The organism is [Pantoea] beijingensis (assembly GCF_022647505.1).
Classification (GTDB): domain Bacteria; phylum Pseudomonadota; class Gammaproteobacteria; order Enterobacterales; family Enterobacteriaceae; genus Erwinia; species Erwinia beijingensis.
The window spans coordinates 2,994,816-3,110,158 of sequence record NZ_CP071409.1; the positions used below are offsets into that span (position 1 = coordinate 2,994,816).

Annotated in this window: 107 protein-coding genes, 5 tRNA genes, 3 rRNA genes and 1 pseudogene (2 of these 116 cut by a window edge); 47 read left to right on the forward strand and 69 right to left on the reverse strand. The window is 49.8% G+C overall.

Features of this window, described 5'->3' with window-relative positions; translation table 11 throughout:
* Positions 1–1,571, forward strand: partial view of a beta-galactosidase gene (locus J1C60_RS13615; RefSeq protein ID WP_128179261.1) — the 3' portion only. Its footprint begins 1,513 nt before the window's first position; only the last 1,571 of its 3,084 coding nucleotides appear in the window; its start codon lies beyond the left edge, outside the window; its stop codon occupies positions 1,569–1,571.
* On the opposite strand, the gene J1C60_RS13620 is transcribed toward J1C60_RS13615, so the two are convergent.
* A complete protein-coding gene (locus tag J1C60_RS13620; protein WP_128179260.1) occupies positions 1,568–2,794 on the reverse strand; it encodes a multidrug efflux MFS transporter in 1,227 nt (408 codons plus the stop codon). The genes J1C60_RS13615 and J1C60_RS13620 overlap by 4 nt on opposite strands.
* Positions 2,795–3,072: 278 nt before the next feature.
* Complete coding sequence (gene cspE, locus J1C60_RS13625) at positions 3,073–3,285, reverse strand: transcription antiterminator/RNA stability regulator CspE (protein WP_128179259.1); 213 nt, start codon at positions 3,283–3,285, stop codon at positions 3,073–3,075.
* Between the two features lie 367 nt (positions 3,286–3,652).
* Between cspE and J1C60_RS13630 the strand changes: the two genes are divergently transcribed.
* The 5 genes from J1C60_RS13630 (at position 3,653) to J1C60_RS13650 (ending at position 8,265) form a co-directional block, all read left to right on the forward strand.
* The gene (locus tag J1C60_RS13630) at positions 3,653–4,324 is read left to right on the forward strand and encodes a MarC family NAAT transporter (RefSeq protein ID WP_128179258.1); all 672 of its coding nucleotides are present in this window, start codon (positions 3,653–3,655) and stop codon (positions 4,322–4,324) included.
* A 288-nt stretch (positions 4,325–4,612) separates the two neighbouring features.
* On the forward strand, positions 4,613–4,972 hold the full coding sequence (locus J1C60_RS13635; RefSeq protein ID WP_128179433.1) for a copper resistance protein: 360 nt from the start codon (positions 4,613–4,615) through the stop codon (positions 4,970–4,972).
* A gap of 46 nt (positions 4,973–5,018) precedes the next feature.
* Positions 5,019–7,049, forward strand: a complete 2,031-nt coding sequence (locus J1C60_RS13640) for a protein-disulfide reductase DsbD family protein (RefSeq protein ID WP_128179257.1) — start codon at positions 5,019–5,021, stop codon at positions 7,047–7,049.
* A complete protein-coding gene (locus tag J1C60_RS13645; RefSeq protein ID WP_128179256.1) occupies positions 7,046–7,762 on the forward strand; it encodes a DsbA family protein in 717 nt (238 codons plus the stop codon). The genes J1C60_RS13640 and J1C60_RS13645 overlap by 4 nt, the downstream gene beginning before the upstream one ends.
* Positions 7,759–8,265: a protein disulfide oxidoreductase gene (locus J1C60_RS13650; protein WP_128179255.1), complete on the forward strand. Its 507-nt coding sequence runs from the start codon at positions 7,759–7,761 to the stop codon at positions 8,263–8,265. The genes J1C60_RS13645 and J1C60_RS13650 overlap by 4 nt, the downstream gene beginning before the upstream one ends.
* Positions 8,266–8,308: 43 nt before the next feature.
* Here the strand turns inward: J1C60_RS13650 and J1C60_RS13655 are convergent, their stop codons facing one another.
* Complete coding sequence (locus J1C60_RS13655; protein ID WP_128179254.1) at positions 8,309–8,602, reverse strand: I78 family peptidase inhibitor; 294 nt, start codon at positions 8,600–8,602, stop codon at positions 8,309–8,311.
* Between the two features lie 403 nt (positions 8,603–9,005).
* Here J1C60_RS13655 and J1C60_RS13660 point away from each other — a divergent pair, with 403 nt between their 5' ends.
* On the forward strand, positions 9,006–9,659 hold the full coding sequence (locus J1C60_RS13660; protein ID WP_128179253.1) for a CPBP family intramembrane glutamic endopeptidase: 654 nt from the start codon (positions 9,006–9,008) through the stop codon (positions 9,657–9,659).
* Between the two features lie 73 nt (positions 9,660–9,732).
* Here J1C60_RS13660 and J1C60_RS13665 read toward each other — a convergent pair whose 3' ends face one another.
* Together J1C60_RS13665 and copM are read right to left on the reverse strand one after the other, a co-directional pair.
* Complete coding sequence (locus J1C60_RS13665; RefSeq protein ID WP_128179432.1) at positions 9,733–9,924, reverse strand: hypothetical protein; 192 nt, start codon at positions 9,922–9,924, stop codon at positions 9,733–9,735.
* 107 nt (positions 9,925–10,031) lie between these two features.
* Complete coding sequence (gene copM / locus J1C60_RS13670; protein ID WP_128179252.1) at positions 10,032–10,382, reverse strand: CopM family metallochaperone; 351 nt, start codon at positions 10,380–10,382, stop codon at positions 10,032–10,034.
* A gap of 546 nt (positions 10,383–10,928) precedes the next feature.
* Between copM and J1C60_RS13675 the strand changes: the two genes are divergently transcribed.
* From J1C60_RS13675 to J1C60_RS13690, 4 genes are all read left to right on the forward strand, one after another.
* Positions 10,929–11,168, forward strand: a complete 240-nt coding sequence (locus tag J1C60_RS13675) for a hypothetical protein (protein WP_128179251.1) — start codon at positions 10,929–10,931, stop codon at positions 11,166–11,168.
* Between the two features lie 170 nt (positions 11,169–11,338).
* Positions 11,339–11,509 (forward strand): hypothetical protein, encoded by a 171-nt coding sequence (locus J1C60_RS13680; protein WP_164877319.1) that lies wholly within the window; start codon positions 11,339–11,341, stop codon positions 11,507–11,509.
* 189 nt (positions 11,510–11,698) lie between these two features.
* Positions 11,699–11,935, forward strand: a complete 237-nt coding sequence (locus J1C60_RS13685; protein ID WP_128179250.1) for a hypothetical protein — start codon at positions 11,699–11,701, stop codon at positions 11,933–11,935.
* Positions 11,936–12,169: 234 nt separating this feature from the next.
* Positions 12,170–12,490 (forward strand): hypothetical protein, encoded by a 321-nt coding sequence (locus J1C60_RS13690; RefSeq protein ID WP_229655754.1) that lies wholly within the window; start codon positions 12,170–12,172, stop codon positions 12,488–12,490.
* Positions 12,491–12,530: 40 nt separating this feature from the next.
* Here the strand turns inward: J1C60_RS13690 and J1C60_RS13695 are convergent, their stop codons facing one another.
* From J1C60_RS13695 to J1C60_RS13720, 6 genes are all read right to left on the reverse strand, one after another.
* On the reverse strand, positions 12,531–13,463 hold the full coding sequence (locus tag J1C60_RS13695; RefSeq protein ID WP_128179430.1) for a LysR substrate-binding domain-containing protein: 933 nt from the start codon (positions 13,461–13,463) through the stop codon (positions 12,531–12,533).
* A 79-nt stretch (positions 13,464–13,542) separates the two neighbouring features.
* Positions 13,543–14,442 (reverse strand): alpha/beta fold hydrolase, encoded by a 900-nt coding sequence (locus J1C60_RS13700; RefSeq protein WP_229655835.1) that lies wholly within the window; start codon positions 14,440–14,442, stop codon positions 13,543–13,545.
* Between the two features lie 28 nt (positions 14,443–14,470).
* Entirely contained in the window at positions 14,471–15,085 is a 615-nt protein-coding gene (gene leuD / locus J1C60_RS13705; protein WP_128179248.1) for a 3-isopropylmalate dehydratase small subunit, read from the reverse strand.
* Positions 15,072–16,508 (reverse strand): 3-isopropylmalate dehydratase large subunit, encoded by a 1,437-nt coding sequence (gene leuC, locus J1C60_RS13710; protein WP_128179247.1) that lies wholly within the window; start codon positions 16,506–16,508, stop codon positions 15,072–15,074. Before leuC ends, leuD begins: the two co-directional genes overlap by 14 nt.
* Before the next feature lie 344 nt (positions 16,509–16,852).
* Entirely contained in the window at positions 16,853–17,191 is a 339-nt protein-coding gene (gene iraP / locus J1C60_RS13715) for an anti-adapter protein IraP (protein ID WP_128179246.1), read from the reverse strand.
* A 185-nt stretch (positions 17,192–17,376) separates the two neighbouring features.
* Positions 17,377–18,369 carry an acyltransferase family protein gene (locus J1C60_RS13720; protein ID WP_164877318.1) on the reverse strand — a complete coding sequence of 331 codons (993 nt, stop codon included), beginning with the start codon at positions 18,367–18,369 and terminating at the stop codon, positions 17,377–17,379.
* A gap of 334 nt (positions 18,370–18,703) precedes the next feature.
* Here J1C60_RS13720 and J1C60_RS13725 point away from each other — a divergent pair, with 334 nt between their 5' ends.
* Positions 18,704–18,865 carry a YnfU family zinc-binding protein gene (locus J1C60_RS13725; RefSeq protein ID WP_220485618.1) on the forward strand — a complete coding sequence of 54 codons (162 nt, stop codon included), beginning with the start codon at positions 18,704–18,706 and terminating at the stop codon, positions 18,863–18,865.
* Between the two features lie 100 nt (positions 18,866–18,965).
* Positions 18,966–19,166, forward strand: coding sequence for a hypothetical protein (locus tag J1C60_RS13730; protein WP_128179244.1), 201 nt, complete (start codon positions 18,966–18,968; stop codon positions 19,164–19,166).
* 145 nt (positions 19,167–19,311) lie between these two features.
* Here the strand turns inward: J1C60_RS13730 and J1C60_RS13735 are convergent, their stop codons facing one another.
* Positions 19,312–19,623 carry a DUF2623 family protein gene (locus J1C60_RS13735; RefSeq protein WP_128179243.1) on the reverse strand — a complete coding sequence of 104 codons (312 nt, stop codon included), beginning with the start codon at positions 19,621–19,623 and terminating at the stop codon, positions 19,312–19,314.
* Between the two features lie 227 nt (positions 19,624–19,850).
* Here J1C60_RS13735 and J1C60_RS13740 point away from each other — a divergent pair, with 227 nt between their 5' ends.
* The 5 genes from J1C60_RS13740 (at position 19,851) to J1C60_RS13760 (ending at position 26,397) form a co-directional block, all read left to right on the forward strand.
* The gene (locus J1C60_RS13740; RefSeq protein ID WP_128179242.1) at positions 19,851–21,503 is read left to right on the forward strand and encodes an ATP-binding protein; all 1,653 of its coding nucleotides are present in this window, start codon (positions 19,851–19,853) and stop codon (positions 21,501–21,503) included.
* On the forward strand, positions 21,496–22,197 hold the full coding sequence (locus J1C60_RS13745; RefSeq protein ID WP_128179241.1) for a response regulator: 702 nt from the start codon (positions 21,496–21,498) through the stop codon (positions 22,195–22,197). Before J1C60_RS13740 ends, J1C60_RS13745 begins: the two co-directional genes overlap by 8 nt.
* Positions 22,198–22,386: 189 nt before the next feature.
* Entirely contained in the window at positions 22,387–23,475 is a 1,089-nt protein-coding gene (locus J1C60_RS13750; RefSeq protein WP_128179240.1) for an ABC transporter substrate-binding protein, read from the forward strand.
* Positions 23,476–23,564: 89 nt separating this feature from the next.
* A complete protein-coding gene (locus tag J1C60_RS13755; RefSeq protein WP_128179239.1) occupies positions 23,565–25,334 on the forward strand; it encodes an ABC transporter permease in 1,770 nt (589 codons plus the stop codon).
* Positions 25,327–26,397, forward strand: coding sequence for an ABC transporter ATP-binding protein (locus tag J1C60_RS13760; RefSeq protein ID WP_128179238.1), 1,071 nt, complete (start codon positions 25,327–25,329; stop codon positions 26,395–26,397). Before J1C60_RS13755 ends, J1C60_RS13760 begins: the two co-directional genes overlap by 8 nt.
* Positions 26,398–26,479: 82 nt before the next feature.
* Here J1C60_RS13760 and J1C60_RS13765 read toward each other — a convergent pair whose 3' ends face one another.
* Positions 26,480–27,388: an AraC family transcriptional regulator gene (locus J1C60_RS13765; protein WP_128179237.1), complete on the reverse strand. Its 909-nt coding sequence runs from the start codon at positions 27,386–27,388 to the stop codon at positions 26,480–26,482.
* 123 nt (positions 27,389–27,511) lie between these two features.
* Between J1C60_RS13765 and J1C60_RS13770 the strand changes: the two genes are divergently transcribed.
* Entirely contained in the window at positions 27,512–28,045 is a 534-nt protein-coding gene (locus J1C60_RS13770) for a carboxymuconolactone decarboxylase family protein (protein WP_128179236.1), read from the forward strand.
* A 105-nt stretch (positions 28,046–28,150) separates the two neighbouring features.
* On the opposite strand, the gene J1C60_RS13775 is transcribed toward J1C60_RS13770, so the two are convergent.
* On the reverse strand, positions 28,151–28,309 hold the full coding sequence (locus J1C60_RS13775) for a hypothetical protein (protein ID WP_164877317.1): 159 nt from the start codon (positions 28,307–28,309) through the stop codon (positions 28,151–28,153).
* 305 nt (positions 28,310–28,614) lie between these two features.
* Between J1C60_RS13775 and J1C60_RS13780 the strand changes: the two genes are divergently transcribed.
* Positions 28,615–29,856, forward strand: coding sequence for an ankyrin repeat domain-containing protein (locus tag J1C60_RS13780; RefSeq protein WP_128179235.1), 1,242 nt, complete (start codon positions 28,615–28,617; stop codon positions 29,854–29,856).
* A 158-nt stretch (positions 29,857–30,014) separates the two neighbouring features.
* Here the strand turns inward: J1C60_RS13780 and J1C60_RS13785 are convergent.
* Positions 30,015–30,598, reverse strand: a pseudogene (locus J1C60_RS13785) (DDE-type integrase/transposase/recombinase); the annotation flags it as partial.
* A 57-nt stretch (positions 30,599–30,655) separates the two neighbouring features.
* Between J1C60_RS13785 and J1C60_RS13790 the strand changes: the two are divergent.
* From J1C60_RS13790 to J1C60_RS13800, 3 genes are all read left to right on the forward strand, one after another.
* Positions 30,656–32,169 (forward strand): IS3 family transposase gene (locus tag J1C60_RS13790; RefSeq protein ID WP_445684478.1). Its coding sequence is split into 2 segments (ribosomal slippage): positions 30,656–31,106 and positions 31,106–32,169, totalling 1,515 coding nucleotides; the frame shifts between segments, so codons are not numbered across the junction.
* Positions 32,170–32,416: 247 nt separating this feature from the next.
* Positions 32,417–33,574 (forward strand): SIR2 family protein, encoded by a 1,158-nt coding sequence (locus tag J1C60_RS13795; protein WP_128176708.1) that lies wholly within the window; start codon positions 32,417–32,419, stop codon positions 33,572–33,574.
* The gene (locus tag J1C60_RS13800; protein ID WP_128176706.1) at positions 33,574–35,475 is read left to right on the forward strand and encodes an ATP-binding protein; all 1,902 of its coding nucleotides are present in this window, start codon (positions 33,574–33,576) and stop codon (positions 35,473–35,475) included. Before J1C60_RS13795 ends, J1C60_RS13800 begins: the two co-directional genes overlap by 1 nt.
* Positions 35,476–35,502: 27 nt before the next feature.
* Here J1C60_RS13800 and J1C60_RS13805 read toward each other — a convergent pair whose 3' ends face one another.
* The 4 genes from J1C60_RS13805 to proB form a co-directional block, all read right to left on the reverse strand.
* The gene (locus J1C60_RS13805) at positions 35,503–36,669 is read right to left on the reverse strand and encodes a tyrosine-type recombinase/integrase (protein ID WP_128176704.1); all 1,167 of its coding nucleotides are present in this window, start codon (positions 36,667–36,669) and stop codon (positions 35,503–35,505) included.
* Between the two features lie 162 nt (positions 36,670–36,831).
* Positions 36,832–36,907 (reverse strand) — tRNA-Thr (locus J1C60_RS13810).
* 252 nt (positions 36,908–37,159) lie between these two features.
* Positions 37,160–38,413 carry a glutamate-5-semialdehyde dehydrogenase gene (proA, locus tag J1C60_RS13815; RefSeq protein WP_128176710.1) on the reverse strand — a complete coding sequence of 418 codons (1,254 nt, stop codon included), beginning with the start codon at positions 38,411–38,413 and terminating at the stop codon, positions 37,160–37,162.
* 10 nt (positions 38,414–38,423) lie between these two features.
* A complete protein-coding gene (gene proB, locus J1C60_RS13820) occupies positions 38,424–39,527 on the reverse strand; it encodes a glutamate 5-kinase (RefSeq protein ID WP_128176702.1) in 1,104 nt (367 codons plus the stop codon).
* Between the two features lie 244 nt (positions 39,528–39,771).
* On the opposite strand from proB, the gene ompC reads away from it, so the two are divergent.
* Complete coding sequence (ompC, locus tag J1C60_RS13825) at positions 39,772–40,881, forward strand: porin OmpC (RefSeq protein WP_128176700.1); 1,110 nt, start codon at positions 39,772–39,774, stop codon at positions 40,879–40,881.
* A 59-nt stretch (positions 40,882–40,940) separates the two neighbouring features.
* Here ompC and crl read toward each other — a convergent pair whose 3' ends face one another.
* The 3 genes from crl to gpt all read right to left on the reverse strand — a co-directional run bounded on the left by crl (position 40,941) and on the right by gpt (position 43,301).
* On the reverse strand, positions 40,941–41,342 hold the full coding sequence (gene crl, locus J1C60_RS13830) for a sigma factor-binding protein Crl (protein ID WP_128176698.1): 402 nt from the start codon (positions 41,340–41,342) through the stop codon (positions 40,941–40,943).
* Positions 41,343–41,457: 115 nt separating this feature from the next.
* A complete protein-coding gene (frsA, locus tag J1C60_RS13835) occupies positions 41,458–42,705 on the reverse strand; it encodes an esterase FrsA (protein ID WP_128176696.1) in 1,248 nt (415 codons plus the stop codon).
* Between the two features lie 137 nt (positions 42,706–42,842).
* Positions 42,843–43,301 carry a xanthine phosphoribosyltransferase gene (gene gpt / locus J1C60_RS13840; RefSeq protein WP_128176694.1) on the reverse strand — a complete coding sequence of 153 codons (459 nt, stop codon included), beginning with the start codon at positions 43,299–43,301 and terminating at the stop codon, positions 42,843–42,845.
* Between the two features lie 252 nt (positions 43,302–43,553).
* On the opposite strand from gpt, the gene pepD reads away from it, so the two are divergent.
* Positions 43,554–45,011: a beta-Ala-His dipeptidase gene (pepD, locus tag J1C60_RS13845; protein ID WP_128176692.1), complete on the forward strand. Its 1,458-nt coding sequence runs from the start codon at positions 43,554–43,556 to the stop codon at positions 45,009–45,011.
* 90 nt (positions 45,012–45,101) lie between these two features.
* Here pepD and dinB read toward each other — a convergent pair whose 3' ends face one another.
* Positions 45,102–46,157: a DNA polymerase IV gene (gene dinB / locus J1C60_RS13850; protein ID WP_128176690.1), complete on the reverse strand. Its 1,056-nt coding sequence runs from the start codon at positions 46,155–46,157 to the stop codon at positions 45,102–45,104.
* 365 nt (positions 46,158–46,522) lie between these two features.
* Between dinB and dpaA the strand changes: the two genes are divergently transcribed.
* Positions 46,523–47,269 (forward strand): peptidoglycan meso-diaminopimelic acid protein amidase, encoded by a 747-nt coding sequence (gene dpaA, locus J1C60_RS13855; protein WP_128176688.1) that lies wholly within the window; start codon positions 46,523–46,525, stop codon positions 47,267–47,269.
* On the opposite strand, the gene J1C60_RS13860 is transcribed toward dpaA, so the two are convergent.
* Both J1C60_RS13860 and lpcA read right to left on the reverse strand, forming a co-directional pair.
* Complete coding sequence (locus J1C60_RS13860; protein ID WP_128176686.1) at positions 47,228–48,007, reverse strand: class II glutamine amidotransferase; 780 nt, start codon at positions 48,005–48,007, stop codon at positions 47,228–47,230. The genes dpaA and J1C60_RS13860 overlap by 42 nt on opposite strands.
* Positions 48,008–48,099: 92 nt before the next feature.
* Entirely contained in the window at positions 48,100–48,678 is a 579-nt protein-coding gene (lpcA, locus tag J1C60_RS13865; RefSeq protein ID WP_128176684.1) for a D-sedoheptulose 7-phosphate isomerase, read from the reverse strand.
* Positions 48,679–48,906: 228 nt separating this feature from the next.
* On the opposite strand from lpcA, the gene fadE reads away from it, so the two are divergent.
* Positions 48,907–51,351 (forward strand): acyl-CoA dehydrogenase FadE, encoded by a 2,445-nt coding sequence (fadE, locus tag J1C60_RS13870; RefSeq protein ID WP_128176682.1) that lies wholly within the window; start codon positions 48,907–48,909, stop codon positions 51,349–51,351.
* Positions 51,352–51,408: 57 nt separating this feature from the next.
* Here fadE and mtnK read toward each other — a convergent pair whose 3' ends face one another.
* A complete protein-coding gene (mtnK, locus tag J1C60_RS13875; RefSeq protein WP_128176680.1) occupies positions 51,409–52,608 on the reverse strand; it encodes an S-methyl-5-thioribose kinase in 1,200 nt (399 codons plus the stop codon).
* A 108-nt stretch (positions 52,609–52,716) separates the two neighbouring features.
* Here mtnK and mtnA point away from each other — a divergent pair, with 108 nt between their 5' ends.
* On the forward strand, positions 52,717–53,751 hold the full coding sequence (mtnA, locus tag J1C60_RS13880) for an S-methyl-5-thioribose-1-phosphate isomerase (protein ID WP_128176678.1): 1,035 nt from the start codon (positions 52,717–52,719) through the stop codon (positions 53,749–53,751).
* Positions 53,752–53,861: 110 nt separating this feature from the next.
* Here the strand turns inward: mtnA and J1C60_RS13885 are convergent, their stop codons facing one another.
* The 4 genes from J1C60_RS13885 to J1C60_RS13900 all read right to left on the reverse strand — a co-directional run bounded on the left by J1C60_RS13885 (position 53,862) and on the right by J1C60_RS13900 (position 57,646).
* Positions 53,862–54,404 carry a 1,2-dihydroxy-3-keto-5-methylthiopentene dioxygenase gene (locus J1C60_RS13885; protein WP_128176676.1) on the reverse strand — a complete coding sequence of 181 codons (543 nt, stop codon included), beginning with the start codon at positions 54,402–54,404 and terminating at the stop codon, positions 53,862–53,864.
* Complete coding sequence (mtnC, locus tag J1C60_RS13890; protein ID WP_128176675.1) at positions 54,401–55,090, reverse strand: acireductone synthase; 690 nt, start codon at positions 55,088–55,090, stop codon at positions 54,401–54,403. Before mtnC ends, J1C60_RS13885 begins: the two co-directional genes overlap by 4 nt.
* Positions 55,087–55,701, reverse strand: coding sequence for a methylthioribulose 1-phosphate dehydratase (locus tag J1C60_RS13895; protein WP_128176673.1), 615 nt, complete (start codon positions 55,699–55,701; stop codon positions 55,087–55,089). Before J1C60_RS13895 ends, mtnC begins: the two co-directional genes overlap by 4 nt.
* A gap of 370 nt (positions 55,702–56,071) precedes the next feature.
* Positions 56,072–57,646, reverse strand: a complete 1,575-nt coding sequence (locus J1C60_RS13900) for a phytoene desaturase family protein (protein ID WP_128176671.1) — start codon at positions 57,644–57,646, stop codon at positions 56,072–56,074.
* A gap of 667 nt (positions 57,647–58,313) precedes the next feature.
* Here J1C60_RS13900 and J1C60_RS13905 point away from each other — a divergent pair.
* From J1C60_RS13905 to J1C60_RS13915, 3 genes are read left to right on the forward strand one after another with little or no spacing between them, the layout of a single operon-like run.
* Positions 58,314–59,474, forward strand: coding sequence for a pyridoxal phosphate-dependent aminotransferase (locus J1C60_RS13905; protein WP_128176669.1), 1,161 nt, complete (start codon positions 58,314–58,316; stop codon positions 59,472–59,474).
* Positions 59,462–60,238 carry an amidohydrolase gene (locus J1C60_RS13910; protein WP_128176667.1) on the forward strand — a complete coding sequence of 259 codons (777 nt, stop codon included), beginning with the start codon at positions 59,462–59,464 and terminating at the stop codon, positions 60,236–60,238. Before J1C60_RS13905 ends, J1C60_RS13910 begins: the two co-directional genes overlap by 13 nt.
* A 49-nt stretch (positions 60,239–60,287) precedes the next feature.
* Entirely contained in the window at positions 60,288–60,914 is a 627-nt protein-coding gene (locus tag J1C60_RS13915) for a DsbA family protein (RefSeq protein WP_128176665.1), read from the forward strand.
* A gap of 182 nt (positions 60,915–61,096) precedes the next feature.
* On the opposite strand, the gene hpxK is transcribed toward J1C60_RS13915, so the two are convergent.
* The 7 genes from hpxK to hpxU all read right to left on the reverse strand — a co-directional run bounded on the left by hpxK (position 61,097) and on the right by hpxU (position 67,485).
* Positions 61,097–62,395 carry an allantoate amidohydrolase gene (gene hpxK / locus J1C60_RS13920; RefSeq protein WP_128176663.1) on the reverse strand — a complete coding sequence of 433 codons (1,299 nt, stop codon included), beginning with the start codon at positions 62,393–62,395 and terminating at the stop codon, positions 61,097–61,099.
* On the reverse strand, positions 62,365–63,603 hold the full coding sequence (locus tag J1C60_RS13925; protein ID WP_128176661.1) for a pyridoxal-phosphate-dependent aminotransferase family protein: 1,239 nt from the start codon (positions 63,601–63,603) through the stop codon (positions 62,365–62,367). The genes hpxK and J1C60_RS13925 overlap by 31 nt, the downstream gene beginning before the upstream one ends.
* 15 nt (positions 63,604–63,618) lie before the next feature.
* Positions 63,619–64,356 carry an amino acid ABC transporter ATP-binding protein gene (locus J1C60_RS13930; RefSeq protein ID WP_128176659.1) on the reverse strand — a complete coding sequence of 246 codons (738 nt, stop codon included), beginning with the start codon at positions 64,354–64,356 and terminating at the stop codon, positions 63,619–63,621.
* Positions 64,337–64,993 carry an amino acid ABC transporter permease gene (locus J1C60_RS13935; protein ID WP_128176656.1) on the reverse strand — a complete coding sequence of 219 codons (657 nt, stop codon included), beginning with the start codon at positions 64,991–64,993 and terminating at the stop codon, positions 64,337–64,339. The genes J1C60_RS13930 and J1C60_RS13935 overlap by 20 nt, the downstream gene beginning before the upstream one ends.
* Entirely contained in the window at positions 64,990–65,658 is a 669-nt protein-coding gene (locus J1C60_RS13940; protein WP_128176654.1) for an amino acid ABC transporter permease, read from the reverse strand. The genes J1C60_RS13935 and J1C60_RS13940 overlap by 4 nt, the downstream gene beginning before the upstream one ends.
* Positions 65,659–65,662: 4 nt before the next feature.
* Complete coding sequence (locus J1C60_RS13945) at positions 65,663–66,454, reverse strand: transporter substrate-binding domain-containing protein (protein ID WP_128176652.1); 792 nt, start codon at positions 66,452–66,454, stop codon at positions 65,663–65,665.
* A 191-nt stretch (positions 66,455–66,645) separates the two neighbouring features.
* Complete coding sequence (gene hpxU, locus J1C60_RS13950) at positions 66,646–67,485, reverse strand: MurR/RpiR family transcriptional regulator HpxU (RefSeq protein WP_128176650.1); 840 nt, start codon at positions 67,483–67,485, stop codon at positions 66,646–66,648.
* A 254-nt stretch (positions 67,486–67,739) separates the two neighbouring features.
* Here hpxU and J1C60_RS13955 point away from each other — a divergent pair, with 254 nt between their 5' ends.
* Genes J1C60_RS13955 through hpxZ form a run of 4 tightly spaced genes read left to right on the forward strand, consistent with a single transcriptional unit; the run spans position 67,740 to position 71,303 of the window.
* The gene (locus J1C60_RS13955; protein ID WP_128176648.1) at positions 67,740–69,326 is read left to right on the forward strand and encodes a gamma-glutamyltransferase family protein; all 1,587 of its coding nucleotides are present in this window, start codon (positions 67,740–67,742) and stop codon (positions 69,324–69,326) included.
* A gap of 12 nt (positions 69,327–69,338) precedes the next feature.
* Positions 69,339–69,524: an oxalurate catabolism protein HpxX gene (gene hpxX / locus J1C60_RS13960; RefSeq protein ID WP_182611459.1), complete on the forward strand. Its 186-nt coding sequence runs from the start codon at positions 69,339–69,341 to the stop codon at positions 69,522–69,524.
* Positions 69,521–70,915: an AtzE family amidohydrolase gene (locus J1C60_RS13965; protein WP_128176644.1), complete on the forward strand. Its 1,395-nt coding sequence runs from the start codon at positions 69,521–69,523 to the stop codon at positions 70,913–70,915. The genes hpxX and J1C60_RS13965 overlap by 4 nt, the downstream gene beginning before the upstream one ends.
* 4 nt (positions 70,916–70,919) lie before the next feature.
* Positions 70,920–71,303: an oxalurate catabolism protein HpxZ gene (gene hpxZ, locus J1C60_RS13970; RefSeq protein WP_128176642.1), complete on the forward strand. Its 384-nt coding sequence runs from the start codon at positions 70,920–70,922 to the stop codon at positions 71,301–71,303.
* A gap of 147 nt (positions 71,304–71,450) precedes the next feature.
* Here hpxZ and J1C60_RS13975 read toward each other — a convergent pair whose 3' ends face one another.
* The 3 genes from J1C60_RS13975 to dnaQ all read right to left on the reverse strand — a co-directional run bounded on the left by J1C60_RS13975 (position 71,451) and on the right by dnaQ (position 74,035).
* On the reverse strand, positions 71,451–72,635 hold the full coding sequence (locus J1C60_RS13975; RefSeq protein WP_128176640.1) for a hypothetical protein: 1,185 nt from the start codon (positions 72,633–72,635) through the stop codon (positions 71,451–71,453).
* Between the two features lie 448 nt (positions 72,636–73,083).
* Positions 73,084–73,160, reverse strand: a tRNA-Asp gene (locus J1C60_RS13980).
* A 134-nt stretch (positions 73,161–73,294) separates the two neighbouring features.
* Positions 73,295–74,035: a DNA polymerase III subunit epsilon gene (dnaQ, locus tag J1C60_RS13985; protein WP_128176638.1), complete on the reverse strand. Its 741-nt coding sequence runs from the start codon at positions 74,033–74,035 to the stop codon at positions 73,295–73,297.
* Between the two features lie 277 nt (positions 74,036–74,312).
* Between dnaQ and rnhA the strand changes: the two genes are divergently transcribed.
* Positions 74,313–74,840 carry a ribonuclease HI gene (gene rnhA, locus J1C60_RS13990; RefSeq protein WP_164877278.1) on the forward strand — a complete coding sequence of 176 codons (528 nt, stop codon included), beginning with the start codon at positions 74,313–74,315 and terminating at the stop codon, positions 74,838–74,840.
* On the opposite strand, the gene J1C60_RS13995 is transcribed toward rnhA, so the two are convergent.
* Positions 74,825–75,559: a class I SAM-dependent methyltransferase gene (locus tag J1C60_RS13995; RefSeq protein WP_128176634.1), complete on the reverse strand. Its 735-nt coding sequence runs from the start codon at positions 75,557–75,559 to the stop codon at positions 74,825–74,827. The genes rnhA and J1C60_RS13995 overlap by 16 nt on opposite strands.
* Positions 75,560–75,601: 42 nt before the next feature.
* On the opposite strand from J1C60_RS13995, the gene gloB reads away from it, so the two are divergent.
* Both gloB and mltD read left to right on the forward strand, forming a co-directional pair.
* Complete coding sequence (gloB, locus tag J1C60_RS14000; RefSeq protein ID WP_128176632.1) at positions 75,602–76,357, forward strand: hydroxyacylglutathione hydrolase; 756 nt, start codon at positions 75,602–75,604, stop codon at positions 76,355–76,357.
* A gap of 71 nt (positions 76,358–76,428) precedes the next feature.
* Entirely contained in the window at positions 76,429–77,814 is a 1,386-nt protein-coding gene (mltD, locus tag J1C60_RS14005; RefSeq protein WP_128176630.1) for a murein transglycosylase D, read from the forward strand.
* A gap of 166 nt (positions 77,815–77,980) precedes the next feature.
* Here mltD and J1C60_RS14010 read toward each other — a convergent pair whose 3' ends face one another.
* Both J1C60_RS14010 and J1C60_RS14015 read right to left on the reverse strand, forming a co-directional pair.
* Positions 77,981–78,748, reverse strand: coding sequence for a class I SAM-dependent methyltransferase (locus tag J1C60_RS14010; protein WP_128176628.1), 768 nt, complete (start codon positions 78,746–78,748; stop codon positions 77,981–77,983).
* Between the two features lie 82 nt (positions 78,749–78,830).
* The gene (locus tag J1C60_RS14015) at positions 78,831–79,634 is read right to left on the reverse strand and encodes an endonuclease/exonuclease/phosphatase family protein (RefSeq protein WP_128176626.1); all 804 of its coding nucleotides are present in this window, start codon (positions 79,632–79,634) and stop codon (positions 78,831–78,833) included.
* Positions 79,635–79,948: 314 nt separating this feature from the next.
* Here J1C60_RS14015 and yafC point away from each other — a divergent pair, with 314 nt between their 5' ends.
* Positions 79,949–80,878, forward strand: coding sequence for a DNA-binding transcriptional regulator YafC (gene yafC, locus J1C60_RS14020; RefSeq protein WP_128176624.1), 930 nt, complete (start codon positions 79,949–79,951; stop codon positions 80,876–80,878).
* 207 nt (positions 80,879–81,085) lie between these two features.
* Here the strand turns inward: yafC and J1C60_RS14025 are convergent.
* From J1C60_RS14025 to gmhB, 7 genes are all read right to left on the reverse strand, one after another.
* Positions 81,086–81,162: transfer RNA gene (locus J1C60_RS14025), tRNA-Asp, on the reverse strand.
* Between the two features lie 84 nt (positions 81,163–81,246).
* Positions 81,247–81,362: ribosomal RNA gene (rrf, locus tag J1C60_RS14030) — 5S ribosomal RNA — on the reverse strand.
* A gap of 100 nt (positions 81,363–81,462) precedes the next feature.
* Positions 81,463–84,370: ribosomal RNA gene (locus tag J1C60_RS14035) — 23S ribosomal RNA — on the reverse strand.
* 201 nt (positions 84,371–84,571) lie between these two features.
* A tRNA-Ala gene (locus J1C60_RS14040) sits at positions 84,572–84,647 on the reverse strand.
* A gap of 129 nt (positions 84,648–84,776) precedes the next feature.
* A tRNA-Ile gene (locus J1C60_RS14045) sits at positions 84,777–84,853 on the reverse strand.
* A gap of 72 nt (positions 84,854–84,925) precedes the next feature.
* Positions 84,926–86,467, reverse strand: a 16S ribosomal RNA gene (locus J1C60_RS14050).
* Together the 16S, 23S and 5S rRNA genes with 3 tRNA genes alongside form the textbook arrangement of a ribosomal RNA operon.
* A gap of 386 nt (positions 86,468–86,853) precedes the next feature.
* The gene (gmhB, locus tag J1C60_RS14055; protein ID WP_128179447.1) at positions 86,854–87,414 is read right to left on the reverse strand and encodes a D-glycero-beta-D-manno-heptose 1,7-bisphosphate 7-phosphatase; all 561 of its coding nucleotides are present in this window, start codon (positions 87,412–87,414) and stop codon (positions 86,854–86,856) included.
* A 189-nt stretch (positions 87,415–87,603) separates the two neighbouring features.
* On the opposite strand from gmhB, the gene metN reads away from it, so the two are divergent.
* The 6 genes from metN to proS all read left to right on the forward strand — a co-directional run bounded on the left by metN (position 87,604) and on the right by proS (position 93,286).
* Complete coding sequence (gene metN, locus J1C60_RS14060; protein ID WP_128179448.1) at positions 87,604–88,635, forward strand: methionine ABC transporter ATP-binding protein MetN; 1,032 nt, start codon at positions 87,604–87,606, stop codon at positions 88,633–88,635.
* Positions 88,628–89,281, forward strand: a complete 654-nt coding sequence (locus tag J1C60_RS14065) for a methionine ABC transporter permease MetI (RefSeq protein WP_128179449.1) — start codon at positions 88,628–88,630, stop codon at positions 89,279–89,281. Before metN ends, J1C60_RS14065 begins: the two co-directional genes overlap by 8 nt.
* 30 nt (positions 89,282–89,311) lie before the next feature.
* On the forward strand, positions 89,312–90,127 hold the full coding sequence (locus tag J1C60_RS14070; protein WP_128179450.1) for a MetQ/NlpA family lipoprotein: 816 nt from the start codon (positions 89,312–89,314) through the stop codon (positions 90,125–90,127).
* Between the two features lie 222 nt (positions 90,128–90,349).
* Positions 90,350–90,757 (forward strand): Rcs stress response system protein RcsF, encoded by a 408-nt coding sequence (gene rcsF, locus J1C60_RS14075; RefSeq protein ID WP_128179451.1) that lies wholly within the window; start codon positions 90,350–90,352, stop codon positions 90,755–90,757.
* Complete coding sequence (tsaA, locus tag J1C60_RS14080) at positions 90,754–91,461, forward strand: tRNA (N6-threonylcarbamoyladenosine(37)-N6)-methyltransferase TrmO (RefSeq protein ID WP_128179452.1); 708 nt, start codon at positions 90,754–90,756, stop codon at positions 91,459–91,461. The genes rcsF and tsaA overlap by 4 nt, the downstream gene beginning before the upstream one ends.
* A 106-nt stretch (positions 91,462–91,567) precedes the next feature.
* Complete coding sequence (proS, locus tag J1C60_RS14085) at positions 91,568–93,286, forward strand: proline--tRNA ligase (RefSeq protein ID WP_128179453.1); 1,719 nt, start codon at positions 91,568–91,570, stop codon at positions 93,284–93,286.
* Between the two features lie 43 nt (positions 93,287–93,329).
* Here proS and J1C60_RS14090 read toward each other — a convergent pair whose 3' ends face one another.
* The 3 genes from J1C60_RS14090 to J1C60_RS14100 are packed head-to-tail and all read right to left on the reverse strand — an operon-like array spanning position 93,330 to position 94,739.
* Positions 93,330–93,731 (reverse strand): copper resistance protein NlpE N-terminal domain-containing protein, encoded by a 402-nt coding sequence (locus J1C60_RS14090; protein WP_164877320.1) that lies wholly within the window; start codon positions 93,729–93,731, stop codon positions 93,330–93,332.
* Positions 93,732–93,765: 34 nt separating this feature from the next.
* Positions 93,766–94,188 (reverse strand): alternative ribosome rescue aminoacyl-tRNA hydrolase ArfB, encoded by a 423-nt coding sequence (gene arfB, locus J1C60_RS14095; RefSeq protein ID WP_128179455.1) that lies wholly within the window; start codon positions 94,186–94,188, stop codon positions 93,766–93,768.
* The gene (locus J1C60_RS14100; protein ID WP_128179456.1) at positions 94,185–94,739 is read right to left on the reverse strand and encodes a YaeQ family protein; all 555 of its coding nucleotides are present in this window, start codon (positions 94,737–94,739) and stop codon (positions 94,185–94,187) included. Before J1C60_RS14100 ends, arfB begins: the two co-directional genes overlap by 4 nt.
* A 135-nt stretch (positions 94,740–94,874) precedes the next feature.
* On the opposite strand from J1C60_RS14100, the gene J1C60_RS14105 reads away from it, so the two are divergent.
* Positions 94,875–95,075 carry a YaeP family protein gene (locus tag J1C60_RS14105; protein ID WP_128179457.1) on the forward strand — a complete coding sequence of 67 codons (201 nt, stop codon included), beginning with the start codon at positions 94,875–94,877 and terminating at the stop codon, positions 95,073–95,075.
* Positions 95,062–95,325, forward strand: coding sequence for a Rho-binding antiterminator (gene rof, locus J1C60_RS14110; protein ID WP_128179458.1), 264 nt, complete (start codon positions 95,062–95,064; stop codon positions 95,323–95,325). Before J1C60_RS14105 ends, rof begins: the two co-directional genes overlap by 14 nt.
* Positions 95,326–95,415: 90 nt before the next feature.
* Here rof and tilS read toward each other — a convergent pair whose 3' ends face one another.
* The 16 genes from tilS to ispC all read right to left on the reverse strand — a co-directional run.
* On the reverse strand, positions 95,416–96,738 hold the full coding sequence (tilS, locus tag J1C60_RS14115; RefSeq protein WP_128179459.1) for a tRNA lysidine(34) synthetase TilS: 1,323 nt from the start codon (positions 96,736–96,738) through the stop codon (positions 95,416–95,418).
* 59 nt (positions 96,739–96,797) lie between these two features.
* Positions 96,798–97,187 (reverse strand): VOC family protein, encoded by a 390-nt coding sequence (locus J1C60_RS14120; protein WP_128179460.1) that lies wholly within the window; start codon positions 97,185–97,187, stop codon positions 96,798–96,800.
* A 102-nt stretch (positions 97,188–97,289) separates the two neighbouring features.
* Positions 97,290–99,434 carry a lysine decarboxylase LdcC gene (locus J1C60_RS14125; RefSeq protein WP_128179461.1) on the reverse strand — a complete coding sequence of 715 codons (2,145 nt, stop codon included), beginning with the start codon at positions 99,432–99,434 and terminating at the stop codon, positions 97,290–97,292.
* Positions 99,435–99,611: 177 nt separating this feature from the next.
* The gene (accA, locus tag J1C60_RS14130; RefSeq protein ID WP_128179462.1) at positions 99,612–100,571 is read right to left on the reverse strand and encodes an acetyl-CoA carboxylase carboxyl transferase subunit alpha; all 960 of its coding nucleotides are present in this window, start codon (positions 100,569–100,571) and stop codon (positions 99,612–99,614) included.
* Between the two features lie 12 nt (positions 100,572–100,583).
* Positions 100,584–104,066, reverse strand: a complete 3,483-nt coding sequence (gene dnaE, locus J1C60_RS14135) for a DNA polymerase III subunit alpha (RefSeq protein ID WP_128179463.1) — start codon at positions 104,064–104,066, stop codon at positions 100,584–100,586.
* A gap of 27 nt (positions 104,067–104,093) precedes the next feature.
* Positions 104,094–104,720: a ribonuclease HII gene (gene rnhB, locus J1C60_RS14140; protein WP_128179464.1), complete on the reverse strand. Its 627-nt coding sequence runs from the start codon at positions 104,718–104,720 to the stop codon at positions 104,094–104,096.
* Complete coding sequence (gene lpxB, locus J1C60_RS14145; RefSeq protein ID WP_128179465.1) at positions 104,713–105,861, reverse strand: lipid-A-disaccharide synthase; 1,149 nt, start codon at positions 105,859–105,861, stop codon at positions 104,713–104,715. The genes rnhB and lpxB overlap by 8 nt, the downstream gene beginning before the upstream one ends.
* A gap of 3 nt (positions 105,862–105,864) precedes the next feature.
* Positions 105,865–106,653: an acyl-ACP--UDP-N-acetylglucosamine O-acyltransferase gene (lpxA, locus tag J1C60_RS14150; RefSeq protein ID WP_128179466.1), complete on the reverse strand. Its 789-nt coding sequence runs from the start codon at positions 106,651–106,653 to the stop codon at positions 105,865–105,867.
* 3 nt (positions 106,654–106,656) lie between these two features.
* Positions 106,657–107,112, reverse strand: a complete 456-nt coding sequence (fabZ, locus tag J1C60_RS14155) for a 3-hydroxyacyl-ACP dehydratase FabZ (protein WP_007893924.1) — start codon at positions 107,110–107,112, stop codon at positions 106,657–106,659.
* Between the two features lie 380 nt (positions 107,113–107,492).
* Positions 107,493–108,515 carry a UDP-3-O-(3-hydroxymyristoyl)glucosamine N-acyltransferase gene (gene lpxD, locus J1C60_RS14160; RefSeq protein WP_128179467.1) on the reverse strand — a complete coding sequence of 341 codons (1,023 nt, stop codon included), beginning with the start codon at positions 108,513–108,515 and terminating at the stop codon, positions 107,493–107,495.
* Positions 108,516–108,518: 3 nt separating this feature from the next.
* Positions 108,519–109,016 carry a molecular chaperone Skp gene (skp, locus tag J1C60_RS14165; RefSeq protein ID WP_128179468.1) on the reverse strand — a complete coding sequence of 166 codons (498 nt, stop codon included), beginning with the start codon at positions 109,014–109,016 and terminating at the stop codon, positions 108,519–108,521.
* A gap of 119 nt (positions 109,017–109,135) precedes the next feature.
* Positions 109,136–111,541 carry an outer membrane protein assembly factor BamA gene (bamA, locus tag J1C60_RS14170; RefSeq protein WP_128179469.1) on the reverse strand — a complete coding sequence of 802 codons (2,406 nt, stop codon included), beginning with the start codon at positions 111,539–111,541 and terminating at the stop codon, positions 109,136–109,138.
* Positions 111,542–111,595: 54 nt separating this feature from the next.
* The gene (rseP, locus tag J1C60_RS14175; RefSeq protein ID WP_128179470.1) at positions 111,596–112,945 is read right to left on the reverse strand and encodes a sigma E protease regulator RseP; all 1,350 of its coding nucleotides are present in this window, start codon (positions 112,943–112,945) and stop codon (positions 111,596–111,598) included.
* Between the two features lie 15 nt (positions 112,946–112,960).
* Positions 112,961–113,818, reverse strand: a complete 858-nt coding sequence (gene cdsA, locus J1C60_RS14180) for a phosphatidate cytidylyltransferase (protein WP_128179471.1) — start codon at positions 113,816–113,818, stop codon at positions 112,961–112,963.
* Between the two features lie 18 nt (positions 113,819–113,836).
* Complete coding sequence (gene ispU, locus J1C60_RS14185) at positions 113,837–114,592, reverse strand: (2E,6E)-farnesyl-diphosphate-specific ditrans,polycis-undecaprenyl-diphosphate synthase (RefSeq protein WP_128179472.1); 756 nt, start codon at positions 114,590–114,592, stop codon at positions 113,837–113,839.
* A 186-nt stretch (positions 114,593–114,778) separates the two neighbouring features.
* On the reverse strand, positions 114,779–115,343 hold the final stretch of the coding sequence (gene ispC / locus J1C60_RS14190) for a 1-deoxy-D-xylulose-5-phosphate reductoisomerase (protein ID WP_128179473.1). 638 nt of this gene lie beyond the right edge of the window; 565 of the gene's 1,203 nt are visible here — the last part of the coding sequence; the start codon falls outside the window, past its right edge; the stop codon is at positions 114,779–114,781.

The window sequence follows — 115,343 nt, forward strand, 5'->3', positions numbered from 1 at the left end:
TGTATGCGCGCGTCGATAGGGATCAACCCTTTCCGGCCGTACCTAAATGGTCGATCAAAAAGTGGATCGGCCTGCCTGGCGAAACGCGTCCATTGATCCTTTGTGAATACGCCCATGCAATGGGCAACAGCCTGGGAGGGTTTGATCGTTACTGGCAGGCATTCCGTCAGTTCCCGCGGTTGCAGGGAGGCTTTGTCTGGGATTGGGTCGATCAAAGTCTGACAAAATATGATGAGCATGCTCATCCCTGGCAGGCTTACGGCGGTGATTTTGGCGATGTACCCAACGATCGGCAGTTTTGCATGAATGGTTTAGTCTTTGCCGATCGATCCCCCCATCCTTCCCTCTACGAGGCGCAGCACGCACAGCAATTTTTCCAGTTTAGCCATGCTCAATCCAATCCATTGGCCTTTAGCATCACCAGCGAATACCTTTTTCGTACCACGGATAACGAACTGCTGCTCTGGCGTATTGAACAGGATGGCATCGTCGTTGATCATGGTGAGATCACGCTGTCGCTTGCCCCACAGGGGACGCAATTTATTGAATTACGGCCGCAGCCTACACGCAGGGGGGAAATTTGGCTCAATCTGCAGGTGGTACAACCTCGGGCTACAGCATGGTCACCGGCACGTCATTGCGTCGCCTGGGAGCAGTGGCGACTGCCAGCGCAGTGGATGCCACCAGCACAAGAATACACTCTTAGCCCGCCGACACTCTCTACCGAGGGAGAAATGTTCATCGTCAAGGCAGGCGCTAGCTGCTGGCATTTCTCACGCGGGGAAGGAGAACTCGTGCAGTGGTTAACGCAAGGTCGCCCTACGCTACTCTCCCCGCTACAGGATCTTTTCGTACGCGCACCATTGGACAATGATATTGGCATCAGCGAAGCCACGCAGATTGATCCGGATGCCTGGGTCGAGCGCTGGAAACACGCGGGTTATTATGCGCTAATCCGGAAAATGCAGTGGATTAAGGCCGATATGTGGCGTGATTCAGTCATCATTGAAACCCAACATGCTTATGTGCATCAGGAGCAGATACCCTTCCTCTGCCACAAACGCTTTATCATCAATGCACAGGGTGAGCTAACGATTGATGTAAAGGTGCAGATCGCCGCTGGCGTGCCCGCGCCTGCACGTATCGGTCTGCGCTGCCAACTGGTGGATGTGCCTGAGACGATCACTTGGTTGGGGCTCGGACCGCATGAAAATTACCCGGATCGCTGCGGCGCTGCGCAATTTTCCCGTTGGACGCTGCCGCTAGCCGCGTTGCATACACCGTATGTTTTCCCCTGTGAAAACGGCCTACGTGGCGGTACACAGCAGTTGACACTGGGAGCGTTACGGCTTAGCGGTCATTTTCATTTCTCAGTGGGACGCTACAGCATGGAACAACTGCAGAATACCTCGCACCGCCACTTGCTACATGATGAAGAGGGCTGCTGGCTGATCGTGGATGGCTTTCATATGGGAATTGGTGGAGATGACTCCTGGAGCCCAAGCGTCAGCCCGGCATTCCAGCTTGATCAGCGAGAATATGCTTATCGCTTCACCATGACACAATATTAATCACGACCGGGCGGAGATCTTCTGTCCGTCATACCGGTTTTCCCTTTACCGTAAAATCGCATAAGCTGCAAAGTATTCACTAATACCACGATCGCAGTGCCAATAAATACCCAACGGAACCCCCCAAATGCTGAAATACTGGCCCCCATTAAAGGGCCAACAACGTTGCCAAGATACATAAAAGACTGGTTATAACCGAAAATACGTCCGGTGATACGATCGCTGGAATAACGCAACAGCAGCGTTTGTACCGCCGGCATCATCGCGCCATCGGCAAACCCCAATAAAAAGCGCAGAACACCCAGTTGAGTGGCGCTCGTCACGAAGGACATGCTGATAAATAACGCGATGGCGGTGATAAGCGTAGCAATTAGTATCCGTTCAGCACCAATGCGATCGCCCAATTTGCCCAATCGTGGAGCAGAAAATAATGCAGAAACACCGGGAATTGCCGCAATAAACCCGCTGATAAAAGCGATATTATGTGCCTCCGGTTCCAACTGACGCACAAACAGTGTCAATATCGGGCTGATAGAGGCGTTGCTAAGTTGGATCACCAGCGTGGTAAAAAACAAGGCTATAACTAATTTTGGATGCGTTAATAGCTGAAATACTGCTTTGCCGCTCAGTTTATCTTTTTGCTCAACCGGGCGATGACCGGTCTCTTTGATCAGGAATAGCGTAATAAGAAAGCTAATCAGCAGTAGTGCAGAGGTAATCAGAAAGACCGCACGTAATCCCACCCAATCTGCCAGTAATCCTCCCAGCATCGGACCGATAATTACGCCGGATATTTGACCGGTAGCAACGGTACTCAACGCCCAACCGCTGCGATCTCGCGGTACCTGAGACGCGACCAGCGCCATAGCATTAGGTATATAGCCTGATGTCAGCCCCATCAAGGCGCGTAGCAAGAATAACTGCCATACATTCGTGACAAATGCCTGCATCAGAATCACCGCCCCCATACCAAAAGAGGCTCTTAACAGCATGAGCTTGCGCCCTTTACGATCGGCCAGGCTCCCCCACATCGGCGAGACAATTGCTGAAATCAAAAATGTGACGCTGAATGTTAATCCGGACCACAACGTCAATGCACTATGCGATTGCACACCGAGTTGCTGTATATAGAGAGGAAGAAACGGGAGGATCTGGCTAATCGCCATGCCGGTAAAGAAACAGCCAAACCAGACCGAGATAAGGTTAACCTTCCAGGATTCCATGGCGCAGATGCGTGGCCTCACAACAGGATGACGGCAGGCTAGTTTATACGCAAATGCGTTACAGTTGCAGCACAGAGAGGAGGCGGGCTCAATAAAAATGTAATAAGACGCAAATTACCGGCAAAAATGCCACCACGGCGGCGCTGCTGGAGAGACGGCCAGTACCGCAACATTCAGCATTCAACCGAATTATCGCACTAAAAATGCAAAAACCCGCACGAGGCGGGTTTTTAGCGGTTCACAACCTGATGCCAGGCATCAGGTTGTGAGAATATCGCTTAGATCGCAGTAACGTTAGCTGCTGCCGGGCCTTTCTGGCCATTCTCGATAGAGAATTCAACTTTCTGACCTTCTTCCAGAGTTTTAAAACCCTGGTTCTGGATTGCAGAGAAGTGTACGAACACATCTTTGCTGCCATCAGTTGGAGAAATAAAACCGAAGCCTTTCTCAGCGTTGAACCATTTTACTAAACCAGTCATTTTGTTAGACATTTGTCTATCCTTCATACAATTACAAGCCACACAGGGCGAAATGGTTTGTCCACAGAATTTATGAGGCACTCAGGAAGGAGTCACGAAGAAGAGATATCTAAGATAACGCTTGAACTGAAGACTGCTTTACTAAAACTGCTCGCATATTCGGCTCTGCTTAACAAACCGACGTAGCATTTACGCATAGCGAGAAATCAGATGCAAGATTTATTTATCATAAATGGCGGTGATTAAGACAAAGTCTACGATATCAGGCTACAGTAGCCGTTGATTATCCTCTGTCAGTTATAGTTGACTGGCGTACGCGAACGGCAGGTAGGCGGTTTCTTATGGCGAAAACCCAGCCGCCTAAACAAAGGAAGCAGATATGATGGAGCTTTTTCAGGCAATCGGCCTGGGGTTAGTGGTGCTGTTACCGTTGGCTAACCCGCTGACCACGGTGGCACTGTTTTTGGGCCTCGCTGGCGATATGAATTTTAGCGAACGCAACAAACAGTCGCGGGACGCCGCATTTTATGTGTTTATGATTATGATAGTCGCCTGGTATGCAGGTAGCGCGGTCATGAACACGTTTGGTATTTCTATCCCCGGTCTACGTATCGCTGGCGGATTGATCGTCGCCTTTATCGGTTTTCGCATGCTGTTTCCGCAAAGGCCGGCAGGCCATTCAGTGGAAGCTTCACATAAACAAGACGAATTAAGCGAACATAAAGCCGTTAATATCGCGTTTGTGCCGCTGGCGATGCCCAGCACCGCCGGTCCAGGCACCATCGCTATGATTATCAGTTCGGCCTCAACCGTACAACATAGTCTGGAATTCTCTCCCTGGGTGATTGCCGTCGCACCGCCACTCACATTTTTAGTCGTCAGTATAATCCTGTGGATTTCTCTGCGTAGTTCCGGCGCCATTATGCGCATTGTTGGCAAAGGCGGAATTGAGGCTATTTCACGTTTAATGGGTTTTTTGCTGGTCTGTATGGGCGTTCAGTTCATTATTAATGGCGTTCTGGAAGTCATAACCACCTTCCACCCCAGCTAAGCAGTGCGATATTCGCGGAAGATTTATCCGCAAAAAAATCCCGCACACGGCGGGAAATAATCAAGACAAAAACAGCCTATTTTGAGGGTGACGCATAACACACATTTGTGCCGGATTAACCTGCCATTTGCATATTGCAGCCGCATGACGTTTTTGTGCTGTTTTCACGGCGAGCGTTGATTCTCTACAGACGTCGGTAAGGCTTATTCAACAAAAGTTTACACAGACAGCCATTGATAAAACGCTTTAGCCCGTTAAGATATGCAGACTTTTTATTCTGAGGCTGAAATGGAAAAACGGCGGCGTATCGCAAAATGGTTTCTGACTCTCGCCTGTCTGGTCATACTGGTTTGTATGGCTCAGCGCGTGGCAAGCCTGCACGCATTGCAGATGAAACTAAGTGAAAACGCAACGTTAGCTGCGGATAAAAGTGACAACAGCGGCGCGCCGGTCACGCCGTGCGAGCTTAGCGCCAAATCACTGCTGGCTGCAGCCCCGCTGATATTTGAAACGGCATTCTTCGGCCTCGGCTTACTGCTTGCCGTTCTGGCGCTAATCCGCGCCATCCCACTTCATTTCCCCCCAACGCATGAATTCTCATCACCGGTTCTGCGTATCCATCTGAGAAACTGCGTCTTCCGCGAATGATTTAGCACCTGACACGGTTCTAAAAAAATCATTAACGGAGAAAAAAATGTTTATGCTTATCAGGAGCTTTGTCCTCCTGCTGCTTTTCTGGCTGCCTGTTGTTCAGGCCGCAGATAGCGGCTGGTTGCAAAACCCACAAAATAATCACGCGAAGGTTCGTTTACGCGCCGACACGTCCCATACCGACCAAACGCGTGTACTGCTGGATGTCGAACTGCAAAAAGGTTGGAAAACCTACTGGCGGTCGCCTGGCGAAGGCGGAATTGCGCCAGAAATCCAGTGGCAAGGAAACCTGCCGCCCGCCAAATGGTTCTGGCCAACGCCACAGCGCTTTGACGTTTCAGGGAGCTCCACACAGGGATATCACGATCGCGTCTCTTTACCTATTACGCTGCCAGCACAGTCACTAAGCCAGCTTGCCGGGACGTTGACGCTCTCAACGTGCAGCAATGTCTGTATCCTGACAGATTATCCGTTCAGTCTTGATTTGAGCCAGCCCAAAGAGGCACAGTTCGAACATGATTTTGCGCAGGCGATAGGACAGGTTCCTATTAGCAGCGGATTAACCGATAGCCTTCAGGCCGGATACCATCAGGGCGAACTGCAGATCCATGCCGAGCGCAATGCCGGCTGGAAAACACCTGAGCTCTTTTTTGACGCGCTCTCCGGGGCCAGCCTGGGTAAACCAGCTGTCACAATTCACGGGACACAATTAGAAGTTCGCGTGCCTGTGACTGACGAATGGGGCGAAGCTGCACCGGACCTGCGTAATAAAGCGCTGTCTCTGGTGATAACCGATGGCGGACTGGCGCAGCAGAGTACGCTGACAGTCGGTGCGCCTCTGCCTTTCAGCGCTTCAGCCCCTCCGCTCTGGCAGGTCGTACTGATGGCGGTGCTCGGCGGATTTATTCTTAACCTCATGCCCTGTGTGCTTCCGGTATTAGGTATGAAACTCAGCACGATTGTCACGGTAGAACAGCGCAATCGCCGTCAGGTTCGCCTGCAATTTCTTGCCTCAACATTCGGGATCATCGTCTCGTTTATGGCACTCGCGCTATTTATGACAGTATTGCGTCTCAGCAATCATGCGCTTGGCTGGGGAATTCAATTTCAGAGCCCATGGTTTATCAGCTTCATGGTCGTTGTTACGCTGCTGTTTAGCGCCAATCTGTTCGGTTTATTCTATTTGCGGTTACCCTCCTCGCTGAACACCCGGCTGGCAACCCATGAAGGCAAGGGTCTCAGTGGTCATTTCTGGCAAGGTGCATTTGCCACACTATTGGCTACGCCGTGTTCTGCACCTTTTCTGGGTACCGCGGTAGCCTTTGCACTCGCAGCCTCACTGCCTATGCTGTGGGCCATTTTTATTGCACTGGGTATCGGAATGAGTCTGCCCTGGTTGTTGATAGCCGCCAGGCCGTCGCTGGCGCTACGATTACCGCGTCCGGGCCGCTGGATGAATGCTCTGCGTATCGTGCTGGGCCTGCTTATGCTGGCATCCTGTTTCTGGCTGCTAAGCCTGCTAACCCACCATATTGGTACGATAAAAACCCTGATAGTTGCGGCGGCAATACTCTTGCTGTTGCTGTTGGCCATGGTGAAAAGATGTGGCGCCAAAACGGCGTCGTTAGTTACAGCGGTATCTCTGCTCGTCGCAGGTGCGCTGTTTTTTCTTCATTCGCTGACTAACAGTCTGTGGCACCCGTCACTGCAGGATAATATTCCGTGGCAACCGCTTTCTGAACATGCGATCCAACAGGCGCTGGCTGAGAATAAACGCGTGTTTGTTGACGTCACTGCCGACTGGTGTGTGACCTGTAAAGCAAACAAACTCAACGTCCTGATGCGTGATGATGTACAAAAAGCCCTACGGGCAGACGACGTGGTCGCACTGCGCGGTGACTGGAGTCGCCCATCCCCGGAGATCACCACCTTCTTGCAGCGTCGCGGGAGTGTGGCCGTGCCATTTAATCAAATCTACGGGCCTGGCACCCCCAATGGCACAGCACTTTCCCCCTTACTCAACCGCGAAACCTTATTAAAAACACTGAATGAAGCCAAAGGAATTGAGAAATGAAAAAACTAATGCTCACGTTATTGTTTGTTGCGACGCCGTTATGGGCGGCTCCTTTCACGCCAGCCCAGGAGACGCGGATAAAAGAGCTTATCCGCGAAACGCTGGTTCAAAACCCGGATATTTTGGCGCAGGCAGCCGATGCCTATAATCAGCAGGCAGAGGCGCAGCAGAAGGATGTTGTCAGTCAGGTAGTTGAAAAAAATAAGCAGTCGCTCTTTGACGATCCGGGCTCACCGCGTATCGGTGCGAAAGAGGCCAGGCTGACGCTGGTATCCTTTACCGATTACAACTGTCCATACTGTAAGCAATTTGATCCGCTAATGGAAAAGCTGGTTAAGGCACATCCTGATGTCGCAGTTATTATCAAGCCGTTACCGTATCGTTCTGAAAGCTCGCTGACTTCTGCACGCGCAGCGCTAACGCTTTGGGAGCAGAATCCCAAACAGTGGCCAGCTCTGCATCAGCGCTTAATGGCGAAGAAAGGATATCACGACGACGCCAGTATTCAGGCTGCCGAAGCAAAAGTTGGCGTTACGCTAAAAGAGCCGAGTAAACAGAGCCTTGATACTGTGAACACGAATCTTAAACTCGCACAGCAGTTAGGGATTCAGGGCACGCCAGCCACGCTGATCGGTTCGACGCTGCTCCCGGGCGCCGTGCCTTACGAACAGTTAGAAGAGATGGTGACTCAACAGCTTGCGACATTAAAATGAGTAAGCTCAAACGCTGGGGGCGGGATATATTGATACTGGCGTTCGTCATGGGAGGCGCCATGTTTGTGATGGATCGCTTTCGGGCACCGCAGGCGCCGCTCGCCTTCGCCAGTCAACCGCTGCATACCCTTGATGGTACGGATGTCACTCTGGACGCATTAAGTGCAGAGAAACCCCTGCTGGTCTATTTTTGGGCCAGTTGGTGTAGCGTATGCCGGGTGACAACCCCCACCGTCGCGAGGATCGCGCAGCAAGGCGGCAACGTTATTAGCGTGGCGCTACGTTCGGGCGATGATGAAAAAGTGCAGCGCTATCTGCAGGCCAGGCAGTTCCCGTTAACAACCGTCAATGATGAAAAAGGCCAGCTTTCTGCCAACTGGCAGATTGGCGTAACACCAACGTTGGTCGTGATTAACAAAGGCAAAGTGGTGAGCACCACCACGGGTTGGACCAGTGGCTGGGGCATGAAGCTACGGTTGTGGTGGGCAGCACGTACTGCATAATACAAGGGGCGGAAACGCCCCTTTCACCTGCCGACGACTGACGTTAGCCGCAATAAACCCGGCTAATATTTCCAGCACGATCGCCCATGAAATTCACGCGTTTCATGTTGAAATCCATCGTGACAACAGAATCGTGCGGGATCGCACGCATGGGTACGGCAAAGCGCACACTGTCCAGTGAGGACAATGGCTTACCGACATAGCCCTGATAGTGTGAAGCACCACACATATCATCGTTACTCTCCACAGCCTGTGCCGCAGAATCCTGTCGAGCGGTACTGCAGGCAGCCAGCGTGAAAAGCGCCGCTACCGTCAATACTTTCCCATAAAATTTCACGTATCCACTCCTCGTTGACGTGTTTTAACACTTATTTCCCTTAAAGATTAACAGATTGCATAATCGAATGAGAATCGTTTTTGTGCTTAACCGTCAGACGTTAAATCCGGAAGCAAAAGTGGCACGCATCGCTCAAAAATCGCTCACCAGAGGGGTACAATAGTAAGACTAATCTTAGGAGGTGCGATGGAACTCGTCATTTTTGTTGGTTTCGCGGTAGTGATGACCCTGGTTGCCGTCAGAGTACGTTAAGCCACCGAAATCAACGCAGATCTGATCTGTTATTTATCATCTATTACCCGGCGTCTGTTACGGCGGAATACGCGTGGGTTGCCGTATCACACTCGACAGCATCTTACGTGATTGATAAGATTTTGCTCCCCTCCTCTATTGCGAGCCGAGCATGAACGCTCAAACTGACAGAGTAACCATGACGCTATTTTATGCAGGGACATTTGCTCTGTATTATCTGGTCACTTTTCTGATTACCCTGTTTCCCAACTTCAGCGCGTTACGCGCCGATGGATTACTGGTTCCGGTGATTTGCCTGTTTGAATTCGCCGTACTTTTTCCGTTATATCGCTTTTATCAGACACGCCGCGACGATATCCCTCTCGGGAAGCTGCAACTAAAAAATGCTCTGCTATTTATCGCTGCGCTGATATTACTGATGCTGCTGCAAACACAGTTATTACAGCCCGAAAAATGGCTGGAGGATCAGTCCCGGCAACAGTTTTCCGCCGTGATTATTATGGTTTTTTCAGCTGTAATACTGGCACCGATATTTGAAGAGATTTTGTTTCGTGGTTTTTTATTGCAGGGATTTTTACTTTGGGCACCAAACAGCCGCCTTGCTTGTATAACGCTAACTTCGATTCTGTTCGCCGTGATGCATACGCAGTATGTCCACTGGCAAACGATCATCATGCTAATTCTATTTTCTCTCCTGCTTTGCTATGCGCGGATAAAATCAAACAGTATGAAACTGCCAATCCTGTTGCACATGCTCAATAACCTGGTGGCAATGCTGCCCGCGCTGTATGCCGCCCTGAATTGACAGCCATTCAGCACCAGAAGTCTGCCGGAATGCCAGCATATCGGGCAGAGAGACAGCACTCTGCCCGACAAGTTTATAAAATGGCTGAACCGGAAGCGCTTTTATGTTTATCGGCTTCAAAATGCTCTTTAAACTGTTCGTAAATGGAGATCATATTTGACGCATCCCCTTGTAGTGGGCTGAGCTTCCCCGCACGGACCAGTTCAATAACTAACTGAAGTGCTGCCTGTTTTGGGCTACTGGATGGATGTGCAATTTCGGTCATGGTCGTCATAAAGCTCCCGGAATTAAAGTGAAAAACTAACCTTACCAAGTTTAACGGAAGCCGGTTATCTTTTTCAAAAGAGATGCTTAGCGCCCTCCCAATCCCGTTCACTTTTTATGCTGTTTCAACCAGTTTTGCATTTGCTCAATTTCAGGCTGCTGCGCCACAATGATCTGCTGTGCCAGCTTGCGCATTTCAGGATCCTTGCCATGCTGCAATTCCGTTTTCGCCATATCAATGGCCCCCTGATGGTGGGCTGTCATCCCTTGCGCAAAAGCGACATCAGGATCGTCGGCAATCATGCCCTGCATCATATCGTGATGCATTTTATCCATACCTTTCTGGTAGCTCTGCTGCGCTTCACTACTTTCACCGTGTGACATTTCCATCTTATCTGCGGCCAATGAACTTAATGGCAACAGGCATGCCGTCAGTAATAAAACGTTCATTTTTCTCATTCGCGAGCCCTCATGTGTTGAGAATTTAACCTTATGGGATGTAGGGTAAACCTTCCCCCTACGGTAAGGTCAACCCGCGAACTCACATGCCGCGTAGAAAAACGCTCACGCAAAGCAGGCTTCTCGAATATGCATGTTGTGATGTGCGTACGGCATAACGATTTCACGCCAGCGTGAAGACGTTCACCACGTTCCGTTCAGACAATCGATAACGTTCGATTTTCCACAAACGCGCCATACAGATACAAAAAATCTGAATTGCACGATCCTCCATTGATTTGATTCCAGGAAGTTCTAGAATAGTCTTATTACAGGCAAAGCGATTCCAGCGATGCCAATTTGGCTTAGCTGTAGACAGGTGAAGCGCGCTGAATAGCCACCTTTACCGACGATTAAGTTAAATTTTTTGCAAAAGAATGGCGAAAACCAGATACATACGTGATATTTTTTTTGCCAGTGCCCAATAATGAAACAACTTTAAAACAAAGGTTACACTTTAAATCGCCGCCATTCGGTGATTCTCGCAGCAAAACAGGATGGACTATAATGAAAAGCCTTCAGATTTCTAAGGTTGCCTTAGCCCGTGCGCTTTGTGCATCGGTAGCCATTATCCTCTCTCAGACGGCAACGGCTGAGACCGTGACTATTTCGCTCTCACAGGAGCAGGATGGCGGTCCCCAGGGACGAGCCTGCATCTACGTTTATCAGGGTAAAGCCGAATTTCGCATGATAAAAGCGGATGAATCATGTGAGCCGCAAATTACCGTTGATGTTAAAAAGACTTAACGTCATGAGTCTCGTTAGATCCGGTAAAATTGAGTAAAAATAGAAAGAAAAAACGACATTAGCTCAATCCGACAATCCTTAACCCACCTCACTCAACTACACTCAGCGTTGAGAAAAGGAAAAGTACCACTAAACGTCCGCCAAGAGAGACCGTGGTTAAAGGAGCCCCTATGTTGATTGGATTTGTACTATTAGTCAGCGCATGTGGTCACGATGCCTGTGATGCCTTACCGGTATCCGAGCGCATTTATCCCTCAATAGAAGCATGTCAGCAGATGGCTGACCGCATTCATCAGCGGCGTCCGAACGCTGTTTTATTCTGTGGTGAAGTCCACAGGTAAATGAAAGGGACTTAAACGCCCATTTAATACCATCGGTTTTCTCCACGAATCACAGAAAATGTTATCGGCACGGTTATCGTCCCGTGCCATCAACATGAAGATTAATCTGCCCTGCTGCTTGAAAGCATGCTGAATGCAGGCCAAAATATAATCTGTTTCTATCCCATTCCACCCGCATATGTCACGTTGATGAAAACACAAAAGCCGCGTCGGCCAACGGGCCGATGGATATATTATATTCTGTATGAAGGTATTCTGTGGCCCTGCCCCGTTCGCTGGGAGTGGGAAAACGGCTTCGGCGGCTGGCTGCCTTTTTATTACTCTCCTACTTTTGAATTCGTCGCAGGCGATCCACGTAAAGCCTATCGCGTGCCTAAAAGCGGCCTCAAAACACACCGCCACGATACGCTTCTGACGACAATGTGATCGCCTGTCGCCTTTCGCTCGGATATGGTTACCCTTCAGCACGCCTGTTGGACTCAACAGAGAAAAATAAGTACCTGATTCAGAATAAATTCCCCCATCTCACCAGCCAAAACGCAAATATCGGTCTGCGGCTCAACAGCAAAATAAACTTTGCTTAAATTTTTCTACGAACGCTGAAGCAGCCTGGATAAAACGCTACAATGCCAGTTTGTGGCTCAGAGAAGGAATCTCCTGGTGATATCAACATTTACCATACGGCTATCAAAACACGCCAGTGAAGCCTTATTACCCGATCTCAAAGCACTGGTGCCTGCGGAATCTATTCAATTTTTCTCAAATGAACTTGATGAGGAGTGGCATCACACTCTGCTGTGTCAGAATGGCGATCAAAATTGTTCTCTGACCGTTTCGGCAATTGTGCTATGGCGTCTGATGGGGAGAATTACAGTGATTAACTTTACCTCTCCTGCATTAACACAGGATGCTTCAACTGCCACGACGCTGGAACTCTTTGCGCTGTTAAAATACGCTGGCGCCGTGCTCTATATCTCATAGTGTTAAAATGCCGCCGGAAAGAAGGTCATGATCCCTGCAGCTAAAGATGTCGCGGTGGGTTAACCTGGAAATAATTAACTAAAAAATCGATACAAACTTTCAAACGCGCCGATCCCGAAGGGCGCGTTGCATATACTGCCCAAATATTGGCGTTTTGATACCAGTCGGGAAGGATATGGACTAACTCCCCGCTATCGAGATGTTTTTGTACATCCCACATTGAGCGCAGAGCGATCCCATGTCCTTTTAACGCCCAGTTGAGCACCACTCCGCCGCTATTTGAGGATAGCTGATTATTAACATGCACCTGTGTTATATCCGTACCATCGGTTAACGACCAGAGCGCGAACGGCGTATTGCGCTCCTGAATAATAAGGCACCGATGCATTTTTAAATCATTGAGAGTTTCCGGTACGCCAGCACTTTTCAAATAGTCCGCAGAGGCACAAAGTATCCGACGATTTTCAAACAATAATTTCGCAATATAGAGATCTTTAATATCATCACCAATGCGAATTTCAATATCGATGCCTTCTTCAACCAGGTCGACCTCCTGATCGGATAACATCAGCTTAATCTGTAATTCCGGGTATAGACTTGCCAGCTCGGAGATCGCATCCGATATATGCGTCAATCCAAAACCAAATGAACAACTAACATTCACTACACCAGTGACGGATTCACGCCACGCCGCCAAATCAGAAACAAAAGCATCCATACTTGCAATGACGTTCATGGCACCCACAAGCGCTCTTTCACCTTCAGCCGTTAACCGCATCGTGCGGTTATTTCTGAAAAAGAGTCGGGTTTCCAGACGCTTTTCGAGAATGCCAATCCTTTTACTGATATAAGAAGGCGAAAGACCTAGCTCAGCCGCCGCACGCGCAAACGTTGTACATCTGGCAATGGTTAAAAAAACATGGAGGTCCTCAATCAGCGGCCAATGTACGTTTTTCTTCTCTTGCGTGCCCATCACCCGCCCACTCCTTTACCCCTATTATCACCGCCAACCCCTATTATCAAGGATATCACGGCTCTCTATTGCGCTTATATCATGCCTGAAGAAAGGGCAACATCACTGCCAGCATTTGCTGCGGGATCTCTTCATGCGGGACATGACCGCAGGGAAGTGCCATTCCTTCTACATGACGCGCTTTTTCTTGCCAGGTCGCAATCACGTCATATAACTGGCCGACCGTCCCCTTTTCTCCCCACAACAGCTGTAGCGGGCAGTTGATTCGTTTTTCACTATCCTGAGCATCATCCTGTAAATCAATTGTTGCTGCTGCCCGGTAATCCTCACAGATAGCATGCAGCGTCTCCGGTTTACGGTAACACCTCAGATATTCAGCAAAAATAGCCGGTTCCGTTGCACCGGGGGTTTTTATCTGCCCATCAATATGCCGTTGGAGAAAAAAAGCCGGATCGTGACCAATCATTTTTTCCGGTAACGGCGCGGGTTGTATCAGAAAAAACCACCAAAAATAGCGCGTCGCAAAACGTTGATCGGTGAGGGCATACATAGTCGCTGTGGGAGCAATATCAATAAAGACACAGCGGTTAACGCTTTGCGGATAATCTAGCGCAAGGCGATGTCCCACCCGACCTCCGCGATCGTGCCCAACAAAGGAAAATGACGCATATCCCAATACATTCATCAGCGACACAATATCCTTCGCCATGACTTTTTTTGAATATTGTCGATGTTCGATATCGCCGGCAGGCTTATCGCTATCGCCATAGCCACGCAGATCAGGCATGATCACCGTAAAATATTTCGCCAGCGTGGGGGCTATCTTCCACCAGGTGACATGTGTCTGTGGATGCCCGTGCAATAAAACAAGCGGAGCCCCCTGCCCACCAATAGCAAAACGCATACGGATACCGCCCGGTAAATGGGCATCCTTAAGTTCAAAACCATCGATAAAGGGTGAGTTTCCGAGGGTTGTAATATCACCGTCCAACATACTTTGCCTCATCTTATTGTGCTTCACCTAGCCAGGGGCTGGTTGAAAAATGACGCGTTTCAAAGTCACGAATATCCTGCTGGAATTGCAGGGTATAGGCCACCGCGTCCAGCCCTTCCAACAGCATTTTTCTTTTTAATGCATCAATGCTAAAAGAAATTTCACCACTCTCAGTGACGATAAGGCGCTTTTCCAGGTCAATCGTAAGCCTGTTGCGTTGCGCATCAGTGGCGATATCTTCAAGCTGGCGCAGAGAAGATTCATCAAGCTCAATCGTGAGCAGACCGTTTCGTTGGCAGTTGTCATTAAAGATCCCAGCAAAGCTGCTGCCAATCAGCGCACGAATTCCCATCTGCTTTAATCCCCAAACCGCATGTTCCCGGCTTGAACCACAGCCAAAGTTAGGCCCGACCAGCATAAATGTCGCATTTTTCCAACCAGGCCGGTTCAGTACAAAGGTGTCGTTTGGCTGACCATCGGTGTGAAAGCGTAAATCATAAAAAACCCCTTTATCCAGCCCCTGGCGGTCGATCCCTTTCAGGAACTGCTTTGGCATGATGACATCGGTATCAATATTCGCCGCCAGCATCGGCGCAATCAAGCCACTAACGATGTTAAAAGGTTCCATTAACAATCCCCCCTTGTATAAATTGGCGTACATCGGCAAGAGAGCCGGTAATCGCAGCGGCGGCAACCATTGCGGGGCTCATCAAATGTGTTCTGGCACCGGCTCCCTGACGTCCGGCAAAGTTTCGGTTAGTACTGGAGGCGCAGCGATCGCCCAACGTCAGCACATCTTCATTCATCGCCAGGCACATTGAACACCCCGACTGGCGCCATTCAAATCCGGCATCAATAAAGATTTTTGCCAATCCCTCTTGCTCCGCCCTTTCACGTACCTGGGTCGATCCCGGGACAATGATTCCCCGTACCCGTTTGGCGATTTTTTTGCCTTTCAGGACCTTTGCCACTTCTCGTAGATCTTCGATACGGCCATTAGTACAGGAGCCAATAAAGGCATGGGTTATCTCAATATCAGTTAATAACGTTCCAGGTTTCAGATCCATATAGCGCAGCGCCGTGACCATCTCACGCCGTTTCGCAGGATTAGGCTCATCGGCCGGATCGGGTACACGGTCAGTGATATTACCGGCTTGATCCGGACTAATTCCCCACGTCACCTTCGGGACCATATCGGCGCAATCAAGCAGGATTTCTTTATCAAAGACGGCATCGTCGTCACTGCGTAATTGCTGCCATTGGGTGACAGCCTGGCCCCAGAGTTTTCCCTTCGGTACGCGGGGTGCATCGGCGATGTAGTGGAACACTTTCTCGTCCGGAGCCATAATGGCGCCTCTGGCCCCGGCTTCAACCGCCATATTGCAAATCGTCATACGACCTTCGACGCTCAATGCAGAGATTGTTTCCCCGGTAAATTCGATCGCATACCCCGTCGCTCCCGCAGCACCAATCCGCTCGATAAGCAGCATAATGATATCTTTAGCAACGGTAGCGACAGGGAGCGTTCCGCTTACGGTGACGCGCATCGTTTTCAGTTTTTTATAAACCAGCGTCTGCGTTGCCAGCATATGTTCGATTTCAGATGTGCCAATACCAAATCCCAGAGCGCCAAATGCACCATAGGTTGTAGTGTGGCTATCACCTGCAGCAATCACCATGCCAGGTATCACTAACCCCTGCTCGTGCGCAACCACATGTTCAATTCCCTGACGCTTATCCATTACATCGAACAATTCGATGCCAAAATCACGGCTGTTCTGTTCAAAGTAATTCACCTGGAGCTCACCTCCAGGATCGGTCATGGTCGGCGTTCTCTCAGGGCGCGTGGGATTAACGTGGTCAACATTTAACAGGATAGACGAGGGTTTCCAAACCTTCCGGCTGGCTTCCCTGAGGCCACTAAACGCCTGTGGACTGGTGTATTCATTAAGTATTGAGCGGTCAATATAAAGCAGCAGGCTTCCCTCATCATCTAACTGACGGACGACATGGGAATCAACAAGCTTATCGTAAAGCGTTTTAGCAGACATTGGGGACTCACCTTAGCTAAGCACGAATTCATGGAACAACATGATACGAGCATAGCAACGGCTATTTTATCGCGTAAGCAAAAGCGTGATGCACATCTGTAATTTATGTAAACACGAAGCGTGCATTATTTATGTTATTGATCTTGAAAATTTATTTTATAGCGCAGCAAAAAATCGGGGTTAGCGTGAATTTGCAACAGCAGTGACTTGCAGGAGAGATGCTGACGTGGACTGAAAAAAGCCCATTGTTCCTGTCCGCCAGAAGATATAGCGGATGAAATGAGATCGTGCCGATATGCAACGCCAACGTCGCCCCTTATGGCGGGGGAGATTTTATAAATCCGTTACAGGTTATCTTTATTAAGGGAATCGAGTGCGGTCAGGGCATTATGGTCAAGCTCCGCATCGGATTTTTCAATCAGGCTGGTTACTGCCAGCAAGTCCTGAAACTCAGACAGCAGTAGCTCGGCATCCGATTTAGCGACTTCATCCGTCGAATCAAGCACCGAATTAATCGCTTTATTAATACTTTCCACCATTCCCGTTACGCCGCCATTTTTGCCTACGGCCAAAACCAATGCACCGATCAGCAATGACTGGGCTTCAACCCGGGCAGTTAAGTGTTTCGCTTCCGCATCCATTTTGGATATCTTTGCGAGCATGCTAATTATCACATTTTTCATACTGCCCTCCATAATTACAGGCAGAAATTTTACGCCGTTTCTTGCTGCAAACAAATATTACTTCGCTGAATTTAAGCCGGATCGCAAAAAATCGCCTAACAGACGTTTCGACTCTGCGACAACCTTTACCAAACAAGAGTAAAATGATTCAACTCCACCGTTCACATGTAACCACAATGACAGAACTAGGCTAATTGACGGTTTTTCAGGATAAGCCGCTGAAAAGCCTGAAATAACATTGACGTCAATCTTGTTATAGCGGTCGAAGACAAAATCGCAGCCAGTATGATAGTGAGCGACAAAGCCAATAAGACGACCCCTGTGACACTCCAGTCATCGGCTGTCATATACGGCCAAAGCAGATATTTTACGATTAGCCCATGCAGCAAATACACATAGAGTGAATTGCTACCTATTTTATTCAAAAGATGCAGTTTAGATACCAACACGCCAAATGAAAATATCGCCAGAATAGACACCGGATAATAACAAAGACGTTGAATAACACCGTATTCATTCGAATAGCCAAAAGCTGAAAATGGTGCTACTCCATACAGCATAAGCCGGTCAAAAGGAAGATTCAGAAAAAAAATTCCGCCCAGAATTACAAGCGAAAAAATGCTTAAAGAAGGTTTCAACTGATAGTGTAAAAAAGTATCTTTATATCGACTTAATAATACGCCCAGCATATAAAATGGGAAGAAAACTACCGTTCTAAAAATACTAAAAACATAACCATCTATTTCAATCAATGAGATAGATGAAGACAATGCCAATAAAAGCAGGAGATTAAAACGTATTTTTAAAAACAATGGCGCAAATACTCGCCAAATAATCAAACTGAACAAAAACCATAAAATCCAGTTAGGTGACAATACCTTAAGATATCCGGATACCTCACCCAAAGCGATAAAATCGGAAGTTTCATAAATGATGCTAAAAACGATAAAAGGGACAACCAATGATTTTAGTAATGCACTATATCTAATTTCTTTATTCGGATGAGAGACGTACCCTGAAACCAACACAAAAGCAGGGATGTGAAAAAGGTAAATAAAATTATAAATACGGTTGAGCGCAGGCATCATATCCACAAGCGGCTCGATCAGATGACCAAATATCACCAGCAAGATCAAACCGCCTTTTATATTATCCAGCCTTGCATCTCTTACAGACATAAAAATTTCACTTTGCTGTGATAGACATCTTTTAAAAATAGCAAAAAATGAATATTCCGCATCGCACGAACGCATAACGCCGCCCACAGAGTAAGCTCGGAAGCTTATAATTAAGAACCAACCATTTATATTTTATCTATAAATCAATAAATTACATTGACGCATTCAACTCATCGGCACCCATTGCCCCAAGACTGGCTGGCAGGATTGTCAGCTGCGCGGGGATTAGCATTGGACGGGGGATAGTATCTCAACCCCACCAAACATCAGCATCTGAACAAAAAACAGACAACTGTGTTATGATGAGTTCCCTTCACCACCGAGGTAAAGCGCCATGTCATATTTCAGTGACGTTATGGGGCGGATAAAAAAAATTGAAACGAATGCGACGTGCCCCGTCTGTGAGAAAAAATCAAAACAGTCACTTTCTAAAGTGTCAAAAGAACAGACGATGATTTGCCCACACTGCAAATCAATGTTCGTCATACATTCTTAAAAATATAGCAATATACAGGCCGCCCACCGCAGGGCGGTTTTTTGTACCACTCTTTTTCTTTCGACTATGCTTGAATGACACAATGCGAGTGGAGAGAGAGATGCCAAATAAATTGTCCAACGATGGGCGCAAGCATGAAGGTAATGTACACGAAGGTGTACCTGAAACTTTGCAAGGCGTTAGCAACATAGATAAAGAAGATCGCCATCCAGCAAAAGATGCGCCGAAGGATCATGGCGAGATCCCCCGCAAAAACGATGATAGCGAGGATGATAAAAAAGACCCGTTCCAGGCCGACTAACTGTTCTCTATTCCTGATGAGCAATGGGAAATGGCAAAGCAGAGACAAATCGCGGCAGCCATTACCCCATTGCTGCAGTAACGTTGTTGCTGATGGTTTTATTACAAATCAAACATTACCTACATAAAGGTCGGTTATAACAGCGCTAAATGCTGACGACTGATGCTATCCGGGTACTTTGCTTGTAACCCACGCTGAAAAATTTTCTTGGCAAACGGCTGGCACCGTCCGAGAAAAACTCCTCCATGAGTTCACCATTTAACCCATATGCCCGGCAAAGTTGTCCTGCTGTAAAAGCAGCCTGATTTTCATCTCCCAAGCTTTCTGCCAGATGATGTGCAAAGCCAAGAATGAACCCACGCTTGTAATCTGGGCAAAATTTCGTCAACTCAGTTGCTGGCTTCGCTGCTTCAGCCGCTAATCCCGCCAGGAGTCCTTTACCGAAGTGATTGTGCATAGATACCTCCATCATTCGTTATATATAAAATTATATAACGAATAGTGGCATTCTGGACATACCTACAAAGTTCTACTCTCTGCTACTCCCTATCTTTTAATAACCGCACTGTACTGCCGCAGAGTTGTAGCCAGTTCACAACTCTGCGGCTGGCAGATTACGGCCCGCATTTTCACATGATAGGCTTATCGAATGTCTTTCCCCCTGTTTTCACCGCAGCAGGTCGTATGAAACGCAGATTGCCCTTCCAGGTGAAGCTGTTTTTATTTCTGGTTGTATTTTCCTGCCTGCTGCTCGCGCTGTTGGGTACTATCCTGTTCCATTTTATTGACCGACAATTACACCATGATCTCGGACAACGTGCGCGCGTTCAGGCCAGCGAGATCGCGTTAATGCCTCTCCTTGCAGAAAAAGTTTCGGCTCGGGATATCCCTGCAATTGCCCGGTTAATTCAGCCACTGCGGGATCAAAGCGATGCCAGTTATATCGTCATTGGTGATGTACAGGAGCAACACCTCTACCACTCAGAGTCGCCAGAAAGGCTTAATTTACCGATGATTGGCGGTGATAATGCCGAAGTGCTGCAGGGGAAAAGTATTATTTCGATGCGCCAGGGCGGCATCGGCGTTTCATTACGCAGTAAGGCACCGATATTTGATACCAATCATCATGTCATCGGTATTGTCTCCGTCGGTTATCTCACCTCCTATATTGCCAATATCAATGCCCGTCTTCTCTGGCAGGCCGGTTTATATGGCCTGGCGCTGCTGATTCTGTTGTTCATTTTTTCGTGGGTTTTTACCCGCAACGTTAAAAAGCAGATGCTTTGGCTGGAGCCAAAGGAGATCGCCTTGCTGGTGCTACAGCAAAAAGCGCTGCTTGAGGCGATGTATGAAGGGGTATTTGCCGTTAATGCTGATAAGCAGCTGATTTTAATTAACCGCGCAGCAAGGGAGTTACTGGATATTCGTCAGAGTGAAAGCGAACTTATCGGCAAACCATTGAAGACGGTTTTGCACACCCCGGCAGCATTCTTCGCCCACAGCGGAGTAAAAGATAATCGTCGCTCCCACGACCAAATCACCGTATTGAATCAGCGACAGGTGATCGTTAACCGTGTCGCTATCGAGCTGGAACCGGGGGCTGAAAGTGGCTGGGTATTTAGTTTTCGGGATAAAAACGACATGAATACTCTCAGTAGCCAACTAAGCCAGGTGAAACGCTATGCAGACAATTTGCGGATTATGCGCCACGAGCAGTTGAACTGGACCGCAACCCTGGTGGGTTTACTGCAAATGCAACGTTATGACGATGCAATGCGCTACATTCAGGCACAATCCGAAGGTGCCCAAAAAGTGCTGGATTTTGTCTCCGCCCACTTTACGTCCCCGACCCTGTGTGGGCTACTACTGGGGAAATATGTCAGCGCACGTGAAAAAGGCATCGAATTGATCTTCGATCCTGCCTGCCAGCTTACCCACATCCCGACGACGATCGGCGAAACTGAGCTGATGTCGGTAATAGGTAACTTACTGGATAACGCCGTGGATGCCACGTTAAATGCTCTGGCCCCCTCCCCTACGATAGAGCTCTATATTTCAGACAGAAATCAAGAACTGCTGATAGAAGTAGCCGATCGAGGCTGCGGCGTGGACGATGTAATGAAACCACATCTTTTCGAACAGGGCTTCACCAGTAAGCCATCAAGTGGCCACGAGATGACTGATTCGGAGCACGGCATCGGTCTTTATCTGGTAGCAGGATACGTTCACCAGGCTGGCGGCAGCATAGAAATCAGTAATAATGTGCCGCAAGGCACCATATTTTCTGTTTTCATTCCATTCCAGGGCGGTGTTTCGACAGGACATTACCATGAATAACAGTAAAGCTCTTGATGTCATCATTGTTGAAGATGAGCCACATCTTGCCGATTTACATCGTGAATTTATCGAGCAAAATTTTCATCTCCGCGTCGTTGGGATCGCCTCAACGCTGGAGCAGGCCCGAACGCTGATTCATCGGCATCAGCCGCGCTTGATACTGCTTGATAACTATTTACCGGATGGCCAGGGCGTAGAATTGATCGGAAGTTCCCTGCTGAAGAGCATCGAATGCTCGGTGATTTTCATCACCGCGGCCAGCGATATGCAAACCTGTAGCCATGCGATGCGCAGTGGTGCCTTTGACTACATCATTAAACCGGTATTTTTTCATCGTCTACGCGCATCGCTGGAACGCTTTATGCTGTTAGTGCAAACGCTACGTCAGGTAAAGGTCGTCGATCAAAATGCGTTGGATCGGCTGTTTAATCTGCCCGCAAGCGAAACGGCATCAATCCCCTCAGCAAAGGGGATCGAACCCAATACGCTGGAACGGGTTAAGCGTGTTTTTATCGCTGAACCTGACATCAACTGGTCGGTGGAACAGGTTGTGGAAGACGTCGGGATTAGCAAAACGACAGGCCGCCGCTATCTGGAATACTGCGTAGAAATCGGCTTTCTCAGCGTTGAGATGCAATACGGAAATATTGGCCACCCGCGGCGGCTGTATCGTAAAACATCCGATAAAGCTTGATACACCGCAGAAATAGTGACGCCAGTGGTCTGACCTTCACTCTCTTTTCGTGGTTTTTATGGTGTTAATTGCCTAAAAAATGCCAGCAATCACAATTCGGGAAGATAACAATCCTTCCGCTATTGCCTGAAAAGTCCGATACGTTATGTTGACCTTTAGTTCTTCGAATGTAACTAAAAGGTTAAAAAAATGTCGAACAAATTACCCATCTCTCTGATTACCGCGACCATACTCTTCTCTTCCTCTGCCATGTCGGCAGTCCCCCAGGGCTACCCGGCTGATTATCAAAAAGTTATTGATGCCGCGACTAAAGAAGGAAAAGTCGTGATCTACTCCACGACCGATACCAAAGCGGCGGGCCCACTGATCAAAGGGTTTGAAACCGCGTATCCAGGCATCAAAGTAGAATATAACGATATGAACAGTACTGAACTGTACAATCGTTATATCAGTGAACAGGCTTCTGGTGGTGGCAGCGGCGATGTGATCTGGAGTTCTTCAATGGATACCGCGTTGAAACTCGCAACCGATTACGCGCAGGAATACCCATCGCCAGAGCAAAGCCAATTGCCGAAATGGGCGATATGGAACAATAAAGCTTACGGCACGACTTATGAGCCCGTAGTTTTTATCTATAACAAACGTCTGATTCCGGCGGCAGACGTTCCCGATTCACATGCAGCACTGGCGAAGCTGATCGCCAGCCAGACCGACAAATTTAATAAAAAAGTCACCACCTACGATATCGAAAAATCCGGGCTGGGCTTTATGCTATCCGTGGAAGATTTCAAAGCCGATCCGAACTACTTCAATACGCTGGCCGACGTCGCGAAAGGCGGTTTAGCCGTGCAGTCCTCTACCGGGACCATGATGGAGCGCGTCTCTTCCGGGGAGAATCTCATCGGCTTTAATATCCTGGGTTCTTATGCCGAAGCGCGCGCCAAAACCGATCCTTCGCTGGGCATTTCCTATCCGAAAGATTATACCCTCGTGTTATCACGCGTCTCCTTCATCAGCCAGCAGTCACAAAACAGCAATGCGGCAAAACTGTGGCTGGATTATGTGCTGTCTGAACCGGGCCAAAATATTCTGGCCAGTCAGGCCGACATTCCCTCTATTCGCAACGATATCGAAGGTAAAAATGATATCGATGGGATGACGAAAATGTTAGGTAAAGCGCTGAAACCCATTCCGGTAGATGAAACGCTGCTGGAGTATCTGCAGCCGAAAAAACGTCTGGATTACCTCAAACAATGGCGCACCGCCGCTGCCAAGTAACGACAGGACCGAAGCGCGGCGCAATATGCCGCGCAGGTTTGTCGCTCGCCTGATTTCGCGATTCAGCGTAGTTAATCGAAGGATGTGACATGAATGCATTGCGCAGAAAGTGGCAGAGTTTGCCGCGCGGCATCGTGGTGTTGATAACTGCACTGGTTATCTACATTCCGCTGTCGTTTATTGTGATACAGAGTTTTCTCTCGGCACCGTTCTTTTCACCGTCAAAAGTGTGGAGCCTGGAGTCTTTTGAGTTCATTTTTACCGATCCAGATTTCTATAAAGCACTGAGAAGTGGCTTTATTCTGGCGTTTGGTCTGGTGGCGATAGCCATCCCACTGGGCGGTATTCTCGCGTTCCTGATGGTACGCACCGATTTACCCGGTAGACGCGTGATTGAGCCGCTGATTTTGGTACCGATTTTTGTCTCACCAATGGTGCTGGGGTTCGGCTACGTTGTCGCTGCAGGGCCGGTGGGCTTCTTCTCGCTATGGGCGCAATCGCTCTTTGGCTTTGTGCCCTGGAATATCTATGACATGTCGAGCATTGTGGTGATTGCCGGCTTAACCCATGTTCCACATGCCTATCTTTATATCTCCTCGGCGTTACGCAGCGTGGGTTCTGATGTTGAAGAAGCCGCACGTATCGCCGGGGCCTCGCCCTTACAAGTTATGACGGCGGTTAGCTTACCGATGGTACGCCCGTCAATTCTTTATGCCATCGTATTGCTGTTTTTCCTCGGACTGGAAGTCTTTGGTTTAATGCTGGTCCTGGGCGATCCGGAAGGCAATATGGTATTGGCAACCTATCTTTACCAACTGACCAATAAACTCGGCACCCCCTCTTATCATCTGATGGCAGCGGTTGCCGTCGTGCTAATTTGTATCACGATTCCATTGGTCATGCTGCAGCGGCGCCTGATGCGGACCGCCAACCGTTTCGTCACGGTTAAAGGTAAAGCGTCACAGGCCCGTGCCCTGCCGCTGGGAAAATGGCGCTGGGTGGCTGGCGCAGTGGTCGCATTTTGGCTGACAGTCACGATCGGCGTACCACTGGTTGGCGTAATGCTGCGCGCCTTTATCTCCAATTGGGGCGTCGGCGTCTCAATCTGGGATGAGCTCTCGCTTGGCACCTTCCGTACCATTTGGGCACAACCGAATCTACTGCGAGCCATCGTCAACTCAATGGCTATCGGGGTGATCGGCGGAGCTCTGGCGGTTGTCTGTTATCTGTTTGTGGGTATCGCTATGCACCGCAAGCCCGACAACACTACGCGCTTTCTGGATTACAGCGTGCTGGTGCCGCGTGCGGTTCCCGGTCTACTGGCGGGCCTGGCATTTTTATGGGTGTTCCTGTTTCTGCCGATGTGGCTCGATAATGCGCTGAAATCCGGATGGCTCTCGGATATGCCCTGGTCGCAATGGCTCCGCGATAATCTGATCGTTTGGCTAAGGTCGTTGCGCAGTACCATTTTCAGCGTCTGGTTGGCGTATACCGTGGTATGGATGGCATACGGGTTACGACTGATCTCCTCCACACTGCTGCAGGTTGGGCCGGAATTGGAAGAAGCGGCACGCAGCACCGGTGCCACACGCGGGCAAATTACCCGCCACGTTACCATTCCGCTGTCACGCTACGGTCTGATCGGTTCATGGTTGCTGATGTTCCTGATATTTGAGCGTGAGTATTCGACAGGTGTCTACCTGCTTTCTCCCGGCACTGAAACGATCGGTTCGATGCTGGTTTCCCTTTGGGCTGCGGGTGCGATTGATATCGTCGCTGCGCTTTCCTTTATTAACATCCTGCTGGTGGTGGTAGGTCTGGGTATTGCCCTACGTTTTGGAGTCAAATTACATGATTGAATTATCGGTCGAGAATCTGCACCTAACCTACGGTGATAACCCGGTATTAAAAGGCGTATCCATGAACCTGGAGCGCGGTGAGGTTGTTTCCTTACTGGGCCCTTCGGGCAGTGGAAAAACGACATTATTACGTGCTGTCGCGGGGCTTGAGAAGCCGACCCAAGGCACTATTATCATCGGCAAGAATAAAGTTTATGACGGCACGCCACGCAGTGAAATCCCTGCGGAAGAACGGAATCTGGGACTGGTATTTCAGTCTTATGCGCTGTGGCCGCATAAAACCGTATTCGAAAACGTCGCATACCCGCTCAAGCTGCGTAAAGTGTCATCAACGGAGATTGCTCAGCGGGTTCAGAATGTACTCGAACAACTGGGCCTCGGCCATCTGGCAAAGCGCCACCCGCATCAGCTTTCCGGCGGTCAGCAGCAGCGCGTAGCGATTGGACGTGCGCTGGTCTATAACCCACCGGTCATTCTGCTTGATGAACCGCTGTCGAATCTTGATGCCAAGTTACGAGAAGAAGCCCGCGTATTTCTGCGTGAGCTGATCATTAAACTCGGTCTTTCGGCGCTAATGGTAACGCACGATCAGAATGAAGCGATGGCGATTTCCGACCGTATTTTACTGCTCAACAACGGTAAAATCGAACAGCAGGGAACGCCACAGGAGATGTACGGCTCGCCGAAGACCCTGTTTACCGCCGAGTTTATGGGCAGTAATAACCGCCTGCACGGAAAAGTCAGCGAAATCAGCGGCGATAAAGCCCGCATTGAAGGACGCGGCTGGGCGTTTTGGGGACAAGCGGGCGAAGGTGTACAGGTGGGCCAGGAAGGTATCGCAGTCATTCGCGTGGAACGTGTTGTACTGGCCGACGGCCCTGGTGAAAATCAACTTGAACTCCCGCTGCTGACCAGTATGTATCTTGGCGATCGCTGGGAGTACCTGTTCCGAACGTCAGGCGATGACGTTGTCATCCGCGCTTACGGCACTCAGGTTCGCGATCCACAACATTGCCATCTGGTGTTACCTGAACAGCATCTCTGGATCTTCCCTGGAGCCTGATCTCCCCTCAAAGGGCCACCGCAATCTTCAGGTGGCCCGCACATTCCTGATCAGATAATCGCCTGTAACAGCCTTCAAAGAGTCAGACTGTTTTCCGGTATTGAGCGGGCGTCAGGTCATACCATTTTTTAAACGCCTTAGCGAAAGAGGAAAGCGATAAAAAGCCACACCGCTCGGCAATAATATCAACAGTCAGTTCACGCTCATCACGAAGTAGTCTTGAGGCTAGCGCCATACGCAATTGAGATAACCAGACCTGTGGCGTTTGATGATAACGATGAGCAAAATGTCTGGCGAACGTTGCACGGGATAAAAAACAGTGTTCAGCCATATTTTCCATCGTCCAGGGATAAGCAGGATCGGCAATGACGGCAAGCAAGGCGGGTAAAAGGCGTTTATCACTCATCAGACGCAATAACCCTGCGGGCGGCTGATGTAATGACAGTAAAATACGCAGAACAAGCACCAGGAGTGTATCGGCCAGACCTTTGACGATAGTCGCACCGCCCGGGAGCCCCCCCAAACTTTCCCGGATCAGCATTCTCAGAAGGATATTAAGCTCATCGCAATCTTGTCTCTCATCGGTCTTCAGGTGGATTAGTTCAGTCTCATCGGCAAACAGCCAGCCATAGTTTGGTCCAAAATGAAACTCACCACACAGTACCTCAACAACGGATCCGGGCCCGTCAGTGCGCACTTCGGTCAGAATACCGTTGTGTTGCTTCAGCGCAGGCACAACCTGCCCCCACTCCACCAGACTCTGTAAGAGATGGGGAGAACCATGTGGCAACATCAGAATATCGCCTGCACGCACCCGTACCGTTTGCTCCGCGATATGTAACTGCGCTTCTCCCCGAAGGATCACATGCCACGGCACCACACCCGGCGCCTGTTGCCGCTGGTCAGCCGCCCATTGGCCACCAAAGCGACAGTGAAGATTAACGACGCAGCGTGGGGCAAGTAGGGCTAGCAACTGGCTGAGGCTATCCATAATCACTCCTGAGACGATAAGACAAAAAGTCGAGACGAAAAACGCCGCCTCTCGGATACCGGAGAGCCTATTATTAATCCATCGCCGATGCGGCGAAACTCATAAACTGACAGGAGAATGATGATGAGCCGTTTAACTTCGCTTCAACCAGATAATGCAACAGGCCAGGCTGCAGAACTTTTTGGCGCCATCAAACGTGTGATGGGTAAAGTCCCTAATGCCTATCAGGTTATCGGTATTGCTCCCGAGATTCTTGCTCAGGCACTTCAACATAACGCGACGCTGGCTAAAAGCAACCTGAGCAAACGTGAACTGGAGGCGATTAACCTTGCAGTGAGTGAAACGTCCGGCTGTGATTACTGCCTGGCGGCCCATACCCTAACGGGTAAAATGGCAGGCTATACCCTTGAACAAACGCAGGCGTTACGCCAGGGGGCTTATCCGGAAGAGGCGCATATTGATGCCCTGGTGAAATTCGTGAAAACGCTGGTTACAACGCATGGTACCTTACCTGAAGAGACCGTTACCCAGTTCCGCGCCGCTGGCTTTAGCGACCGTCAGGTCGTCGAGGTGATTAGCGCTGTTAGCGCCATTTTGTTCACCAATATGATTAATCGCGTCAACGATACCCTGGTTGATTTTCCAAAAGTGAATTAGCCAGCTCCGATAGCTCTGCTTAACGGCGGCAATAAGCCCGGGGTCAGATACGGCTCCGGGATAACGGTCGCAGAAGATCGCCTATATCCCCAGCGACCTGCACATCTATTCCTCACACTGATGTGCAATTGAGCGACTGCGAACTTTTGTATTATCACGGTAATCCATCGCCATTTCAGTATGCCGGGAAGCTCTACTGGCGAGCGTCTCCCCCTTTTTATTCACGGGCATATTCTCCAGCTCCGGACGAGCATTGCCTGTCATCAGGTGTTTCCGCCGTATGCAATGAGAACCCCGGATAATCGCTCTGTCAGGGCACATGAAACGTAACGTTCATCACTCGATATACTAAGCGCAACGGTAAGCGCACCACCGTGAAATACAGCCAGCCTCCATAACGATCCAAACACGTGTATCACCTGCTCATTTCTGGCATAGCCACGATCTTGCGCGGGACCCGAAATAGCGTAATACCGCTTATATGGCATCATTCTCAAAGGTGTGGGGATAATCGGAACCTTTTTTCCCCTGCGTACACCTAAATATATCCGTGGTTAAACGAGAAAAGTATGCGTATTCCTCTTTCTAATCCAATGATATTCCACCAGGCCGTAGCACAAAATGACGCGGCGACGATCCAGGAACTGAGGCTGCAAGGCCATAAGCCCGTGGCCGTGGACCAAAATGGAAAATCTGCAATTGACACGTTAGCAGAACGTCATGATATAGACGATGACGCACGGGATAAGCTCTACCATAGCCTGCTGGGCTCGCTGAACCCCAGCGCGCCGCCAGGCTATATCAAACCGGAAGCGTTCCACGGTTCACCGTGGGGGTTTGAAATCTTGCATAGCGGCATGCTGAAAGGCGGCGTTAACGATCCCAAAGGCGGTTCGCAGTCTCTTGAAGGTAAGGTTTTTTTCTCGGATCGCACGCGTGAATCGACCGACAAGTTTGAAACGCGCGAAAAACTCCGTCAAAACCCGCGGATATATGCAAAAGGGCTAGGGATAAAAGTCACAACGGTGGAAACACGTTCAGACCTTTACAGGTTAGCCAAGGCGTTCAACCATGCTAAATCCAGGGAAAACTATCCAGTTTTAACGCTTACATTTACAAGCAGCAATAATCTGGAAGAGGCTGTCTATAAGAATCTGATTTCTCACTTGTCGAATAATGGCTCAAGGCTGGAGAATGAATCGCCTGAACAAGTCCTGCAAAATGTCGGCATCCCGGGGCATATTAAGTTTGTTGATAGCTCCCCTCTGCTTACCCGCGAGCAGGAAAGTACGCTGATCGCCAACGCTTTCCAGCGTATAGAAAATGAACTGGCCGGCGGTAAATTACCTTTTCTCAACCTGCTAAACGATGGGCAAACCATTCCACTGGTCTTTGGTTTCAGTAAGATTAATCATCTGAAAACGCACACGATCCATAAACCACTTATTAACAAGACATCCATGTTTAACTATCAGTCTAAGGATCACCCGCTGACAGGAACAGCCAATGGGGGAAAGCTGAAAGAAATTGAAGTAAAATCGATGGCTGACCTTGCCACCTTAATACTGGCTTGCAGAGTGCAGAATGTGGCGTTGCCTGAGGACACAGTGATACGTCTTAACTCTCCACCAAAAGAGAAAAAGCAGTATAACCTGAAAGCGTTTTATCTTGATGGCCCGATGGTCACAAAATTTAGCGATATGCTGCTGAGAGGAGACGGGCAAGATATAAGCCAGCTTAATCTTGGACAGCTTCAGGCCCTTAATCAAGAGCTGCGACAAAAAGCAGAGGATAGCAGTTTTGCACATTAAATGATGAGTATGTAATTAAAATCGCGCGATGACCTGATGTTGGTTTGCCCAACACAACATGATAAAGCAGCCTACTTGATGGACGAAAAACGGTTGCAGACTCTGGTTAATGGTAATCTTTCCATTTTTAACGAAGGCGATAAGTAGAATCAGGACATTCACTGAATACTCTGCATCGGCGTGAGGCCATTCAATGATGTGAATAGGTGCAGCCCCAGCCAGTCATAACGCACTGACCGCTTATATCGCTCAATATAAGCGGTTTGCTGAGGTTTACTCGGCTGAATAAAACGCAGGGCTATATTCTGCTGTGCTGCCCATGACATGAGTATATTGCGGTATATTCTGGTCCGTTATCGCATCGTATTGACTTCGGTTTACCTTTCCATTCAATGAGTTGTTACAGTGTTCTGGCGATCCGACTTACCGGCAGGGGAAAATCCACCTCAATAGCCAGTACTTCACGATTGAAATCATCGATAATATTAAGTCAGCGCAGAGAACGGCCATCAGACAACCGGGCATGCATGAAATCCATTGGCCCGCATTCGTTGCTGCTTCAGGCACCGCCAGCAGTTCGGGTTTATCCCGTTTCAGTCATTTCTTCGGCTTAATTCGCGTGTTCAGCGACAGATCGCAGTAAATCCGGCACATCCTTTATAGTTGAATAAGCCTTTTACGTTACGAAAATACAAAAAGCACGGATCAAATCCCCATTGCGCTGGCTGTCAGTGACCCTCAGTGTCAGCATAGTTGTCACCTCCTCTGAAAAATCAATCTGAGGGTGATGGAGTGACAGATGAAACGTATTTCCCCCGAACGAAAGGCCAGCGTGATGGCAAAACTGCTGCCTCCTTACAACATGACCGTTTCCGCCGTTGCGCAGATGGAAGGAATATCTGAAGCTACCCTCTATAACTGGCGTAATCAGGCTAAACAGGAGGGAAAACCGGTGCCCGGTGCAGACAGGAGCAGTGAACAGTGGCCTGCGGAGGCCCGCTTCGCCGCCATCGTGGAAACGGCCACGCTTTCAGAAGCTGAGGTGGCGGAGTACTGCCGTAAAAAAGGACTGTATCCGGAGCAGCTGACGCAGTGGAAGCAGGCATTTTTGCAGACCTCCGTGCCGGATGATAAGGCAGCCCTGAAGCAGAGCCAGAAACGCATCAGACAGCTGGAAAAAGAGCTGACCCGCAAGGAGAAAGCGCTGGCGGAGGCGGCCGCGATACTGGTGCTGCGAAAAAAGCTCAGGGATTACTACGGGGAAACCGACGGGGACGACTGACCCCAAAGAATGAACGTCAGCAGTTCATTGTGTGGATTAATGAAGCGGTAGCCACCGGAGCCCGGTGTGCCGTTGCCTGCCGGGAGGTCAATCTGAGCCTGCGCACCTGGCGACGCTGGCAAAAGCACCCGGAGGACGGGCGTCCGGCAGCTATCAGACCGGCTCCGGCGAACCGCCTCAGCGCAGAGGAGGAGATGCAGATACGGGACACCTGTCATCAGGCGGAATATGCAAGTCTGCCACCGTCACAGATAGTCCCCCGCCTGGCCGATAAGGGGATTTACCTGGCGAGCGAGTCGACCTTTTACCGGATACTGCGCCGTCACGGCGAAGTGCATTACCGGGGACGAAAGCGGCGGGCGGAACGGGTAACGCCGCCCCGGACATATACCGCAACGGGGCCGCGGCAGGTGTGGACATGGGACATCACCTGGCTGCCGTCGGTGGTACGGGGGCGCTGGTACTATCTGTACCTGATTGAGGACGTGTTCAGCCGTAAAATCACCGGCGCGGAAGTCTGTGAAACGGAAAGCGGCGAGCAGGCAGCGGTGCTGATGCAAAGGACGGTGCTACGGGAACGCTGCTGGCGACACCCTCTGGTGCTGCACGCAGATAACGGTGCAGCAATGAGGTCGCAGACGCTGCAGGTAAAGCTGGCAGAGCTGAAAATCACGCCGTCGCACAGCAGGCCGCGGGTGAGCAATGACAATGCGTACGTTGAATCACTGTTCCGGACGCTGAAATATGTGCCGCAGTGGCCGTCGTCGGGCTTTAAAACGCTGGATGAGGCGCGGGAGTGGGTGGATAAATTTACCCGCTGGTATAACGCAGAGCACCGTCACAGCGGTATCGGGTACGTAACGCCGGAGCAGCGGCATAATGGTGAAGACCGTACGCTACTGAGTCAGCGAGATATGCTGTACCGTGCGGCGAGAGAGCGCCATCCGGAACGCTGGTCGCGGGGAACGCGAAACTGGCAGCGGAAAGCGGAGGTTACCCTGAACCCGGAGCGAGAAAAGCAGGCCGCATAGTGAACGTCAGGGATGACAACTTCGTTGACACTTACCGCATCTATTCAATTAAGATTTTTTTGCTCATCCTCGTTCTGTAACTGTTATCACGAAAATATTGTTGATTAGCTCTTTTTATCACTTGAACAAAGTGTAAGATAACTATTGAATATTAATTCAATACTCATTTTCACGTAGTTATACTTACAGTTATTCCCTATAGTTATAAAAATATTGTTATTACTAATTTTCGTATAAAGGACTACTAATGAAAGACGATAACATTGAAGATGATTTAGAGCAGTTCCAAGAACTACTGAACTGCCCAGAGCAAAATTGGTTACTAGGTGCAGGAATAAGCTATTCAGCAAAAATTCCACTTATGTACCCATTAACAAATAGGGTGCTAGAATTAGTCAACGATGATGCTGCCACATTAAATTTGATCCAAAAAATAAAATCACAACTTTCTCCTGACCTGCATATAGAACATATACTTAGTCATCTAGGAGACTATGCAGCAATTGCATCACGTACGCTTTTAAAAACAATTGATATTTGTGGCGAAAACTTCAGTTTAGAAGAAATTGAAGAAATTCATAACAAAATCCTCAAACATATTGCTGATACAATACGATTTGGGTATATTGAATCACCCGAAAAAGAAATTGGCGACAAAGATAATTACATTGTCGATATAAAGGAGCATTTTGATTTCATTCAAACTTTGTTTTATAGCTTAAGAGCAGGGGTGAATGAAAGAAGACGCCCAATTAGATTATTCACCACTAACTATGATACGTTACTGGAAGATGCTCTTGCGTTAAATAGAATTCCTTATTGGGATGGTTTTAGTGGTGGAGCCGTAGCATATAGATCTTATAAATATGGCCAGAGTGAACCCACTAGTGAAGCAAAAGCTAACGTCATAAAAATGCATGGTTCAATAGATTGGTTTCAGCATGAAGATGGTTCATTATGGCGCGTAAGAGACAAAGACACATACCCAATAAAAAATAATAGGGTTCTCATTTACCCTCAATCGACAAAATATATTGCAACTCAAAAAGATCCATTCTCCTCTCAATTTGACCTATTCAGAAAATCATTATCTACATTATCATATCATGTTCTAATTATATGCGGTTATAGCTTTGGAGATGAGCATATAAATCAAGAGATTTATCTTTCTATGAGCAATCCAAATAATAAAACCATAATTCTAGCTTTTTGCCAAGAAGCAGACAATCAACTTCCTACAGTGTTAACAGAATGGAGAAATGGTCTTTGGGGAGACAGAATTTATATAGCTACTCAAAACGGACTATATGTTGCTGACAGACCGGCAATAAAGAGAAAAGAGGAATATGATGATTGGTGGACATTCTCAGGAATGACTAAGGTATTAAAAGAAGGGGTTATCTAATGAATTTTAAGCCTGTGGATGAGCTGAAAATTGGTCATATCGTTGAGGTTTCAGGAACTAAAATAAGAGTTGAATTATCAAATAATGTTGAAGAACTAACCAGAAGTTACGCGGGCAAGGTGTATGCCATTGGTCAACTAGGTAGCATTGTAAAAATTCATTTCGGTAGAAATGTTATATTTGCTTTCGTTACCTTGTTAAGAATGCGATCTGATGAATTGCAGCCAGATACCCTCCCCATTCCTCCTGAAGCAGACCAACGAATTATGGAGGTTGAACTATTCGCACATGGGCAATGGTCTCCTACCAATCATAAATTAACATTTAATCGAGGAGTTAAAATTTATCCACTCCCTAAACAAGGGATATATTTAATGACACATTCTGAGTCATCAGAATTATTTACAGCAGCTGAAGGCTCGAGGAATGATGATTGTGACCCACTTGTTCCCTTTGCCCATTATACAAGCGCCACATCTATTCCTTGTAGAGCCAACATTGATAAGTTGTTTGGACTCCATTGTGCTGTTTTAGGTTCAACGGGATCGGGTAAATCCGGAGCAGTGGCAACACTGCTACATAGCATACTTGATCATACAAGTATTAAAACTAAACGTTTATCTCCAAGAATTATAATGATTGATCCGCATGATGAATATGGTAATGCTTTTAAAACCAGAGGAGTTATTTATCAAGCATATAGCGCATTAGAAAACAATAACGATAAAAAAAATATAAAACTCCCATACTGGTTAATGTCTAGTGACGAATTCAGAACACTTATTATTGGTAAAACTGAAAAAGAGGCAACATCACAGAACAACATAATATTCAAAGCTCTTTCATACGCTAGAATGGTAACTTTAGGTATAACCGATGCATCGCCAACAAATTACTCATGGGCACCTCCTGATGATGGATTATCTCATGATGAGCCAAGACCGGCGGTAGGTCATTCTGTTGAAGAAATAATTTCATTTGATTCAGATAAACCTATTCCATTCTCTTTACAGGAATTTGAGAATCACATTAGATTTGTGCAAGCTTCTAGATTTAAATCCAAATCCACTACAGTAGAAAGAGAAACTGACACCAACTTTTCAGACAAGTTCAAATCTATATTAGATAAGATATCCGTATTAAAGAGAGATCCAAGAATATCTTTCATGATGGAAAATTGGACCCCTAAATCCGATATATCACTAGAGGTGGTTTTAGAGCAATTAGTTGGTGAGATTGAAGATGACGGAATATACAAAGACATACGAATCATTGATATTTCTGGGTTACCAAATGAAGTAGCTGGTCCACTCACGGCAACTATAGCAAGATTGCTTTTTCAATATAAAGTTTTCCAAACAATTGAAGAAAGAAATAGTGATCCTTTTTTATTAGTTTGTGAGGAGGCTCATAGATACGTGCCTAATCAAGGAGAAGCACAATATGCGGCGGCTCAGTCAGCAATTAGACGAATAGCAAGGGAGGGACGAAAATATGGGCTTGGACTTATGCTGGTTAGCCAACGCCCCGCCGATATTGAGAGTACTGTTATTTCTCAATGTGGGTCATGGGTAGTCCTTAGATTAACTAACTCCACCGATCAACAGCATGTGTCAAAATTCTTACCAGATGGATTGTCTGGTCTGGTAGCTGCTTTACCAGCACTTTCACAGCAAGAAGCAATATTTGTTGGTGAAGCTGCTGCTTTACCGTCTAAAATTAAAATCAACCACCTCCCGGAAGATAAAAGGCCAAGATCAGAAAATATTAGCTTCTCAAAAGGATGGTCAGAACCTAGATTAACAACTGAAACACTTAAAATTATTTCTAATAGAATGACAGGACAGTTACCAACCGCCCCTGCTGATAAAGCTCCAGAGAAAGAAGATTTACCATTCTAAAAAATTGCCGAGTTCATCTCGGCTTTTTTAGCTCAAAATCTTATTGGAATACCATTGAAGCATATCCTTTCTTTTCTCGAAATATTGAGCATGATTATATGTGCCACGGATACTATTTTTATCAACATGTGCTAACTGCATTTCGATCCAAGCGGATTCAAATCCTTGCTCATGTAAAATAGTCGATAACGTATGTCTAAATCCATGCCCAGTGACTTTCCCTGCAAAGCCAATACGCTTGATAACCTGGTTTATACTCGCTTTACTCATAGGCTTGTTCGGATCGTTCCGCCCCGGAAAAACATAACGATAATTCCCTGTCATTATCTTAAGTTCGTTGAGTAAATCTAACGCTTGAGTAGATAGCGGCACAAGATGTACCCTACGCATTTTCATCCTTTCTGCTGGAATTTCCCAAAGAGCGTTATCCAGATCAAATTCCGACCATAATGCGGCACGTAATTCAATCGTTCTTACACCCGTAATCATCAGTAATTTCGTGGCAATCAGGACAAGCCGACTTCCGGTGTAACAATTCAAAGCACGCAGGAAATCTGGTATCTCATCAGCCTTTAGGAACGGGAAGTGATTTGATTGGTGTACTTCGAGGGCGCTAGAGAGATCCGATGCTGGATTAAACTCAGCTCTACCTGTGGCTATGGCATAGCGGAAAACTTCTGAGCATCGCTGCCGAACTTTGCGCATTTTTTCTAATGCACCGCGCTTTTCGATTTTACGCAGCACATTAAGCAGTTCTAGCGGTTTAATTTCGCCTACTGGTCTTGTACCCACGTAAGGAAAAATATCGTTCTGAAACGCTTCCATGATGTCAGAAGCATAACCTGCCGACCATTTGGCAGACTTCATCTGGTGCCACTCTGTCGCTATCATTTCTAACGCGCTTTCAGACTCCGTTTGCAAAGCAATCTTTTGCTCTTTTCGAACCTCACTCGGATTCTTACCTTCGGCCACCAGTTTTCGGGCATCGTCGCGACGGGAACGCGCATCGGCAAGGGTGATCGTTGGGTAAACGCCAAGCGAGATCATCTTGGGTTTACCGGCATAGCGATAGCGGAACCGCCAGCTCTTGCTTCCATTAGGTTCTATAAGCAATGACAAGCCTTGCCCATCCCCAAGCGTATAGGGTTTATCTTCAGGCTTAGCGCGGCGAATTTGCATATCGTTTAAAGGCATGTGTATAGGAATCCGGACCGAACAGGAACATATACACAATCCTATACACATTCTGTATCGGATTCTACTGGATGGTTACGGACGATGATGGACTAAAAATCGGTAAAATCGTTATAAATCAGGGTATTTATGGATGAATACGGACGTTTGGGGAAGTTGAGATGGTGCCGATAATAGGAGTCGAACCTACGACCTTCGCATTACGAATGCGCTGCTCTACCAACTGAGCTATATCGGCTTTGGAGAAAGGAGTGATACGTTAAGAAAAAGCGGCGGCTGAGTCAAGCGCCTGTCGTTTAGATGGCCAATTTATCATCACTTGTCATAGACTTATCTTCCCCGGCACTAAACAGTTGTGCGAGTTTTGTGGTGTCCTTCCGCTCGGTCACGGCCCGCTCCCGGCCAAAAGAAAATGTCGCTTTGATGCAGAGCAGAACGCATCCCTTATACGTCGCTGCTCTCTGTTTTGTTTGTCGGGATAATTACTGAATTACTGACGAATACTATCGTCGCCGTAGGCAATCCACTTATAAGTCGTCAACGCCTCCAGTCCCATCGGGCCTCGGGCGTGCAGTTTCTGGGTACTTACCGCGACTTCCGCTCCCAGGCCAAACTGACCGCCATCGGTAAAACGGGTGCTGGCGTTAACGTACACCGCTGAAGAATCAACCTGCCTCACAAACTGGTCTGCACTTTGCGTATTGCGCGTTAATATCGCATCGGTATGTTGCGTACCGTATTCACGAATATGAGCAATAGCTTCCTCCATATCCGCAACGATCTTAACGTTAAGGTCCAGCGATAACCATTCGTCGTGATAATCAGCCTCCTGCACCGCAATCACAGTTGCCGGCCCCGCCTGTAGGGCAGCAAGCGATTTCGCATCAGCATGCAGATTGATGCCCTCTTCCGCCATCCGCGCACTCAGGGCGGGCAGGAAAGCTTCAGCTATCGACTGATGTATCAATAGGGTTTCAGCGGAGTTACAGGCACTTGGACGCTGCTTCTTCGCATTCACAATGACCTTGAGCGCGGCATCCAGCTCAGCGAAGCGATCGACATAAATATGGCATACGCCAATCCCACCCGTGATCACCGGAATGGTCGACTGCTCACGGCAAAGTTTATGCAGGCCTGCGCCGCCACGAGGAATCAACATATCCACGTAACGATCCAGTTTCAGTAACTGATTCACCAGCTCGCGATCCGGGCTTTCAATCGCCTGCACCGCACCCGCAGGAAGTCCATGGGCCTGTAGCGCGCTCTGGATAACGCGTACCGTCGCACTGTTGGTACGGTATGTCTCTTTGCCACCGCGCAGGATCACCGCATTGCCCGTTTTCAGACAGAGCGAAGCAACATCAACCGTAACATTCGGACGCGCTTCATAAATGACCCCCACCACACCGAGCGGCACGCGGCGACGTTCAATACGTAAACCGCTGTCGAGCTGGCCACCGTCAATCAGCAATCCAACCGGATCGGCCAGGCGGCAAACCTGGCGTACATCATTAGCAATACCGGCTAAACGTTCAGGCGTAAGCGCAAGACGATCGAGTAACGCTTCGCTCATATTATTCTGACGTGCATCAGCCAGATCCCGCTGGTTTGCCGAAAGGATTTCGGCACTCTGCGCCTCAAGTCGATCGGCAATCGTCAGCAGGAGCTGATTTTTTTCCGCGGTGGAGAGTACCGCGAGTTGGTAAGATGCCGCTTTCGCCACTTTACCCATTTGTTCAAGCATCATATGCCCCTTAGCTGACGATCATATCGTCGCGATGCACCGCGACCGGCCCATATTCATAACCGAGAATTTCACTAATTTGCTGGCTGTGGTGCCCGGCTATCATTCGCATTGCATCGCTGTTATAACGGGAAACACCGTGGGCCACATCACGTCCTTGCAGGTTGCGGATGCGGATAACCTCACCACGGGAAAAGTTTCCGCTCACCTGACGGATACCTTTTGGTAACAATGAGCTGCCGCGCTCTAATATCGCTGACAACGCACCGTCATCAACGATAAGCTCACCAGCCGGCGGCGCACCAAAGATCCAACGTTTGCGATTTTCCAATGGCGTTTCCAACGCATGAAAGCGCGTACCGACGGGTTTACCGTCGATCACATCACCAATCACGCTGGCACGACTGCCCGCAGCAATAATCACATCAATTCCGGCACGACAGGCAACATCAGCAGCCTGCAGTTTGGTAGCCATTCCGCCAGTCCCCAGCCCTGAAACGCTGTCTCCGGCAATGGTACGCAGCGCATCATCAATGCCGTGTACATCGCTAATAAGTTCAGCAGCAGGATCGTGGCGCGGATCGGCGGTAAACAATCCCGGTTGGTCGGTCAGCAGCAGCAGTTTATCCGCTCCCGCCAGCATCGCCGCCAGCGCAGAAAGATTATCATTATCTCCAACTTTGATTTCCGCTGTGGCCACGGCGTCATTTTCATTAATAACCGGCACAATGTGGTTATCAAGCAATGCACGTAGCGTGTCACGCGCATTGAGAAAACGTTCACGATCTTCAAGATCGGCGCGCGTCAGTAACATCTGACCGATGTGAATACCATAAATAGAGAACAATTGTTCCCAAAGCTGAATCAAACGGCTTTGCCCCACGGCAGCCAATAGCTGCTTTGAGGCGATGGTCGGCGGCAGTTCGGGATAGCCCAGATGCTCACGCCCGGCCGCCATTGCGCCCGAGGTGACAATAACAATTCGATGTCCAGCCGCGTGCTGCTGCGCGCACTGGCGGACTAACTCAACAATATGTGCCCGATTTAACCGACGCGATCCGCCGGTCAGGACACTGGTACCCAATTTGACTACCAGAGTCTGGCTGCCACTCATTATTTCCTGCCATTGCTAAAAAAAGTATGCAAACAGACGTTTTATCAGGTGTCAGGCGCGATGCCAACAGGCATCGGGGGAAAAGCACAAAAATCCCGTTCATGACATTCAATACGATAAAGGGCGATTCACAATAAATGCTAAAAACTGTCATAAATCGTTCATCGCCAACGGGTAAAACGTTCGTGCAATTAGAACAGCAACCGTGGCAATACTGACGTTTACTCATTCGGGATAATAACAAATGAAGAAGAGCGCTCTGGCAATTTTAACCGCTGCACTGGCTTTATCCGCAACGGCACATGCAGCAGAAATTTATAATAAAGACGGTAATAAGCTGGACCTCTATGGCAAAGTCAAAGCTCAACATTATATGAGTGATAACGACAGCGCTAATGGCGATCAGTCTTATATCCGTATCGGCTTTAAAGGCCAGACACAAATTAACGACCTGATTACCGGTTACGGCCAGTGGGAATATCATGTTCCAGTGAACAATGCCGAAAGCGAAGGAACTAAAAGCACCCGTACCCGTTTGGGCTTTGCGGGTCTGAAGTTCGGTGACTACGGCTCTTTCGATTACGGTCGCAACTACGGCGTACTGTATGACGTTGAGGCAATCACCGACGTGTTCCCTGAGTTTGGTGGTGACGGTACCGCACGCGCTGACAACTTTATGACCCTGCGTTCTTCCGGTGTTGCAACCTACCGTAACAACAATTTCTTCGGTCTGGTTGATAACTTGAAATTTGCCCTGCAATACCAGGGTAAAAATGACTCGAATAGCATTAATGGTCGTTCGGATGTTCTGCGTCAGAATGGTGATGGATACGGCGGCTCACTGAGCTACGGTATCGCAGATACTGGCGTCAGCATCATCGGTGCCTATACCAGTTCTGACCGTACCGACAGCCAGCAGCGCTCCGCCTTTGGGCACGGCGACAAAGCTGACTCGTGGGGAACAGGCCTGAAATACGATGCTAATAGCGTGTATTTGGCAGCGATCTATACCGAAACGCGTAATATGACGCCAATCACTGGCACATCACGTCTGACCGGTGATGCGGTTAGCGGAAGCGCGAATAAGACACAAAACATTGAGTTGGTCGCACAGTACCAGTTTGACTGGGGTCTGCGTCCATCACTGGGTTATGTGCAAACCAAAGGTAAGGATATTGAAGGCGGTATTGGCGACGTGGATTTAGTAAAATATATCGACGTAGCAACAACCTACTACTTCAATAAAAATATGTCGACTTACGTCGATTATAAAATCAACCGTCTGAGCGATGATAACAAACTGTCACTGAATAGCGACGATGTGGTCTCGTTAGGTCTGGTCTATCAGTTCTGATATTCAATCGGGGTGGGTAATGCCCACCCCGATTCTCTTCTCAATAATGCAATACCCGTTTAAACCGTTAACTGTACGGGCCGATCTTCGAAATCTTCTGCCGGAAATAATCCCAACTCCATCTCCTCCAGTAACGCCTTTAAACGCTCGTGAAAATTACGCAGTGTTTCTTCCAGCTTTTGGTTATTCTCTTTCCCTTTAATCGCGGTTGGCTGCCAGTGGCCTTCTTTATCATACAAGCCGAAATAATATTCGTAGGTAAAGCGATCGGCGTGCGCTTCTAACTCCATCCACCACCCCCAAAATTCACGGGCTTCAGGTGCAGGTTTTACATTGACGCATACGGCAAGGCAATCGAAGAAGAAACGTTCATTTTCACATTTGTTCTCACGGATGTAAGGGCCAAGAGACCCAAAACGCTTCATTAATCGACTCTTCGGATGTCCACTCGGTAACGTCATGTTTTAACCTCATTTAATAAGTTTTTACGCTAAATCATTCGGATTGCCAGCCACATAGCCAACAGAAGTACAATTTTGAGTATGATGGGTATAGCAAACTATTGAAAAATAGCAACTACTGGCGCAGACGTTTCTCCAGCCAGTCACAAATTCGATTAAGCCCTTGGTCAAAATTTTTCATCACCGGAGAAAAAGCGATAGGCAGTAGTTTGCCATCCGCAGATGAATTAACGATAAGGCGCGAATCGTCTTCCGGACTAAACGGATCGTTGTGCCAGAAGCCTGACAGCATAGGTGTCGGCGTCCGCCGTCCCAGCAGCCCCTGCATTTTTAGTGAGTAGCGGCTGAGCTCGGTACGCAGCGCAGAATCCTCTGCCTGTGACATTCCGAGGCGGCTGGCAAGCACATCCATATACATATCCGGCACGCCGTCCTGCCGTTCCCGTTCGACCAGCAAGCTATGCACCACAGGACCAAGACAGGCAATAGCACGCAGGCGCGGAGCTTCAAGGTAAGCTAACCGCACGGCTACATTGGCACCAAATCGGAAGCCGAAAGCCGCAACCCGGGTATGATCCACCCACGGAACATTTTCCAGCCCGCGCAGAACCTGCTGATGTAGAAAGCTGGAGTCCGGCGTAAGTTTGCAGCGCGAAGAGAAGCCTACGGAGGGTATATCAATAGTCAGCATTGCAATGCCGCGCGGCGCAAGATAGTCACGGTAAAAATGATAATAATCACTTTGCAGCGTATCCAGACCACCGCACATCAGGACGGTAGCATAAGGAGCCTGATGCTCTTTCGGCATATGTAAAAAACCAAAAATAGGGCTTCCGTCAGGTATCGCAAACTCCAGTTCTTTCAGTTCGGAGTCAAGATAGGGTACGGCTTCTTCATAAGCCCGATTCGCCAGTGTTTGCGCCTGTTCTGCCAGTTCATCGCCTTTAATGTGCGGATAGGAAGCCAGGCTATAGAGATTGGCGGCATGGAGCCAGCACTCCCCCGCTGTCGCATTATCCTTTGCCTCTGCGGCTTTCTGCTGCCAGAGCATCGCCTGTTTTGACCACTCATAAATCCAGTTACCACTACGATAGCCAATCACCGTATCTAGTAGCCCGCGAGTCGTTCGTTCAACGTCGCTCACCGCGATCCGGGCCAATACTTCGATAATTTCCTGCGGTGGCAGGCCACGCCAGCTCCACATAAGACGATTAAGCATACGGTACCAGACCGAGTAATTTTCTCCGTCGAGAGTGGACTGCACGTTACGTGTGGGATAGTGGCGGCGTTTAACCAGTGAGGAGGTTTCAGGATGCTTAAAACGAGGCTTGAACAGCTCCTCGCTGAGATTTTTCGATGTCATGGTAAGGCTTCCTTCCGGCGCGACATAGCGAAAGGTCAGTCTATCGCAGTAGCCGCAAGAGCGCGACCCGCAGAAACAACAATGCCCGGGAAAACCGGGCATGGGTAAAGATATTGTTCAATCGTTACGGTAAACGTTTAGCTCTTAACGATAGGCGGGACATACACAACGCCCATATCCCACGGCTGCTCAATCCAGGTGTTCTGCGGAATATCCACCACATAATCATCTACCAGCGGGCGGCCTGCAGGTTTTGCAAAAATCGTTACAAAACGCGCTTTCGGATACATATCCCGAATAGCCTGCGCGGTGCCGCCAGTATCCACCAGGTCATCAATGACGATGAAACCTTCGCCGTCACCTTCTGCACGCTTCAGTACCTTCATCTCACGCTGATTATCGTGGTCATAACTGGAGATGCACACGGTATCCACGTAACGGATATTGAGTTCGCGCGCCAGCAAGGAAGCGGGAACCAGACCACCGCGACTCACCGCGATAATGCCTTTCCATTGTTCGACTGGAAGTAGGCGCTGGGCCAGTTTACGGGCATGAATTTGTAACATATCCCAGGTGACGACGTATTTTTCACTCATAAAGGCATCCCGACCAACAATTTTGGCTTAAATATATGCAATGGGAAAAGGTTGCGCGAGATTATAAGGATCTGAAGCGGTAAAAACCAGCATCCGGAACCTCGGTTGCAGGTTTTTACCGCGGCGGGTTGCACACGCTGCGTTAAAGGGTGGTATTCTTTGCCTGGCTCGCTGGATTTAGCGACGGCGATCTTTTAACTGGAAACTATGCGACGCACCGGCCTGACCGGTTGCCGAAACAGGAGACTTATTGTGTCTGAACTGTCTCAATTATCACCACAGCCGCTGTGGGATATTTTTGCCAAAATATGCTCAATCCCACATCCTTCTTACCATGAAGAAGCGCTGGCCGAACACATTCTTTCCTGGGCCAAAGAGAAAGGTTTCTGGGTCGATCGCGACAATGTCGGTAATATTCTTATCCGTAAACCCGCGACCCCGGGCATGGAAAACCGCAAACCTGTCGCGCTGCAGGCCCACCTTGATATGGTGCCGCAGAAAAATAATGATACGGTCCACGATTTTACCAAAGATCCGATTCAACCCTGGGTTGATGGTGATTGGGTAAAAGCACGCGGTACCACGCTGGGGGCTGATAACGGTATCGGCATGGCCTCCGCCCTGGCAGTACTGGCCGACGAAAGCGTCGAGCATGGCCCACTTGAAGTGCTGCTGACCATGACCGAAGAAGCCGGTATGGATGGTGCATTTGGCCTGCAGGCTGGCTGGTTACAAGCAGATATCCTGATCAACACCGACTCCGAAGAGGAAGGTGAAATCTATATGGGCTGCGCAGGCGGCATCGATTTCATCACCACATTACCGGTTGAACGTGAAGCTGTCCCAACCGGTTTTGAAACGCTTAAGCTAACGATTAAAGGGCTGAAAGGCGGACATTCCGGTTGCGACATTCACGTTGGGCTGGGTAACGCCAACAAATTGCTGGCGCGCTTTCTCGCCGCGCATGTGAAAGATCTGGATGTGCGTCTGATCGATTTTACCGGCGGGACGCTGCGCAATGCCATTCCGCGTGAAGCCTTTGCAACGCTTGCCGTTGCAGTCGAACAGATTGATGCGCTGAAGGCCGCTGCAACGGGCTATCTGGCAACGCTGCAGAACGAGCTAAGCGCAAAAGAGAAGAATCTCAATGTGCTGATTGAGCCGGTAGCCAACGACGTACAGGCGCTGACCAATAGCAGCCGCGATCGCTTTTTGGCCCTGCTGAACAGTACGCCAAATGGGGTTATCCGCAATTCAGACGTGATGAAAGGTGTGGTTGAAACTTCACTGAACGTTGGCGTGGTTTCCCTCAAAGAAACCGAAGCAGAAATTATCTGCCTGATTCGCTCACTGATCGATAGCGGTAAAGATTACGTCGTTGAGATGCTGGTATCTTTGGGTACACTGGCCGGTGCGAAAACCGCACCAAAAGGTGGCTACCCTGGCTGGCAGCCAGATGCAACGTCGCCAGTGATGGCCTTGGTACGTGAAACCTACGAGAAGTTATTCAATAAAACACCTAATATTCAGGTGATTCACGCAGGTCTGGAGTGTGGTTTATTTAAGAAGCCTTACCCGGAAATGGATATGGTTTCTATCGGCCCAACCATCACTGGTCCGCACTCACCTGATGAGCAGGTACATATAGAGAGCGTTGGCCTGTACTGGAAACTGCTGACCGCGCTGCTAAAAGCGATTCCAGTCCGTTAATCCCCTTTCGCGCTCCAGTCGCGCGTTTTTTTGCAATTCGTATCGCAGAAAAGAGCATGGTATCAGGTATCCAGGATGGTAGCCTGACCGTTACAGCGCCAGTAAAAACTGGCGTTCAAGCTGGGGAGGCAACAGCGTAACATGAAGTCCCACTAATCTGACACCACGTCCGCCACGGCGCTCGTCCCATGTTTTTCTTGCCACGGCAATCAAATCATCCTTATTCAATATTGGCCAGACATGTTCCTGAGTCGTGAGCTGAAAATCATTAAATTTGAGTTTTACGCCCTGCCGGGCAATATGCCGATCCGGCTTGATCGCCGTCAGCCGACGTTCCAGTTCATCATACAAATAATCAATAATCGTCAGGCATTGTTCCCAGCTGTGTATATCTTCGGAAAGCGTACGTTCAACACCCAGTGATTTGCGTAGTCGCTCGGTGTTCACCTGCCGCTCATCAATGCCGTTGCTACGTTCCCATAACACCCGTCCAAATTTGCCAAAACGTTTAAGTAGCGCGATAAGGTCGCTCTTTTGTACGTCTGCACAGGTATAAAGCCCCAGTTCTTCCAGTTTTTTTGCCGTCACCTTGCCGACGCCAGGGATCTTTGCCAGCGGCAGCGTCAGCAGGAAAACGGACATCTCCTCAGGCGTGATCACAAACTGACCATTGGGTTTATTCAAATCAGAAGCAATTTTAGCCAGAAACTTTATTGGCGCGACGCCGGCTGAAGCCGTCAAATTAAGTTCCCGATGAATAGTTTCACGAATCTCGCGCGCCATAAGTGTTGCAGAACCGTAACAATGCGGGCTTTCGGTCACATCGAGGTATGCTTCATCCAGCGAAAGTGGTTCAATTAATGAGGTATAGCGCGAGAAAATCTCCCGGATATGACGAGACGCTTCTTTATAAGCGTCAAACCGACCGGGAATAACCTTAAGGTGCGGGCAGAGTTTTAGCGCCATTGCGGTCGACATCGCGCTGTGTACACCGTACTTTCGCGCCGGATAGTTAGCCGTGCTAATCACCCCACGCTGCTGCTGGCTACCGCCAATAGCAATAGGGATATCGCGCAGGCTGGGATCGTCGCGCATTTCAACCGCTGCGAAAAAGCAGTCCATATCAACATGAATGATTTTACGCATATCCCCTCCGAAGGCACTGTATAAGTATACAGCAAAAGGCAGCGAATTCAATATCTGCACGCGTGACAAAACAGGGTAGCAGACAAAGAGAATCAGGCGGATTGAAGGGGATTTTTAACGATCAGCTTGATAAAAAAATAGACAATGTTAATGTTGCGCTGCGATAGCGGAATTTTCCGATAATGCAAGCGACAGACGTGCTCTCACGAATGCAGTTAAAGGTGTGACCGGCCAGCAAAAGAACGCTTTCCCCGCCGTTCGGCAGGTCCGGATTTCACGGGTAAGCTAACGATGCGAACGGCCACCCATCCGCATTCGAAAAAATAGCCGTTGCACTTAAACCCCTCTATTTCAAGGGAATCAGAATGGTCAAAATCGCACTGTTTTTTGCGATGATTTTTCTGCCAGCCGTTAGCATGGCCAGCATGCCTGAACCTGTTCAGCCACTGGCGCCGGTAAGCAAAGAGTTAAAGAAACAATTAATTGGCACGCCCGTTTATCTACAGATATTCAAAGAAGAACGCACGCTTGAGCTATATGGCAAAATCGGCAATGAATATCGCTTGCTGGATAGTTATCGTATCTGCAATTTTTCCGGCGGCCTTGGTCCAAAACGTCGTCAGGGAGACTTTAAGAGCCCCGAGGGGTTCTACACCGTCACCCAGAACCAGTTGAAGCCTGACAGTCGTTTTTATCGCGCAATCAATATTGGTTTTCCCAACCAATACGATCGTGAACAGGGCTACGATGGCAAATATTTAATGATCCACGGTGACTGCGTGTCCATTGGCTGTTACGCCATGACCAATACCTATATGGATGAGATATTTAACTTCGTCAATGCAGCGCTGCGTAATGGTCAGCCGGAAGTGAATGTCAGTATTTATCCCTTCCGTATGACCGACGCCAATATGCAACGGCACCGTAATTCAACCGATGCCAATTTCTGGAAGCAACTGCAGCCCGGCTATGCATGGTTTGCACAATACCACCAGCCGCCTACTGTGAGCGTAAACTCAGGCCGCTACGTATTGAATAACAGCTCCTCGCTGATGAACAGCAGCACCCGCTCATCCTCGAGTTCCTTCTTCGCGCTCTCCCAGACAAAATAGTACCCATTCGCCGGGTTCAATTTTGTGCCAGGTTTCGTTACCGGTTAAGGGTTGGGTGGCAATAACGGTGACCACGTCGTTAGGCGTGGTCTGTTTCTGAAAATCAATCTCCACATCCTGATCGAGCAATTTAGCTTTGCCAAAAGGTGCGCGGCGGGTGATCCAAAACAGATTCGTCGAGCAGAACGCCATCAGATAACGCCCGTCCGACAACAACATATTAAATACCCCTTTCTGCCGCAACTCCGCTGCCAATTCCGCAATGTAACGAAAAACAGCAGGCCAGTTTCCCGGCGTGCGCGGATAGCGGGTAGTCAGCTTATGCAGCAACCAGCAAAACGCTTTTTCGCTATCCGTTTCCCCTATCGGGCGAAATGCCCCGGTATCCAGATGACGATAGCCTTTTAACTGACCATTATGCGCATAAGTCCAGTTGCGTCCCCACACTTCGCGAGTGAAAGGATGGGTGTTCTCCAGTGACACTTCACCCCGGTTTGCCTGGCGGATATGTGCCACAACCGAATGGGATTTGATGGGATATTCCTGCACTAAGCGTGCAATCGGCGAGTTAAAACTGGGTTGTGGATCTTTAAACGTGCGGCATCCCTTACCCTCATAGAAAGTGATGCCCCAGCCATCTTTATGCGGCCCTGTTCCTCCGCCACGTTGTACCAGCCCGGTAAAGCTAAAGCAGATATCCGTTGGGACGTTTGCGCTCATCCCGAGCAATTCGCACATCGTTTTACCTCTGAAATTGACTGCTTATTTGGCGCCGCACCACGTTCTGCCCGGGGTTATCCCGGGCGACAAACAACGTCATTATCCCGCGGTTACTTAACCATCTCTTTTTCAATTAGCAGCATCAGGATATGGATGACTTTAATGTGGATCTCCTGAATGCGATCGGCATAACCAAAATGCGGTACACGAATTTCAATATCTGCCATACCTGCCATTTTGCCACCATCTTTGCCGGTCAGGGTAATAACTTTCATCCCCTTCGCACGCGCGGCTTCTACCGCTTTCATAATATTGGCGGAATTGCCTGAGGTGGAGAGCCCTAATAGCACATCACCCTCAAAGCCCACGGCCTCAATATAGCGAGAAAAGACGTAATCGTAGCCAAAATCATTGCTGACGCAGGAAAGATGACTGACATCTGAAATCGCAATCGCCGGATAGCCAGGGCGATTTTCACGATAGCGTCCGGTCAATTCCTCGGCAAAATGCATCGCATCGCAGTGTGACCCACCGTTACCGCAAGAAAGCACCTTACCGCCCGCTTTGAAAGCGTCGGCCAGCAGCACTGCCGCGCGTTGAATAGCATGAATGTTGGCTTCATCGCTCAGAAATTTATTTAGCGTCTCTGCGGCTTCGTTTAGCTCCGAACGAATAATATCCTGGTACATAGGGATGTCCTTTGGATGAGAGGAAAGTCATCGCTAAGTTTACCGGAATGGGCATTAGCCGAAAAGCATCGTTCACACCGCACCCGATCTTTGACTTTTACTGCTGCGGGATTGTGAGCCACGTTGTAATTATTATGTAAACACATTGCTAAGAACCTTCATCTGTTTTAAACATGGATCATTGGTTTAAACAGGTCAGACCTCTTACAACCTACGGAGCGGTTAATTATGATGGTTCTCAGTATTATCGCGACGCTTGTACTGTTCGGCGCACTCTTTTACCACCGGGTCGGTCTGCTGCTCAGCAGTATTATCCTGCTGGCCTGGACTGCCGCGATGGCAATGCTGTCACTCTGGACGCCATGGTTACTGATACCACTGGCGATTATTCTGCTACCGTTTAATTTTTTGCCAATGCGTCGTGCACTGTTCGCGAAACCTGCGTTTCATACTTTTCAAAAAGTGATGCCGCCAATGTCACGTACCGAAAAAGAGGCAATAGACGCCGGTACAACCTGGTGGGAAGGCGAGTTATTCCGCGGCAATCCTGACTGGAAAATGCTGCATCACTATCCTCAACCGCGACTGAGCGAGGCTGAGCAGGCATTTATTGACGGTCCGGTGGAGGAGGCCTGTCGGATGGCGAATGATTTCCAAATCTCTCATGAAATGGCCGATCTGCCGCCAGAGCTTTGGGCTTTATTGAAAGAGCATCGTTTTTTCGCCATGATCATTAAGAAAGAGTATGGCGGGCTTGAGTTTTCGGCGTATGCACAAGCATGTGTGCTGCAAAAGCTTGCGGGCGTTTCCGGTATTCTGGCTATTACTGTCGGCGTCCCAAACTCTCTGGGCCCGGGAGAATTACTGCAACACTACGGAACAAATGAGCAAAAAGATCACTATTTACCGCGCCTGGCACGCGGCGAAGAGATCCCCTGCTTTGCCCTTACCAGTCCGGAAGCCGGTTCTGATGCGGGTGCGATTCCCGATACTGGCGTGGTATGCATGGGCGAGTGGCAAGGCGAACAAGTACTGGGCATGCGCCTGACGTGGAACAAACGCTACATTACGCTGGCCCCGATCGCGACCGTGCTGGGTTTGGCTTTTAAGCTATCAGACCCCGAACATCTGTTGGGAGAGACCGTAGAACTGGGTATCACCTGTGCGCTAATCCCTACCCGTACGCCCGGCGTTGAGATTGGTCGCCGGCATTTCCCGCTTAATGTCCCCTTCCAGAACGGCCCAACACGCGGCGAGAATATTTTCGTGCCAATCGATTACATCATTGGCGGACCGAAAATGGCCGGGCAAGGCTGGCGCATGTTAGTGGAATGCCTGTCGGTGGGGCGTGGAATTACACTACCATCCAACTCAACCGGCGGCCTAAAAAGCATTGCGCTAGCGATAGGCGCTTATGCTCACATTCGCCGCCAGTTCAAATTGCCCATCGGAAAAATGGAAGGGATCGAGGAACCGTTGGCACGGATTGCCGGTAACGCTTATGTAATGGACGCGGCAGCATCATTAATTACCTGTGGCATTATGCTGGGTGAGAAACCAGCCGTTCTCTCAGCCATAGTAAAATATCACTGCACCCATCGGGGACAGCGTGCCATCGTTGACGCCATGGATATCGCCGGCGGTAAAGGCATTATGTTGGGCAGCAGTAACTTCCTGGCCCGCGCCTACCAAGGCGCGCCGATTGCCATCACCGTCGAAGGTGCCAACATCCTGACACGCAGCATGATTATCTTTGGTCAGGGTGCTATCCGTTGCCATCCTTATGTTCTGCAGGAAATGGCAGCGGTACAGAGCAACGATGTTAGCGCTTTTGACCGCGCGCTGTTCAGCCATATCGGTCATGTTGGCAGCAATAAGGTACGTAGTCTGTGGCTTGGCCTGACCGGAGGGCGCACCAGTCGTTCCCCTACGCGAGATGCAACCCGACGCTACTACCAGCATTTGAATCGCATCAGTGCCAATCTGGCGCTACTGTCTGATATCTCCATGGCGGTATTGGGGGGAAGTCTGAAACGTCGCGAGCGCATCTCTGCTCGCCTCGGCGATATACTAAGTCAGCTCTACCTGGCCTCAGCGGCACTCAAACGTTATGAGGATGAAGGACGCCATGAAGCGGATCTACCGCTGGTGCACTGGGGCGTGCAGGATGCCCTGAACCAGGCGGAAGTCGCAATGGACGATTTACTGCGGAACTTCCCAAACCGTTTTATCGCAGGGATACTGCGAATCACGATCTTTCCTACTGGCCGTCATTGTCGCGCACCTTCCGATAGCCTTGACCACACGCTGGCGCAAATACTGCAAGCACCCTCAGCTACGCGTACGCGGTTAGGTCGGGGCCAATATCTGACGCCGAGTGAACATAATCCGGCCGGACAGTTGGAGAGCGCATTGCAGGACATTATTGCCGCAGAAGGCATTCACGATCGCCTGTGCCAACAGTTGAAAAAAAATCTGGCTTTTACCCGACTTGACCATCTGGCTACACGCGGCCTTAAAGAAGGATGGATTAACGAAGAGGAGGCAACAATCCTGACTCAAGCGGAAAGCAGCCGCCTGCGCTCAATTAACGTTGACGATTTTGAGGCAGATTCACTGGCAACTCAGCCAGTAAAGACGGTAAAACCACAGCCTGAAATTGAAGCAGCCTAAACCCGCGCGGTCTGAGGCCTGTAAGGCCTGCGTGTTCAATCACGCAGGCCTTAACGATCAGGCACTCTGACGCACTCTCGCGATCAACGCATCGATATTTTCCACATGCTTTGCTGCCAGAATAAGTGAACGCCCCAAAACTATCGCATTACGCAGACATTCGGTACGCATCACCGCATTATCGATTTGCGTCATATCCGCGATCTGAGACATACCGACGGTACGGCGGATCGCTTCCGTGCCGCAAAAACCAATGGTGTCTTGCCAGACCTTCTGCAAAAATGCCGCCGCATAACCAGGATAAGCCAGCGCATGGTCGCGGCTTTTCTCTTTGGCCAGACTCAGAAAGCGTTCGGCAAAGGCGTTCCATAATTCGCGCACATCGGCCAAACGTTGCTCACGCGCATCTGCTGCTTCACGTGGGGACAATAATCCCGGCAGTGCACAATAATTCAGCAACAAATTACCGATCGCCGTTCCTACGTCAAAACCGATAGGGCCATAAAAACCGAATTCAGCATCAATGGCCTTCAGGCTGTTCGGTGTCACAAAAACAGAGCCACTATGAATATCACCATGCAGTAGCGCTTCTGCATGCGAGAAAAAATGGTGTTTTAAACCGGCAACGGCAATTTTCAGCTCAGCATCATCACGCAGTTCAGCCGCCTGTTCTTCCAATGCCAAAGGATACGCGTTACGCTCGTGACGCTGGTAAGGGTCGTTAAAAAACAGATCTTCAGTAATCTCACAGAGCTCAGGATTGGTAAAACGGATTACCGATGCTTTTTTTTCGTGTGGATGCTGAAAGAAATCAGAGGTATGAAAGAGCGTTTGCGCCAGGTATTCGCCCAATTGAGAGGCGGCCTGCGGGAAATAGCTGCCTTTTACCAACTCACCCCGCCAGATAGCATGATCGGAAAGATCTTCCATTACCATCACCGCCAATTGAGCATCGTAATGCAAAATCTTTACGGTATGCTGCGGGCAAAAATGGCTATGGACCTGTAATGTTTCGGCCTCAATACGTGCGCGGTCCAGCGTCAATGGCCAGGACTCTCCTACGCAGCGTACATAAGGCAGCGCTTGTTTGACGATGATGCGGCTGTTGCCTGAGAGATCAAAAATTTTGAACACCAGATTCAGATTACCGTCGCCAATTTCCTGCGCACTCACCAGAGAGGACGGATCGTCCAATCCGCCGAATTGCCGGGCATAATCCACCGCATCTGCGGCAGTGAACGTATGATATTGCGACATTGCTCTGTTCCTCATCAAAATCGGTAAAATAAGCCGTTCAGACGTCTATACATCCGTTTTGCATGTTGGCACACTATCCCACATTAACGCAACATGGATTTAACGCATATGCAGACACTCAGCACCACCAGCTTGCAAGTTCGCGATAATCAATTGTGGATCCTTGACCAGCAGGCACTCCCGCAGCAAAAAACATGGTGCGTCACGCCCGATGTCGGGACGCTGGTCAGCCATATTAAAGCGTTACGCGTACGCGGCGCCCCGCTTATTGGCCTTTCGGCCAGTTTATTGCTGGCACTGCTGGCAGAGGGAGGGATGCCCCGTAACCAGCTGGCCGAATCGCTTGAGGTGCTGCGCGCTGCGCGTCCTACGGCGGTAAACCTGATGAATAACCTCGATCGGATGAAGCTGGCTCTGACCCAGGAAAATTTTGTTACCGCCCTCACCTTTGAAGCTCTACGTCTGGTAGAAGAAGATAAAACGCTATGCGACAGCATTGCCGAGGCGGGTAGCGCACTGGTTAAACCCGGCAGCCGTTTACTGACGCACTGTAATACCGGCGGCTTAGCCACTGCAGGCGTGGGTACCGCACTTGGCGTAATTGTACGCGCGCACCAACAGGGCAAGGTTAGCCACGTATGGGTTGATGAAACCCGTCCTTTATTACAGGGAGGGCGCCTCACTGCATGGGAGCTTGGTGAACGCTGTGTGCCTTATCGGCTTATCTGTGATTCGATGGCCGCCAGCCTGATGGGGCAAAAGCAAGTTGATGCCATCTGGGTCGGCGCCGATCGCATCGCTGCGAATGGCGACGTTGCAAATAAAATCGGCACTTATAGTTTGGCCGTGCTGGCGCATTATCACAGGATCCCTTTCTATGTTGCCGCACCCCATACGACGCTTGACGTGCACTGTCCAAACGGTGCAGCCATTCCAATTGAAGAGCGCGATGCCCGCGAAGTTACTGGCGTAGCTGGAAGTTTTGGTGACGTTCAGTGGGCACCGGAGAACGCATCGGTGTTCAATCCGGCGTTTGACGTGACACCCGCTGCACTGATCGCCGGTTGGATTCTGGATACTGGCGTAGTCACGCCTGCACAGGTTGAAGCGGGGATTTTTCAACCATCATCAGCAAACGGCTGATGATGCTCAATAGCCGCAAATTATCATTCATAATGGGGGACTTTACGCCCCCTCTGCTATGGTCGTCAGGGGGAACTCTGACGCAAAAACGAATTTATCAGTATTGCCCATTAAGGTAAGCGTGGATAGGCATCGGCAATATTATCACCCGTAAAATTCGCCACCCAACCCGCAGGATTATCAAAAATACGGATCGCGGTGAAGTTTGGCGCCGAGCCCATATCAAACCAATGTGGAGTACCAGCAGGTACCGAGATCAGATCATTTTTCTCACACAGAATTTGATAGATCTTCTCCTCAAGGTGCAAACAGAATAATCCGGCACCTTCGACAAAAAAGCGCACTTCATCTTCACCATGCGTATGCTCAGACAGGAACTTATCGCGGAGCGCTGCTTTCTGTGGGTTGTCCGGGCGCATACTGATCACATCCCAACTCTGGTAGCCTTTCTCTTCAACCAGGCGGTCGATCGCATGTTGATAGGCGTTAATAACCGTATCGGCATCAGGATTGTTACCCAAATCGCGGTCGGCTTCCCAGCGCTCAAAACGCACGCCTTTCGCATTAAGCTGCTGGCGGATAGCGTCCGCATCCGTACTGTGCCAAATCGACTGGGTTGCTTCACTTTCGGTATAAATTGTCAGTGCGCTCATGAGGAAAACAGCTCCAGGTTAATCTGATCAAAACGGTTTACCTGATGGTGATCGCTTAGCGTATCCCCATCATCGCGTATTAACTGTACGGTATGCCAGCCCGCTTCACGTGCCGCATCCAGTTCCTGGCGGATGTCAGACAAAAACAGCAGCTCGTGGGTTGGCAACCCAATTTCCCGGGCGATATTCTGATAGGCATTCATTTCACGCTTAGCCCCAACGTGCGTATCAAAATAACCGCTAAACAGCGCGGTAATATCACCAGCATTGCTGTAACCAAATAACAGTTTCTGCGCAGCCACCGAACCGGAAGAATAAACGTATAGCGAAATCCCCTGTGATTGCCACAGCGTTAATGCCGGCACTACGTCTGAATACAGGTGACCGGTAAAATCACCGTTAACATAACCATCGTGCCAGACCATTCCCTGTAACGCCTTAAGCGAGGTAGATTTACGATCCTCATCCATAAAACTGAAGAGTCGCACAATCAGCGTGTCAATATCAGCCTGCGGTTGTGCAATCTCCTCACGCAATGACTTAAGCGCAGCAGCGACAAGACTCTGCTGCTGATTCTCACGTACAAAACTGTCCAGATGCTGGCGCGCGTAAGGGAAAAGAACATCGTGCACAAAGCGAATATCGCTGGTCGTGCCTTCAATGTCAGTAACAATCGCCCGGATCATTTCGCCTCCAGTAAACGGCGCTGCATTTCGCAGAGGAATAAAAATTCCAGGCCTTCAAGATGCCGACGCGCTTCGTTGACGTCCTTGCCCCAACAGGTTAGCCCGTGCCCCCGCAGTAAAAAACCATAACGCAGCGGCGAATGCTGAACAAAAGCGTCAATACGCTGTACCAACGCGTCGATATTCTGATCGTTATCAAAAATGGCAATTGGCACACTATCAAGATGAGAGTGTTGTCCTGCGAGCGTTTTCTGCATTTCATACCCCTGCAAAATCAGCGCCTCGCGGTTTTCAACGCGGGAAAGGACCGTGGAGTTCACCGTATGGGTATGCAATACGGCCCCAGCGTGTGGAAACAGACGATAGATTAAGGTATGTAAACCTGTCTCTGCCGAAGGTTTGCGTCCGGAAGGCACGTGGTTGCTGGCAATATCGACCTGGATAAAATCGTCGCGCGTCAGGCTTCCCTTATCTTTACCGGATTCGCTGAGTAAACAATAACGATCATCTTCGCGAATCGACATATTGCCACCGGTTGCCGGCGCCCAGCCTTTCGCACCGATCCAGTGACAGGCATCAACCAGTTGGTCTAACTGCGATAAAACCGTCATACCATTCCTTATTTATCATAGCATTACATAAAGTATGCATTTCATTTAGACGTCTAAGCGTCTTGATTGCCAAATAGTAGCATCGTGTTATATCGAAATGAAGAGCGATTTTTACAGATTAGGTTTCTGAGGGTTTTGAACGCGCCTTTGGGTAAAAATAGCAATTAATGACGCGGGTGGGAGAGGTTCTTACCCTGACGAGGAAAAGATTTCTTATCCTTTATCGCAATAAGAAATCTTTTCAGTTTAGCCCTGCCCTACTTATTTGGCGCTGAATCGACGTGGGTTTCGTTCACGTATCTGGGTAAGACCCAAAGAACTTGCCGACTTGATGCCGCACTACAACTCAAATTATTTAGGGCGTATCTGCTTATTTACCAGCGAGTTTCTTTGCAAGAATGAATCCAGAACCCGCCCCCGTTCCCGCGCCAGGCCACGTTGATGCGCCGCACATATACAGCTGTTTAATGGACGTATTATACCTTGAGTATCCTATCGCTGGACGCAGAAAAAATGATTGATCCGGATGATGGCTACCCGATAAATTATCACCACCCAGAATGTTTGGATTACATCTTTCTAAATCAACAGGTGAGAAAACAGAATATTTTAATATATCGTTTCTTATTCCAGGAGCATACTTTTCAAGGATATCTATTGCCCTGTTTGCGTACTCATCTTTGATATCGTCCCAACAAGTCGCCGTTATTATTCCGGCAGCATCGCCTTTTATTTCGGCTGGCACCACACGTACTTGAATCCAGAGAACATGTTTATCTTCAGGAGCGCGTGTAGGATCAATGGCGGTGGGTTGCCCCACAACAAGTACCGGCTCAACTGGTAATAAACCGTCTTTTGCCTCTGAGTAAGCTTTCGTCATCATCGCCATATCAGGGGCAACATGGACATAAGCAAAATTTCTCAACGCCTCGCCCGCGCTCCACTTAGGTAGGTCACTCATAGCAAGGTGAATCATCATCGTCCCGGGACCGGCACGAAAATTTTTCATACGTTGTGCGAATTTATCCTCTGCCGATAAATGTGGTAATAAATCCTTTATAATAATTTTAGGATTAAGGTTTGCTATAATTGCTTTTGTTCCAAAGAGCTCGGTACCGTCATTGAGTTTTACCCCTTCGGCTTTACCGTTCCTGACCAGAATTTCTGATACAGGAACGCCAGAATAAAGGGTTCCGCCATATTTTTTTATCGCATTAACCATCGCGTTAACGATAGTATTTGCCCCCCCCTTACCAATCACCATACCAAAATTCTGGTTTGCCATTCCTTCTAAGTAAGGGAACAAGGCGCCACCCGGGATATCCGGTGAAAAATCCAGATGCATTCCCCATGTCGCAAGCATGGCTTTTATTTTGGGATGTTCAAACTCAGTATCCAGGTAGTCCCTTGATGAGGAGGTAAAAAGTTTTAATATATTATATAGCCAACTCATCCCTCTCTTTCTAACCGCTTTTACAATTGTTATAAGATTGCGGAATGAGGGTGTTTTATTATTCAGAAGTTCAAATATATAAGGGGCATCTTTCAGAAAATCATCGGCCATAGATATCCATTTCTGGCCATCTCTATGGGAATATTGATTAATACCTTCAACGGTGACATTAATATCTTTGCTCACACCAAGATGGGTATCATCGCGAAATACGGTAGCAAAGCAGTCAGGTGCAGGAACAAAAGAGAGACCACATTCTAATAAAATGTCTTTATGACGAGCAAAGAATGGCGATCCTGCAAACATAGAAATATTCATAGCGGCAAAGTCATGGTGAAACCCTGGTAGAGTGAGTTCCTGCGTTTTTACTGCGCCACCAAATGATTCATTCGCTTCTACTACGGCAACTTTCCAACCGTGGGAGAGTAAATGCACCGCAGCAGCTAGTCCATTATGTCCTCCACCAATAATTATGGCATCAAACTTTTCCATGCTATCCCCTTAGAAATTAATATATAATTTAAGTATATTATCTATACCAATGTATTAAAATAACCCCAGAAAATAATGCATAAAATAATAAAAAATCACTTTAACAGATCGAAAATATAAATATCCTGCATTATTATTAATTGCAAGGTAATGGTAAGTTCAGGCTCCAGAGAATGACTCAAGTATGTAACCAGATAACCAAACACCGCCCATAAACCTGTCGCATAAAGTATGCAGAGTATTATAAATCAAAAAACACTTAATGAATCTTAATGTCTAAATATCGACATACCGGCTAAGAATATTAATAACCGTACTCCTCACTGAGGAAAGACGGAGATTTGCAAATCTTAAGTCAATTGCATTTGCAAAATCAACCTTATTTATTTTTATAAATTTAAGATTTATCTGCATTACTTTTTTCATTATCTTATTATCTATACCTGAAAAAATAGTCACATAATAGGTATGGCTTCTCGTTTCACTGCAAGCGGGTTGCTGGCAACTGTGTCACCGAAGCAGAAATACAGGGCATATATTCTATACAGGATAAGTTGCATTATTATGGCAAGAGTGCGATTTTCAACACGCTTACCTTAGCCGCCCTCGATAAAAGAATAAGCGCAGGGTGTACATCAAAGATACCATCGTCGAAGGTTAATCATTCATGAGTCAGACACCGTTGATTCCCGAGAGCAAATTACCGGCCCTCGGCACCACGATTTTCACGCAGATGAGCGCACTGGCGCAGCAGCATAATGCGATTAATCTCTCTCAGGGGTTTCCTGATTTTAGTGGCCCGGACTATTTGCAGCAGCGTCTTGCATATCACGTCAACCAGGGCGCGAATCAGTATGCGCCAATGACCGGTGTACAACCGCTACGTGATGCGATTGCCGATAAAACTGCCGAACTCTATGGTTATAAGCCCGATGCCAACAGTGATATCACGGTCACGGCGGGCGCCACCGAAGCGCTGTATGCCGCAATTACTGCGCTGGTCCGTCCCGGGGATGAAGTGATCTGCTTTGATCCCAGCTACGACAGCTATGCGCCTGCCGTCACGCTGGCCGGTGGCGTAATGAAACGTATCGCACTACAGCCGCCCGCTTTTCGCGTCGACTGGCAGCAATTCACATCCCTGCTTTCCGCGCGTACGCGCCTGGTCATCCTCAATACGCCGCATAACCCTTCCGCCACCGTGTGGCAGAAAAGTGATTTCGCCGCGCTCTGGCAGGCCATTAATCAGCAGGAAATTTATGTTCTGAGCGATGAGGTGTATGAACATATCTGCTTTGATGCCGCAGGTCACGCCAGCGTACTGGCGCATCCGCAACTCCGTGAACGCGCGATTGCTGTTTCATCGTTCGGTAAAACCTTCCATATGACCGGCTGGAAAGTGGGTTACTGCATCGCACCTGTGGCTCTCACGGCAGAAGTTCGTAAGGTTCATCAGTATTTAACCTTCTCTGTTAATACGCCGGCGCAGCTCGCGATTGCCGATATGCTGCGTGCCGAGCCGCAGCATTATCGCGAGCTTCCTGATTTTTATCGGGCACGGCGCGATCGTCTGGTGCGGGCACTGGCAAAAAGTCGCTTTGAGGTGCTCCCCTGCGAAGGAACCTACTTTCTGCTGGTCGATTACAGCGCAATTTCCGAGCTGGATGATGTCAGTTTCTGTCAGTGGCTGACGAAAGAAGTCGGCGTTGCCGCGATCCCTCTCTCCGTATTTTGCGAGGATCCGTTCCCCCATAAATTGATTCGGCTGTGTTTCGCTAAGCAGGAAGCCACGCTGGATGCCGCTGCGGAGAAACTATGTCAACTTTAAAGCTGAGCGTGCTGCAGCAGCCGCTGGTCTGGATGGACGGTGAAGCTAACCTGCGCTTTTTTGATACGCAGTTGGCAGAGATCCGCGCGCGTGACCTCATTCTGCTACCGGAGATGTTTACCACCGGATTTGCGATGGAAGCGGCCCAACGATCTCTGCCGCAAGAGCAGGTTGTGGAATGGCTTCATCAGCATGCACAGGCAACCAACGCCATGATCGGCGGCAGCGCAGCGATTCAGACCGATAGCGGCGCAGTGAACCGGTTTTTACTGGTTGAACCGGATGGCACATGTCATTTCTATGATAAGCGCCATCTGTTCCGCATGGCGGATGAGCATCATCATTATCAGGCGGGTCAGGCGCGTAAAATTATCGCGTGGCGCGGCTGGCGCATCCTGCCGCAGATCTGCTACGACCTGCGCTTTCCGGTGTTTTCACGTAACCAAAATGATTACGATCTGGCGCTCTACGTGGCGAACTGGCCCGCACCGCGCGCGATGCACTGGCAGGCACTGCTGCTGGCACGTGCCATTGAAAACCAGGCCTATGTTGCAGGCTGCAATCGCATCGGGCGCGATGGTAACAACCATGATTACAGCGGTGACAGCCGGATCATTAGCCCTCAGGGGGAGATGCTGGCCGTTGGCGAACCCCACCAGCCGGCGCGCCTCGATGCCACGCTTTCACTGGATATGTTGCGCGAATATCGGGAGCGCTTTCCTGCATGGCGGGATGCGGACACTTTTAGCTATCGAACAGAGTAAAAGAAGGTTTTAGCCAGATGCAGCTCATTTTACCAATCAGGATAAACTCATGAAAAAAATTTCGTTATCACTTGCTTGTTTATTCTTTCTGGCCCAGCCAAGCCTGGCAAATAATCCGGAGCAGGGGAAACAATATATAGTCATGAACACTCCGGTGACCAATGCACCGATGGTGGTAGAATTCTTCTCTTTTTACTGTCCACCCTGCCGGAAGTTTATGGAGGACTACCGGGTGGGAGACAGTGTTGATAAAGTACTCCCGAACAACACACGAACCGATAAAATCCATGTTAGCGAGATGGGGCCGCTGGGACGGGCACTGACCGAAGCATGGTCTGCGGCTAAACTGCTTGGCGTGGAAAACCAGGTGCAGGGGCCGCTGTTTGCAGCACTTCAGGACTCGCACACGGTAAATAACGCCAGCGATATTCGCCAGGTTTTTGTCAATGCCGGTATTTCGGCCAAAAGTTATGATGCCGCTATCAACAGCTTTGCGGTAAAAAACCTAACCCTGAAGCAAATTCAGGCAGTTAAGGACTTTGGCGTTACTGGAACGCCTGCCGTCTTCGTTAATGGGCGCTATATGGTACGTCTAAATGGATTTAACTCCACTTCCCCCCAGGGCTATGCGATGGATTTTGCCAGCACAGTCCAGTATCTGATTGTGAAAAAATAGGCATGTATATTACTCAATGCATCCGTCCTTCCGGTTGATGATTCTGCACTTCTGCTTTGCCTTGGGATTGCCTGTGTTATCAGGGAAATGCGTGATCTGATGCTGGGGCTAAGCAAAAATTCGATTCATTCAACAAAACCATTAAATAATTAAAAACCCGTGAATAAAGCACGCAGAGAAGATTAATTTAGACAATCCTGTAACGGGTGCGGATATTCTGCGATGTCATTCACAACCTGCACGCAGGCCTGAATCGCCAGTGCAACATCCGCCGCCTGCACCGATTCAGCGGGATGGTGGCTAATGCCGCGATCGCAGCGCACAAAAAGCATCCCCACTGGCCAGCGTTCGGCCAGCGCAATCGCATCATGCCCGGCGCCGCTGGGCAAGGAGATGCAGCGCCCCTGCACCTGTTCAACGGCCTGCGCCAGCTGCATCTGTAACCGCTCATCGCAACGCGTCGCCGCAATGTGATAAAACTCGTCGGCACAAAACCGGATACCGCGTCGCTGAGCGATCTCTTCAGCCAGCGACAGTAACTCAGCCAGCAGATCCGCCAGCGGCCGATCCGCCGGACCACGAATATCCAGCGTTAAATTAACCTCTCCCGGAATGACATTCACCGCGCCAGGTGAGCAACTCAGCGCACCAACGGTTGCGACCATGTGCGGATGCTGTAGCGTCCGTTGTTCAATCGCGACCATCCACTCTGCAGCGGCGGCAAGCGCGTCTTTACGATGAAGCATCGGGACAGTTCCGGCATGCCCCGCTTCACCGCTGAAGCAGCAGTTGAGCCGACGCGCGCCATTAATTGCCGTCACCACGCCCAGTGCCAGCCCCGCCTGCTCAAGGCAGGGCCCTTGCTCAATATGCACTTCGAGGTAAGCAACAATTTCGCGGACCTGGCGTGTGGCCTGGGAAATGCGATCCGCATCCAGCCCTACGTCGCGCATCGCTTGTGCAACGGTAATATTGTTACTATCAGGCTGATCCCGCCAGCTATCTGGCCAGCTGCCAGTGATACCGCGGCTGCCTAATAATGTGATGCCAAAACGTGCGCCCTCTTCGTCCGCAAAGCCGATAATCTCAATCGCCAGCGGCAAACGCTGTTGGTTTTGATGAAGATAATGCACCGTTTCTATCGCGGCCAGCACGCCCAGCATGCCGTCGTAACGGCCTGCATTGCGAACCGTATCAAGATGCGATCCCAGCAGTATGGCAGGCGCTCCCGCTTCCGCCGCCTCGTAGCGCCCACAGATATTTCCCACACTGTCCTGCCAGACCCGCATGCCCGCCGCTTCCATCCATTCGCCGACGCGTGTATTCGCCCGCATATGTTCAGGCGACAGATAGACTCGTGTCAGCTCTCCAGCCGTTTCACTGATCTCCGCCAGCGCATCGCAGCGAGACATGACTCGCGCTGCTGCCTGCTGTGCCTCAATTGCGTTCATCACAGGCTCCCGCTTGCATAATGGTTCCATGCTGCCTGCATTGCCGCCCCCTGCACCGTTTTAGAGCCAATCCGATTCAGTACCGCATCCAGTGCCGTCAGCGTTTGCAGCACGCAATCTTTACGTGCGTTATATCCCATGGTGCCAATCCGCCAGACTTTCCCCGCCAGTGGGCCAAACGAGGTACCTATTTCGATGGCGAAGTCTTCCAGCATTAGCGTGCGCACCTGCTCGCCGTTGATACCCGACGGGATCACCACGCCCAGCACGTTATGCATTTTGTGATTCAGGTTGCCAAAGGTTTCCAGCCCCATTCCCTGAATGCCTGCCAGCATGGCATCACCGTGTAGCCTATGCCGGGCGATGCTGTTATCCAGTCCCTCCTGCAGGATCAACCGTGCGCATTCGCGTGCGCCAAACAGCGCGGTGGTCGCTTCGGTATGGTGGTTTAGCCGTTCGGGTCCCCAGTAATCCATGATCATGCCAAGATCAAAGTAGTTGGAGTAGATCATCTCATCATCGCCATCCTGGTGCGCCGCAGTGCGGATCCCTTCCTCTACACACTGACGCTTACGGATCACCGCCGCCATTTCCGGACTCAGGGTGACGGGAGATGTGCCGGACGGACCGCCAAGGCACTTCTGCATCCCGGCCGATACCGCATCGAGTCCCCAGGCATCGGTTTCCAGCGGGTTGCCACCAAAGGAAGCGGTTGCATCGGTATAGAACAGCACGCCATACTGGCGGCAAATCGTGCCGAGGTTTTCCAGCGGCTGAAGCATGGTGGTTGAGGTATCGCCCTGTACCGTGAGCAACAGGCGAGGACGTACGGCTTTTATCGCATCCTCAATCCGATCCGGGGTGAAAACCTCGCCCCAGGGCGCCTCAATAGTATGAACCTCGGCGCGACAACGGCGGGCAATCTCACACAACAGGTGCCCAAAACGGCCAAATACCGGTACCAGCACTTTGTCTCCCGGCCGGATAGCCGAGAGTAAGATGGCTTCAATGCCGGCACGCGAGGTGCCATCGACCAGCATCGTCCACTTATTTTCTGTACGGAAGAGTGCACGATAGAGCGCCATCACTTCGTTCATGTAGCCGGTCATAGCCGGATCGTACTGGCCGATCAATTGGCTCGACATGGCACGTAATACCCGAGGATCGGCATTGATCGGACCGGGGCCCATCAGCAGACGCGGCGGCGGATTAATTTGCGGGTATTTTGAGATATCCATTTTCATTCCTTCTGATTAATTCAGGCCACGTACCGATGAGATAAATTGCTTTAACTCTGCCGTTTGAGGATGGGCGAAGAGCTTTTGACTGTCGCCCTGCTCCCATACGCGCCCCTGATGCATAAAGACCACCCGGTCCCCCACATCACGGGCAAAGTTCATTTCGTGCGTCACGAGGATTAACGTCATCCCCTCTTTGGCCAGTTGTTCCAGCACCTTCAGCACTTCGCCCACCAGCTCAGGATCGAGAGCGGAGGTAATTTCATCGCACAAGAGTACTTTTGGCGACATTGCCAGCGCACGGGCGATCGCCACGCGCTGCTGCTGCCCGCCGGATAAGTTCGCCGGATAGTAATCAATACGGTCACCGAGGCCGACCTTGTTCAGCATCTGCCGCGCCAACTCATGGCACTCTGCTGCTGATTTTTTCAACACGCGGCGCGGGGCGAGCATGACGTTTTCCAACGCCGTCATATGCGGGAACAGGTTGAAGTTCTGAAACACCATCCCGATGGAGCGGCTAATCTCACGCGCCTGTGAGTCACGGTCGGTTATCGTCATGCCTCCCAGTTTGATGCTTCCATCCTGGTAACCTTCCAGCCCGTTGATACAGCGCAGCAGCGTACTTTTCCCCGAACCGCTGCGGCCAATAATGGAGATCACTTCGCCCATGTTGATATCGAGATCGACGCCCTTCAGCACATGGTTTTCACTGTAATATTTATGCACCTGGTTAATGGTGATGAGCGGCATTAAATTTTTTCTCCAGATACTGGCTGTAGCGCGACAGCGGATAACACAGCAGGAAATAGCCCAGTGCGACTAAGCTGAATACTTTAAAGGGCTGGTAGGTTACGTTATTCAGTATCGTTCCCGCTTTGGTTAATTCGACAAAGCCAATGATTGATGCCAGTGCCGTGCCTTTAATGACCTGCACGGCGAAACCGACCGTCGGCGCAATACCGATGCGCACCGCCTGCGGGGCAACAACGCGCAGCAACGTTTGTCCAAAGCTTAATCCCAGGCAGCGTGAAGCCTCCCACTGCCCTTTCGGTAACGCCTGAATGCTGCCGTACCAGATGTCGAGCAGAAAGGCACTGGTATATAGCGTTAATGCCGCGGCCGCCGCGGTCCACGGCGAGACATCAACACCAAACAGCGCCATGCCAAAAAAAGCCAGGAACAGCTGCATCAGCAGCGGCGTGCCCTGAAAAAGTTCGACATATGCACGTATAAAGCACCCGGGCCAGCGCCGTTTACTCAGGCGGATCAGCAACAGGGGTAACGTCACCAGCGTGCCACCCAAAAATGCTGTCAGAGACAGCAGCAGCGTCCAGCGAGCAGCCAGCATTAGGTTGCGCAGAATGTCCCAGTCAGTAAAAGTTGTCATCCGCGTGCGCCCCCAAACCATTTACGCCCCGCCGCCAGTAACAACTGGCGCATCGCTACCGACAGCGCCAGATAAATCAGCGTTGTCACCAGATACACTTCAAAGCTCAAAAAAGTGCGCGATTGAATCAGGTTGGCGGCAAAAGTTAGCTCTTCATAAGAAACCTGCGAAACTACCGAGGAGCCGAGCATGACAATGATGCACTGACTGACCAGTGCCGGGTAAATTCGCTGCAGTGAGGGCGGCAGTACAATGCGAATAAAGGTCTGGGTTCGGCTCAGGCCTAATACGCGCCCGGCTTCCCATTGTCCTTTTGGGGTGACCTGAATACCGGCCCGGATGATTTCGGTGCTGTACGCCCCAAGGTTGATCAACATCGCCAGTAACGCTGCCTCACCTGCCGTGAGCTTGAGGCCCATATTTGGCAGGCCGAAAACAATGAAGAACAGCTGGACGACGAACGGCGTATTGCGGATCACCTCAACGTAGAGCCCCCAGAGCCGGCTCAACAGTGAAGGCCTGCCGCTGCGTAATGCCGCACCGAGAATGCCTAACCCTACGCCGCCAATAGTCGCCACCAGCGTAAGTTGGATGGTGATCCATAAACCAGCCAGTAACTCCGGCCAGTGCGGCCAGAGCGCGGCGAAATCCAGTTGCCCGATCATCCATCTAACCCTGAGCGGCCAATTCAGCCGGAAGTGGCGCTTTCAACCAGGTTTCAGACATGCTGTTCAGTGTTTTATCCTGTATTGCCTGGCCAATGAGTGCATCGATTTTTGCCTTCAGTGCCGGCTCGTTTTTACGCAATCCAATAAAACACGGTGAATCTTTCAGCATAAATTTCGCCATCGGCGCGTTATTAGCATTCTGACGTCCCATCGCGGCCACCACTAAATTACCGGTAGCGATGTACTGCACCTGACCTGATAAGTACGCGGAAAGCGTCGTATTATTATCTTCATAACGTTTTATCTGCGCCTCTTTCGGCGCGACATCGCTTAACACCATATCTTCAACGGCACCGCGCGTCACACCGATGGTTTTTCCACTTAATCCTGCGGCGTCGCTGAGCGTGGCGTCTTTAGGACCGAAAACCCCGAGGAAAAAAGGCGCATAAGCACGGCTGAAGGCGATCACTTTTTCCCGCTCGGCATTTTTGCCCATACTGGAGATCACCAGATCCACCTTATCAGTTTGCAGATAAGGGACGCGGTTTGCACTGCTCACTGCCACCAGCTGTAACTTTAGTTTCAACTGCTTCGCGAGGTACTTTGCCATATCGATATCGTAGCCCTGCGGTTGTAAATCAGTCCCTACAGAACCAAAAGGTGGGAAATCCTGCGGCACGCCAACGCGGATAACACCGCGCTTTTGTATATCTTGTAGCTGATCCGCTACCGCATGAGAAACCTGTGCCAGCATTAACGTTGCGCCCAAAACTGCCATCAATACTTTTTTCATTATTGCTACCCCGGTCAGTGAACATGAAACGAAAGATTCCTGAAAGAGCATTCTGCAACTAATGTGCCAAAGAAGCCGGAATATTATTTTTTGCTGAAAAACGCATCAGACAGGCAAAGAAGGGAAAATGCGCGTGTATTACGAGGATATTATTGAACCAAAATGAGGCATGGCACCAAAATGGCGCCCCATTATCGCTGTTCCAGCTCATCCAGCTGCTGATACACATCAGCAATAAGGTGAATGCGTTGACGCCCCTGTGACAATAATTCATGCAGCAGCGCATTAGACAGCAGATTAATCAGGCTCATAGCCGATGCATAGCTGTCAAATGCAGAGACGCTGTCCAACGGGGTACAGAGTTGCCAGCGAGACAATGCCAACACGCTCTGAGCTTGCGGCTCACACAGGATGAGCAACGGGATTTTATGCTGCTGAAGCTGCTGTAACAGCGGTTTCAGAATACGCGGACGTCGACGGAATGCCACCACAATCACCATATCTTCTGATGTGATATCCACCAACTCTTCCCCCAGCGTTTGCCCAGGCTGAGGAAGCAGGCTGACCCCCGCTCGCACCTGTAACAACTGCTGGCGCAAGTGCAGTGCGACCGGATACGCATTACGCATTCCTACAATCACGACCCTTTTACTGCCAATCAGCGCGGTGATAATCTCGCCAAATTGGGTGGCATCAATACTGTTGACCCAATGCGTCAGATTTGCCACTTCTTGTTTATAATGTCGGGCCAGCAACGTATTACCCTGTACCGCATCACGATTGTCTGTTAACGGCATACCGCTTTGGCGCAATGTGCGTAATTCATCACGCATATCTTTATACTTTTCATAGCCCATGCGCTTAAACAAGCGACTCACCGTCGCTTTAGATACACCGCTAAGGCGCGCCAGTTCCGCGCTGTTATAGCTAATGAGATCGTCATAATGATCGAAGACAAAATCGGCAATCCGCTGTTCCTGCGGTGAAAGCTGCGCGTAATGGCTTCTGAGGCGTTCATCAAGTTGTTTCATGGCAATCTCATGTAACTTTCGTTTCACAGACCATAACATATTTAACCAAGATGCCAATTATCTGAACCCATCGCCCTTCTGCAATATGTCACTCGGAAAAAATATGGAAACCTGGAACGCCTCTTGCTTCACTGTTCTTCTCTGTAACCGAAAGCCCCTGAATGATTTGCAATGCAGGGCACCGCAAACTCAGGACTCGCAGGGAAAAGCAACTAACCCGCAGCTTGCGGTATGACGGTCATAAAAGGTGGAAAATGATTCAAAGTAATATCGCCCCGTTAGGGATGGCAGTCACTCCGCATCACCTGGCAAGTGAAAGCGCACTTGCGATACTGCGCGAAGGCGGTAACGCCATCGAAGCGATGGTCGCGGCAGCAGCAACCATCGCCGTTGTTTATCCACATATGAACGGTTTGGGGGGGGATGGCTTCTGGTTGATCGTCCCGCCTCAGGGGGAACCGATAGCCATTGATGCCAGCGGTGCCGCGGGGACGTTAGCCGATTTAAATTTCTATCATGGCCAGAAAACTATCCCACACCGTGGGCCAAAGGCTGCGCTCACCGTAGCCGGTACCGTAAGCGGATGGAGCGAAGCACTGGCGGTATCCAGTGAATTAGGCGGCGTTCAAAAACCCCTGGCACGCCTGCTGGGTGATGCCATCCGTTATGCTGCCGATGGTATTCCTGTCACCCACTCTCAGGCAGACGCAACGCAGAACAAACTCAGGGAATTGGTGGATCAGCCTGGCTTTGCCCGGACCTTTTTACTTAACGGCGCCCCCCCTGCTGCCGGTAGCCGGTTTACTCAGCCGGACCTCGCCAATACATTATGCCTCCTCACCGAAGAAGGTCTGGATAGTTTCTATCGCGGTACACTGGCGCATAAGCTGGCTCTCGGCATGTCGCAGTTGGAAATGCCGCTGACGTTGGAGGACTTACAAAATCACCACGCGAAACGCCTTACACCGCTGCGCGTTTCTCATCAGCAGGGCGATATATTCAATATACCGCCCCCCACGCAGGGCTTGGTATCTCTGGCCATTTTGGGCATCACCGATTGTTTAGATATGGTAAACGCCAACGATGCGCAAACTATTCATCGCATCGTCGAAGCCACTAAACTCGCCTTTGGCCTACGCGATAAATTCATTACCGACCCGCGTTATATCACCGAAGATATGCAGGATCTGCTCGACTCGACACTGCTTGCTGAGCTCGCCGCGACACTTGATGACCATCAGGCAGCGCCGTGGGGAACGGGACGCGGACCGGGCGATACTGTCTGGATGGGCGTGATGGACAGCAGCGGACTGGCCGTTTCCTTTATTCAAAGTATTTATCACGAATTTGGCAGCGGCGTGGTCCTGCCTGATACCGGCATCATCTGGCAAAATCGCGGCGCTTCGTTCAGCCTTGATCCGACGCATATGTTGGCCCTCGCGCCCGGCAAGCAGCCTTTTCATACGCTCAACCCTGCCGCTGCACGCCTGCACGATGGCCGCACCATGGTCTACGGATCAATGGGGGGGGACGGTCAGCCACAGACCCAGGCAGCCATTTTTACACGCCATGTCGTGCAGGGCTTGCCGCTACAACAAACGATAAGCGCACCACGTTGGCTTTTAGGGCGAACCTGGGGGCAGTCCTCAGACTCGCTGAAACTGGAAGCGCGTTTTTCCACAGAAACAGTTTCCGCACTGCGCGCACTGGGCCATGAAGTCGAAATGCTACCGGACTACAGTGAAGCCGTCGGTCATGCAGGTGCTATCGTTCGTCACATTAATGGCATGCTGGAGGGCGCGTTCGATCCGCGCAGCAATGGCAGTGCCGCAGGGTTCTAACAGGAGATTATGATGACACAAATAACCGATTGGTCCGCCTATCTCGCACAGATGGAGCAGGTGCTGGCACTGGATCTGGACGATGTTCGCCGAGCCGAATTGCTGACGCAGTTTACCCGTATTGCTGCAATGGCGGCCCCGTTAATGGCCTTCCCGCTGGACGATCGGCTGGAAGTTGCGGGAGTCTATAAAGCATGACGTTCGCCTCACTCTCAATTGCACAAATTCAGCGTGCGCTCAAAAATGGCGATCTCAGCGCACGCGATATTGCCGAACAGACCCTGGCGGATATTGAAAAATATAATCCGTCACTTAACGCCTGGACCGAAGTTACCCAAGCGCGCATGTTGCAGGAAGCCGATTGGGTGGATCGCCAGCGCCATGACGGGCAGACCTTACCACCGCTTGCGGGTATACCTTATGCGGTAAAAAATCTTTTTGATGTTGCGGGCTACAGCACACTGGCAGGTGCCAGCCTGTTCAGCGATCGCGCTCCCGCGCGAAGCGATGCATGGGCCATAGAAAAACTGGCGCAGTCCGGTGCCCTGCTCTCCGGCATGGTAAATATGGACGCTTATGCCTACGGTTTTACCACCGAAAATAGCCATTATGGCGCAACACACAATCCGCACGATTTGACGCGTATTGCGGGCGGATCATCCGGCGGCTCTGCCGCGGCCGTCGCGGCCGGTATCGTGCACTTTTCATTGGGCACAGATACCAACGGTTCGATTCGCGTACCTGCTTCACTGTGTGGGATCCTGGGGTTAAAGCCAACCTTTGGCCGCTTATCCCGCAGCGGGAGCCATCCCTTTGTGGCCAGTCTTGACCATATTGGCCCCTTTGCCCGCAGCAGCGAAGATTTAGCCACCGTTTATGATGCATTGCAGGGACATGATGGCAGCGATGCCTTCCAGGCGGGCATGGCAGTGCAGCCTGCTGCCGAAACATTGGAGCGTGGACAGGAAGGATTACGCTGTGGCGTACTCAGCGGCTATTTTCAAACCTGGTGTAATGACGATGCGCGTGATGCCGTGATCGCCGCAGCACAGGCGTTACACGCCAGTGAGGAGGTGCTTCTTCCTGAAGTTGAAATCGCCCGCGCATCGGCTTTTTTAATCACCGCCTCTGAAGGAGGTAATCACTATTTACCGCAGTTGCGTAGTCATCCTGAAAAGTTTGAGCCGCTATCACGCGAGCGTCTGCTGGCTGGCAGCATGATCCCCGCAGCATGGTACGTTCAGGCCCAGCGCTTCCGCCGACATTTCCAGCAGCAGGTTCTACCGCTGTTTGATCGCTATGATGTGCTGATCGCTCCTGCAACACCCTGTAGCGCCACAATAATTGGTCAGGAAACTATTCGTATTAACGGCATCGATTTACCGACCCGGGCCAATATGGGCATGCTGACGCAGCCGATCTCTTTTCTTGGATTACCGGTTACCACCGTTCCGTTACAAACGACCAGCGGATTACCCATTGGTTTGCAACTGATCGCAGCCCCTTTTAAAGAGGATCTGTGCCTGCGCGCCGCCCGTGCGCTTGAACAACAAGGTTTGGTTAAGGCGCAAGCCGCCACTATGGATTAATAAGATGAAAAGTGAATATATCGATCGTCCGGCCATTCTTGCCGAAGTTACCGCAGCCTTTTACCGTTATGAGCAGGCATTAATCAGTAATGATATCGCCGTGCTGGATGAATTGTTCTGGCATGATGATCGTACTGTACGGCTGGGCGCTGGCGAGAATTTATATGGTATTGAGGCGATCAGGGCATTTCGTTCAGCCCGCCCTTCAGTGGGGCTGGATCGCCAGTTAAATAATACCGTTATCACGAGCTTTGGCGAGGATTATGCCGTATGCAGTACGGAGTTCACTCGCGAAGGTAGCGAGAAAATAGGCCGCCAACAACAAACATGGGTGAAGCTGCCCTGTGGCTGGCGGATCGTTGCGGCGCAAGTTAGCCTGATGAGCTGATTCTATTTTCGTACGGGTGAACGACAAGGGGTCGAGATTACTCAGCCCCTTCCCGCTGCGCCAGAATGCAGATCCTGCCTATGTATCCGTAAGGATGATGCTTAGCGTATTCCCCTTTGCCCGCAAGACAGCGTAAATAGCGTTAGATTACACTCCGAGTCGGGTGGCAGCGCTCAAATTTAGTGCTGCAAGCCGTGAATCCAGGGCACGCATAAAGTTCCGATACCCCTTTTTACCTTGCAACGGATCGGGAAGGTCGCTGAAATAACCGAGCTTACGACCCGGTTGTAGCACTTCAACGATACTGTGGTGTCCCGAGGCAACCAATAGCGCCGTGTGTATGAGTATATTGGTTTCAACGCTCTGACGTTCCTTCGCAGTGAGCGATGCGTAGGGTTTCTCCTGTTCCATATGATGGAGAATAACCTGCATGGTACCGGAAGCACCTGCAATAAAAGGGGTGCCACTTTTGCTAAACTGCTTTGCTGTCTCTGATAAAGGGTCCCGCATATTAGATGACTTGGCGTGGTTAATATTTCTATTAAAGAAGTTCTCTGTTGACGGACGCCGATGTAGCTCATCCGCAATACCGGCATGACGGTTATATACGCTCTGCGATCTCACCCGTTCCTTGGGTACGTCTATGCGTCCCCGGTCTCTGAATAAGGGCTGTCTACGAATCGCTCTGCGAGTCTCAGGATCTCGAGCTTCTAAAAGCATGCCATTCAGATCGAGCATTATCTTAAAATCATTACTCTCAACCAGACGCAAAATCAGCGCGGTTGGAGTTTCATTTCTTATAACACCGTCCTGAATGGATTGTTTTAGCGTCTCGGCATGCTCAAACCCCGTCATTAGTGCAGCAACATCCGTAGGACTGATATTCCTGGATTCGAGAGACGCTTTAAACTTCTGTTTAAATTCAGTGGTCGCCGTTAAAGGCCCCGTTATCAGACTTGCTATATGCTGCAAAAAATTTGTAGCAAGGTCAGGATGGATAGATCGCAGCACATTTACTGACCAGCTCGACTCTCTCTGCGTTGCCGCTGCGTCATTACCCCGGTTGTCGAATTCGACCTTGTCCTGCCGCCTGTGAAGCGACATCTGATTAAATCGAGCCCACAGGCTATTTTTACTCTCTGGCGGAGGATTAGGGATTCGAGGAAAAACATTTTCAGCAGCAACACCGGCTCTCTCTTGCTGAAACTGGGGATGTATGCGGCTACCTGCTGGCAGAGAAGCATAATGACGATCCCCAGGCTGAGGCTCAGCATAGATGCGACGACTTGCAGGCTGTTGCTGTTGGAGCACCGCAGCATTTTGGCTTGCCATAGGCCTCTGCTGGAACTGAGGATGCATACGGTTATCTGCTGGCGGAGGGGCATAATGACGTGCCCCAGGCTGAGGCTCAGCATAGATGCGACGACTTGCAGGCTGTTGCTCTTGAGGCAGAGGAAGAGTGCGATTACCTATAGGCGCCGCTGGGACTTAATAACCGGCCATCGGCTCTTGAGAATAGTAAGCACCATAACCGGCAGGCTTATTATTTATAGTGGGCATTTTCTTGGCTTATTTTAGGGGAAAAAGAATTGTCAAAATTGTTAAGTAGTATTCAGTAGCCAAAAATTCCCGATAAAAGGGCAATAAGCTGGAAAGGAATGTGAGAAAATATTTCAGCTACAGCCCCCGGGGAAGCCGGTCGGCCCAGGGATGCTAAGTCGTATATTGAAAATACAGAAAAGAAAAGGGCCACGTTAGTGACTAACATGGCCCTGAATAGTGGCGGAACGGACGGGGCTCGAACCCGCGACCCCCTGCGTGACAGGCAGGTATTCTAACCAACTGAACTACCGCTCCGCGCTGTGTTCCCCGTCGGGAACGGGGCGAATATTAAGACGACCAGGTTAAACCGTCAATGCTTTTTCGTTGATTCTGATTCAGTTGCCTGAAATTTCATCGCAATGGTGTTTTTTTAATGCGTTTTGATACACTTAAGCGCGCCACAGACAACTTCCTCCCTTCTTCATCACCAGGTCCAGACGCTGTTCATGCGCCATTGCCTCTTCATCCGTCGCCTGTACGACACGTAGCGCTGACGCCGGCCGTACAATCCGTTGAATACTTGCGCTACCATCCGCTTCCTTACGCTCGCCTTCAACGGAAAATGCCAGCGACGTTTGCCCGCCGGTCATTGCCAGGAAGACCTCAGCAAGGATCTCCGCATCAAGCAATGCGCCGTGCAACGTCCGCTTACTGTTATCTATTTCATAACGTGAACACAGTGCATCAAGGCTATTACGCTTTCCCGGAAACAACTTGCGCGCCATCAGCAAGCTGTCGGTAATTTTACAGAAGGTATCCGTTTTAGGAATATCGCGCTTCAGCTTACTGAATTCATAATCCATAAAACCGATATCAAACGAAGCATTATGGATGACCAGTTCGGCCCCACGGATGTAGTCGAGAAACTCATCGGCAATCTCGCTAAAAGCAGGTTTATCCGCAAGAAATTCATCGGCGATACCATGAACACCAAATGCTTCAGGGTCCACCAGCCGATCCGGCTTGAGATAAAGATGAAAGTTATTACCCGTCAGACGCCGATTAACGACTTCAACAGCGCCGATTTCGATAATACGGTGCCCTTCGTAATGAACACCAATCATGTTCATACCCGTGGTTTCTGTATCAAGGACGATAATCCTGTTAGCGCTATTTGTGTCGATAACCATCACCCGTTGGAAATTAACTCATCGGAGAAGAAAAAAATGCGCGACTGATGCAGCCCGCGATGCTGTACAGCAGGTATATTAACAGCGACGTTGCTATCCGGGAACCATCCTGCCCCTATCTTTATCCCTGTAATTTCACCGCAAACACGCCTGCACGCATCAAATACGGTAGGGTTGATATTGCTATCGGAGTGGTATCAATAGCCGGAATACCTGAGTTTGCGAATAGAAATCACCTTTTGCGTGCATTAAGGTGTATTCCTGACGTGTAATTGCAATGTTTCCCGAGCCGGTTTATGTCAGACTTGTTTTTTTTGCAGAAGGAAGTCTATCCGCGATGCGCAAAGAGGTAGAAATTTTCACTGATGGTTCCTGTCTTGGCAACCCTGGACCCGGTGGTTATGGCGCAATCTTGCGCTACCAACAACACGAAAAATTTTTTAGTGCCGGGTATCACCTTACAACGAACAATCGCATGGAGCTCATGGCAGCGATTGTTGCTCTTGAAGCATTAACACAGCCTTGCGTGGTGTGCGTTAGCACCGATAGCCAATATGTACGCCAGGGGATTACCAGTTGGATTCACAACTGGAAAAAACGCGGCTGGAAAACGGCCGATAAGAAACCGGTTAAGAATGTCGATCTTTGGAAACGGCTCGATGCTGCCCTGAGCCACCATGAAATTAAGTGGGAATGGGTAAAAGGCCATGCTGGACATCCAGAGAACGAGCGCTGTGATGAATTGGCGCGAAAGGCCGCCAGCAGTCCTACCATTGACGATGTCGGCTATCAGCAGGAATCCTGATCCCGTGTCTTACGCAGTTGCCGCGCCGCATTCACTGCTGGCCGCAACTGCGCCTTTCCAGCACGCTTTTTTGCGGGGTTCATCGTTAGCGGGAAAGTACGTTTCCTGGCAACAACAATATTCAGGCATCCTAACGCAGGTAGATGGGTCGTCATCATTTTCCCCCCTTGCCTGTTCCAGGGCACGACCTGAAACCGGGTTCGATGCATCACTTCATAATTAAGCAGGCCGAGCCAGTCCAGCAACCGCATCTGGGTGAACATCCGGCCACTCCAGGGCGCTCGGCGATGTAATCCTGGGATCATTTTACCCATTCCCAACAGGCTAAAGGGCGTGAACCCGCTGATAATCAGCCAACCATCATCAATCAATACCCGATCGACTTCACGTAAAATACGATGCGGATCGCCACTCCAGGCCAATGTGTGCGCCAGTAAGCAAGCGTCAACTGATTTCGATTCAAATGGCAAGCGCATTGGATCGGCTATCACTTGCAGAGAATCCCCTTCAATCCCCACGTTGACCTGATGAGCGATAGCACAATTCTGGGTATCAATTTCCGCACTGAGGTTACCGATTTTAAGCAAATGGAAACCATACAATTTACTCAGGCAGGGTTGAAGGTGCTGCGAGAGTGCATCGCGAAAATAGTCGCCCCAAGGCATATCAGCCCAGGAGTTTGGGGCATTAAGAATTTGACGTGTTTTAGCGGGCTTCATGCTTTACCATCTTCATTCCTTCACGGCGTTGAGAGGTGACTCATGAATCTTACCAGCATTCCCGCTCTTCAGGATAACTACATCTGGACACTCAATAATGACCGCGGTCACTGCCTGATTGTCGATCCCGGCGAAGCGGCCCCCGTGATCAACACCTTGCAACAGAACCAGTGGCAGCCTGTCGCTATTTTACTAACGCATCACCATCACGACCACGTTGGCGGCGTAAAAGAACTGGTTGAAAAATGGCCACAGCTTGTGGTGTATGGTCCGCAAGAGACACAAAATAAGGGAGCCACTGAGATTGTCAGTGAGGGGGATTGCTTCACTATTTTGGGCAACGAATTTCGTGTAATAGGGACACCTGGCCATACTTTAGGACATATCTCATATTTTAGTTTCCCTTATATTTTTTGTGGAGACACTATGTTTTCTGGCGGCTGCGGACGATTATTTGAAGGCACACCGGAACAAATGTTTGAATCTTTTCATAAACTTAACAACCTTCCAGATGATTCACTGGTTTGCTGCGCCCATGAATATACATTATCTAATTTGAAGTTTGCGCAACACATACTCCCCCAGGATAATGAAATTGCAGCTTGTTTCCAGCAAATTAAGGACTTACGAGCTAAAAATCATATTACTTTGCCTACAAAACTCGCATTTGAACGGAAAATAAATTTATTTTTACGAACGCATGAAATTGATTTACAAAAGATTATTGGATTTAACTCGCCTCCTTACCATCAATGGCAAGTTTTCGCGCGCTTACGCGAGCTCAAAGACCATTTTTGATTTTTCTGGTTGTGTTGTCTCAAGCGAGCACGTATAGTTGCTCGTCTTTTAAGCAAACTATTGACACACACATGAAGGCTAAAGCGATATTACTCGCCTCGGTCTTGCTGGTGGGATGCCAGGCATCAAGGCACGATGCTAACATCCCGGAACAGCATGCACAGAGTCTGTCTTCGGCAGGTCAAAGTGAAAATGGAAAAAATCCAGATCGAATGTTGTCTGCGCGTTGGCAGGATGATGGAACAGGCCTCGCACAAGACCAGGATCTTTGGAATTTCATTAGCGACGAGCTGAAGATGCAGGTTCCGGAAAACAGCCGGATCCGCGAACAAAAACAAAAGTACTTAAAGAACAAGAGCTATCTCCACGATGTAACATTACGGGCAGAGCCGTATATGTACTGGATAGTCGAGCAGATTAAACAACGTAAAATGCCGATGGAACTGGTACTGCTACCCATAGTGGAGAGCGCTTTTGACCCCCATGCGACGTCCGCAGCAAATGCCGCAGGCATTTGGCAGATTGTACCCGCGACGGGGCGTAACTACGGTTTGAAACAGAACCAGTGGTATGACGGACGACGAGATATTGTCGCCTCGACAAAAGTTGCATTGGATATGATGCAGCGCCTTAATGGCATGTTTGGTGGTGACTGGTTACTTACCGTTGCCGCGTACAACAGCGGTGAAGGCCGTGTACTGAAAGCAGTGAAACAGAATAAAGCCAGAGGTAAGCCTACCGATTTCTGGCATCTTTCACTGCCACGTGAGACTACGGTATATGTGCCTAAGATGTTAGCGCTGGGTGAACTCCTGAAGCATAACAAGCGCTATGGTATCCGGCTACCTGCCCCGAACGAGAGCCGCGCTTTAGCGCGAGTGGAAGTCGGCCAGCAGATTGAGTTAACGCAGGCTGCCGATATGGCAGGCATGTCGTTAACCAAGCTTAAGAGCTTTAATAGCGGTTACAAACGTGGAACGACAGCGCCTAATGGGCCACATTACATTATGGTGCCAAAATCTAACGTTGCGAAGCTTCGTGATTCTCTGGCTTCAGGGGATATCTCTGCAGTTCAGCCTACGCAGTTAGCCAGTAACATTGGAAGTAAAGCGACAAGCTATAAGGTACGTAGTGGTGACACGCTTTCAGGCATTGCGAAACGTTTAGGCGTTTCAATAAAAGATCTGCAACGTGCCAATAATCTTCGCGGTGCGAACATTAAGCCAGGGCAAACGTTGAGCGTTAGCAGTAGTAAAAGTACCGAGCTGGCTGATAATAGCGGCAGTATTACTTACAAGGTGCGGAAAGGGGATTCTGTTGCCAGCATAGCAAAACGTCATGGTGTTAATATGAAAGACGTATTGCGTTGGAACAATGTATTAAGTGGTGCGAAAAGCATCCAACCCGGTGATGAGCTGACGCTTTTTGTAAGTAATAACGCAATGCCAGAGAGTTAAATATCAATTTTCTGCCGATACCAGGAAAGAGCCGATTGCGAAATTGGCTCTTTTTTTATGACTGAGATACCGGCTAATGAAAAATTTCAGGGCAGTGTCAGCGTCAGAAAAGTACAGGCACATTGTTCAGCAAGGCGTCATCTGAATGAAACGAAGCCGAACTGATTCAAGCTTTATAAGCTTCAATAAAGAGCGTATCGCTGGTAAAGCTTCCATCGTCTTGCAACATGTAATAGCGTTTTACTTCATCAGAAGCAGACTGCTGGTAGGCGCGGATAGCGGTTACCAGGGTTTCAGGTGTACGCATGCGTGTAACCCAGTTAGAAAACTCAAGTGACAGCCGATCTTGCGTTACACGGTTGATCATCAGCCCCGCCTTCGTAAACATGTTTAACCACTCACCAGGGCTATAATCACGGACGTGGGAGGTATCACGCAGCGCTTCAATGGTCTGCAACCAGATATCCAGTACGGCGTTTCCCGGTGAGCTCACATCCATAAAAATAACGGCACCGGCGGGTTTCAATACCCGTTTAACCTCACGCAGCGCCTGCCCAACGTCATGCCAGTGGTGTGCAGAATAACGGCTAATTACAATATCAAAGGTTTCATCAGGAAACGGCAGCGATTCCGCGTAGCCTTGCTCCGTCTTTAAATGTGAATAGCCACGCTCGCTGGCAGTACGCTTCACAACGTCCAGCATTTGAGATGAGAGGTCATAGGCAACGACGTTCCGGACCTGCTCAGCCGCAATAAAGCTGGCGTGCCCTGCTCCACACCCGAGATCCAGTACACAGGACTCAGGAGTAGCGGACAAGCGTTTCGACAAACGCTGCAAATCGTGGCCAGTTGCATGCACCGCACTACTCAGATAAGCCTGGGCCCGATCGCCAAATTGCGCTTCAACATGTTGATGATGGCTTTTAGCTGTCATCTCTACCTCCTTCTTTATTGTTTAGAAAAACAGGCAGACAGGCATAACTGACCTGCCCTATGATGGCTGGCCTCGTGACGACTTAAATCAGCGGGGGCTTGCCAGAGTGGAATTCAACGAGTAGCGGATTGTGATCGGATGCACGGGTGACAAGGACTGATGCCGCAGCAACGTCTATACCACGGTAGAAAACAAAATCCAGTGGGCGGCCAAACGCTTTACGACGATGATCGTCGGTAAAACGAACGTCACGTAACCCCATCTCACGCGCGAAGCGGTAGAGGGCATGCATGCGCTGACGACTCCAGGCATTGAAATCTCCAGCCATAATAACCGGGCCCTGATGATGAAGTATCTGTTCCCCGATTGGCCCCAGTTGTTTGCTGTAGACATCAATACCCAGACTGAAATTAACAGCATGAATATTAACAACCATCAGCATCTCGCTATTCGGCAACGGATAAGCCGTGACCAGGGCTGATTTTGCCAGGCGAAGTAATGGCTCACGTTCGCGGAGTGGACAACAATATACGGGATGCGCAGCAGCAAGCGTCATAACACCTGAAGGATGTTGAGGCAATACAAAAGCGGGAACCTGATCGGCTGCAAGATAGTTTGAGGTAGCGAACTTAATCAGTTCCGGCGTAGTTTGTGCTTCTTGCAACAAAACCAGATGCGCATCTTTACCGAAATTTTGGAGTACTGATAACCAGTCGGCCCGCTGTTGTTTAAAAATATTCCAGACTAAAACTCGCAGTGTCGAATCCATCGGTAAGGGTGCACCTGGTGGTAATGCCTGTCCTACATGCAACATCGCGCCAGGCGGGAAAATTTGTTCCGCTGGCTGACCTGCGACGTATCTCATGGCATAAGTTTTCTTCTGCACTTTACCGCCTGAATCCTTATCTATATCCAAATAGCAAAATATGTCTTCCAGTTATAGGGGCTTTACACCGGAGTTTCAATCAGTGTGGCAGATTTACCGATATTAGAGCGTAAGCAAATGCAAAAACAGCTTCACCGTTACGGCCTGCCAGGGCTATCGGGCAAGCACTGAACACCATTTACAAAAATTACAGGAATGAACATCAAATCGCTCATAAGCACAATCAATGTTATTTACTGACAGATAATATTACCCCGTGCCTGAACAGCTGGAAAGCTCAAAAATAAACGTTTTATTTTGCTAAAGGAGCAATAATGAAAGCTTCATCGGAAGAGTTAATCATTTTTGTTGCCGTCGTGGAAAGTGGTAGTTTTAGCCGAGCTGCCGAACAGCTTCACATGGCCAATTCTGTCGTCAGTCGGGCAGTTAAAAAACTCGAAAATAAATTGGGGGTTGAGCTATTAACCCGTACCACACGCCAGATTAAACTGACGCAGGAAGGAGAAAAATATTTCCGTCATGTACAAAAATTGCTTCAGGAGATGGCCGCTGCGGAAAATGAACTGATGGAAAGCCAGCTTACGCCAAGAGGTGTATTGCGTATTGATGCCGCCACACCCGTTATCCTTCACCTTTTAATGCCGTTAATTAAACCATTCCGTGAACGCTATCCACAAATGAGACTCTCACTTGTCTCATCTGAGACCTTCATTAATTTAATTGAACGAAAAGTTGATATTGCTATCAGGGCAGGGAACTTGACAGACTCGAGCCTCCGTGCAAGACCACTTTTTCTCAGTTACCGCAGAGTCGTCGCCTCCCCGGATTATCTTAGCAAGTTTAGCCGACCGACCAAGGTCGCCGATCTTGCTACACATACCTGTCTTGGATTTACTGAACCATTAAATCTTAATCGCTGGCCACTGCAGCAACAAGATGGCCAGCTTTATGAAATCACTCCGGATATAACATCAAACAGTGGTGAAACTTTAAAACAACTATGCCTTTCTGGTAATGGAATTGCCTGTTTATCAGATTACATGATCGATAAGGAGATCGAAGAAGGGAAATTAGTCACGTTAATGGCTGATAAGGTTTTACCTGTAGAGATGCCATTTAATGCTGTTTATTACAGCGATCGCGCTGTCAGCAGCCGCATTCGTGCTTTTATTGACTTTCTGAGTGAGCATGTAAAAAAAGTTGATAAGCAGGTTAGCCTCTATCAGCAAAGTGATCGTGATTAAGTCCATTTAGGCGCTAACGCTTTTAAGTTAAAGATTACCATCATGTCAACCACGCCACACTTTTTCAACAGCTGATACCTTGCAGATATAGGTAGGTTTAAGTATATGGGGCAGAAATATGCACTTAGAAAAGAGTCGGAAGGGAAATAAAACAGGCACATATAAGACAAAAAGCCCTGACATTACTGTCAGGGCTCTGTGTTTAAGTGGCGGAACGGACGGGGCTCGAACCCGCGACCCCCTGCGTGACAGGCAGGTATTCTAACCAACTGAACTACCGCTCCACCGATTCTGGACTGAATTCAGAATGTTGCTTCTGATATCAGGTATTTCGCCCGCCCCGCGTCACCGGGATGGTCATGTCTGATGCCTGGCAGTTCCCTACTCTCGCATGGGGAGACCCCACACTACCATCGGCGCTACGGCGTTTCACTTCTGAGTTCGGCATGGGGTCAGGTGGGACCACCGCGCTAGTGCCGCCAGGCAAATTCTTTTCGTGACGCTCATTCTGCGCCACTGATTCTTTATCCGTTTACAAGCCGAAAATCTTTATCGTCTCTCTACCAAAACGCCTCTGGCGTTGTAAGGTTAAGCCTCACGGGTCATTAGTACCGGTTAGCTCAACGCATCGCTGCGCTTACACACCCGGCCTATCAACGTCGTCGTCTTCAACGTCCCTTCAGGACTCTCAAGGAGTCAGGGAAGACTCATCTCGAGGCAAGTTTCGCGCTTAGATGCTTTCAGCGCTTATCTTTTCCGCACTTAGCTACCGGGCAATGCCATTGGCATGACAACCCGAACACCAGTGGTGCGTTCACTCCGGTCCTCTCGTACTAGGAGCAACCCCTCTCAGTCTTCCAGCGCCCACGGCAGATAGGGACCGAACTGTCTCACGACGTTCTAAACCCAGCTCGCGTACCACTTTAAACGGCGAACAGCCGTACCCTTGGGACCTACTTCAGCCCCAGGATGTGATGAGCCGACATCGAGGTGCCAAACACCGCCGTCGATATGAACTCTTGGGCGGTATCAGCCTGTTATCCCCGGAGTACCTTTTATCCGTTGAGCGATGGCCCTTCCATTCAGAACCACCGGATCACTATGACCTGCTTTCGCACCTGCTCGAGCCGTCACTCTCGCAGTCAAGCCAGCTTATGCCATTGCACTAACCTCACGATGTCCGACCGTGATTAGCTGACCTTCGTGCTCCTCCGTTACGCTTTAGGAGGAGACCGCCCCAGTCAAACTACCCACCAGACACTGTCCGCAGCCCGGATAACGGGCCTACGTTAGAACATCAAACGTTAAAGGGTGGTATTTCAAGGTCGGCTCCACGCAGACTGGCGTCCACGCTTCAAAGCCTCCCACCTATCCTACACATCAAGGCTCAATGTTCAGTGTCAAGCTGTAGTAAAGGTTCACGGGGTCTTTCCGTCTTGCCGCGGGTACACTGCATCTTCACAGCGAGTTCAATTTCACTGAGTCTCGGGTGGAGACAGCCTGGCCATCATTACGCCATTCGTGCAGGTCGGAACTTACCCGACAAGGAATTTCGCTACCTTAGGACCGTTATAGTTACGGCCGCCGTTTACCGGGGCTTCGATCAAGAGCTTCTCCTTGCGGATAACCCCATCAATTAACCTTCCGGCACCGGGCAGGCGTCACACCGTATACGTCCACTTTCGTGTTTGCACAGTGCTGTGTTTTTAATAAACAGTTGCAGCCAGCTGGTATCTTCGACTGGCTTCAGCTCCGGGAGCAAGTCCCTTCACCTACGCGCCAGCGTGCCTTCTCCCGAAGTTACGGCACCATTTTGCCTAGTTCCTTCACCCGAGTTCTCTCAAGCGCCTTGGTATTCTCTACCTGACCACCTGTGTCGGTTTGGGGTACGATTCAGTGTTACCTGGAGCTTAGAGGCTTTTCCCGGAAGCAGGGCATTTGTTACTTCAGCACCGTAGTGCCTCGTCATCACGCCTCAGCCTTAAAGCACCCCGGATTTGCCTGGGATGCAAGCCTACACGCTTAAACCGGGACAACCGTCGCCCGGCTAACATAGCCTTCTCCGTCCCCCCTTCGCAGTAACACCAAGTACGGGAATATTAACCCGTTTCCCATCGACTACGCCTTTCGGCCTCGCCTTAGGGGTCGACTCACCCTGCCCCGATTAACGTTGGACAGGAACCCTTGGTCTTCCGGCGAGCGGGCTTTTCACCCGCTTTATCGTTACTTATGTCAGCATTCGCACTTCTGATACCTCCAGCAACCCTCACAGGCCACCTTCAACGGCTTACAGAACGCTCCCCTACCCAACAACGCATAAGCGTCGCTGCCGCAGCTTCGGTGCATGGTTTAGCCCCGTTACATCTTCCGCGCAGGCCGACTCGACCAGTGAGCTATTACGCTTTCTTTAAATGATGGCTGCTTCTAAGCCAACATCCTGGCTGTCTGGGCCTTCCCACATCGTTTCCCACTTAACCATGACTTTGGGACCTTAGCTGGCGGTCTGGGTTGTTTCCCTCTTCACGACGGACGTTAGCACCCGCCGTGTGTCTCCCGTGATAACATTCTCCGGTATTCGCAGTTTGCATCGGGTTGGTAAGCCGGGATGGCCCCCTAGCCGAAACAGTGCTCTACCCCCGGAGATGAGTTCACGAGGCGCTACCTAAATAGCTTTCGGGGAGAACCAGCTATCTCCCGGTTTGATTGGCCTTTCACCCCCAGCCACAAGTCATCCGCTAATTTTTCAACATTAGTCGGTTCGGTCCTCCAGTTAGTGTTACCCAACCTTCAACCTGCCCATGGCTAGATCACCGGGTTTCGGGTCTATACCCTGCAACTTAACGCCCAGTTAAGACTCGGTTTCCCTGCGGCTCCCCTATACGGTTAACCTTGCTACAGAATATAAGTCGCTGACCCATTATACAAAAGGTACGCAGTCACCCCATTAAAGAGGCTCCCACTGCTTGTACGTACACGGTTTCAGGTTCTTTTTCACTCCCCTCGCCGGGGTTCTTTTCGCCTTTCCCTCACGGTACTGGTTCACTATCGGTCAGTCAGGAGTATTTAGCCTTGGAGGATGGTCCCCCCATATTCAGACAGGATACCACGTGTCCCGCCCTACTCTTCGAACTCACAGCAGGTGCATCTTCGTGTACGGGGCTTTCACCCTGTGTCGCGCGACTTTCCAGACGCTTCCACTGATGCACAAGCTGATGATGGTTCCGGGCTCCTCCCCGTTCGCTCGCCGCTACTGGGGGAATCTCGGTTGATTTCTTTTCCTCGGGGTACTTAGATGTTTCAGTTCCCCCGGTTCGCCTCATGCCACTATGTATTCATGACATGATAGTGCAACGGATTGCACTGGGTTTCCCCATTCGGGTATCGCCGGTTATAACGGTTCATATCACCTTACCGGCGCTTATCGCAGATTAGCACGCCCTTCATCGCCTCTGACTGCCAGGGCATCCACCGTGTACGCTTAGTCGCTTAACCTCACAACCCACAGGCGTTTTGCAACGCACATGTGTCGTGATAATTTGAGAGACTCGAACACACCGCCTTCATTCTTTATTACGGAAGAATGACGCGACGTGTCGTTTCAATTTTCAGCTTGTTCCGGATTGTTAAAGAGCATAATACTTCGCAGCATACTGTTGCCAGTACACTCTGAAGTATTGGATTTCAGGACATATATGGTGGAGCTAAGCGGGATCGAACCGCTGACCTCCTGCGTGCAAGGCAGGCGCTCTCCCAGCTGAGCTATAGCCCCATACAGTCACTTGCAGAGACCTTTATTACCAAACTCAATCAAGAGTTAATTCTTTCTCAGGCAAGGCATGCGACCGGGAAGTTTACTTCAGTAAACGACCGCGAGCATAACGCAGCATGAGTAAGAATTTGGTAGGCCTGAGTGGACTTGAACCACCGACCTCACCCTTATCAGGGGTGCGCTCTAACCACCTGAGCTACAAGCCTATAAAGGTATCCTGCTCGTTTCTTTTCATCAGACAATCTGTTGTGGACACTGCGCCGGAAAGTATCTTCAGGTAAGGAGGTGATCCAACCGCAGGTTCCCCTACGGTTACCTTGTTACGACTTCACCCCAGTCATGAATCACAAAGTGGTAAGCGCCCTCCCGAAGGTTAAGCTACCTACTTCTTTTGCAACCCACTCCCATGGTGTGACGGGCGGTGTGTACAAGGCCCGGGAACGTATTCACCGTGGCATTCTGATCCACGATTACTAGCGATTCCGACTTCACGGAGTCGAGTTGCAGACTCCGATCCGGACTACGACGCACTTTATGAGGTCCGCTTGCTCTCGCGAGGTCGCTTCTCTTTGTATGCGCCATTGTAGCACGTGTGTAGCCCTGGTCGTAAGGGCCATGATGACTTGACGTCATCCCCACCTTCCTCCGGTTTATCACCGGCAGTCTCCTTTGAGTTCCCGGCCGAACCGCTGGCAACAAAGGATAAGGGTTGCGCTCGTTGCGGGACTTAACCCAACATTTCACAACACGAGCTGACGACAGCCATGCAGCACCTGTCTCACAGTTCCCGAAGGCACCAATCCATCTCTGGAAAGTTCTGTGGATGTCAAGACCAGGTAAGGTTCTTCGCGTTGCATCGAATTAAACCACATGCTCCACCGCTTGTGCGGGCCCCCGTCAATTCATTTGAGTTTTAACCTTGCGGCCGTACTCCCCAGGCGGTCGACTTAACGCGTTAGCTCCGGAAGCCACGCCTCAAGGGCACAACCTCCAAGTCGACATCGTTTACGGCGTGGACTACCAGGGTATCTAATCCTGTTTGCTCCCCACGCTTTCGCACCTGAGCGTCAGTCTTCGTCCAGGGGGCCGCCTTCGCCACCGGTATTCCTCCAGATCTCTACGCATTTCACCGCTACACCTGGAATTCTACCCCCCTCTACGAGACTCAAGCCTGCCAGTTTCAAATGCAGTTCCCGGGTTGAGCCCGGGGATTTCACATCTGACTTAACAGACCGCCTGCGTGCGCTTTACGCCCAGTAATTCCGATTAACGCTTGCACCCTCCGTATTACCGCGGCTGCTGGCACGGAGTTAGCCGGTGCTTCTTCTGCGGGTAACGTCAATGAAAAAGGTTATTAACCTCTCTCCCTTCCTCCCCGCTGAAAGTACTTTACAACCCGAAGGCCTTCTTCATACACGCGGCATGGCTGCATCAGGCTTGCGCCCATTGTGCAATATTCCCCACTGCTGCCTCCCGTAGGAGTCTGGACCGTGTCTCAGTTCCAGTGTGGCTGGTCATCCTCTCAGACCAGCTAGAGATCGTCGCCTAGGTGAGCCGTTACCCCACCTACTAGCTAATCTCATCTGGGTTCATCCGATGGTGTGAGGCCCGAAGGTCCCCCACTTTGGTCTTGCGACGTTATGCGGTATTAGCTACCGTTTCCAGTAGTTATCCCCCTCCATCGGGCAGATCCCCAGACATTACTCACCCGTCCGCCACTCGTCACCCGAAGAGCAAGCTCTTCTGTGCTACCGTTCGACTTGCATGTGTTAGGCCTGCCGCCAGCGTTCAATCTGAGCCATGATCAAACTCTTCAATTTAAAGTTTGATTTGCTTCAACTCGTGAAGCGATGCTCAAGGAAAACGTCGTAATGAATTTATTACGTGTTCACTCTTAAGACTTGATATTTTTTACGTCCGGAGACGTTGATATCAATCCTGCGAGTGCCCACACAGATTGTCTGATAAATTGTTAAAGAGCGGTGCAGTCAGCGGCTTCGCCTGCTGCTGCGAGGTGGCGTATATTACGCTTTCCTCTTTCAGAGTCAACCCCTTAAATCAGGAATTTTCTCTTTATCTTTCAGCCGCTGAGCGTTTGCTCTGCTGCCGTTCGATGGAGGCGCATTATAGGCACACCAGATTGGATAGCAAGAGGGAATCGCAACTTTTTTTCTGTTCGCTGCAACTTCGTACAACCTGCTTCTTTTTAACCCTGTTTAATACGTTTCGGGAGCTCTGCAAGAGAGGTAATCACCCAATCCGCAGCAGCTTCACTCTCGGGGGTTACTGGTTTACCGGTACGCACCAAGACTTTTTTACCTACGCCTGCTGCCTGACCCGCTAGCATGTCGTCAATTTTGTCGCCAACCATATAAGAAGCTGCCATATCAATATTCAGTTCGCTTTGTGCAGAAATCAGCATACCGGGCTGAGGCTTACGGCAGTCACATGTCTGCCGGTAGGTATCTTCTACTGCCTCAGGATGATGCGGACAAAACCAGATACCATCCAAATCAACACCGCGGTCAGCCAGCGACCAATCCATCCACTCCGTTAACTGCATGAATTGATCTTCACTAAACTTACCACGAGCAATACCTGACTGGTTGGTTACCAGCACCAAAGCAAAGCCCATGGCCTTCAATTCACGCATCGCATCAATGACGCCATCAATAAACTGGAAATCATCGATCTCATAAACATAGCCATGATCGATATTTACGGTACCATCACGATCAAGAAAAATTGCGGGAACAAGCTCTGCCACGTAGTAACTCCTGCTACAAGATTTGCCAAACAGTATCGCATGATTGCCATAAAAGAGAGAATGGCAGATTGGATGACTTCGATTGATTTAGACGTCTGGATGCCCTACCATCCATTCAAATTTCGCCGTAGCGATGTTTGGCTATACCAAACACCATGAACAATATTTATTGCGATAATAAAGAAATCAATGATTAAACTTTCGAATATAACCAAAGTGTTCCAGCAAAGTTCACGAACCATAACTGCCCTGTCAAATGTCAGTTTGCACGTGCCTGCCGGACAAATTTATGGCGTTATCGGTGCATCAGGCGCGGGTAAAAGTACACTTATTCGCTGCGTAAATTTATTAGAACGCCCAACATCGGGCAGTGTATTGGTTGATGGTACAGATCTTACAGCCCTGAATGAACGCGAACTCACGCAGGCACGGCGCCAGATAGGCATGATCTTCCAGCACTTTAACCTGCTCAACTCACGCACGGTATTTGGTAACATTGCGCTTCCACTTGAATTAGGTAGCCTGACACGCAATGAAATATCACAGCGTGTCACTGAATTACTGGATCTGGTTGGGTTATCGGACAAAAAAGATGTCTGGCCCGCTAACCTTTCCGGAGGGCAAAAGCAACGTGTCGCGATTGCGCGCGCCCTAGCCAGTAATCCAAAAGTGCTGTTATGTGATGAGGCCACCAGCGCACTCGATCCCGCTACTACACGCTCCATACTGGAATTACTGAAAGATATTAATCGCCGGCTGGGGATCACTATTTTGCTGATCACTCATGAAATGGATGTGGTAAAACGCATCTGCGATCGGGTTGCGGTCATTAGCAACGGTGAGTTAATTGAGCAAGATACCGTTAGCGAAGTCTTTTCTCATCCCAAAACCCCTTTAGCTCAACAATTTATCCAGTCGACGCTGCATCTTGATATTCCTGCAGATTACATTGAGCGCCTGGAGGCGGAGAATACCCCCGATAGTGTGCCCCTGTTGCGTCTTGAATTTACCGGCGAATCGGTCGATGCCCCATTATTATCTGAATCGGCCCGACGTTTTAATGTGAATAACAATATCATCAGCGCGCAGATGGATTATGCAGGCGGCGTTAAATTCGGCATTATGCTCGCTGAAATGCACGGCCAGGAAGCAGATACCGCCGCTGCAATTGCCTTTCTGCAGGAACAGCATGTAAAAGTTGAGGTATTAGGTTATGTCTGAGGCAATGATCTGGCTATTAGGTCGTGGTGTTTGGGAAACACTGATGATGACCTTTGTCTCCGGCTTTTTTGGTTTTGTGATTGGCCTGCCGGTTGGCGTATTACTTTATATTACCCGGCCGGGGCAAATCATTGAGAACGCAAAACTATACCGGATACTTTCCGCGCTGGTGAACATCTTCCGCTCCATCCCCTTTATTATCCTCTTAGTGTGGATGATTCCATTTACGCGCATCATTGTTGGAACCTCAATTGGTCTGCAGGCGGCTATTGTTCCTTTGACCGTGGGTGCCGCGCCTTTTATTGCCCGTATGGTGGAAAACGCATTGCTGGAATTACCCAGCGGTTTAATTGAAGCATCGCGCGCTATGGGTGCCACACCAATGCAAATAATCAGAAAGGTTTTACTTCCAGAAGCGCTGCCAGGCCTGGTGAACGCAGCCACAATTACGTTAATTACGTTAGTTGGCTACTCAGCAATGGGTGGGGCTGTAGGGGCCGGAGGTTTGGGGCAAATCGGTTATCAGTACGGTTATATCGGTTACAACGCCACGGTCATGAATACGGTGTTAGTGCTATTAGTTGTGCTGGTATATTTAATTCAATTCTGTGGCGATCGCATCGTCCGGGCTGTTACGCATAAGTAATTAGGCAACATTCATTATTAAGGAAAGGATATGTCTTTCACATTTAAAACAATCGCTACGCTGGGCGTTTTGATGGGATCACTGGCACTTGCCGGTTGCGGTCAGGACGAAAAAGATCCCAACCATATTAAGGTTGGTGTGATTGTTGGGGCTGAGCAACAGGTAGCAGAAGCGGCCCAAAAAGTCGCAAAAGAGAAATATGGCCTGGACGTCGAATTGGTTACGTTTAATGATTATGTGCTGCCAAACGAAGCACTGAGCAAAGGCGACATCGATGTAAATGCGTTCCAGCACAAACCTTATCTGGATCAGCAGATCAAAGACCGTGGCTATAAACTGGTTCCGGTCGGTAATACCTTTGTCTATCCTATCGCCGGCTATTCGAAAAAAATTCAGTCACTGGATGAGTTGCAAGCGGGTGCACAGGTTGCGATTCCGAACGATCCCACAAATCTTGGACGTTCACTGCTGCTGTTACAGAAAGTTGGTCTGATCAAACTTAAAGACGATGTTGGCCTGCTACCAACTGTTCTGGATGTGACAGAAAACCCGAAAAAACTGAAACTGGTTGAGCTGGAAGCACCGCAGCTACCGCGTTCACTTGACGATCAGCAGATTGCGTTAGCCGTGATCAATACCACTTATGCCAGTCAGATCGGCCTGACGCCAGCAAAAGACGGTATCTTCGTTGAAGATAAAGAATCACCTTACGTCAATATGATCGTGGCACGAGAAGACAATAAAGAGGCTGAAAACGTGAAAAAATTCGTTCAGGCTTATCAATCTGAAGAAGTCGATCAAGCTGCCAATAAAATCTTCAATGGCGGTGCGGTAAAAGGCTGGTAAGGCTCAGTCTAAATAACAGAATTAAGGGTGGTTCATTCACCCTTAATTCTTTCCGTCTTAATGCTAGCAAGCCGGTCTCTGGATGCTGGTCTACGTGTGACCAGGCTACACAACATAGCCAATATAGAGGCAGCCTTAAGGGTGGAGTGTAGCTTCACTGCTTGTTATTTCCCCCATAGCTTGCTTCAATAACGCCACTTCTAAAAACATGAGGATTTTCACATGCGTGTTCTACCGCTCTGTTTGTTAGCACTTTTGCTGACAGGGTGTTCAGTGCTGCACAAATCTCCAGAGTCCAGTAGCAGCTCAACCACGCAGCCGACGCAGAGTGAGCCCGTACGCGCCAAACCAGCGCCACGCCCTGCCCCTGTAAAACTCTATACAAATGCTGAAGATCTGGTGAGTAAACCCTTCCGCGATCTTGGTGAAGTTTCCGGTGAAGATTGCCAAAGTAGCGCACAGGACTCCCCGGCAAATATTAATACCGCACGTAAAAGAATGCAGATTCGCGCATCCTATATGAAAGCGAATGCCGCTCTGTTACATAAATGTGAAATCGTAACATCGGCTCCGGGCTGCTATCGTCAAGCCATTTGCCAAGGGTCTGCACTGAAAGTATCTAATCAATGACCGCGTTTTCCTTCGAGCAAATCGGCGTTATCCGTTCGCCCTGGAAGGAAAAATTCGCAGTTCCTCGCCAGCCGGGCCTGATCCAGGACGGCGGCGGAGAACTACATCTATTGTCACCTTACAACCAACCTGAAGCCATTCGTGGGCTGGAGTCCTTTAGTCATTTATGGCTGTTGTTTGTTTTTCATCAAACGATGGAAAGTGGGTGGCGACCAACAGTGCGTCCTCCTCGTCTCGGCGGGAATACGCGCCTTGGGGTCTTTGCAACACGTTCAACGTTTCGTCCGAATCCAATTGGTATGTCGCTGGTTGAACTGCTGGATATTCGCTGTAATAAGCAAGATGTCATTCTGAAACTCGGCAGCCTTGATTTAGTTGACGGCACGCCCATCCTTGATATCAAACCGTATCTACCTTTTGCTGAATCGCTGCCCAATGCCCGTGCGGGTTTTGCTCAGCAAGCGCCTGACGCAACCATGCCCGTATGCTTTACGGCTCCCGCGCAGGCGCAACTGGTGAAACTACACCATCATTATCCGCACCTTGCGCGTTTTATTTCACAAGTTCTGGCCCAGGATCCACGCCCGGCCTACCGTAAAGGTGATGAGCCCGATCGGGAATATGCAGCATGGTTGCTGGATTTTAACGTTCGTTGGCGGGTAACGACCTCAGGAACTGAAGTTATTGCAATCGATCCTCGCTAATTTATCACCCGCTCTCTTTTGAGGATTCAGTCTCACTGGTACACTAGCCACCATTGCTTTTTGACCTTATTTTCGATAGCTCTCCGCTAAATGGAACCATAACAACATGCGTACTACTCAATATTTGCTCTCCACTCTGAAGGAGACCCCTGCCGACGCCGAAGTCATCAGCCACCAGCTGATGCTGCGCGCCGGGATGATTCGCAAACTGGCATCAGGTTTGTATATCTGGCTACCAACCGGTTTGCGCGTGCTGAGAAAAATCGAAAACATCGTGCGGGAAGAGATGGACAACACTGGCGCCATCGAAATTTCGATGCCGGTGGTACAACCTGCGGACCTGTGGCATGAAAGTGGGCGCTGGGAGCAATATGGCCCGGAACTATTGCGCCTGGTCGATCGCGGCGAGCGCCCTTTTGTCCTCGGCCCCACCCATGAAGAAGTGATTACCGATCTGATTCGCAATGAGCTAAGTTCCTATAAGCAGCTGCCACTCAATTTGTATCAGATTCAGACAAAGTTTCGTGATGAAGTTCGCCCGCGTTTCGGCGTCATGCGTTCACGCGAATTTATTATGAAAGATGCTTACTCTTTCCATACTTCGCAGGAATCGCTGCAGGAAACCTACGATACGATGTACCGCGCCTATAGCCAAAGTTTTAGCCGTATGGGGCTGGATTTCCGCGCAGTTCAGGCTGATACCGGCTCTATTGGTGGAAGCGCATCCCATGAGTTTCAGGTTCTGGCGCAAAGCGGTGAAGATGACATTGTGTTCTCTAGCGATTCCGATTTTGCGGCAAATATTGAGCTGGCTGAAGCCGTTGCCCCTCAGGGGGAGCGTTCAGGCGCTACGCAAGAGATGACTCTACTTGATACACCCGATGCAAAGACCATCGCCGCATTGGTTGAGCAGTTTAATCTACCGATTGAAAAAACCGTTAAGACGCTGCTGGTTAAAGCAACACCAGAGAGTGGCCATACGCTGGTCGCCCTGTTGGTCCGCGGCGATCATGAGCTAAATGAAATCAAAGCTGAAAAAATTGATATTGTTGCTGCTCCGCTCACTTTCGCAACGGAAGAAGAGATTCGGGCTGTGGTGGGTGCAGGCCCGGGTTCTTTAGGCCCGGTTGGTCTGTCGGTGCCGATTGTTGCTGACCGCACCGTCGCAAAAATGAGTGATTTTAGCGCTGGTGCGAACATTGATGGCAAGCATTACATTGGCATCAACTGGTTACGTGATTTACCGGAAACTCAGGTCGCCGATATCCGAAATGTCGTCGAGGGCGATATCAGCCCGGATGGTAAAGGTACGCTACAGATTAAACGCGGTATTGAAGTTGGGCATATTTTCCAGCTCGGGACTAAATATTCTGAAGCGATGAAGGCATCGGTGCAGGGTGAAGATGGACGTAACCAGGTACTGACTATGGGTTGCTACGGCATCGGTATCTCACGTATCGTGGCTGCCGCCATTGAACAAAACCATGACGAGCGCGGAATTATCTGGCCTGCAGCGCTGGCGCCTTTCCAGGTCGCTATTTTGCCAATGAATATGCACAAATCTTTTCGTGTAAAAGAGGTAGCCGAAGAGCTATATACCACGCTTCGTGCGAAGGGCTTTGATGTCATTCTGGACGATCGTAAAGAGCGCCCGGGTGTGATGTTCGCCGACATGGAATTGATCGGCGTACCGCATACTATCGTCATTGGCGATCGCAACCTCGACAGCGAAGAAGTGGAATATAAGGCGCGTCGTGAAGGTGAAAAGCAGATGATCAAAACTCACGCCATTGTTGATTTCCTGACTGCAGCCATCAACGGCTAATCCCGTGGCGGGTCAAAAATGACCCGCCATATTTCTCAGCAATTCAGTTACCGACAGCGATCGGCGTTAAGCGATAATTATTTTCTGAATTAATCGGATTTCCCTCAGTATCCATCATTTCAAGTTCATTACCCACCGGCCGGAAATAACGCTTGTTTCCCTGTTCGGAAATCAATACCAGTTTTTCTGCAGTTCGCGTCCATGTACCTTGCTGCTGATATACATCATTAGACCCAAGATACAGTTCACTGAGTTGATAGCGCCCGCCCTCCTGTAGCGCTAATGTTGACTGTATACCTTCACAATCAGCACAGGGAAGTACGCCCTGATAACGCTGTGCCATGGTCTCAGACGGATGTATGGCTGAAGCCATTTGTTGATTCTGACATGCGGTTAATAATCCCAAAACTAACGTCAAGAACAGGGTTACGATGATCTTGTTCACTCTGTTTTTCTCCTGTAAAAATCGCATGAATACCTTACTCTGGAGTTCTGCGTAGCTTACCGCGCAACGATTTAGTGGCACCTTTGCGGGCCTTGCCTTCAAGACGGCGTTTTCTCGATGCCAGAGTCGGGCGTGTCGCGCGTCGCGTTTTCTCTATCACTGTCAATTCGTTAATCAAATTTTCAAGGCGCTTGTATGCCGCTTCACGGTTCAACTCCTGACTACGATATTCTTGCGCTTTAATAATAACCACGCCTTCCGGCGTAATAAGGTGATGACTGGCAGCCAGCAAGCGATCTTTATAAAATTGCGGCAGAGACGATGCCCGAATATCAAAGCGCAAATGAATTGCAGTTGAGCTCTTATTGACATGCTGGCCACCCGCTCCTTGCGCGCGTATCGCAGTAATCTCAATCTCTGTGTCGCTAATGACGACATTACCTGGCAACACAATCATGGCGCTTTGCCATTAATCAACCAGTCGCTGAAACGAACTTCAAGGTGATGTTCATTATCGGAGAGCCAAATGGTTCCATCCTGTAATGTTGCCTGCAGGGTCATGTTTCTTGAGGAAAAAGCTACAAGCATCTTGAGCTGCTCATCATCCAGGAAACGTATGGTTAAATTTTGCTGCTGTGACAGTTTATTTTGCTGTTGCTGCCACCAGATCTGTGCCGCCCGCGAGTTATAGGTATACAAGTATACGCATGCTGCGCGATGGCAGGCTTTTTTCACTCTTTTCTCATCAGGCAATCCCAGATCAACCCACTCCTCAATACCGTTGTGATCGTTCATGCGCCAAATTTCTGGCTCATCTTCTGCACTTAACCCACGGGTGAACTGTAAGCGCTCGCTGGCGTGGCAGAGCCATGCCAACAGGCGAAGCATCATGCGTTCTTCCGTTTCAGAAGGATGCCGTGCCAGCGTCAGAGTGGTATCAAGAAAAACATTGCGATCCATATCCGCGACATTGACGTTGGCTTTATAAATGGTTGCTTTAAGTGCCATAAGATCCCTCACTATGTAGATTTGCTATTGTAACGTGCTGTCGCAGCAAATCACCCCGCAACGGGCTGATTTCGCGTAAAAGGCTGTGCTATAGTCGTCTACTGGCCAAAGAGTTATGCTCTGAAGGAGGTGCATGTGCAAAAGTATTGTGATTTAGTTCGCCGGAAATATGCTGAGATAGGCAGCGGCGATCTGGGATACGTGCCGGACGCAATTGGTTGCGTGTTGAACGCACTGGACAGAATAGCTGCGAATAGTGAGCTAGACTCTTCTATCAGGGAACAAGCAGCATATGCTGCTGCAAACTTATTGGTGAGTGACTATGTTGACGAATGAAGTGTACAAACCGATTAATTGCGATGATTACGACAACCTTGAACTCGCCTGTCAGAAAAGTTGGTTGCTGGAACTGGTACTGAAAAATGGCGAAACGCTGAAAGCAAAGGCTGCCGATATGGTGTCACGTAAGAACGTCGAATACCTGGCCATCGATCTCTCGGGAGAAGTTCGCGAGCTGCGCCTCGATCATATCGCCAGTTTTAGCCATCCTGAACTGGGTAAGGTGACAGTCAGCGAATCTGACTAAACGTTTGGGCGGAAGTGATTCCGCCCAAACCATCAGATGTGAGCAAACCTGTCACTATTATTGACTGGCCACACATTCTCTCCCGCGCGATTATTTCTTCTCATCCAACGTACTTACCGTTTTGTGCCAATCTACAGACCTGCCATTTTGCGCTTCGGCTTGCCCTGCATGAGTGATAAATACGCCAATTGCCGCAATGAGTTGCTCGCCATAGAACAGCAGTGGCGTACGCTCACGATCCCACGGTGGAATTGCAAATTCTTGCCACAGTTTTTTTATCGCCCGTCCGCCCGTCCGGCCCACGATATGAACATTGCCCTGAGCCTGAAAGCGAATTGTCACTGGCTCATCGGGATTAGGCGCACGTAATGGTCCTGAGGGGAGTGAAATCACCGTCCCTAGCGAGAAAGGCAAGACCAACGGCGTGTTAATATTATCCCACGGCAATACGGTTTCACGTACGCAGGGGAGCGAGGACAGCAGATAAAGGTGCTGACGGTAGCGGCGTAGTTCCATTTTTCCGAGGGTTAAACACGGCGCAGCATCTTCACGGCTGTTAATCACTTCACGCCAGATACGATTCAGGCTATCTCGCGAGGGCATCGGCTGGCCCCGCAACGCTATCCAACGCCTTAATAAGGCAAACCGCCGGGCCTCACTCATCCCTTGTAACGGTGTAATGTGCAATGAACCATCATCCTGAACTAAAGCGCTTAGAGATTCTGCCAGTAACTCATCAAGCAACTGTTCCTGTTCACCACAGAGCGCCGCACTTCGTGCGACAGATTGTGCAAAATGCGGCCAGCGAGCGCGCAATTGAGGAATAATTTGCTGGCGGATAAAGTTGCGGTCATAGCGCGTATCCTGATTACTTTCGTCTTCAATCCAGGAAAGTTGGTGGCGTTGCGCCCAGTCTTCTAACTGTTGGCGGCGGTAACCTAACAGCGGCCGCAAAAATATATTTTTTCCCAATGACAGCGCAGCGGGCATTGCCGCGAGACCTGCTGGCCCGCTTCCCCGCTTTAGTGCCAGTAGCAGAGTTTCGCACTGATCGTCCTGATGCTGGGCAGTGACCAATGCTTCCCCGGGCTGAAGATGATGCCGAAAAGCAGCGTAACGCGCCGTACGGGCCGCGGCTTCAATGCCCTGTCCGCGACCATCAACATTTACATATTCAGTTATTAGTGGCAATTGCCAGTCCATACACTGCTGCTGACAGTGACGCGCCCAGTCGGCAGCAAAGGGGCTTAGCCCATGATGGATATGGATCGCGCGCAGACGAAGTTCAGGATACCGTTCGCGCAGCAATACCAGTTTATGCAGCAAAACCGTCGAATCCAGCCCACCGCTGTAGGCCACCAGCAAATGATGATATCCGGCAAGCTGAGAATACATAGCGGAAATGAGTGGCATAACATTCTCGAGAGATAAACGTGCCACGACAACGTAGCACGTTAAATTAGTGGGCTATTCTACGCCTGGTAGAGCTCCAGCGGCAAACCATCCGGGTCGGAAAAGAAGGTAAAAGACTTACCCGTGAGGGGATCGATGCGGACAGGTTCACACTGGACACCTTTCGCTGCCAGCAGGATCACAGCTCGTTCGATATCATCGACGCTGAATGCCAGATGACGCAGCCCACAAGCTTCAGGATGACTAACACGCGCAGGCGGAGTGGGGAAAGAGAAAAGCTCGATAGTGTACTGACCATTGAGCGCCAGATCGCCTTTCCAGGAGTCTCGAGCCTCGCGATACACCTCGTCCATCAGTGTAAAACCAAGGATGTCGCAATAAAATGCTTTGCTGCGCGCATACTCTGTCGCAATAATCGCAATGTGATGAATCTGTTTTAAACCCAGCATGGTAATCCTCAATCAAGATCGACTCAGCACACTTACCTTACGGTCCTCCCGCTGGCTCGGCAAGGGCATCAAATCCGTATTTATACGCTTGGTATTCTGTTTCTATGGGACATTTTTCAAAACCCGCACCAGATAACGGCCCTCTTCAGTGAGGGTGGCACCATGAATATCCGTTTCAAAACCAGGATACTGCCTGCCGATCGTACAAAGCATCAACAAAAAATCGAGTACCGCCCGACTGGACTCCGTTATCATCTCGCCCGGCATGACTAACGGGACACCGGGTGGATATGGCAGGATCATGTTGGCAGAGATACGTCCAACCAGCTCGCTGATATCCACCATTTCCACATTCCCCCTCACCTGCTGTTGGAACATGTTATATGGCGTCATTTTCATCTCTGGCAACACATCAAAAGCCTGTAGCATCAGGCGAGGCAGATCGTGCTGCCGGATCAGCGAATGGATCCCTTGCGCCAGTGACTGAATACGCATATTACGGTAGAAATCGGGATCCTCGGCGTAGAGATCAGGCAAGATATTTTTTATGCGCAAATTGAGATCGTAGGCTCGCTTAAACTCGGTCAGTCCGCGAAGGAGACTCATCGCCTTGGTTTTATCGATGCCAATACTAAAAAGAAACAATAGGTTGTAAGGGCCGGTTTTCTCCACCACAACGCCACGCTCATCAAGAAACTTCGCTACCAGCGCTGCCGGAATACCTTCATCAGCCATCACCCCCAGTTCAGTCATGCCAGGCGTGAGGATTGTGACTTTGATCGGATCGAGATACATATGATCGCGATCGGCATCGATAAACCCATGCCAGTCTTCTTCACCTGGCTGGATCGCCCAACACTCTGCTTCATCAATGCCGTCTGGTTGCCAGATATCAAAGAACCAGCCTTCTGATTCTTCACGCAGGCGCTGGACCTCCCGGCGAAAATGTAGCGCGCGCTCGACAGAGCGGTGAATCAACCTCTTACCCGGATTTCCGCGCAGCATCGCCGCGGCCATTTCAATTGACGAAACAATGGCATAATTCGGCGATGTAGTCGTATGCATCATATAGGCTTCATTAAAGGTCTGCTCATCGTACTCGCCTTTAATATGAATCAGTGAAGCCTGTGAAAACGCCGCCAGTAATTTGTGCGTAGACTGCGTTTCATAGAATACCTTGCCAGCGATACGCTCCCCACTCATGCCGCTTTTCCCCGCATAGATGGGATGAAAATTAGTATAAGGAACCCAGGCTGAATCAAAATGAATGGAAGGTACATCCAGGATTTCTTTAATATATTGCGTGTTGTACAGCAGGCCATCGTAAGTGGAATTGGTGATCACCGCATGTACCGGCCAGCTCGCCTTCTCGGTCTGCGCTACTTTGAGCGCAATACTCTCTTGGGTAAATTCGCGTTTAGGAATGCCACCGAGGATCCCCAAAGGGTTGCGGGTCGGCTTAAGCCAGATAGGAATTAGATCGCTCATCATCAATAAATGCGTAAGTGATTTATGGCAATTACGATCGATAATAATCGTGCTACCTGCAGGCGCCGCATACATACCCACAATTTTATTCGATGTTGAGGTTCCGTTAGTCACCATATAGCTTTGTTCTGCCCCAAAAGTGCGGGCGATATATTCTTCAGCATCCAGATGTGGGCCCGTGTGGTCCAGTAACGATCCCAGCTCCGTCACGGAAATAGAAATATCCGCTTTCAGGGTATTCGCACCAAAAAAATCGTAAAACAGGCTACCTACCGGACTTTTTTGAAAAGCCGTCCCGGCCATATGTCCTGGTGTGCAGAAGGTATACTTTCCCTCTTTGACGTAAGTAAACAATGCCTTAGTCAGCGGTGGCGTAATATTATCGATATATTCCTGTGTGTACTGGTGAATACGCTGAGCAATGTCAGGCGCCGCATTCAGCGCATATTCAAAGAACCATAATGCCATGCGCATTTCATTGAGGCTGACATCCAGTGATGAATGGGTGTTAATAAATGCATACAGCGGCAGGTATTCATTCAACTGATTAATTTCACAGCATAAATCAAGACTGTATTCATCCCAGTCAAAAACCACCCCGCAGATGCGCGGGTTGTGTTCGATGAGTTTAATTAGATCATTGGCATTATTCGGATAGATAATCTGAAAACCCTGTTCACTTAATGCCGCTTGTAGCTCGCGAATGGGCTCATCTTTATAGAAGACATCCTGTGGCCCCATAATTGCGATAATATTCAATGCACACCTCCTGGTGTATGAACGCAATCTTTAAGCATAACCCCTTATCCTCTGGCGTACAGCGCAGAGCGATAATTGGTCAGATATCTCGATAATTTTCAGATGACAGGCAAAAAAAATGACCGAACATTGTTCGGCCATTTTGGCTTTTTTACGCGCTTGTGACAGACAGGTACTTTATGCGTATCCGTAGCTCATCAGGCGCTGATAGCGGCGGTTAAGCAGCTCTTCTTTATTCAATACGTCGAGATCGGCCAGATCAGCTAACAACTGCTGTTTCAGCGATGCTCCAGTGGTAATCGGATCGCGATGCGCTCCTCCCAATGGCTCAGGGATTACCGTATCGATCAGTTTTAACTCTTTCAGGCGCGGAGCAATGATACCCATCGCTTCTGCCGCCAAAGGAGCTTTATCTGCACTTTTCCACAAAATGGAGGCACAGCCTTCCGGCGAAATTACCGAATAGGTACTGTATTGCAGCATATTCACTTTATCGCCAACACCGATAGCCAGAGCACCACCGGATCCACCTTCACCGATAACAGTACAGATCACCGGCACTTTTAAGCCAGACATCTCACGCAGGTTACGCGCAATCGCTTCAGACTGGCCGCGCTCTTCGGCACCTACACCAGGGTAAGCCCCCGGCGTATCAATAAAGGTCACGATCGGCATATCAAAACGCTCAGCCATTTCCATCAGGCGTAACGCTTTACGATACCCTTCCGGAGCGGGCATACCGAAATTGCGACGAATTTTCTCTTTGGTTTCGCGGCCTTTCTGATGACCAATGATCATCACCGGACGACCGTCCAGACGAGCAATACCGCCAACAATCGCTTTATCATCAGCGTAAGCGCGATCGCCTGCCAACTCATCAAAGTCGGTAAACACATTCCGGACATAGTCCAGTGTGTAAGGGCGCAGTGGATGACGCGCAAGCTGCGCGACCTGCCATGCGCCTAAATCTGAGAAGATTTTACGTGTCAGTTCAACGCTTTTTTCGCGCAGACGCTGCACTTCTTCATCCAGATTTATATCCAGTTTTTCATCCTGACGGCCAACCGACCTGAGCGAATCGATCTTCGCTTCAAGTTCTGCGATTGGCTGTTCGAAATCCAGGTAATTAAGACTCATAATATTCCTGTTTTAGTCAAACTCCAGTTCCACCTGCTCCGATCCTATCAGCGACCGTAATTCATTAAGCAAACGATCGCTGGGCGACACGCGCCACGCTGCGCCAAAGCGCAACTTCGCCCGCGCATCCTCTCTCTGATAGTAGAGATGTACCGGAATGGTTCCCGAACGATGGGGTTCCAGGGATTGACGGAGACGGTTCAAAAGCTGGTCATCAATTTGCCTGTCCGTCAGCGAGATAGCAAGTCCACGCGCATATTTTTCGCGTGCTTCATCGATATCCATCAGTTCGCGAGCAGTCATCTTAAGACCACCACTGAAGTCATCAAAGCTGACCTGTCCGCTGACGATCAGGATACGGTCTTTCTCCAGCAAATGCTGGTATTTATCTAACGCATCTGTGAACAACATCACTTCAAGACGGCCGGAACGATCGTCAAGCGTGCAGATGCCAATACGGTTACCGCGTTTAGTGACCATCACGCGGGCCGCCACCACCAAACCGGCAGCCGTGGTAATCTTACCACGATCGGTTGGGTGCATGTCTTTCAGGCGCATACCGCCAACGTAGCGCTCAATCTCTTTAAGATACTGATTAATTGGATGGCCGGTAAGATAGAGCCCTAAAGTCTCTCGCTCACCATCCAACTGAATTTGTTCAGGCCACGGCATAATATCGGCGTAGGACTTCTCTACCTGCTCCGGCTCTTCAGCCAAAACACCAAACATATCGGCCTGACCAATCGCCTCAGCTTTAGCGTGTTGATCGGCCGCTTTCAGCGCATCGCTCAGCGCACTCATCAATGCCGCACGATGTGGCCCAAGACGATCAAACGCTCCGGACATGATCAGTTTTTCCAGTACCCGGCGATTGAGCTTTTTCGTATCGGTACGCGCACAAAGGTCGAATAATTCACGGAAATAGCCCCCCTGATTACGCGCCTCAATAATCGCTTCGATCGGGCCTTCGCCGACACCTTTAATCGCGCCGATACCGTAGACGATTTCACCGTCATCATTCACATGAAAATGATATAAACCGGAGTTAATATCGGGTGGCAGGATTTTTAGCCCCATACGCCAGCATTCATCAACCAGACCGACTACTTTTTCGGTATTGTCCATATCGGCGGTCATCACAGCCGCCATGAACTCTGCCGGATAATGCGCTTTCAGCCACAGTGTTTGATAAGAGACCAGCGCGTAGGCTGCCGAGTGGGATTTGTTAAAACCATAGCCAGCAAACTTCTCTACCAGATCAAAGATCTTAACCGACAATTCACCATCAATGCCACGCGCTTTCGCACCATCTTCAAAACCACCGCGCTGTTTGGCCATCTCGACCGGGTTCTTTTTACCCATAGCACGACGCAGCATATCAGCGCCGCCCAGGCTGTAACCGGCTAGCACCTGAGCAATCTGCATCACCTGTTCCTGATACAGGATGATGCCATAAGTGGGTTCCAGCACTGGCTTCAGTGACTCATGCTGCCACTGGATATCAGGATAAGAGATCGCTTCACGCCCGTGTTTACGGTCAATAAAGTTATCCACCATACCTGACTGCAGTGGCCCGGGCCGGAACAGCGCCACTAACGCGATCATATCTTCAAAACAGTCCGGCTTCAGGCGCTTGATCAGGTCTTTCATGCCACGCGATTCAAGCTGGAAAACGGCGGTAGTTTCCGAGCGCTGCAGCATATCGAAGCTTTTCTTATCGTCAAGCGGGATCGCCGTAATATCGATCGGTGGCTCGCCGTATTTCTCACGGCGGGCATTGATCATCTTCAATGCCCAATCGATGATAGTGAGCGTACGCAGTCCCAGGAAGTCAAACTTGACCAGGCCGGCATATTCAACGTCGTTTTTGTCAAATTGCGTAACCGGATGATTACCGTTTTCATCACAGTAAAGCGGGGCAAAATCAGTAATTTTTGTCGGCGCAATCACCACGCCACCGGCGTGCTTACCGGCATTACGCGTCACACCTTCCAGCTTGCGCGCCATATCGATCAGCGCTTTAACCTCTTCATCTGCCTCATAGATTTCTGGCAGTTGCGGTTCGGCGGCAAAGGCTTTTTCCAGCGTCATGCCAGGATCGGGCGGGATCAGCTTAGAGATGCGGTCCACAAAACCATAAGGATGCCCCAGCACGCGGCCCACATCGCGGATAACCGCTTTTGCTGCCATAGTACCGAAGGTGATAATTTGTGATACCGCCTGTCGCCCATACATATCTGCAACGTGTTCAATGACCTGATCACGTTTTTCCATGCAAAAGTCAACGTCGAAGTCCGGCATCGATACACGTTCCGGATTAAGGAAACGTTCAAATAGCAGATCAAATTCCAGCGGGTCGAGATCGGTAATTTTCAGCGCATAAGCCACTAACGATCCAGCACCAGAGCCACGTCCTGGCCCGACCGGAACGCCGTTATCTTTCGACCACTGGATAAACTCCATCACAATCAGGAAGTAACCCGGGAAGCCCATCTGGTTGATCACTTTCAGCTCGATATCGAGACGCTCGTCATATTCAGGCCGCTTTTCCGCGCGCACCAACGGATCCGGAAACAGAAACTCAAGCCGCTCTTCCAGCCCCTCTTTCGATTTCATCACCAGGAAATCTTCTGTGGACATCTCTCCGGTAGGAAATTGTGGCAAAAAATATTCGCCGAGGCGGATAGTGACGTTACAACGCTTAGCAATCTCTACGCTATTTTCCAGTGCTTCGGGAATGTCCGAGAACAGCTCGCACATCTCCTCTTCGCTGCGCAGGTATTGCTGAGCGCTATAATTACGCGGACGCTTCGGGTCATCAAGCGTGAACCCATCATGAATGGCTACGCGGATTTCATGCGCATCAAAATCCCCTTCGCTTATGAAACAGACTTCATTCGTTGCCACCACTGGCACACCTTCAGCAATCGCCAATGCCACTGCGGCATGTAGATAGCTCTCTTCATCTACCCGACCAGTTCGTGTCAGTTCCAGGTAATAACGATTAGGGAAGTGCTGTTGATAGAAGGAGAGGCATTGTGTGACCAGAGCACTATTGCCGCGCAGCAGGCTTTTACCTACATCGCCACGACGCCCGCCTGATAGCAGGATCAGCCCATCCTGTAATTCAATAAGCCAGTCACGGTCAATCACCGGTCCGGCAATACCATAGCCTCGTTGGTAGGCACGAGAAATCAGCAGCGTCAGGTTCTGATAACCGATATTGTTTGCTGCCAGTATGGTGAGATGTGTCAGCTCATCGCCCATTAGCTCGCTGGCAACATTAAAATCGGCACCGATAATCGGTTTAATACCGGCACCGTGTGCCGCGCCGTAAAATTTGACCAAACCACACAGATTGGTGAAATCGGTGATCCCCAACGCAGGCATGCCGAGTTCTGCCGCTTTTTTCACCAGAGGACCCGTTTTAGCAAGCCCATCGATCATTGAATAATCGCTGTGGACGCGTAGGTGAATAAAACGTGGCTCAGCCATATCTCTTTTCGGCTCCGGTGGTATGAATTAATCGGTGCGCGAAGCGCTGTCGCGCATCACTTCAGCATCAAGCAATGCATTACGCACGGGTGCAAAACTGCGCCGATGAAAAGGCGTCGCACCATATTTTATCAGTTTTTCCCTGTGTAACGCCGTCGGGTAACCTTTATGCTGCGCAAAGCCATACTCGGGATATTGCCGATCCAGCTCGACCATCTCACGATCGCGTGTCACTTTGGCAATAATAGAAGCTGCACTGATTTCAGCAACCAGGCTATCTCCTTTAATCACCGCCAATGCAGGCATCGCCAGTTGGGGACAGCGGTTTCCATCAATCAGTACATAATCAGGGACCTCTGACAATCCGGCAACCGCCCGCTGCATTGCCAGCATTGTGGCATGCAGAATATTCAGTTGATCGATCTCTTCTGGCTCGGCACGGCCCACGCTCCACGACAGCGCATGGGTGGTGATAAGCTCATATAATGCCAGCCGACGCTTTTCCGATAGCTTTTTTGAATCGGCCAGTCCGGCAATTGGCCGAGCCGGATCGAGAATAACCGCAGCGGTTACGACTGCGCCCACAAGCGGGCCGCGCCCCACTTCATCTACCCCCGCAATACGGTTAGCCAGCGGATAAATAAATTCAGACATTGGCTAACTCCAGTACGGCTCCTGCAGCCTGCTCATCGGCATTCCAGCGGATTTGCTGATGAAGCTCTTCAAAAGTTGCCAGTAGCGCATCACGCGTCTCACCGCCAGACAGCAACGGCTTTAGCGCAGCCGCAAGTTGCTCAGGCTGACACTCATCCTGAAGCAACTCTTTGACCAGTTCACGCCCGGCAAGCAAATTAGGCAATGACACATAGTCGGTTTTCACCAGGCGCTCCGCCAGCCAAAAGGTAAACGGCTTCATACGATATCCCACCACCATAGGGCACTTCGCCAGCATACACTCAAGTGCGGCGGTACCTGACGCCAGTAAAGCAGCATCGCTGGCGATCATGGCTTCACGCGCGTTCCCGTCCAGTAGGTGCATGACTAAGTCTGGTGCCACCTCGGCTTTAATCGCTTCGAACTGCTCACGCCGTTTTGCATTGACCAACGGCACCACAATTTCCAACGTTGGCCAGGTTTCACGCAGCAGTAACGCCGTTCTCAGGAAATCGGCGCTCAGCATTTCCACTTCCGCACCACGGCTACCCGGCAACAACGCCAGACACCGGGCCTGTGTATTGATACCCAATGCGTGCCGCGCAGCCTGTTTGTCCGGGTGTAACGGCATTGTATCGGCCATTGTATGGCCGATAAAGCGGCAGGGAACGTTAAAACGATCGTAAAACGCTTTTTCAAAAGGCAGAAAAGCCAACACCAGATCAGTGGCTTTCGCTATTTTGAAAACGCGCTTCTGTCGCCATGCCCAGACCGAGGGGCTGACATAGTGGATAGTGCGAATACCGCGTTTTTTCAGCCGCCCTTCCAGGGTGATATTAAAATCAGGTGCATCAATCCCAACAAAAACGTCCGGTTTTAGTTTGCTAAAGCGGCGCGTCAGATCGCGGCGAATTTTCAATAAACGCGGTAAACGTTCAAGCACCTCAACAATGCCCATTACCGCTAACTCTTCCATCTCGTACCAGGCATCACATCCTTCAGCCTGCATACGTGGACCCGCAACGCCCACAAAGCGGGCATCGGGATGCTGCTCTTTAAGTGCGCGAATCAGGCCGGCACCAAGAATATCGCCGGAGGTTTCTCCGGCGACAAGGGCAATCGTTAAAGGACGCTTAAGCATGAATTACCGAATCAGACCTCGCGTTGAGCGGGCAAAGAAATCGTAGAAGGGCTGCACCTCAGGGTGCTCCTGTGCAATTTCGGCAATTTCCGGTTTCACTTCATCCATCGTCTTGCCGCTACGATACAAAAGCTTGTACGCATTGCGGATGGCATGCAACGCTTCCTTACTAAAACCGCGACGCTTGAGTCCTTCAATGTTGATGCCAAACGGCGTCGCATGATTGCCCTGCGCGATAATAAAAGGCGGGACGTCCTGTACGACACCCGAGCAACCGCCAATCATCACATGCGCTCCAACGACACAGAACTGATGTACCGCCGTCATGCCGCCGATAATGGCAAAATCATCAATGGTAACGTGTCCACCTAATGTCGCATTGTTAGCCAGGATACAGCGATTACCCACAACGCAATCATGTGCGATATGTACATTGACCATCAGCAGATTATCATTGCCAACCGTCGTAACATTCGCACCCTGTATGGTACCACGATGAATGGTCACACTTTCACGGATACTATTACGATCGCCAATTTCCACACGCGTTGGTTCACCGGCGTATTTCAGATCCTGGTTTACCTCACCAATCGAAGCGAATTGATGAATTTTATTGTCTTTACCAATACGCGTATGGCCGTTAACCACCACGTGAGATTTCAGTATCGTACCTTCACCAATTTCAACATTTGCGCCAATAAAACAAAAAGGGCCAATATGGACGCGAGCGCCAATAATGGCGCCCTCTTCAATAATTGAACTTGGGTGAATCACGGCTGTTTGGTCTATCACGGATTATGCCTCCCGGCTGCGGGCACACATCATTGTTGCTTCGCAGACAATTTTACCGTCAACGGTCGCGACACCTTTAAAGCGAGTCAGACCACGGCGGGTTTTTTCGAAAGTGACTTCCATAATCATCTGATCGCCAGGAACGACCGGACGCTTAAAGCGGGCTTCATCAATACCAGCAAAATAATAAAGCTCACCCGGCTCCAGTTTACCCACGCTCTTAAACGCCAGGATGCCAGTTGCCTGCGCCATGGCTTCAAGGATCAGGACCCCTGGAAAAATCGGTTTACCAGGGAAATGTCCCTGGAAAAACGGCTCGTTTACGGAAACGTTTTTCACTGCACGCAGGTATTTATGCTCCTCGAAATCCAGTACACGATCGACCAGCAAAAAAGGATAACGGTGCGGCAGTAATTCTAAAATCTCTTCAATTTTCAGAGTATGAGTTTCAGTAGTCAAAATACTCTTCCTGTCCTAAAAATCTGATGGCATCAATGACACGGCCTGCAAAGATCATCCGCAGGCCGCAAATTCAGTTTCCGTGCGCTTGGCTTTCCCTGCTTAGCATGTTGTATTTTATGAAAGCCGGTCAGTCACGGGATAAGACCTAAAGCATTAAACAAGCTGCGTGGCGGCATATCAGCACATTCCGGATAAACTCTCCGGGATGCGAGCGTCCCCCCCGGCATCCTGCTCAACTGGTGAAAGGTCCCTTAAGTAATGGGGTTACACCAGTACAGAACGATCAACAAACCCAATACGCTGACCTCAGTAAGCATATCGAATAAGCAGACTAACTAACGCTAATACAGCGTAAAATATGACGGTTACAGGCTTATTTAGCCCTTATCAACCTTACGTTCGATGGCTTTTAAGCGTTTGCTTATTTCATCGATATTCATGACTAACGCAGCAGTTTTGCGCCAGTTTTTATTAGGTTGCAACGGAATGCCCGAAGAGTATACCCCAGGTTCAGTGATTGGTCGCATTACCATTCCCATTCCTGTGACCGTCACTTTGTCACAAATTTCCATGTGACCATTAATTACGCTCGCCCCGCCGATCATGCAATAGCGTCCAATTTTCAGACTGCCCGCCATAATAACACCACCGGCCACCGCCGTATTGTCGCCAATCACGACGTTATGTGCAATCTGGCACTGGTTATCAATAATAACACCATTACCAATCTGCGTGTTATCCAACGCGCCACGGTCAATTGTCGTACAGGCACCGATCTCTACACGATCGCCAATCACGACAGTACCGAGCTGTGGAATTTTAATCCAGTTGCCGCGATCATTAGCATAACCAAAACCATCTGCGCCAATTACCGTACCGGACTGGACCAGGCAATGTTCACCGATTTGCACGTCATGATAGACAGAAACGTTGGCCCATAAACGTGAGCCTGCGCCTATTCGGGCATTTTTACCGACAAAACACCCTGCGCCGATCGCTACGTTATCACCAAGAATAACGCCGGATTCGATCACCGCATTCGCACCAATAGCGACATTTTGGCCGAGTTGGGCTGTCGCATCCACTACTGCGCTCGCAGCAATATCCTGAGCGGGCCGGGGAGTCGAATCTAACAGTTGAGCCATCCGCGCATAGGTAAGATAAGGATCTTTAACCACTAACGCCGTCGCTTTACACCATGGCAGATCGGCTTCAAGCAAGACTACGGCTGAAGCCTGACAGGTTGCCAGCTGCTCACGATAGCGACTGTTAGCTAAAAAGGTGATCTGACCATTCTGGGCGGATTGCATAGAAGCAATGCCGGAGATGACGATATCGCCATCTCCGTGCAATTCTGCATCCAACTGCTGGGCTAAATCAGCCAGTCGAATTGAAGACATGGATTATTTAACCTGTTTCAGCACATCAGCAGTGATGTCTTTAGAATTCGCCGCATAAGCCACTGCGTTAGCATCAACTACGACATCATAACCTTCGCTATCAGCCACTTTTTTCACAGCATCCTGGATACGGCTAAGGATTTTATTACGCTCTTCCGTCTGGCGACGACGGTTATCTTGCTCAAAAGCCTGCGCTTTAGAGGAGAACGCTTCGCGCTGCGCCATAATGTCTTTTTCCATGCGGCTGCGATCGCTTGCCTTCATGGTAGAGCCATCACGCTGCAGACGCTGCATTTTTGTTTGCAGGTCGCGTTCCTGGCTCTGCAAGTCAGTTGCACGGCCTTTGAATTCATTTTCAAGCTGTTTCGCAACTGTCGCACGCTGCGGTAACTGTTGGAAAATGCTGGAAACGTTTACCACTGCAATTTTGTCAGCAGCCTGAACGCCAGCTGAAGCAGCTAAAGCAAGACCCAGACCTGCAGCACATAACAACTTTTTCACTATAAACTCCTTACCATCACCGTTCGTGTCACAGACACATTATTTTGCGTGACATCGGCAGCACCTGGCTGCCGTGTGACAACGCGATACTCACTTGAGTAACTTCCTTGCGCAAAGTATTACCAGGTTTTACCAATGTTAAACTGGAACTGCTCTGCTCTATCTCCCTCATACTTTTTAACCGGCTGCGCATACGAGAACACCAGTGGGCCGAGAGGCGACATCCACTGCAGCGCCAGACCAGCGGAAACACGCACATTGCTCGGATCGCTATAGTCCGGAATGCCAGCAGCACGTGTTTGGTCTGTATCATCCCAGTTCGTATCCCAGACGGTACCGGCATCAACAAACAGCGATGTACGCACCGAGTTCGAATACTTCTCGCTCAGGAATGGCGTTGGCGTAATCAGCTCAGCACTGGCGACTGCCATCGCATTTCCGCCCACCGCATCATCGGAATGGCAGAGAGGGCGAGAACCAGAACAGGTTGAAGAGCCATTGTTGAAGTACGCAGCCTTAGGACCGATGTTATTTGAACGGAAACCACGCACTGTGCTGGAACCACCCGCATAGAAGTTTTCGTAGAATGGCAACTCTTTGCCACCCAGACCATCTCCGTAACCTACGCGACCACGCCCTAACAGCACCCATGTACGGTCCTGGTTCAGCGGCATATACTGCTGAGTATCCAACGTTACTTTATAGAAGTCGTTGTCGGAACCAGGGATCGTTACTTTACCATTCAGGTTAGTACGGTTACCGGAGGTCGGGAAGAAACCTCTGTCAAGGTTGTTGAACGTCCAACCATAGTTGAAAGTAAAATCGTCCGCGTCGAAATCAGCACGACGAATACGGTCCGGATCCTGTCCAACCGAATTTAGATAACGCCACATCGCGATCTGCGGTTGCATATCGGACAGGGAGTTATGCACATACCCCAAGCCAACACGCAACGTGTTGTTTTCATTGATTGGGAAACCGAGTGTACCGTCTACACCATAACTTTTGTTGGTATAGTCGGAAAGATCAGCATCATCCGCTTTAAAGTCGTTATAGAAAATACGACCACCGAGGCTAACACCATCAACCGTAAAATACGGATCGGTTAACGAGAATTCAGCGTAAGTCTGGAAATCGTTTTTGGTGCCGCTAATCCCCACGGTATTCCCCGTGCCCAGCCAGTTTTCTTGCTGCACACCGACCTGGAAACTGACACCACTTTCAGTACCAAAACCAACACCGAAGTTAAAAGTCCCGGTATTACGCTCTTTGACTTTATAAACCACATCAACTTGATCGGCGGTGCCCGGCACGCGCTGCGTATCAACATCAACAGTTTCAAAGTAACCGGTACGGTTCAAACGCTCTTTACCCTGCTCAACCAAATCGCTGCCCAGCCACGCACCTTCCATCTGGCGCATTTCACGGCGCAGAACGGAATCTTTGGAGGTATCATTACCTTCATAGCGCACTTTACGCACGTAGTACCTGTTACCCGCGTCTACGCTCACGTGTAACTTAACCGTTTTATCCGCGTCATTGATTTCGGGCTGTGTGGCAACGCGTGGGTAAGCGTAACCGTAACGCCCCAGAAGCTTCTTAATATCATCTTCCATACGCGTAACTTTGGTACCGTTATACAGCTCGCCCGGCTGGATTTGCGTTAACTTTTCAATTTCCGCTGAATGCCCGGCCATGCTGCCATTCACCACCACACCAGAAAGCTTGTACTGATCGCCTTCGGTAATATTAATGGTGATATAGATCCCTTTTTTGTCCGGTGTCAGGCTCACTTGCGTGGAATCGATATTGAAACGCGCATAACCCCGGTCCAGATAGAAGCTGCGCAGGGTTTCAAGGTCGCCCGCCAGTTTCTGCTTCTGATATTTACGATCGCCTACCACGTTCCACCATGGCACTTCGTCACGCAGTTGGAAGCGGGAAATCAGCTCCTCGGAACTGAATGCCTTATTCCCCACGACGTTGATTTGCTGGATTTTGGCGGAAACACCCTCGGTAAACACCAGCTTCAAATCGACACGGTTACGCGGCAATGGCGTAACAACGGCCTTCACGCTGGCACTGTATTTACCGACGCTATAATAGAAATCCTCCAGGCCTTTCTCGATAGTCGAGATGGTAGTGCGGTCAAGCGCTTCGCCCACACGCACGCCTGAAGCTTCAAGGTTCTGCTTGAGCATGTCATCTTTCACCGCTTTGTTACCGGAGAAAGTGATGCTGGCAATGGTAGGACGCTCTTTAACCTGAACGATCAGCGTGGTGCCATCGCGCAGAACCTGGACGTCTTCGAAGTTTCCGGTCGCAAACAGAGAGCGAATGGTATTACTGATGTCATCATCAGACACCGAATCCCCTACGCGCACAGGCATGCTAAGCAAAGCCGCACCGACGGCGACTCGCTGCAGCCCTTCGAAATGAATGTCCTTCACTACGAACCCGTCTGCACCGTATACGGTGGCGCTGCTAAACAGCAGCGACGCTATGAGCAACTTTTTCATCGCCATCGTTGTTATGCATTCTTCCTAACACATCTCATGCCTGCGAGCGCCATTCAGCTACTACAAGCGAGAGAAATCATTGAATAGTGCAAGCCCCATTAACAGCACCAGTAAGATAGAACCGATGCGATAACTGAAGTCCTGAACACGCTCGGACACCGGTTTCCCTTTGATTTTCTCAATCGCCAGAAACAGCAGGTGTCCACCATCTAAAACCGGTAATGGAAACAGGTTGATAATTCCCAGGTTCACACTGATCAAAGCGAGAAACATCAGGTAGTAAATCATACCGTATTCTGCTGACATCCCGGCACCCTGCGCGATCGAAATCGGCCCGCTCAGATTGTTCAGCTTTACATCACCCGTTATCAGTTTGCCAAGCATGCCAACCGTCAGCTTCATCAGTTGCCAGGTTTTCCCCCCAGCCTCACCAATAGCAGCGAACGGACCATACTGACGTACCGTTTTGTATTCGTCAGACAGAGGAATAACCTGCGGTATCACACCGGCAAACCCCTCTGCGTCATTACCTGGCTTCGCCTGGGGTACCAAGGTCATATTGACCAATTCTCCCTGACGCTCAACGTCTAATGCAATGGCCTTTCCTGGATTATCCCGCACCAGGTTCACAAAAGTTTGCCACTGTTCCAGCGATTGACCATCGACTTTAACGATCCTGTCGCCCGCATGCAAACCTGCTTTGCTTGCTGCAGAACCCGATTGCACTTCTGCTAATACCGTTTCAATCTGTGGGCCGCGAGGCTTGATGCCCAGAGCAACCACCGGATCCTGCTTATCGGGCTCAAAATGCCAGTTGCGTAAATTAAGCCGTTTTTCGCTTAATTGGGAGGAACCAAAAGGCGCTACGCTCAGGGTTGTTTCTGCATCGCCAATTTTACTGACGAGCGCCATACGCACAGCATCCCAATCAGGCGTTTCGATACCGTCTACTGCTTTTAGTTCCATACCGGGTGCAATTTGCGCCTCTGCCGCCACCGAACCGCTCACTATTTCACCGGCAACCGGGCGAACACCTGGGACGCCGTGCATAAAAACCAACCAGTAAGCGAAGATGGCAAACACGAAATTTGCAATAGGACCAGCTGCAATAATCGAAGCGCGCTGCAGCACCGTTTTGTTATTAAACGCCTGGTGCCGTAATTCCGGCATCACACTCTCAACACGCTCATCAAGCATTTTGACATAGCCACCGAGCGGAATAAGTGCAATAACGTACTCAGTTCCCTGTGCATCACGGCGTCGCCACAGCGCTTTGCCAAAACCAATAGAAAAGCGTTCAACTTTTACGCCGCAGCGCCGCGCCACCCAAAAATGGCCGAATTCATGAACGGTAATCAGCACGCCAAGCGCAACGATAAACGCTGCGAGACTCCAGAGTATGCTTAACATAGCGATAGCATTCCTTTAAAGCGTCCTGAAAACGAGCAGTAACAGGCAGGCAAAAACAGGCACTGCTGCAGTCAAGCTATCGATACGGTCCAAAATACCACCGTGTCCGGGAATTAAATTGCCACTGTCTTTAATTCCGGCCTCACGCTTGAACATACTTTCGGTCAGATCGCCCAGCACCGATGCCAGCGCCGCCATAATCGAGCAGGTCAGTAAAACACCGGGCTGAATATCCAGCGGGGCCCACAAGCCAAACAGCAAGGAGATCAGCGCCGAGGTCAACAAGCCACCGGCAAAACCTTCCCATGTTTTACCCGGCGACACTTTAGGCGCCAGCTTGTGCTTGCCAAACAAGCGACCAAACATATAGGCACCTGAGTCTGCTCCCCATACCAGAAACATCACATACAGCAGCCACCAGGAGCCGGCAAAATGATCGGACTCGTACTGATACTGGCGTAGCGCCACCATGCCCCAGAAAAACGGGATGATAGTGAGAAGACCAAACGCCAGGCGCAACACGCGAGAATCACGCCAAAAGGCCGCTGAACGTGGGAACGAGAGTACCATGAATAGTGCTACAACCCACCAGGCGAGCGATGCCCATAACGAGCCGCTGATAACGGGAAGAGTGACCGAATGCTGCCAGGCTGGCAGTGTAAATGACATGATGGAGAGAAGCAGGCCACAAAGAACCGCGAGCCAAATACGTTGCTGGTGAGAAGCGAAGCCGGCAAATTGCCCCCATTCCCACGCAGCCAACATACATATAGCCAGAATAGTAATCATGAAACCTGCGGGTGGCAGCAAAAAAAGAGCAGCGATCACCACAGGGATCAATATGAACGCTGTAATCAAACGAGACTTCAGCAAAGGTTACCCCCAGTGCGTTCAGACGCCACCAGGTGCTGCGCCGCCAAATCGACGCTCTCGGTGTGAAAAAGCATTCATTGCACCTTCAAAAACGTGTTCATCAAAATCAGGCCAAAGAACATCAGTAAAGTAAAACTCAGCATAGGCGACTTGCCATAGCAGGAAGTTACTGATGCGATGTTCTCCCCCGGTCCTTATTACCAGATCTACTGGCGCCAGCTCATTAAGACAGAGATACGGTGTCAGCGTCTCTTCTTCGATTTGATCGGGACGGAGTAATCCTTCCTGAACCTGTTCAGCAATTTGTCTGACGCCATGGATAATATCCCAACGGCCGCCATAATTCGCGGCAATGTTGAGCGTTAGTCCATTATTTTGTTGAGTAAGTTCCTCTGCGCGGCGAATACGCTCCTGTAAACGAGAATTAAAGCGACTGATATCACCAATAATCCGTAAACGAACATTATGCTTATGCAGGCTTTTCACTTCACTATCCAGCGCCCAAATGAAAAGCTCCATCAACGCCATGACTTCCTGCGGCGGACGGTTCCAGTTTTCGCTACTGAAAGCATAAAGCGTCAGGGCATCCAGTTTATTACTTACGGCAAAACTTACGGCGCGACGAACCGATTTCACTCCCGCTTTATGTCCAGAAATGCGTAACTTGCCCTGATTTTTAGCCCAACGACCATTGCCATCCATAATGATGGCTACATGCCGTGGGCCAGCAGTGCCAGGCTGGTCATCGATTTTTAATTGATTTTGGGACGACATAACGCGTAATTATTTCCTTTAATCAGAAATACGACGGTTTCTGAATACTTGCCCGCAAGGCCATAAAAAAACCGTGCTGTGCACGGCCTGCTCTACCGTTCTGGCTGCTTCATCTGCTAAATGAGAGCCGCGAACTATATCATTTACGGCTTAACCTCACAAATGGCGGTGCCGCAAATTGCTGAACTAACGATGCCGAGCAAAACGAGAGAGCATGTTCTCTGCCTGCGTTCGCGCCTGCCGATCGATATCAATTACCGCTTCCACGCTTTGTGGTTCCGTGCAGGATAGCGACGCTAATACCGCCTGATTAATCTCGGCAATATCGGTAAAACGTATCTGCTCATTCAGGAACGCAGCAACGGCAACCTCATTCGCTGCATTTAGCGATGTGGTCGCCGCCTGCCCTTGCTCACAGGCTTCAATAGCCAGCTTCAGGCAGGGGTAGCGCGCATAATCAGGCTCAGCAAAGGTCAATGCCCCCATGCGACTAAAATCCAATGGCGCAACGCCAGCATTAACGCGCTGAGGCCAGGCCATGGCGTGTGCGATAGGCGTGCGCATATCAGGCGACCCCAACTGCGCAATAACGCTACCATCGCGGTAGCGCACCATGGAGTGAATCACCGACTGCGGGTGTAAAATCACTTCCATTTGCGCGTCGGTGGCATTAAACAACCAGCGGGCTTCAATGTATTCCAAACCTTTATTCATCATGGTGGCTGAATCGACAGAAATTTTACGCCCCATT

Coding starts and splice junctions, on each gene's coding strand:
- J1C60_RS13910 (WP_128176667.1), top strand. CDS start 59,462: ATGTCAACTTTAAAGCTGAGCGTGCTGCAGCAGCCGCTGGTCTGGATG.
- J1C60_RS13905 (WP_128176669.1), top strand. CDS start 58,314: ATGAGTCAGACACCGTTGATTCCCGAGAGCAAATTACCGGCCCTCGGC.
- J1C60_RS13935 (WP_128176656.1), bottom strand. CDS start 64,993: ATGACAACTTTTACTGACTGGGACATTCTGCGCAACCTAATGCTGGCT.
- mtnC (WP_128176675.1), bottom strand. CDS start 55,090: ATGATCCGGGCGATTGTTACTGACATTGAAGGCACGACCAGCGATATT.
- mtnA (WP_128176678.1), top strand. CDS start 52,717: ATGCAGACACTCAGCACCACCAGCTTGCAAGTTCGCGATAATCAATTG.
- mltD (WP_128176630.1), top strand. CDS start 76,429: ATGAAGGCTAAAGCGATATTACTCGCCTCGGTCTTGCTGGTGGGATGC.
- J1C60_RS13630 (WP_128179258.1), top strand. CDS start 3,653: ATGATGGAGCTTTTTCAGGCAATCGGCCTGGGGTTAGTGGTGCTGTTA.
- J1C60_RS13695 (WP_128179430.1), bottom strand. CDS start 13,463: ATGGGCACGCAAGAGAAGAAAAACGTACATTGGCCGCTGATTGAGGAC.
- frsA (WP_128176696.1), bottom strand. CDS start 42,705: ATGACATCGAAAAATCTCAGCGAGGAGCTGTTCAAGCCTCGTTTTAAG.
- rnhA (WP_164877278.1), top strand. CDS start 74,313: ATGTTTCCCGAGCCGGTTTATGTCAGACTTGTTTTTTTTGCAGAAGGA.
- J1C60_RS13760 (WP_128179238.1), top strand. CDS start 25,327: ATGATTGAATTATCGGTCGAGAATCTGCACCTAACCTACGGTGATAAC.
- J1C60_RS13895 (WP_128176673.1), bottom strand. CDS start 55,701: ATGACGGTTTTATCGCAGTTAGACCAACTGGTTGATGCCTGTCACTGG.
- lpxD (WP_128179467.1), bottom strand. CDS start 108,515: ATGTCTTCAATTCGACTGGCTGATTTAGCCCAGCAGTTGGATGCAGAA.
- hpxU (WP_128176650.1), bottom strand. CDS start 67,485: ATGAAACAACTTGATGAACGCCTCAGAAGCCATTACGCGCAGCTTTCA.
- J1C60_RS13800 (WP_128176706.1), top strand. CDS start 33,574: ATGAATTTTAAGCCTGTGGATGAGCTGAAAATTGGTCATATCGTTGAG.
- fadE (WP_128176682.1), top strand. CDS start 48,907: ATGATGGTTCTCAGTATTATCGCGACGCTTGTACTGTTCGGCGCACTC.
- leuC (WP_128179247.1), bottom strand. CDS start 16,508: ATGTCTGCTAAAACGCTTTACGATAAGCTTGTTGATTCCCATGTCGTC.
- copM (WP_128179252.1), bottom strand. CDS start 10,382: ATGAGAAAAATGAACGTTTTATTACTGACGGCATGCCTGTTGCCATTA.
- rof (WP_128179458.1), top strand. CDS start 95,062: ATGTTGACGAATGAAGTGTACAAACCGATTAATTGCGATGATTACGAC.
- J1C60_RS13925 (WP_128176661.1), bottom strand. CDS start 63,603: ATGGATATCTCAAAATACCCGCAAATTAATCCGCCGCCGCGTCTGCTG.
- J1C60_RS14065 (WP_128179449.1), top strand. CDS start 88,628: ATGTCTGAGGCAATGATCTGGCTATTAGGTCGTGGTGTTTGGGAAACA.
- rcsF (WP_128179451.1), top strand. CDS start 90,350: ATGCGTGTTCTACCGCTCTGTTTGTTAGCACTTTTGCTGACAGGGTGT.
- dnaE (WP_128179463.1), bottom strand. CDS start 104,066: ATGGCTGAGCCACGTTTTATTCACCTACGCGTCCACAGCGATTATTCA.
- tilS (WP_128179459.1), bottom strand. CDS start 96,738: ATGCCACTCATTTCCGCTATGTATTCTCAGCTTGCCGGATATCATCAT.
- J1C60_RS13885 (WP_128176676.1), bottom strand. CDS start 54,404: ATGAGCGCACTGACAATTTATACCGAAAGTGAAGCAACCCAGTCGATT.
- lpcA (WP_128176684.1), bottom strand. CDS start 48,678: ATGTACCAGGATATTATTCGTTCGGAGCTAAACGAAGCCGCAGAGACG.
- J1C60_RS13620 (WP_128179260.1), bottom strand. CDS start 2,794: ATGGAATCCTGGAAGGTTAACCTTATCTCGGTCTGGTTTGGCTGTTTC.
- J1C60_RS13640 (WP_128179257.1), top strand. CDS start 5,019: ATGTTTATGCTTATCAGGAGCTTTGTCCTCCTGCTGCTTTTCTGGCTG.
- J1C60_RS13665 (WP_128179432.1), bottom strand. CDS start 9,924: ATGACCGAAATTGCACATCCATCCAGTAGCCCAAAACAGGCAGCACTT.
- proA (WP_128176710.1), bottom strand. CDS start 38,413: ATGCTTGAACAAATGGGTAAAGTGGCGAAAGCGGCATCTTACCAACTC.
- J1C60_RS13680 (WP_164877319.1), top strand. CDS start 11,339: ATGTTGATTGGATTTGTACTATTAGTCAGCGCATGTGGTCACGATGCC.
- J1C60_RS13745 (WP_128179241.1), top strand. CDS start 21,496: ATGAATAACAGTAAAGCTCTTGATGTCATCATTGTTGAAGATGAGCCA.
- leuD (WP_128179248.1), bottom strand. CDS start 15,085: ATGGAACCTTTTAACATCGTTAGTGGCTTGATTGCGCCGATGCTGGCG.
- gpt (WP_128176694.1), bottom strand. CDS start 43,301: ATGAGTGAAAAATACGTCGTCACCTGGGATATGTTACAAATTCATGCC.
- hpxZ (WP_128176642.1), top strand. CDS start 70,920: ATGAAAAGTGAATATATCGATCGTCCGGCCATTCTTGCCGAAGTTACC.
- J1C60_RS13975 (WP_128176640.1), bottom strand. CDS start 72,635: ATGGCAAGCCAAAATGCTGCGGTGCTCCAACAGCAACAGCCTGCAAGT.
- J1C60_RS13780 (WP_128179235.1), top strand. CDS start 28,615: ATGCGTATTCCTCTTTCTAATCCAATGATATTCCACCAGGCCGTAGCA.
- proS (WP_128179453.1), top strand. CDS start 91,568: ATGCGTACTACTCAATATTTGCTCTCCACTCTGAAGGAGACCCCTGCC.
- lpxB (WP_128179465.1), bottom strand. CDS start 105,861: ATGCTTAAGCGTCCTTTAACGATTGCCCTTGTCGCCGGAGAAACCTCC.
- J1C60_RS13675 (WP_128179251.1), top strand. CDS start 10,929: ATGAAAAGCCTTCAGATTTCTAAGGTTGCCTTAGCCCGTGCGCTTTGT.
- bamA (WP_128179469.1), bottom strand. CDS start 111,541: ATGGCGATGAAAAAGTTGCTCATAGCGTCGCTGCTGTTTAGCAGCGCC.
- J1C60_RS13750 (WP_128179240.1), top strand. CDS start 22,387: ATGTCGAACAAATTACCCATCTCTCTGATTACCGCGACCATACTCTTC.
- mtnK (WP_128176680.1), bottom strand. CDS start 52,608: ATGTCGCAATATCATACGTTCACTGCCGCAGATGCGGTGGATTATGCC.
- J1C60_RS13795 (WP_128176708.1), top strand. CDS start 32,417: ATGAAAGACGATAACATTGAAGATGATTTAGAGCAGTTCCAAGAACTA.
- J1C60_RS13930 (WP_128176659.1), bottom strand. CDS start 64,356: ATGCCGCTCATCACCATTAACCAGGTGCATAAATATTACAGTGAAAAC.
- yafC (WP_128176624.1), top strand. CDS start 79,949: ATGAAAGCTTCATCGGAAGAGTTAATCATTTTTGTTGCCGTCGTGGAA.
- cspE (WP_128179259.1), bottom strand. CDS start 3,285: ATGTCTAACAAAATGACTGGTTTAGTAAAATGGTTCAACGCTGAGAAA.
- dnaQ (WP_128176638.1), bottom strand. CDS start 74,035: ATGGTTATCGACACAAATAGCGCTAACAGGATTATCGTCCTTGATACA.
- J1C60_RS13940 (WP_128176654.1), bottom strand. CDS start 65,658: ATGATCGGGCAACTGGATTTCGCCGCGCTCTGGCCGCACTGGCCGGAG.
- J1C60_RS13765 (WP_128179237.1), bottom strand. CDS start 27,388: ATGGATAGCCTCAGCCAGTTGCTAGCCCTACTTGCCCCACGCTGCGTC.
- J1C60_RS13725 (WP_220485618.1), top strand. CDS start 18,704: ATGTCATATTTCAGTGACGTTATGGGGCGGATAAAAAAAATTGAAACG.
- rnhB (WP_128179464.1), bottom strand. CDS start 104,720: ATGTCTGAATTTATTTATCCGCTGGCTAACCGTATTGCGGGGGTAGAT.
- dpaA (WP_128176688.1), top strand. CDS start 46,523: ATGGTCAAAATCGCACTGTTTTTTGCGATGATTTTTCTGCCAGCCGTT.
- J1C60_RS14010 (WP_128176628.1), bottom strand. CDS start 78,748: ATGACAGCTAAAAGCCATCATCAACATGTTGAAGCGCAATTTGGCGAT.
- crl (WP_128176698.1), bottom strand. CDS start 41,342: ATGACGTTACCGAGTGGACATCCGAAGAGTCGATTAATGAAGCGTTTT.
- ompC (WP_128176700.1), top strand. CDS start 39,772: ATGAAGAAGAGCGCTCTGGCAATTTTAACCGCTGCACTGGCTTTATCC.
- J1C60_RS14100 (WP_128179456.1), bottom strand. CDS start 94,739: ATGGCACTTAAAGCAACCATTTATAAAGCCAACGTCAATGTCGCGGAT.
- J1C60_RS13635 (WP_128179433.1), top strand. CDS start 4,613: ATGGAAAAACGGCGGCGTATCGCAAAATGGTTTCTGACTCTCGCCTGT.
- J1C60_RS13770 (WP_128179236.1), top strand. CDS start 27,512: ATGAGCCGTTTAACTTCGCTTCAACCAGATAATGCAACAGGCCAGGCT.
- ispU (WP_128179472.1), bottom strand. CDS start 114,592: ATGTCGTCCCAAAATCAATTAAAAATCGATGACCAGCCTGGCACTGCT.
- tsaA (WP_128179452.1), top strand. CDS start 90,754: ATGACCGCGTTTTCCTTCGAGCAAATCGGCGTTATCCGTTCGCCCTGG.
- accA (WP_128179462.1), bottom strand. CDS start 100,571: ATGAGTCTTAATTACCTGGATTTCGAACAGCCAATCGCAGAACTTGAA.
- J1C60_RS13915 (WP_128176665.1), top strand. CDS start 60,288: ATGAAAAAAATTTCGTTATCACTTGCTTGTTTATTCTTTCTGGCCCAG.
- arfB (WP_128179455.1), bottom strand. CDS start 94,188: ATGATTGTGTTGCCAGGTAATGTCGTCATTAGCGACACAGAGATTGAG.
- J1C60_RS13685 (WP_128179250.1), top strand. CDS start 11,699: ATGAAAACACAAAAGCCGCGTCGGCCAACGGGCCGATGGATATATTAT.
- J1C60_RS13775 (WP_164877317.1), bottom strand. CDS start 28,309: ATGACAGGCAATGCTCGTCCGGAGCTGGAGAATATGCCCGTGAATAAA.
- J1C60_RS14070 (WP_128179450.1), top strand. CDS start 89,312: ATGTCTTTCACATTTAAAACAATCGCTACGCTGGGCGTTTTGATGGGA.
- proB (WP_128176702.1), bottom strand. CDS start 39,527: ATGAGTGGCAGCCAGACTCTGGTAGTCAAATTGGGTACCAGTGTCCTG.
- J1C60_RS13735 (WP_128179243.1), bottom strand. CDS start 19,623: ATGCACAATCACTTCGGTAAAGGACTCCTGGCGGGATTAGCGGCTGAA.
- J1C60_RS13730 (WP_128179244.1), top strand. CDS start 18,966: ATGCCAAATAAATTGTCCAACGATGGGCGCAAGCATGAAGGTAATGTA.
- J1C60_RS13860 (WP_128176686.1), bottom strand. CDS start 48,007: ATGTGCGAATTGCTCGGGATGAGCGCAAACGTCCCAACGGATATCTGC.
- hpxK (WP_128176663.1), bottom strand. CDS start 62,395: ATGGAACCATTATGCAAGCGGGAGCCTGTGATGAACGCAATTGAGGCA.
- J1C60_RS13965 (WP_128176644.1), top strand. CDS start 69,521: ATGACGTTCGCCTCACTCTCAATTGCACAAATTCAGCGTGCGCTCAAA.
- J1C60_RS13755 (WP_128179239.1), top strand. CDS start 23,565: ATGAATGCATTGCGCAGAAAGTGGCAGAGTTTGCCGCGCGGCATCGTG.
- J1C60_RS13650 (WP_128179255.1), top strand. CDS start 7,759: ATGAGTAAGCTCAAACGCTGGGGGCGGGATATATTGATACTGGCGTTC.
- J1C60_RS13645 (WP_128179256.1), top strand. CDS start 7,046: ATGAAAAAACTAATGCTCACGTTATTGTTTGTTGCGACGCCGTTATGG.
- J1C60_RS13900 (WP_128176671.1), bottom strand. CDS start 57,646: ATGGAAAAGTTTGATGCCATAATTATTGGTGGAGGACATAATGGACTA.
- J1C60_RS13805 (WP_128176704.1), bottom strand. CDS start 36,669: ATGCCTTTAAACGATATGCAAATTCGCCGCGCTAAGCCTGAAGATAAA.
- hpxX (WP_182611459.1), top strand. CDS start 69,339: ATGACACAAATAACCGATTGGTCCGCCTATCTCGCACAGATGGAGCAG.
- J1C60_RS13995 (WP_128176634.1), bottom strand. CDS start 75,559: ATGAAGCCCGCTAAAACACGTCAAATTCTTAATGCCCCAAACTCCTGG.
- metN (WP_128179448.1), top strand. CDS start 87,604: ATGATTAAACTTTCGAATATAACCAAAGTGTTCCAGCAAAGTTCACGA.
- gloB (WP_128176632.1), top strand. CDS start 75,602: ATGAATCTTACCAGCATTCCCGCTCTTCAGGATAACTACATCTGGACA.
- J1C60_RS13955 (WP_128176648.1), top strand. CDS start 67,740: ATGATTCAAAGTAATATCGCCCCGTTAGGGATGGCAGTCACTCCGCAT.
- J1C60_RS13945 (WP_128176652.1), bottom strand. CDS start 66,454: ATGAAAAAAGTATTGATGGCAGTTTTGGGCGCAACGTTAATGCTGGCA.
- dinB (WP_128176690.1), bottom strand. CDS start 46,157: ATGCGTAAAATCATTCATGTTGATATGGACTGCTTTTTCGCAGCGGTT.
- rseP (WP_128179470.1), bottom strand. CDS start 112,945: ATGTTAAGCATACTCTGGAGTCTCGCAGCGTTTATCGTTGCGCTTGGC.
- J1C60_RS14120 (WP_128179460.1), bottom strand. CDS start 97,187: ATGCTGGGTTTAAAACAGATTCATCACATTGCGATTATTGCGACAGAG.
- J1C60_RS13740 (WP_128179242.1), top strand. CDS start 19,851: ATGAAACGCAGATTGCCCTTCCAGGTGAAGCTGTTTTTATTTCTGGTT.
- iraP (WP_128179246.1), bottom strand. CDS start 17,191: ATGAAAAATGTGATAATTAGCATGCTCGCAAAGATATCCAAAATGGAT.
- J1C60_RS13720 (WP_164877318.1), bottom strand. CDS start 18,369: ATGTCTGTAAGAGATGCAAGGCTGGATAATATAAAAGGCGGTTTGATC.
- J1C60_RS13660 (WP_128179253.1), top strand. CDS start 9,006: ATGAACGCTCAAACTGACAGAGTAACCATGACGCTATTTTATGCAGGG.